Source organism: Spirosoma fluviale, assembly GCF_900230225.1.
GTDB lineage: Bacteria > Bacteroidota > Bacteroidia > Cytophagales > Spirosomataceae > Spirosoma > Spirosoma fluviale.
This window is the reverse complement of sequence record NZ_OCNH01000008.1, coordinates 173,015-275,724: the sequence shown is the minus strand read 5'-3', so window position 1 is coordinate 275,724 and position 102,710 is coordinate 173,015. Positions and strand designations below refer to the sequence as shown.

92 protein-coding genes (1 of these 92 cut by a window edge) are annotated in these 102,710 nt (G+C 49.3%); 54 read left to right on the top strand and 38 right to left on the bottom strand.

The window, feature by feature from the left end:
• The first annotated feature begins 203 nt into the window (after window positions 1-203).
• From CRO74_RS29405 to CRO74_RS29385, 5 genes are all read left to right on the top strand, one after another.
• Window positions 204-695 carry a (2Fe-2S)-binding protein gene (locus tag CRO74_RS29405; protein ID WP_097131552.1) on the top strand — a complete coding sequence of 164 codons (492 nt, stop codon included), beginning with the start codon at window positions 204-206 and terminating at the stop codon, window positions 693-695.
• 2 nt (window positions 696-697) lie between these two features.
• Window positions 698-2,857: a xanthine dehydrogenase family protein molybdopterin-binding subunit gene (locus CRO74_RS29400; protein ID WP_097131550.1), complete on the top strand. Its 2,160-nt coding sequence runs from the start codon at window positions 698-700 to the stop codon at window positions 2,855-2,857.
• A gap of 531 nt (window positions 2,858-3,388) precedes the next feature.
• The gene (locus tag CRO74_RS29395) at window positions 3,389-3,904 is read left to right on the top strand and encodes a GreA/GreB family elongation factor (protein WP_097131548.1); all 516 of its coding nucleotides are present in this window, start codon (window positions 3,389-3,391) and stop codon (window positions 3,902-3,904) included.
• A gap of 92 nt (window positions 3,905-3,996) precedes the next feature.
• Complete coding sequence (locus CRO74_RS29390; RefSeq protein WP_097131546.1) at window positions 3,997-5,079, top strand: endonuclease/exonuclease/phosphatase family protein; 1,083 nt, start codon at window positions 3,997-3,999, stop codon at window positions 5,077-5,079.
• Between the two features lie 86 nt (window positions 5,080-5,165).
• The gene (locus CRO74_RS29385; RefSeq protein WP_097131544.1) at window positions 5,166-6,248 is read left to right on the top strand and encodes a Gfo/Idh/MocA family protein; all 1,083 of its coding nucleotides are present in this window, start codon (window positions 5,166-5,168) and stop codon (window positions 6,246-6,248) included.
• Window positions 6,249-6,313: 65 nt separating this feature from the next.
• On the opposite strand, the gene CRO74_RS29380 is transcribed toward CRO74_RS29385, so the two are convergent.
• From CRO74_RS29380 to CRO74_RS29345, 8 genes are all read right to left on the bottom strand, one after another.
• Complete coding sequence (locus tag CRO74_RS29380) at window positions 6,314-7,969, bottom strand: D-alanine--D-alanine ligase family protein (RefSeq protein ID WP_097131542.1); 1,656 nt, start codon at window positions 7,967-7,969, stop codon at window positions 6,314-6,316.
• Between the two features lie 181 nt (window positions 7,970-8,150).
• Window positions 8,151-8,417 (bottom strand): NifU family protein, encoded by a 267-nt coding sequence (locus CRO74_RS29375; RefSeq protein ID WP_097131540.1) that lies wholly within the window; start codon window positions 8,415-8,417, stop codon window positions 8,151-8,153.
• Between the two features lie 41 nt (window positions 8,418-8,458).
• Entirely contained in the window at window positions 8,459-9,562 is a 1,104-nt protein-coding gene (locus tag CRO74_RS29370; protein ID WP_097131538.1) for an Mrp/NBP35 family ATP-binding protein, read from the bottom strand.
• Window positions 9,563-9,607: 45 nt separating this feature from the next.
• Window positions 9,608-10,624, bottom strand: coding sequence for a GSCFA domain-containing protein (locus CRO74_RS29365; protein WP_097131536.1), 1,017 nt, complete (start codon window positions 10,622-10,624; stop codon window positions 9,608-9,610).
• A 210-nt stretch (window positions 10,625-10,834) separates the two neighbouring features.
• Entirely contained in the window at window positions 10,835-11,278 is a 444-nt protein-coding gene (gene rplI, locus CRO74_RS29360) for a 50S ribosomal protein L9 (protein WP_012925714.1), read from the bottom strand.
• Between the two features lie 96 nt (window positions 11,279-11,374).
• Entirely contained in the window at window positions 11,375-11,626 is a 252-nt protein-coding gene (rpsR, locus tag CRO74_RS29355; protein ID WP_018620831.1) for a 30S ribosomal protein S18, read from the bottom strand.
• A 2-nt stretch (window positions 11,627-11,628) separates the two neighbouring features.
• Window positions 11,629-12,003, bottom strand: coding sequence for a 30S ribosomal protein S6 (gene rpsF / locus CRO74_RS29350; protein ID WP_012925716.1), 375 nt, complete (start codon window positions 12,001-12,003; stop codon window positions 11,629-11,631).
• A 156-nt stretch (window positions 12,004-12,159) separates the two neighbouring features.
• A complete protein-coding gene (locus CRO74_RS29345) occupies window positions 12,160-13,101 on the bottom strand; it encodes a DUF8428 domain-containing protein (protein ID WP_097131534.1) in 942 nt (313 codons plus the stop codon).
• 182 nt (window positions 13,102-13,283) lie between these two features.
• Between CRO74_RS29345 and CRO74_RS29340 the strand changes: the two genes are divergently transcribed.
• The 11 genes from CRO74_RS29340 (at window position 13,284) to CRO74_RS29290 (ending at window position 25,038) form a co-directional block, all read left to right on the top strand.
• The gene (locus CRO74_RS29340) at window positions 13,284-13,943 is read left to right on the top strand and encodes a YggS family pyridoxal phosphate-dependent enzyme (protein ID WP_097131533.1); all 660 of its coding nucleotides are present in this window, start codon (window positions 13,284-13,286) and stop codon (window positions 13,941-13,943) included.
• 125 nt (window positions 13,944-14,068) lie between these two features.
• Complete coding sequence (locus tag CRO74_RS29335; protein WP_097131531.1) at window positions 14,069-14,446, top strand: DUF423 domain-containing protein; 378 nt, start codon at window positions 14,069-14,071, stop codon at window positions 14,444-14,446.
• A gap of 115 nt (window positions 14,447-14,561) precedes the next feature.
• Window positions 14,562-16,157, top strand: a complete 1,596-nt coding sequence (locus tag CRO74_RS29330; protein WP_097131529.1) for a peptide chain release factor 3 — start codon at window positions 14,562-14,564, stop codon at window positions 16,155-16,157.
• Window positions 16,158-16,317: 160 nt separating this feature from the next.
• Window positions 16,318-16,650, top strand: coding sequence for a hypothetical protein (locus CRO74_RS29325; protein ID WP_097131527.1), 333 nt, complete (start codon window positions 16,318-16,320; stop codon window positions 16,648-16,650).
• 161 nt (window positions 16,651-16,811) lie between these two features.
• Complete coding sequence (locus CRO74_RS29320) at window positions 16,812-17,684, top strand: ABC transporter ATP-binding protein (RefSeq protein ID WP_097131525.1); 873 nt, start codon at window positions 16,812-16,814, stop codon at window positions 17,682-17,684.
• On the top strand, window positions 17,681-18,481 hold the full coding sequence (locus tag CRO74_RS29315; RefSeq protein WP_097131523.1) for a hypothetical protein: 801 nt from the start codon (window positions 17,681-17,683) through the stop codon (window positions 18,479-18,481). The genes CRO74_RS29320 and CRO74_RS29315 overlap by 4 nt, the downstream gene beginning before the upstream one ends.
• Window positions 18,482-18,483: 2 nt before the next feature.
• Window positions 18,484-18,861 (top strand): GntR family transcriptional regulator, encoded by a 378-nt coding sequence (locus tag CRO74_RS29310; RefSeq protein ID WP_097131521.1) that lies wholly within the window; start codon window positions 18,484-18,486, stop codon window positions 18,859-18,861.
• Complete coding sequence (locus tag CRO74_RS29305) at window positions 18,858-19,547, top strand: hypothetical protein (protein ID WP_097131519.1); 690 nt, start codon at window positions 18,858-18,860, stop codon at window positions 19,545-19,547. Before CRO74_RS29310 ends, CRO74_RS29305 begins: the two co-directional genes overlap by 4 nt.
• A gap of 634 nt (window positions 19,548-20,181) precedes the next feature.
• The gene (locus tag CRO74_RS29300; RefSeq protein ID WP_097131517.1) at window positions 20,182-22,677 is read left to right on the top strand and encodes a YbcC family protein; all 2,496 of its coding nucleotides are present in this window, start codon (window positions 20,182-20,184) and stop codon (window positions 22,675-22,677) included.
• A 9-nt stretch (window positions 22,678-22,686) separates the two neighbouring features.
• The gene (locus tag CRO74_RS29295; RefSeq protein WP_097131515.1) at window positions 22,687-24,558 is read left to right on the top strand and encodes a proton-conducting transporter transmembrane domain-containing protein; all 1,872 of its coding nucleotides are present in this window, start codon (window positions 22,687-22,689) and stop codon (window positions 24,556-24,558) included.
• Window positions 24,559-24,693: 135 nt separating this feature from the next.
• Window positions 24,694-25,038: a DUF4260 domain-containing protein gene (locus CRO74_RS29290; RefSeq protein WP_097131513.1), complete on the top strand. Its 345-nt coding sequence runs from the start codon at window positions 24,694-24,696 to the stop codon at window positions 25,036-25,038.
• A gap of 20 nt (window positions 25,039-25,058) precedes the next feature.
• Here the strand turns inward: CRO74_RS29290 and CRO74_RS29285 are convergent, their stop codons facing one another.
• From CRO74_RS29285 to CRO74_RS29270, 4 genes are read right to left on the bottom strand one after another with little or no spacing between them, the layout of a single operon-like run.
• Window positions 25,059-26,498: an alpha-L-fucosidase gene (locus CRO74_RS29285; protein WP_097131511.1), complete on the bottom strand. Its 1,440-nt coding sequence runs from the start codon at window positions 26,496-26,498 to the stop codon at window positions 25,059-25,061.
• 26 nt (window positions 26,499-26,524) lie between these two features.
• On the bottom strand, window positions 26,525-27,556 hold the full coding sequence (locus tag CRO74_RS29280) for an AraC family transcriptional regulator (protein WP_097131509.1): 1,032 nt from the start codon (window positions 27,554-27,556) through the stop codon (window positions 26,525-26,527).
• Window positions 27,557-28,138, bottom strand: coding sequence for a Uma2 family endonuclease (locus tag CRO74_RS29275; RefSeq protein WP_097131507.1), 582 nt, complete (start codon window positions 28,136-28,138; stop codon window positions 27,557-27,559). It lies immediately after the preceding gene.
• The gene (locus CRO74_RS29270; RefSeq protein ID WP_097131505.1) at window positions 28,135-28,884 is read right to left on the bottom strand and encodes a helical backbone metal receptor; all 750 of its coding nucleotides are present in this window, start codon (window positions 28,882-28,884) and stop codon (window positions 28,135-28,137) included. The genes CRO74_RS29275 and CRO74_RS29270 overlap by 4 nt, the downstream gene beginning before the upstream one ends.
• Before the next feature lie 120 nt (window positions 28,885-29,004).
• Between CRO74_RS29270 and CRO74_RS29265 the strand changes: the two genes are divergently transcribed.
• Window positions 29,005-29,841, top strand: a complete 837-nt coding sequence (locus CRO74_RS29265) for a GLPGLI family protein (protein WP_245878020.1) — start codon at window positions 29,005-29,007, stop codon at window positions 29,839-29,841.
• Between the two features lie 42 nt (window positions 29,842-29,883).
• Window positions 29,884-32,865, top strand: coding sequence for an outer membrane beta-barrel family protein (locus tag CRO74_RS29260; RefSeq protein WP_097131503.1), 2,982 nt, complete (start codon window positions 29,884-29,886; stop codon window positions 32,863-32,865).
• A 60-nt stretch (window positions 32,866-32,925) separates the two neighbouring features.
• Here CRO74_RS29260 and CRO74_RS29255 read toward each other — a convergent pair whose 3' ends face one another.
• Entirely contained in the window at window positions 32,926-33,996 is a 1,071-nt protein-coding gene (locus CRO74_RS29255; RefSeq protein WP_097131500.1) for a M42 family metallopeptidase, read from the bottom strand.
• A 70-nt stretch (window positions 33,997-34,066) separates the two neighbouring features.
• The gene (locus tag CRO74_RS29250) at window positions 34,067-34,492 is read right to left on the bottom strand and encodes a helix-turn-helix domain-containing protein (protein ID WP_097131584.1); all 426 of its coding nucleotides are present in this window, start codon (window positions 34,490-34,492) and stop codon (window positions 34,067-34,069) included.
• 133 nt (window positions 34,493-34,625) lie between these two features.
• Here CRO74_RS29250 and CRO74_RS29245 point away from each other — a divergent pair, with 133 nt between their 5' ends.
• The 8 genes from CRO74_RS29245 to argB all read left to right on the top strand — a co-directional run bounded on the left by CRO74_RS29245 (window position 34,626) and on the right by argB (window position 42,480).
• On the top strand, window positions 34,626-35,315 hold the full coding sequence (locus tag CRO74_RS29245; RefSeq protein WP_097131499.1) for a ClpP family protease: 690 nt from the start codon (window positions 34,626-34,628) through the stop codon (window positions 35,313-35,315).
• 321 nt (window positions 35,316-35,636) lie between these two features.
• Window positions 35,637-36,869 (top strand): ATP-dependent Clp protease ATP-binding subunit ClpX, encoded by a 1,233-nt coding sequence (clpX, locus tag CRO74_RS29240; RefSeq protein ID WP_097131497.1) that lies wholly within the window; start codon window positions 35,637-35,639, stop codon window positions 36,867-36,869.
• 424 nt (window positions 36,870-37,293) lie between these two features.
• Window positions 37,294-37,902 carry a hypothetical protein gene (locus tag CRO74_RS29235; protein ID WP_097131495.1) on the top strand — a complete coding sequence of 203 codons (609 nt, stop codon included), beginning with the start codon at window positions 37,294-37,296 and terminating at the stop codon, window positions 37,900-37,902.
• A gap of 114 nt (window positions 37,903-38,016) precedes the next feature.
• Window positions 38,017-38,643: a hypothetical protein gene (locus tag CRO74_RS29230; RefSeq protein WP_097131493.1), complete on the top strand. Its 627-nt coding sequence runs from the start codon at window positions 38,017-38,019 to the stop codon at window positions 38,641-38,643.
• A gap of 19 nt (window positions 38,644-38,662) precedes the next feature.
• Window positions 38,663-39,382 carry an alpha/beta fold hydrolase gene (locus CRO74_RS29225; protein ID WP_097131491.1) on the top strand — a complete coding sequence of 240 codons (720 nt, stop codon included), beginning with the start codon at window positions 38,663-38,665 and terminating at the stop codon, window positions 39,380-39,382.
• A 154-nt stretch (window positions 39,383-39,536) separates the two neighbouring features.
• The gene (locus tag CRO74_RS29220; RefSeq protein ID WP_097131489.1) at window positions 39,537-40,670 is read left to right on the top strand and encodes an aspartate aminotransferase family protein; all 1,134 of its coding nucleotides are present in this window, start codon (window positions 39,537-39,539) and stop codon (window positions 40,668-40,670) included.
• 72 nt (window positions 40,671-40,742) lie between these two features.
• A complete protein-coding gene (locus tag CRO74_RS29215; protein WP_097131487.1) occupies window positions 40,743-41,705 on the top strand; it encodes an N-acetylornithine carbamoyltransferase in 963 nt (320 codons plus the stop codon).
• Complete coding sequence (gene argB / locus CRO74_RS29210; protein WP_097131485.1) at window positions 41,698-42,480, top strand: acetylglutamate kinase; 783 nt, start codon at window positions 41,698-41,700, stop codon at window positions 42,478-42,480. The genes CRO74_RS29215 and argB overlap by 8 nt, the downstream gene beginning before the upstream one ends.
• A 56-nt stretch (window positions 42,481-42,536) precedes the next feature.
• Here argB and CRO74_RS29205 read toward each other — a convergent pair whose 3' ends face one another.
• Window positions 42,537-43,082, bottom strand: a complete 546-nt coding sequence (locus tag CRO74_RS29205) for a C40 family peptidase (RefSeq protein ID WP_097131483.1) — start codon at window positions 43,080-43,082, stop codon at window positions 42,537-42,539.
• A 295-nt stretch (window positions 43,083-43,377) separates the two neighbouring features.
• Window positions 43,378-43,812, bottom strand: a complete 435-nt coding sequence (locus tag CRO74_RS29200; protein ID WP_097131481.1) for a cytochrome B — start codon at window positions 43,810-43,812, stop codon at window positions 43,378-43,380.
• Between the two features lie 135 nt (window positions 43,813-43,947).
• Here CRO74_RS29200 and CRO74_RS29195 point away from each other — a divergent pair, with 135 nt between their 5' ends.
• Entirely contained in the window at window positions 43,948-44,250 is a 303-nt protein-coding gene (locus CRO74_RS29195; RefSeq protein ID WP_097131479.1) for a DUF4286 family protein, read from the top strand.
• A 65-nt stretch (window positions 44,251-44,315) separates the two neighbouring features.
• Here the strand turns inward: CRO74_RS29195 and CRO74_RS29190 are convergent, their stop codons facing one another.
• The gene (locus CRO74_RS29190; RefSeq protein WP_097131477.1) at window positions 44,316-46,706 is read right to left on the bottom strand and encodes an efflux RND transporter permease subunit; all 2,391 of its coding nucleotides are present in this window, start codon (window positions 46,704-46,706) and stop codon (window positions 44,316-44,318) included.
• Between the two features lie 376 nt (window positions 46,707-47,082).
• On the opposite strand from CRO74_RS29190, the gene CRO74_RS29185 reads away from it, so the two are divergent.
• Together CRO74_RS29185 and CRO74_RS29180 are read left to right on the top strand one after the other, a co-directional pair.
• Window positions 47,083-49,455 carry a glycosyltransferase family 4 protein gene (locus tag CRO74_RS29185; RefSeq protein ID WP_097131476.1) on the top strand — a complete coding sequence of 791 codons (2,373 nt, stop codon included), beginning with the start codon at window positions 47,083-47,085 and terminating at the stop codon, window positions 49,453-49,455.
• 136 nt (window positions 49,456-49,591) lie between these two features.
• On the top strand, window positions 49,592-51,085 hold the full coding sequence (locus tag CRO74_RS29180) for a glycoside hydrolase family 130 protein (RefSeq protein ID WP_097131474.1): 1,494 nt from the start codon (window positions 49,592-49,594) through the stop codon (window positions 51,083-51,085).
• Window positions 51,086-51,167: 82 nt separating this feature from the next.
• Here CRO74_RS29180 and CRO74_RS29175 read toward each other — a convergent pair whose 3' ends face one another.
• The 3 genes from CRO74_RS29175 to CRO74_RS29165 form a co-directional block, all read right to left on the bottom strand.
• Window positions 51,168-52,028: a BT_3987 domain-containing protein gene (locus CRO74_RS29175; protein ID WP_097131472.1), complete on the bottom strand. Its 861-nt coding sequence runs from the start codon at window positions 52,026-52,028 to the stop codon at window positions 51,168-51,170.
• A gap of 66 nt (window positions 52,029-52,094) precedes the next feature.
• A complete protein-coding gene (locus CRO74_RS29170; protein ID WP_097131471.1) occupies window positions 52,095-53,594 on the bottom strand; it encodes a SusD/RagB family nutrient-binding outer membrane lipoprotein in 1,500 nt (499 codons plus the stop codon).
• Window positions 53,595-53,618: 24 nt separating this feature from the next.
• Window positions 53,619-56,873: a SusC/RagA family TonB-linked outer membrane protein gene (locus CRO74_RS29165; RefSeq protein ID WP_097131469.1), complete on the bottom strand. Its 3,255-nt coding sequence runs from the start codon at window positions 56,871-56,873 to the stop codon at window positions 53,619-53,621.
• Window positions 56,874-57,626: 753 nt separating this feature from the next.
• Between CRO74_RS29165 and CRO74_RS29160 the strand changes: the two genes are divergently transcribed.
• From CRO74_RS29160 to CRO74_RS29145, 4 genes are all read left to right on the top strand, one after another.
• Window positions 57,627-60,842: a SusC/RagA family TonB-linked outer membrane protein gene (locus CRO74_RS29160; protein WP_097131467.1), complete on the top strand. Its 3,216-nt coding sequence runs from the start codon at window positions 57,627-57,629 to the stop codon at window positions 60,840-60,842.
• A 95-nt stretch (window positions 60,843-60,937) separates the two neighbouring features.
• Window positions 60,938-62,383 carry a SusD/RagB family nutrient-binding outer membrane lipoprotein gene (locus CRO74_RS29155; RefSeq protein WP_097131465.1) on the top strand — a complete coding sequence of 482 codons (1,446 nt, stop codon included), beginning with the start codon at window positions 60,938-60,940 and terminating at the stop codon, window positions 62,381-62,383.
• A 390-nt stretch (window positions 62,384-62,773) separates the two neighbouring features.
• On the top strand, window positions 62,774-63,283 hold the full coding sequence (locus CRO74_RS29150) for a hypothetical protein (protein WP_097131464.1): 510 nt from the start codon (window positions 62,774-62,776) through the stop codon (window positions 63,281-63,283).
• 49 nt (window positions 63,284-63,332) lie between these two features.
• Window positions 63,333-63,722, top strand: a complete 390-nt coding sequence (locus CRO74_RS29145; RefSeq protein ID WP_097131462.1) for a hypothetical protein — start codon at window positions 63,333-63,335, stop codon at window positions 63,720-63,722.
• 174 nt (window positions 63,723-63,896) lie between these two features.
• On the opposite strand, the gene CRO74_RS29140 is transcribed toward CRO74_RS29145, so the two are convergent.
• From CRO74_RS29140 to CRO74_RS29115, 6 genes are all read right to left on the bottom strand, one after another.
• On the bottom strand, window positions 63,897-65,372 hold the full coding sequence (locus tag CRO74_RS29140) for a DUF7133 domain-containing protein (protein ID WP_097131460.1): 1,476 nt from the start codon (window positions 65,370-65,372) through the stop codon (window positions 63,897-63,899).
• A gap of 116 nt (window positions 65,373-65,488) precedes the next feature.
• On the bottom strand, window positions 65,489-66,586 hold the full coding sequence (locus tag CRO74_RS29135; protein ID WP_097131582.1) for a plastocyanin/azurin family copper-binding protein: 1,098 nt from the start codon (window positions 66,584-66,586) through the stop codon (window positions 65,489-65,491).
• Between the two features lie 29 nt (window positions 66,587-66,615).
• Entirely contained in the window at window positions 66,616-67,605 is a 990-nt protein-coding gene (gene meaB, locus CRO74_RS29130) for a methylmalonyl Co-A mutase-associated GTPase MeaB (protein WP_097131458.1), read from the bottom strand.
• A 54-nt stretch (window positions 67,606-67,659) separates the two neighbouring features.
• Window positions 67,660-68,379 (bottom strand): 2-C-methyl-D-erythritol 4-phosphate cytidylyltransferase, encoded by a 720-nt coding sequence (locus tag CRO74_RS29125; protein ID WP_097131456.1) that lies wholly within the window; start codon window positions 68,377-68,379, stop codon window positions 67,660-67,662.
• 71 nt (window positions 68,380-68,450) lie between these two features.
• Window positions 68,451-69,494, bottom strand: coding sequence for a tRNA preQ1(34) S-adenosylmethionine ribosyltransferase-isomerase QueA (gene queA / locus CRO74_RS29120; protein WP_097131454.1), 1,044 nt, complete (start codon window positions 69,492-69,494; stop codon window positions 68,451-68,453).
• A 115-nt stretch (window positions 69,495-69,609) separates the two neighbouring features.
• Window positions 69,610-69,972, bottom strand: a complete 363-nt coding sequence (locus CRO74_RS29115) for a hypothetical protein (RefSeq protein ID WP_097131451.1) — start codon at window positions 69,970-69,972, stop codon at window positions 69,610-69,612.
• Window positions 69,973-70,145: 173 nt separating this feature from the next.
• Between CRO74_RS29115 and CRO74_RS29110 the strand changes: the two genes are divergently transcribed.
• On the top strand, window positions 70,146-71,132 hold the full coding sequence (locus CRO74_RS29110) for a gluconolaconase (protein WP_097131449.1): 987 nt from the start codon (window positions 70,146-70,148) through the stop codon (window positions 71,130-71,132).
• Between the two features lie 72 nt (window positions 71,133-71,204).
• Here CRO74_RS29110 and CRO74_RS29105 read toward each other — a convergent pair whose 3' ends face one another.
• A complete protein-coding gene (locus tag CRO74_RS29105; RefSeq protein WP_097131448.1) occupies window positions 71,205-71,849 on the bottom strand; it encodes a 3-keto-disaccharide hydrolase in 645 nt (214 codons plus the stop codon).
• A gap of 238 nt (window positions 71,850-72,087) precedes the next feature.
• On the opposite strand from CRO74_RS29105, the gene CRO74_RS29100 reads away from it, so the two are divergent.
• The 3 genes from CRO74_RS29100 to CRO74_RS29090 all read left to right on the top strand — a co-directional run bounded on the left by CRO74_RS29100 (window position 72,088) and on the right by CRO74_RS29090 (window position 77,958).
• A complete protein-coding gene (locus CRO74_RS29100) occupies window positions 72,088-75,606 on the top strand; it encodes a PAS domain-containing protein (RefSeq protein WP_097131446.1) in 3,519 nt (1,172 codons plus the stop codon).
• A gap of 211 nt (window positions 75,607-75,817) precedes the next feature.
• Window positions 75,818-76,711, top strand: coding sequence for a PE-PGRS family protein (locus tag CRO74_RS29095; protein WP_097131444.1), 894 nt, complete (start codon window positions 75,818-75,820; stop codon window positions 76,709-76,711).
• Window positions 76,712-76,776: 65 nt separating this feature from the next.
• On the top strand, window positions 76,777-77,958 hold the full coding sequence (locus tag CRO74_RS29090) for a sodium:proton exchanger (RefSeq protein WP_097131442.1): 1,182 nt from the start codon (window positions 76,777-76,779) through the stop codon (window positions 77,956-77,958).
• A gap of 2 nt (window positions 77,959-77,960) precedes the next feature.
• Here the strand turns inward: CRO74_RS29090 and CRO74_RS29085 are convergent, their stop codons facing one another.
• A complete protein-coding gene (locus CRO74_RS29085) occupies window positions 77,961-78,293 on the bottom strand; it encodes a hypothetical protein (protein WP_097131440.1) in 333 nt (110 codons plus the stop codon).
• A gap of 95 nt (window positions 78,294-78,388) precedes the next feature.
• Between CRO74_RS29085 and nhaD the strand changes: the two genes are divergently transcribed.
• The gene (gene nhaD / locus CRO74_RS29080; RefSeq protein ID WP_097131437.1) at window positions 78,389-79,684 is read left to right on the top strand and encodes a sodium:proton antiporter NhaD; all 1,296 of its coding nucleotides are present in this window, start codon (window positions 78,389-78,391) and stop codon (window positions 79,682-79,684) included.
• An 80-nt stretch (window positions 79,685-79,764) separates the two neighbouring features.
• The gene (locus tag CRO74_RS29075) at window positions 79,765-80,475 is read left to right on the top strand and encodes a LolA-like protein (protein WP_097131436.1); all 711 of its coding nucleotides are present in this window, start codon (window positions 79,765-79,767) and stop codon (window positions 80,473-80,475) included.
• Between the two features lie 59 nt (window positions 80,476-80,534).
• On the opposite strand, the gene CRO74_RS29070 is transcribed toward CRO74_RS29075, so the two are convergent.
• The 4 genes from CRO74_RS29070 to CRO74_RS29055 all read right to left on the bottom strand — a co-directional run bounded on the left by CRO74_RS29070 (window position 80,535) and on the right by CRO74_RS29055 (window position 82,746).
• Complete coding sequence (locus tag CRO74_RS29070) at window positions 80,535-80,834, bottom strand: winged helix-turn-helix domain-containing protein (RefSeq protein WP_097131434.1); 300 nt, start codon at window positions 80,832-80,834, stop codon at window positions 80,535-80,537.
• Entirely contained in the window at window positions 80,831-81,484 is a 654-nt protein-coding gene (locus CRO74_RS29065; protein WP_097131432.1) for a hypothetical protein, read from the bottom strand. Before CRO74_RS29065 ends, CRO74_RS29070 begins: the two co-directional genes overlap by 4 nt.
• 48 nt (window positions 81,485-81,532) lie before the next feature.
• Window positions 81,533-81,904 carry a diacylglycerol kinase family protein gene (locus CRO74_RS29060; protein ID WP_097131431.1) on the bottom strand — a complete coding sequence of 124 codons (372 nt, stop codon included), beginning with the start codon at window positions 81,902-81,904 and terminating at the stop codon, window positions 81,533-81,535.
• Window positions 81,905-82,035: 131 nt separating this feature from the next.
• Complete coding sequence (locus CRO74_RS29055; protein ID WP_097131429.1) at window positions 82,036-82,746, bottom strand: DUF1361 domain-containing protein; 711 nt, start codon at window positions 82,744-82,746, stop codon at window positions 82,036-82,038.
• A gap of 400 nt (window positions 82,747-83,146) precedes the next feature.
• Here CRO74_RS29055 and CRO74_RS29050 point away from each other — a divergent pair, with 400 nt between their 5' ends.
• The 4 genes from CRO74_RS29050 (at window position 83,147) to CRO74_RS31400 (ending at window position 86,120) form a co-directional block, all read left to right on the top strand.
• Window positions 83,147-83,788 (top strand): T9SS type A sorting domain-containing protein, encoded by a 642-nt coding sequence (locus CRO74_RS29050; protein ID WP_245878019.1) that lies wholly within the window; start codon window positions 83,147-83,149, stop codon window positions 83,786-83,788.
• A 125-nt stretch (window positions 83,789-83,913) separates the two neighbouring features.
• A complete protein-coding gene (mazG, locus tag CRO74_RS29045; RefSeq protein WP_097131425.1) occupies window positions 83,914-84,756 on the top strand; it encodes a nucleoside triphosphate pyrophosphohydrolase in 843 nt (280 codons plus the stop codon).
• 63 nt (window positions 84,757-84,819) lie between these two features.
• Complete coding sequence (locus CRO74_RS29040; RefSeq protein WP_097131423.1) at window positions 84,820-85,563, top strand: metallophosphoesterase family protein; 744 nt, start codon at window positions 84,820-84,822, stop codon at window positions 85,561-85,563.
• Window positions 85,564-85,895: 332 nt separating this feature from the next.
• Complete coding sequence (locus tag CRO74_RS31400; RefSeq protein WP_144035996.1) at window positions 85,896-86,120, top strand: hypothetical protein; 225 nt, start codon at window positions 85,896-85,898, stop codon at window positions 86,118-86,120.
• Between the two features lie 169 nt (window positions 86,121-86,289).
• Here the strand turns inward: CRO74_RS31400 and guaB are convergent, their stop codons facing one another.
• A complete protein-coding gene (gene guaB / locus CRO74_RS29035) occupies window positions 86,290-87,762 on the bottom strand; it encodes an IMP dehydrogenase (protein WP_097131421.1) in 1,473 nt (490 codons plus the stop codon).
• 155 nt (window positions 87,763-87,917) lie between these two features.
• Window positions 87,918-88,346: a DUF2141 domain-containing protein gene (locus tag CRO74_RS29030; protein WP_097131419.1), complete on the bottom strand. Its 429-nt coding sequence runs from the start codon at window positions 88,344-88,346 to the stop codon at window positions 87,918-87,920.
• Window positions 88,347-88,386: 40 nt separating this feature from the next.
• Between CRO74_RS29030 and recJ the strand changes: the two genes are divergently transcribed.
• Complete coding sequence (recJ, locus tag CRO74_RS29025) at window positions 88,387-90,156, top strand: single-stranded-DNA-specific exonuclease RecJ (RefSeq protein WP_097131417.1); 1,770 nt, start codon at window positions 88,387-88,389, stop codon at window positions 90,154-90,156.
• 219 nt (window positions 90,157-90,375) lie between these two features.
• Window positions 90,376-91,107, top strand: coding sequence for an LPS export ABC transporter ATP-binding protein (gene lptB, locus CRO74_RS29020; protein ID WP_097131415.1), 732 nt, complete (start codon window positions 90,376-90,378; stop codon window positions 91,105-91,107).
• A gap of 99 nt (window positions 91,108-91,206) precedes the next feature.
• On the opposite strand, the gene recO is transcribed toward lptB, so the two are convergent.
• Window positions 91,207-91,899 carry a DNA repair protein RecO gene (recO, locus tag CRO74_RS29015; RefSeq protein ID WP_097131414.1) on the bottom strand — a complete coding sequence of 231 codons (693 nt, stop codon included), beginning with the start codon at window positions 91,897-91,899 and terminating at the stop codon, window positions 91,207-91,209.
• A gap of 88 nt (window positions 91,900-91,987) precedes the next feature.
• Here recO and CRO74_RS29010 point away from each other — a divergent pair, with 88 nt between their 5' ends.
• On the top strand, window positions 91,988-92,824 hold the full coding sequence (locus tag CRO74_RS29010) for a fumarylacetoacetate hydrolase family protein (RefSeq protein WP_097131412.1): 837 nt from the start codon (window positions 91,988-91,990) through the stop codon (window positions 92,822-92,824).
• 101 nt (window positions 92,825-92,925) lie between these two features.
• Here the strand turns inward: CRO74_RS29010 and CRO74_RS29005 are convergent, their stop codons facing one another.
• Both CRO74_RS29005 and CRO74_RS29000 read right to left on the bottom strand, forming a co-directional pair.
• Window positions 92,926-94,065 (bottom strand): 5-(carboxyamino)imidazole ribonucleotide synthase, encoded by a 1,140-nt coding sequence (locus CRO74_RS29005; RefSeq protein ID WP_097131410.1) that lies wholly within the window; start codon window positions 94,063-94,065, stop codon window positions 92,926-92,928.
• Window positions 94,066-94,175: 110 nt separating this feature from the next.
• Window positions 94,176-94,874: a head GIN domain-containing protein gene (locus CRO74_RS29000; RefSeq protein WP_097131408.1), complete on the bottom strand. Its 699-nt coding sequence runs from the start codon at window positions 94,872-94,874 to the stop codon at window positions 94,176-94,178.
• Window positions 94,875-95,258: 384 nt separating this feature from the next.
• On the opposite strand from CRO74_RS29000, the gene CRO74_RS28995 reads away from it, so the two are divergent.
• Window positions 95,259-95,945 (top strand): ABC transporter ATP-binding protein, encoded by a 687-nt coding sequence (locus CRO74_RS28995; protein WP_097131406.1) that lies wholly within the window; start codon window positions 95,259-95,261, stop codon window positions 95,943-95,945.
• Here the strand turns inward: CRO74_RS28995 and CRO74_RS28990 are convergent.
• Window positions 95,922-96,755, bottom strand: a complete 834-nt coding sequence (locus CRO74_RS28990; RefSeq protein ID WP_097131404.1) for an aminotransferase class IV — start codon at window positions 96,753-96,755, stop codon at window positions 95,922-95,924. The two genes, CRO74_RS28995 and CRO74_RS28990, sit on opposite strands and share 24 nt — an antisense overlap.
• Before the next feature lie 75 nt (window positions 96,756-96,830).
• On the opposite strand from CRO74_RS28990, the gene CRO74_RS28985 reads away from it, so the two are divergent.
• The 7 genes from CRO74_RS28985 to CRO74_RS28955 form a co-directional block, all read left to right on the top strand.
• Window positions 96,831-98,330 (top strand): TolC family protein, encoded by a 1,500-nt coding sequence (locus CRO74_RS28985; RefSeq protein ID WP_245878018.1) that lies wholly within the window; start codon window positions 96,831-96,833, stop codon window positions 98,328-98,330.
• A 72-nt stretch (window positions 98,331-98,402) separates the two neighbouring features.
• The gene (locus tag CRO74_RS28980) at window positions 98,403-99,818 is read left to right on the top strand and encodes an efflux RND transporter periplasmic adaptor subunit (RefSeq protein WP_097131400.1); all 1,416 of its coding nucleotides are present in this window, start codon (window positions 98,403-98,405) and stop codon (window positions 99,816-99,818) included.
• 178 nt (window positions 99,819-99,996) lie between these two features.
• Window positions 99,997-100,167: a WCX domain-containing protein gene (locus CRO74_RS32455; protein ID WP_394341931.1), complete on the top strand. Its 171-nt coding sequence runs from the start codon at window positions 99,997-99,999 to the stop codon at window positions 100,165-100,167.
• 46 nt (window positions 100,168-100,213) lie between these two features.
• A complete protein-coding gene (locus CRO74_RS28970) occupies window positions 100,214-101,218 on the top strand; it encodes an NAD(P)H-dependent glycerol-3-phosphate dehydrogenase (RefSeq protein WP_097131397.1) in 1,005 nt (334 codons plus the stop codon).
• A 230-nt stretch (window positions 101,219-101,448) separates the two neighbouring features.
• Window positions 101,449-101,628, top strand: a complete 180-nt coding sequence (locus CRO74_RS28965) for a hypothetical protein (RefSeq protein WP_245878017.1) — start codon at window positions 101,449-101,451, stop codon at window positions 101,626-101,628.
• A 110-nt stretch (window positions 101,629-101,738) separates the two neighbouring features.
• Window positions 101,739-102,326: an RNA polymerase sigma factor gene (locus CRO74_RS28960; protein ID WP_097131393.1), complete on the top strand. Its 588-nt coding sequence runs from the start codon at window positions 101,739-101,741 to the stop codon at window positions 102,324-102,326.
• A 65-nt stretch (window positions 102,327-102,391) separates the two neighbouring features.
• Window positions 102,392-102,710 carry the beginning of a S1C family serine protease gene (locus CRO74_RS28955; protein WP_097131391.1) on the top strand. It continues 695 nt past the right edge of the window, so 319 of the gene's 1,014 nt are visible here — the first part of the coding sequence; it begins with the start codon at window positions 102,392-102,394; its stop codon lies beyond the right edge, outside the window.

The window sequence follows — 102,710 nt, the reverse complement described above, 5'->3', positions numbered from 1 at the left end:
ATTTCGAACAGAGCCGTTAAGCCCCGTACTGCCGATGGTACTGCTGTCACAAGCGGGAGAGTAGGAAGATGCCACCTATTGAAACAGCGAAAGCCGTTCACCCTGTGAGCGGCTTTTTGCATTTTATAGGGTTTCGGGTATAAGTAGAAAACTATACTTAATCTTTTTGTACATTAGTCTTTTCAACTCCCCTTGCCCTAAACATGGCTATCTTTAAACTACAAATCAACGGTCGTAGTTATCAGGCTGATGTTGAGCCTGACACCCCACTTCTATGGGTTCTACGCGATAATTTCGGATTAGTGGGCACTAAGTATGGGTGTGGTATAGCTCAATGCGGAGCCTGTACTGTCCACCTGAACGGAGAAGCTACCCGCGCTTGTGTACTACCGGTTTCTGCGGTAGGTAAATCGAAAGTTACTACGATTGAAGGATTATCAGAAACAGGAGCACATCCTGTCCAACAGGCTTGGGATACATTGGATGTACCGCAGTGTGGCTATTGTCAGGCTGGGCAGATCATGACAGCAGCCGCGTTGCTCAAGCGTAACCCTAAGCCTTCCCAGAACGAGATCGATGAAACCATGACTGGTAATATTTGTCGGTGTGGTACGTACCATCGCATTCGGGAGGCCGTTAAACTGGCATCTATGTCTTCTCCTGTTGGAACCACTAAATCTTCGAAAACGAAATAGCGATGCAAACGATAGAGCATTCAAGTAGAAGAGGTTTTTTGAAAATAGCCGCAGCCACAGGGGGCGGCCTAATTCTAGGATTTAACTGGTTTGAATCCGAAGCGGCAACGACAACGTTGACCGCAGATAGTGCTATCGCTGTTCCGGGCACTGACTTTAACAGTTACTTATCGATAAATCCCCAGGGAATTATTACCATACTCTCTCCTAATCCAGAAGTTGGGCAAGGTATAAAAACTGCTTTTCCAATTATCGTAGCTGAAGAGCTGGATGCCGACTGGACGAAAGTGGTTGTAGAGCAGGCACCGCTTGACACGAAGAAGTTTGAACGTCAGGTCGCCGGTGGTAGTGGTTCAATTCCACACTCCTGGGAGCGCCTGCGAAAAGCAGGTGCTACGGCCCGGCAAATGCTGATCGGCGCAGCTGCAAAACGGTGGAGCGTTCCAGTGGCAGAATGTACAACTGATAAAGGGTTTGTTCTTCACTCAGTCAGTAATCGTAAACTGAGCTATGGTGATCTGGTAACGGAAGCGGCTCAACTGCCCGTTCCCACTGATGTGAAGCTGAAAGCAATAAAAGATTTCAAGCTGATCGGTACTACGGTTAAGAACGTTGACAATGCGAAGATAATTACAGGCAAGCCTCTATTTGGTCTCGACTTCTACCGTGAAGGAATGTTGTTTGCCATGCTTCAGCGTCCGGCATTTGGGTACAAACTCAAGTCCCTTAATGCCGAAGCAGCCAAAGCAATGCCGGGCATTGTAAACGTGGTAACATTTGACAATAATGTGGCTGTTGTAGGTAAATCAACTTGGCAGGTTAAAAAAGCTAAAGACGCCCTGAAAATCGAATGGGAGAAAGCGGATGCTTTAGAAAGTACAACAGACCATAATCGCTTATTCAGAGAATTATTGGACAGCTCTGGCGCCACTATTCGCCGGAAGGATGGCGACGTTGACACTGCGTTTAAAAATGCCGCCAAGGTCGTAAAGGCAGAGTATCAATGCCCATTTCTGTCGCATGCGCCAATGGAACCCATGAACTTCTTTGCGCATGTTCGTCCGGATGGTGTTGAGCTTGTGGGGCCAACCCAAACGCCTGAACTGGCCCGAAACGAAACGGCGAAACTTCTTGGCATCACGCCCGATAAAGTGTCGGTGCAATTAACGCGTATGGGTGGTGGTTTTGGTCGCCGGTTGAAGGCCGATTATGTGGTCGAAGCCGTACAGGTATCGAAGCTGGTAAATGCGCCTGTAAAGCTGATCTGGACCCGTGAAGATGATATGACTGGCGGTAGTTATCGTCCAGCCGTTCGTTATCGCTTTGAAGCCGCTTTAGATGCACAAGGCAATATGATTGGCTACAAACTTCGCGGAGCCAGTATAAATGCCGGTAATGCAACGCGGGAAGATAATTTCCCGGCTGGTGCGGTCGACAACCTCTTAATCGATAGCGTTGATCATAAATCCCCGATTACAACGGGTCCTTGGCGGGCTCCGATTACCAACTTTCTTGCCTTCGCTGAACAATCGTTTATTGATGAAGTCGCCCAGGCAGCGGGTAAAGATCCGGTTCAATTCAGACTCGAACTGCTGAATAAAGCGAAGCAGAAGCCGGTAGGGGCTATCAAATACGATATTGACCGAATGAAGGGCGTCATTGATCTGGCCGTTGAAAAATCAGGTTGGGGTAAAAGGAAGGGCGCAGATGGTAAACCGGTAGCACAAGGCTTTAGTGTCTACTTCTCTCACCGCTCGTACGTAGCGCAGGTAGGAGAGGTGGTTGTACAGAAGGGCAAGCCGGTTTTGCAGAAGGTCTACTCAGCCGCTGATTGCGGTGTAGTGATCAACCAGAGCGGTGCACAGCAGCAAGTTCGGGGTTGCGTCGTTGATGGGATCGGGCATGCCATGTATGGGAACCTTACCTTCAAAGATGGTATGACACAACAGAAAAACTTCAACGAATACCGCCTTATTCGCTTAAATGAAATTCCTGAAGTCGAGGTCCACTTTGTTCAAAATGAAATAGACCCCACGGGGTTGGGCGAACCCTCTCTTCCGCCCGCTGGCGGTGCTGTTGCCAACGCTATTTTCAAAGCAACCGGCAAGCGGCTTCGGAGCCAGCCATTTGTGGAGCAGGAAGAGTTTAAAGGAGTTTCCTGATAATATGCTTCGAGAGAAATAGTTCTAATTTCAAACGAAAAATGCCCAGAATCATCTGGGCATTTTTCGTTTGAATAGCGTTCCGTTTATTTCATAGAGATTACCCGCGATGTAGTCTTTATCCGTTGACAAGTTAAGTCGTTTACGGATGCTGCTCTCGTTCGGTTTTACAATTGTGTTCAAATGTTTTAAGATTTGTTACTTATAGTTCGTGTTTGTTGTTTACTGCTCATTCTTTCTACGCCAAAGGATGTGCCAGATAACTAAATGCGCTGGTTTATAGTTAGTTATATACATGGTGTTTAGCTATTCCTGTCCGTAACTGGACATCCTCTGTTCACTTACGGACAAAATTAGGAAGGGATGGAGAGAAGAAAAGCCACAATTTATGGACTGCATAAATAGAGCGATGAACCGTAGAAAATTTGGTGCGAAGTAGTTGCCAGTCAGAGAGCTTCAACTGGTTGTTAAGGCATGTTATAAACAACGCGGTTTAATGGCTGTTACGTTTATACACAAAATGAACGCGAGATGAGCAGGGCTTTTTTAAAAAACGAGAGTGCAGATGACCCGGTGGTCATCCCTGCCAGAGCTCCGTTGCCAGCCGGATCAGCAAATTATGTAACGCCACGGGGATTGGTTATGCTACGGGATGAGTTAGAGACGCTTGAGAAAGAACATGCCCAGGCACAAACTAATGAATCGGACGAGACGGAACGTACTCGCCAACTAGCGCTCTTGAATGGTCGTATTGCTGCTCTCAATCAGCGAATCGCTACGGCAAAAGTTGTGGATACGCAGTCACATCCTCAGGATGAGGTTCGGTTTGGTGCTACAGTAACTTTACAAAGTCGTAAGCTTGGTAATGTTGACCGAAAGCTAACCATTGTAGGTGTCGATGAGGCTGATGCCATTCATGGGCGAATTGCGTTCCTGGCACCCGTTGCCAGATTATTGCTGGGGAAACGGGTGGGCGATTTGGTTACCCTACGTACGCCACAAGGAGAAAGTGTCCTGGAAATAAAGGCGATTTCTTATGATGACTAGCTTGTAACCGCAAGTCATAAAATTTCATTTGTACCGTTTTATCCTTTAAAAACTACATCTTATACCCATTCACATGGCCCCTACCATTCAGCATGCAAACAGTTGACTCCATTCTACTCACTTATGCCGTCGTAGTTACGATAGCGTCTTTTATCAATTTTATTCGACTTGATTATTGGTGGATTCGGATGTGGGATTTTCCCCATCTACAGCTTACCGTACTGGCATTTATTGGGTTAATAAGCTGGGCTATTTTTAGCCGTCATACCGGGTGGCCAATGGGAATTGTACCGGTTGGCTTATGTGTAACGCTTCTCTACCAGGGATGGCTCATTCATCGCTTTACGCCCTTGCACAAAAAGCAGGTTCTGCGACTGCCCAGAAAATTTGATCAGCGGATTGCCGATGAGAATACCATACGTCTACTGGTCACCAATGTATACATGGAAAATACCCAGACACCGAAAGTTTGGGCTATGGCTAAAAAGCATGACCCTGACGTTGTGTTGGTTCTTGAAGCCAACCAGCGCTGGCAGGATGAGTTAGCACCAATGGAAGCGAAGTATCCATACCGTATTTTACATCCATTGGAAAATACATATGGGATGCTACTTTACTCTCGCTTGCCGATGCGACATCATGAAGTTCGTTTTCTTATCCAGGATGATATTCCGTCCGTATACATACAGTTTGAACTACCCTCCGGTCAGGTAATTCACTTCTACGGCGTTCATCCAATGCCGCCTACACCTACGGAACACTATCGCTCAGCCGAACGGGATGCGGAGCTTTTGCTGGTTGGTAAAGAAGCCCGAAAGCTGAAAGAGCCGGTTATTGTAGCCGGTGATTTGAATGATGTAGCCTGGTCGCATACAACGCGCCTGTTTCAGCGGGTGAGTGGGTTGTTTGATCCGCGCGTTGGTCGGGGCTTGTACAATACGTTTCATGCCAATTATTTTCTCTTTCGCTGGCCACTCGACCACGTGTTCGTATCCCATCATTTTAAGCTTCGGAAAATTCGCCGATTACCTAACTGCGGCTCCGATCACTTCCCCATTTTCACCGCCCTCACGTTTGCCCCCGAGCCGGATGAACAGCAGGAGGAGATTCCAGAGCCTGAACACGATGATCTGGAAGAGGCTCATGAAATAATTGAGCGAGCTACAAGTGAATAGTGCATCTTGATTATGGCTTTCAGCGGTATGATCTTACTTTGGATTACTTTTGTAATCAATAATTTTCCTGCCAAACTAATTAGTTCATGTCAATGCCAAATAAACCGCTGCGTGTGTTGGTTGTCGGATGTGGTAATATGGGTGCCTCGCACGCCATTGCTTATACAACAATCGGTGGCTTCGAAATTTGTGGTATCGTGTCAACCGGAAACAGCAAAGTTGTTCTGAACGAACGGCTGGGCGGTGGTTATGTACTTTATGATGATTATGCGAAAGCGCTGGCCGAAACCAAACCTGATGCCGTTTGCATTTCTACTTACCCGGATACGCACGAAAAATTCGCCGTCATGGCTTTTGAACAAGGGTGTCATGTGTTCATGGAAAAACCCATAGCCGATACGGTAGAAGGAGCCAGAAATGTGATGGCGGCTGCTCAAAAAGCAGGTAAAAAACTCGTCGTGGGCTATATATTGCGGCATCATCCATCCTGGGAGAAATTTGTCGAGATCGCGCAGGGGCTGGGGAAACCGCTGGTGATGCGGATGAACCTGAATCAGCAAAGTCACGGTACCATGTGGACCGTACACCGTAACCTGATGAAAAGCCTGAGTCCCATCGTGGATTGCGGTGTCCATTACATCGACGTGATGTGCCAAATGACCCGTTCAAAGCCGCTTCAGGTGAACGCAATTGGTGCTCGATTAACGAACGATATTCCGACCGGTAATTACAACTACGGTCAGTTGCAGATTCGGTTCGAAGACGGCTCGGTGGGCTGGTACGAAGCTGGGTGGGGCCCCATGATGAGCGAAACTGCTTTCTTCGTGAAAGACGTGATTGGACCGGACGGCTGTGTGTCGATCGTGGCTAAGAACGCGGGTGCTGCCGGTAAATCAGACAACGTTGATTCGCACACCAAAACGGAATCGCTGCGCGTACACAAAGCCGCGCTGGACGCGAATGACCAGTTCGTTGAAACGGATACCTGGATTGATATGCAGGACGAGCCGGATCATCAGGAACTCTGCAACCGCGAACAGCGGTATTTTCAGAAAGCCATTCTGGACGATCTGGACCTGACCGACCACATGCAGGATGCCGTAAGTAGCTTGCAGATTGCGTTTGCCTGCGACGAATCGGTTCGTACCGGGCAACCGGTTATGTTATAACTGAACGGCATAGAAAAGGGGGCTATAGTTCAAGACTGTAGCCCCCTTTTCTTGTATAGCTGATCTTACACGTATCGTTCGGTAATATGGCGGGCCAACTCGGCTGTTTCGACCAGCAATGGATGACGCGGTTGACTCAAAGCTGTTTCCAGTTCCGAAATGGTGTCTTTAAAGAGCAGATTGACCGGAATCTCGTGCGACTCCTGTTTGCTCTTAATGTACATCAATGAAGGCAGCACAGTACCTGATGCGGCCAGCTCGTTGTATTGCTGTTTGGCCGTGATAAATTCCTCATCGCTGGAGCCAAAGGAAATAACCCGTTCGGGCAGCGGATTGGCTTTTCGGTGTGCCAATTGAGCGTCGAGTTCAGCGAGCAGGTGTTTTAAGTGGAAAGTATCTTTGCCTGTGCGGATGCGCTCGCGTAATGATTGACGGATAAGATACGTCAGCGAATTGGCCAGATTTAAGCCAATTTCTGCCATTTGTTTGAAAATAAGCGATGAGGGCGACATGCCCGGAATGGTGTTGGGATCATGCAGTAACACATCCCCGGCGGGGGTTAGGAAGCCGTCAATTCGGGAGTAAACGTTAATGCCCAACCGGGTAAACACCTGCGCCACTGCCAGCTGAATCTTACGGTTGTTCTCCAGACTTGTCTCGACCGGAATTCGCTTTTTGGTTGTATTGAGTCTGTATTTCGAATCGAAATCAAAGCTGGTTACGTTGTAAATCTCCGTTGGAGGGAGTGCAATGGCAATCTGATCATCGTCCTGAATTACTCCGCAAGAGAACTCCTGACCCGTGATGAACTCTTCAAAAAGTACTTCATCTTCTGCGTTCAGCGACGCCAGCGTAATAGGCTGATTGCTTTGTGCTGTTAGTACATCCAGTTTAGCCACGAATTCGGCTGGGTGCTTAATTACTTCTCCCGTTTGCTCGATGACAACCGGGAAACTAATTCCCGAATCCAGACTGACCATTTTCTGCGCCAGTTCGTGCTTTTCGGCTCCCGACAAACTTGGCCACTCGCTCAGTTTACTCCAGCCATCGGGTTGAATGCTCATTGTGAAAAAGCATTGCTCTACTGATCGGCAAAACAGCGCCAGATCGGCTTCACGCACAATCGCTACGCCGATGGACGATCCCTGATGAGGGGCTTTTACAACAACCGGTAAACCCAGATGCTCGACCAGCGATTGAAAGAATTGTGCTTTATCGGCCTGTTCGTATTCGTCCCGGCTGATGGTTGCGGTTTTCTTTTTCTGGCCATTTGCCAGCGCTATGAGTTCGTTTTGCAGAATTTTGTTGATACCCACCGCCGATCCAACGAGACCCGGTCCGGTATAAGGCATTTTATGCCATTCCAGCAATCCCTGAATAGCACCGTCCTCGCAATCGGGACCGTGCATAGCCAGAAACGCTAGATCGAAATGATCGCGAAACTGTTCTGGCCGAAGCTCAGGCAAGGTTGCGTCGAGGACGTTAACTGCCAGTGACTCATCGTAGACGGAAAAACCGGAGTTGTCCTGCGGCAGCGCTTCACGAAGGGAAGGTGATTGAAGAAACTCTGGAGAAGCGAGCCGGAATCGTCCGCGGCCATCCACAAATACCAGAACCGGCTCGAATAAGCCTTTATCCAAATTAGCCAGTGCGGTACGCCCGCCAGCAAACGAGACCTCACGCTCACGCGCTGGCCCACCGAAGAAAATGCCTATTTTCACTGAAATGAGGGATAATACGAGTTGCAAAGAAACAAAAAAACGCCTGATTAGGCGTTCTAATGTCTGAGAAACTATAGACTGAAATTGATTAGGTTAACTAACAACCAACCAAAAAAACAGCCTTTTATAAATTTAGCGTCAGCGTTTGTACAATCTTTCGCCTTACCGAATTAATGACTGGTTAAAAAGCAGGTGTTATGTTCACCGCTTCAACTCTTGAGATTTCCGGTACTGCTTTGAGGATGGCTTCTTCGAGGCCCCCTTTAAACGTCATTGCCGACATGGGACATGAACCACACGAACCCATTAGTTCTAGTCGAACCGTTTTATCTTCGGTTACTTCCAATACTTTCACGTTGCCGCCATCGGCCGCCAGATATGGCCGCATGCTGTCAAGTGCCCGTTCTATCTTGCTTATTAGTTGGTCGTTGTTGACTACCGTCTCCATTGAATAGTTGATTTACGGTAAATTTATACTTTCTGTGTTGTTTATGCAACCTGTACCCGTTCGGTTCGGTCGATGGTGGCGTTGCGGATAGCAACTTGCTGAGCCAGGGCTTCGGCGGCATCCTGAAAGGCCGCAGTCGCGATGGGATCTCCTGAACTGATGGCGGGCCGCCCTTCATCCCCGGATTCACGAATACTCTGCACAAGCGGAATTTGTCCCAGCATCGGCACATCGAATTGATCGGCCAGAAGTTGACCGCCACCTTTACCAAAAATGTAGTATTTGTGGTCAGGTAGTTCGGCTGGTGTAAAGTAGGACATGTTTTCAATAACGCCCAGAACCGGCACGTTGATCTGCGGCTGGCGGAACATAGCCAATCCTTTCGTTGCGTCAGCCAGAGCCACTTTCTGGGGGGTTGTGACGATGATAGCACCCGTAACTGGTACGGTCTGCACCAGCGTCAGGTGAATGTCGCCCGTACCCGGTGGCAGGTCAATGAGCAGGTAATCCAGTTCACCCCAGTCGGCATCGGAGAAAAACTGCTGCAAGGCCCGTCCGGCCATGGTGCCACGCCAGATAATCGCCTGACCCGGCGCTACCAGCAAGCCCATTGAGAGCATTTTAATGCCGAACTGCTGAATGGGTTCCATCCGGGTTAAGCCATCCTGCTGAAAAATACGCGGCTGGATGTTTTCGGCTCCAAACATCGTTGGCATGGACGGCCCGTAGATGTCGGCGTCGATGATCCCCACTTTCGCCCCTGATTTATGCAGGGCAATAGCCAGGTTAGCCGTTACGGTCGATTTACCTACTCCGCCTTTACCCGACGAAACCGCAATAATATTTTTTACACCCGGCAGCGTCGGCGCATTCATGCGCGTTGAGGTTACGTCCGATGTCATATCAATCGTTACCTGAACATTGGCACCGATGTGGGTATGAATGGCATCTTCGCAACGTTTGCGGATGACTTCTTTGAGTGGACAGGCAGGCGTTGTTAAAACAACTGTAAAACGAACTGAATCGATACCCAGCACAACATCCTTTACCATGTTGAGCGATACGATGTCCCGCTTTAAATCAGGTTCTTCAACGGTGCTCAATGCCCGCAGAACGGCTTCGGTAGATAATCGGTAATCAGACATAATTAACTGGAAAAAGGAGGAAGGTAAGTTGAAGGGCCAGGAAACTTATACAAATTCCTCCGTTCCCATTTCTTTCTTTTCTCCCTGGTTTAAACGACTTCGAACATCAGCCAGTTCCGCCGAAAGATTGATACGTTTGGAAAGTATCTCTAATTCGGCCAGCAGTCTACCCAGAAACTGCTTATTAGCCGGGCTGCTATCGCTGTAGAGCGGGCGGTGTGCCAGCGAACGGCTGATCTGCGCCCATTGTGTAACGAAGGTGCGAAGTTCGGTATCAAACGCGCTTTGGACAAACTTCTCAAAAATATAGTCGTGTGCCTGCGCATTCGGGTGAATCATATCCGCTTCGTAGAAACGATAATCGCGCAAATCGTCCATCATTAACTCATAAGCCGGGAAATAGGACACCCAATCGTTCCAGATCGTTAGTTCATGGGTAATGACCCGCAGGGTAGACTTGCTCACACTGTTGAGGGGCAGGGTGTCGCGCGTGTGTCGAACCGGGCTAACCGTCAGCAGAACCTTCAGTTTAGGGTTCGCTTTGTGGAGTGTTTTCAGCAACCGGGTCATATCATCGCGTAGGTGATCGATATGATACAGGTATTTTTCAAAGAGGGAACCCGGCATTTTATGGCAGTTCGCTACGACTTCACCGGTTTCCAGATGGCGGTAAACAATGGCCGAGCCCAGCGTTAAAAACAGGAAATCAGCCTTCCGGATGGCTTCGGCTGTTGTCGACAGCACGTTGATCAGTTTGGTTCGTAACTCATCCTGGGTGTTGGCCCAAAGTGACGAATGGAAATCGTAATGAAACCAGACGCCATCCCGTTCTACATAACCGTTGTCGTCGGGTGTGGTGCCGCGAAGGGCCATCGTTAGCAATTTGGTAATGGTTACCGGATTGAAAATCGTACCGAATGGATTGTTGAGTACATCTAATTTATGGTCGATCAACCGACGTCCCATTACATCGGCAAAACACGACCCAATGGTCACAATCCGGCTGTCGAGACCAAGGCGATAGGGGAGCGGTTCGGGCGAAAACTCTGTATGAAACTGCATACTTTACCAACAAAAAATTGGACTAATTAGCTCCGATTTCAGGAAAAGAATCTTACAGGTAAATCGCTGATTATTAGCGGTAAAAAGGTTGTTTTCTGCGAGTTGGCTGGCCTAGTTTACAAGGGTATAAACAGCCTGAGACATACCATAAAAAAATAGACCGGCTTCGTTAGTTAACGAGCCGGTCTATTTCACCAAAAGAAGTACTGCTTATTCAGCCGATACTACTTCAAATTTCACTTTGTGCTTCACATCTTTGTGCAGATCAAGAGCCGCTTCGTAGGTGCCGAGTACTTTAACATCTTCAACCGTAATTTTCTTCCGGTCGATGTCAAAGCCTTTGGCACGAAGTGCTTCAGCCACCTGGGTGTTCGTAACCCGGCCGAAGATTTTGCCGCTGTCGCCTGCTTTCGCTGGAATCGTCAGCGTCATATCGCCGATACCATCGGCAATGTTTTGGGCTTCGGTTTTGATCTTTTCGGCTTTGTGGGCAGCCTGACGAATGTTTTCAGCAACGATCTTCTTGTTCGAGTCGGTTGCCATCATTGCAAATCCCTGAGGTATCAGGTAATTGCGGCCGTAACCGGGCTTCACCGTAACGGTGTCGTTCTTGTAGCCCAGGCCGGCAATATCGGTTTTTAAAATGATATCCATTTTGTGTGAGAGTCGGTAAGTGAGTAAGCTGTAAGTATACTGTCGGTAAGTCCGTAACGGCCTTACTACGTATGTACTTACTACTTACTACTGTGTTTATTTCAGTGAATCGCCTACGTATGGCAGTATGGCCAGATGGCGAGCGCGTTTGACAGCCTGGGCCACTTTGCGCTGGTTTTTCAGGGTTGTGCCAGTTAACCGACGGGGAAGGATTTTACCTTGCTCGTTCAGTAATTTCAGCAGGAAGTTGCCGTCTTTGTAGTCGATATATTTGATACCGGCTTTCTTGAAACGGTCGTATTTTTTGCGGTTCTCGGTTTTCGAGACAGATTCGTTTTGCAGACTCATGATTACTTGGCCTCCCCGGCGTTTTCGGTTTGTTTTTTCTTACCCACTAAACCATTGCGCTTACGATCGTTGTAGGCAACAGCGTGCTTGTCGAGCGAAACCGTCAGGTGACGGATGATCCGCTCGTCACGAAGATACTCAGTGTTGAGTTTCTCGATGATCGTGCCGGGGGCCTTAAACTCGAAGAGTTGGTAGTAACCCGTGTTCTTATGCTGAATTGGATAGGCTAGCTTACGCAGGCCCATGTGGTCTTCATGAACAAGTTCCGCACCGTTATCGGTCAGCACTTTACGAAACTTGTCAACGGCGTCCTTCATCTGAGCTTCAGATAAAACGGGAGTTAAAATGAACACCGTCTCGTAATTGTTAGGAAACATTTTTTTGTAATTTGTTTGAAATGAGGGCGCAAAGGTAAGAAAAAAATAGACAAATGCAAAGGTGACTAGTAGTAAGTTGTGAGTACCAAGTAGTAAGGGGCTGGCACGACGAGAATCTCATGTGCCAGCCCCTTACTACTTGGTACTCACAACTTATTATTTTATCGTAAACTCGCCATCACCAATTCTAAATCCTTCGCAATAGACCTCAACGGTGTGTTTACCCTCAATAAATCGCTGACCGCCCCGTCCATAGTAAAAGTCGAGCCGTTGCCGGGTGTTATCGAAGGTGAATTTCTGCATAGCCGTGTAAATCATTCCCTGGTTATTGTACATGAACTCTCCCGAGCCGGTGGCGAGATCAGAGACAACCGCGCCATTGGGGTCAATAATCCGGATGTACAATAGTTTCTCGTCCTTTTTAGCCAAACCATTGGGCGATAACTGCATGGAGATATGCACCTTATCCGTTCTCTTCGCTTTGTACTCCCCGCCGTCAGTTTCTTTTCCTTTGGCATTGACACCCGTCACCGTTACGGTTTCGGCCCTGAGGGCAGCCGCTATAGTGACTTTCTCGGCCAACTCCTGATTCTTGATCGTGACCGATACGACCGAGTCGCTCAGGCTTTGCTTCTCCGATTTTAAGCCACTGTTCTCCTGAGCCAACGTTTGATTCTGTTGCGACAGAACGCCATTTTCCTCTTTCAGACGGGCGATTTCCTGGTCTTTTTGGGCTAGTAAGGATTGATAATTGCGAATTTTCTGATCGTACTTCTTGCTATCGAACGAACCTACATTTTTGAGTTCGCGCTTATCGACTTCAAGCTGAGCCTTTATCTTCATCAGTGAATCGACACTACCGCCTAATTGACGAATTTCGGCGATTTTTTCGTCCAATTGAGTCGAAATCGAATCAAGTTTTGTTTTAGCAATGAGAACCTCTTCTGTTTTTGCTGCAATGGTTGCGTCTTTTGTCTTGTTGTCCTGCCGCTCCTGATAGTAGAAATAAAGCAGCAGTACATTAAGGGCAGCCAGAATTAATAAAGCCGCCAATAAGTAACTACGACTATTATTCCGGGGTTGGGGTCTAGGTTCCATTGGGGTCATGTGTTAAACTGAAGAGTTGATGTTAAAATCCTTTCCAAAACTAAACTACATTATGGTTTATTGTTTGGTAATGCCTGTTTTTGGCCACAAACTACGCCTTTAGGCTTAGTTCTCAAACCTATATTTGCACAATATTAATAAACCATTAGTTCAGGACTACTACCTTTCTCATTATGATCGCCGATACAATTCGCCTGATTGAGAGTCAATTACACGACAAGGCTAAGCTGATTGCTGTTACTAAAACGAAGCCTGTCGAGTTACTGCGCGAAGCATATGAGGCTGGTTGCCGCCGGTTTGGTGAAAATAAAGTGCAGGAAATGGCTGATAAACAGCCACAATTACCCGCCGATGTACAATGGCACTTGATTGGGCATTTGCAAACCAATAAAGTCAAATACATTGCCCCGTTTGTAGCGCTCATTCACTCGGTCGATAGTCTGAAACTGTTGCAGGAAATAAATAAACAGGCCGCCAAACACAATCGGGTAATCGACTGTCTGTTGCAAATCTACATTGCCGATGAAGAAACAAAGTTCGGTCTTTCAGCAGAAGAAGCAGAAACTTTACTGAACGCGCCCGAACTGGATAACTTACCGAATGTGCGGATTGTTGGTTTGATGGGCTTAGCTACCAATACGGATGATACCGATAAAGTACGTCTGGAGTTTCGGGGTTTGAAGCAATTGTATGACCGACTCGCCCAGATTCAGCGGCCCATGATTCAGTTTCAGGAACTGTCCATGGGTATGAGTGGTGACTACCGCATTGCCGTGGAGGAGGGGAGTACGCTGGTTCGGGTTGGCAGCGCTATTTTTGGAAGTAGAATCTGAACCGCCGGGCGGCCCCGCAAGATTTTAACAAGATTAAAAGGATTTTCAAGATTTGGACGTAAAAGCATAAAAATCAGTTGTAAGCTCATTAAAATTTTCCGGGGCAGCCCGGCGGTTTAGACACTATGAAATTCTTTATTCAATCCGGGGCCGTTCTGGGCCTGATAGGCGTTGGTCTCGGCGCATTCGGTGCCCATGCGTTGCGTACTATGCTCGACGCATCCGGTCGTACCGCTACCTTCGAAACGGCGGTTAAATACCAGTTTTACCACGCTCTTGCCCTCGTGCTAATCGGGTTACTGATGCATACCTTTGGTACTAACCCCACCATTGTGAAGTTGCTTAACTGGTCGGGCTATTCCATGTTAGGCGGTGTCCTTATTTTTTCGGGCTCCCTGTATGTCCTGTGCTTTACCGGCATAACGTGGCTCGGCGCGATAACCCCCATTGGTGGTCTCGGCATGATTGCCGGCTGGGCACTGCTGTTCTGGGCGTTTTTGTAAAGGGCAGAGGGGCTTGGGTAGAGGGCAACATATCAATTCCCTATCGTTCACCCTCTGCCCCCGCCCCTCTGCCCTTCGCTTTTTTTTGTATCTTTGTATCTTGATTCTGAGAATAATGCAAACGAATATACAGGCTGAAACGGCCCGTCGACGGACGTTCGCCATCATTAGTCACCCTGATGCCGGTAAAACAACGCTCACCGAAAAGCTCCTGCTTTTTGGAGGGGCCATTCAAACGGCCGGGGCTGTTAAGTCCAATAAAATAAAGAAAACCGCTACCTCCGATTTCATGGAAATTGAGAAGCAGCGCGGTATTTCCGTGGCCACGTCGGTAATGACGTTCGAGTACGATAAGTTGAAGATCAATATCCTCGATACACCGGGCCACAAAGATTTCGCGGAAGATACCTACCGAACGCTGACCGCCGTGGACAGTGTTATTCTGGTCATTGACTGTGTGAAAGGGGTTGAGGAACAAACCGAGCGCCTGATGGAAGTGTGCCGGATGCGCGACACACCGGTTATTATCTTTATCAATAAACTTGACCGCGAAGGCCGCAATCCATTCGACCTGCTCGACGAACTGGAAGAGAAGCTGAATATCCGGGTTCGACCGATGACCTGGCCGGTCAATATGGGTTCCGATTTTAAAGGCGTTTATAGCCTGATCGAGAAAAAGTTATATTTCTTCAAAGCCAACAAAACCAAAGTAGAAGCCGACGTTTTACCCATCGACCTGGCCGATGATCTGCTCGATGTAAAGGTAGGGCAGCGCGACGCGGCTCAGCTTCGCGAAGATGTTGAACTGATTGACGGCGTTTACGATAGCTTTGACCGGCAGGCGTATCTGGATGGTAAACTGGCCCCCGTGTTCTTCGGGTCGGCGGTTAACAACTTTGGGGTGAAGGAACTGCTCGAAGGTTTCTGCGACATTTCGCCGGAGCCCATCGCACGCCCAACCGATAAGCGGGAAGTGTTGCCCGGCGAAAAGAATTTCAGCGGCTTTGTCTTCAAGATCCACGCCAACCTCGATCCGCGCCACCGCGATCGCATTGCTTTTTTGCGGATATGCTCGGGCGTATTTGAGCGTAATAAGTTTTATCACCATACCCGTCTGGACAAAAATGTTCGGTTTGCCAGCCCGTTCAGTTTCATGGCAGATAGCAAGAGCGTGGTTGAAGAAGGATTCCCCGGCGACGTGGTCGGTCTGTACGATACGGGTACATTTAAAATTGGTGATACCCTGACGGAAGGCGAGGAACTACAGTTTCAGGGAATCCCGAGCTTTTCGCCAGAGATTTTCAAAGAATTGGTGAATCTGGACCCCATGAAATCGAAGCAGTTGGATAAAGGAATTCAGCAGTTGACCGACGAGGGCGTAGCGCAGTTGTTCACGCTCGAATTGGGTAACCGGAAAATTGTTGGCACCGTCGGTGAACTTCAGTTTGAGGTTATCCAGTACCGACTGGAAAATGAATACGGGGCCAAATGCCGCTGGGTACCGCTCAACTATACCAAAGCCTGCTGGATCACGGCCGATAACCCGGTTAAACTAGCGGAGTTTATTCGCCTGAAAGGCAACCAGATTGCGTACGACAAAGATCAGAACCCTGTTTTCCTCGCCGAATCGGACTGGATGTTGCGTATGAATCAGCAGAATAATCCGGATGTTACCTTCCACCTGACTTCGGAGTTTAAGGTAGCAGCGTAAGCAGTCTATACAGATTAATAAAACCTCATGAGTCCTGATTAGTTATACCTGTCAGGATGTTCGAAAAAGCCGGATTACGGTTCTTTGGGCTAGCCTTAAGAGTCGTGATCCGGCTTTTTGAATGCTTTGGTTCCTATTACTCACGTTAATTTAAAAACCAATGATCAACTCACTTTCAACCGTTGTGCTGGTATTGGCTCTTGCCGGAACAGCCGCTGCTCAACAAAAGCAGCCTCGTCGTACAAATGACAACAAGTCGTCAACAGGCACTATTTCGGCTAATGATGCGGCCCGCTCAAATCCGTCGGCGGCTAACACGCACGACGGTAGCAACGGCGCTTCGACCGGTACCGGCCTGACTAATGATCAATACCAGGCAAACGGAAGTTCGCCAAATCGCGGCACAACGAAAGTGGATGCTGCCAGTAGTGTTAGAACCGGCCCATCGAACGTGAAGGCAAAGAAGAAAACGCCCAAATCGTCGAACCAGTAGACTCGGTACTACAGGAACGGTCGGCACTACAGGAACCTCCTATGATAGGAGGTTTTTTTTATGCCCTAAAAATTAAATGCTGTTAAATACTTGACTTAAATAAATACCGTATCTACTATTGTGGTGTACTATTTAACTAATACACTAAAACGGGTTAGTTTATGATTGAGTTTCGCGAGGTATCGTTTGGCTACAAGCGGGGTAAACCTTTGTACGAGGGATTGAACCTAACGCTTTCGCCTGGTTCTATTTACGGGTTGCTCGGGCCGAATGGGGCCGGAAAGTCGACCTTGTTTCGGCTACTGGCTGGCTTGCTGTACCCAAAATCTGGGTCTATTCGGGTGGGGGAGTACATGCCTGAAAACCGGCAACCGGCTTTTCTGGAGGATCTGTTTCTGGTGCCCGAAGAATTCTACCTCCCCGCCGTGCGAATAAAACAATTTGTCGACAGTAACGCGCCGTTTTATCCCCGCTTCGATCGGGCGCAAATGGCGGCTTACATCCGCGAGTTTGGCCTTACAGACAACCAAAAGCTCAGTGAACTTTCGTATGGCCAGAAGAAGAAAGTATTGATCGGGTTTGGTCTGGCAACCAACACCGCAGTCTTACTCATGGATGAGCCGACCAACGGCCTGGATATTCCGTCGAAGAGCCAGTTTCGGCGGTTGGTGGCCGGAGCTGTGAACGAAAACCGGACGGTCGTGATTTCCACCCATCAGGTGCGCGATCTCGAAGCCCTGATCGACCCCATCGTGATTCTGGCCGAACGTTCGCGTTCACACATGACCGTTGCGCTGAAAGCTACCGTTGAAGAAATTACGGCCCGGCTCTGGTTCGGCCTGGTGTCTGAACTGGATAAAAACAGAGCGATTCTGTATTCAGAACGGGCGGTTGGGGGCTATGCTATTGTGGCCGAAAATCCCATGGGCGAACCGAGTCGGCTGGATCTGGAACGGCTTTTCAACACGGTGCAGGCAGAGCCAGCGCGTATTCAGCAATTATTTGCATCCACCTCAACCCTCGCTTCAATATGAACCAGACATTTTCATTTAGTCGTTTTGGGCGATTAGCCAACAAATATTTTACCGACAACCGGGGGCAGTTGTTGGCCAATATGGCCCTGTTACTAGTTATTCTAGTGGCTGTATCGCTTATCGTTTACAATGGTAATCCGTTGGCTGTGGAGCGTAACCGCAGTATTCCGTTTTTCTTTATTGGCTGGGCTGCCTGGTACGTGTTTATCTGGCAACAGACAGAAGCGTTGAATCATAAAGAGCGGACCATGACGTATCTGATGCAGCCAGCCTCTCAACTGGAGAAATTAGGGCTCCTGTGGCTTGTTTCCGGGGTTGGGTTTGTGGTTGTCTATCTTTTGCTTTTTGTGTTGGTAGATGCCGCCGGTGTTCAATACGTCAATAGCAAAGAGTGGCCCACCGGAACGCCTGCTCTTACTGCATACTATGCATTTGACGGGTTTATCCCGCTACAGTTGGTTGTATTCACTGCGTTGCTTCATCCGTTTGCACTCGCCTTCCTGCTGGTAGTACGACGGTACAGCCTTCCCTTGGTGGCCGTATTGGCATTCCTTCTCATTTTCATCGGAGTGATCGTAAATACGCTAATTCTGGGGAGTTTCATTGACTTGGGGGGAGATAATATGGCCGGTCCCTTTAATCGTCTTGGCGTTCCTTCGCCGATCAATGAAAAGAACTATCGTATGATCGACCTTCCGCAGCCCATAGGCAATCAAATTCGCTACGCAGTAGGCATAATAGCGGTTGTGATTCTATACATCACCGCTTATTTCAGACTTAAAGAACGGGAGGTATAGCGATGGATTTTCGAGACAAACAAGCCATTTATCTACAGATAGCCGAACATGTTAGTGAGCAGATTCTACTGGGACACTGGTCGGCCAATGAGAAAATTCCGTCGGTGAGAGAACTGGCGGCTGATCTGGAAGTAAACCCAAATACCGTCATGCGGACGTACGAATTTCTGAATCAACAGGGAGTGATTGCCAACAAACGGGGCATTGGCTACTTCGCTACGGAGGATGCCACCGACAAAATTCGAACCTTCCGGCGGGAGCAGTTTTTGCAGAACGACCTGCCTTTGTTTTTTAAGAACCTGACCCTGCTGGGTATCGACCTCCGCGAAATCGAAACCCGTTACGAAAACTACATAAACGCCCCAACGAACGCGCAATGAAAACAAGTCATATTCTACTGGCCATATTGACCATCATCACCTTATCGGGCATGGTGGCGACCGACGTGCTGCTCAAGCAGCAATACGATAAACTGGATTGGAGCGATCCATATCAGGATTTCGAACACCGGGCGTTGTCGGTGGCGAAACACCTGGTCATCGAGGCCGCTCCAATCGCCGAAGTTATCGTTGAGCCGAGCAAGGATACGGCTCAGGCCATACTCTGGCCCAATATGGCGAACTCGTACCGTACCCGGAAGCAAGGCGACACCTTATTTGTCACGTTTACGATGAATTACGAAGGAGAGAGCCGTAACCCGCATGATGATAAAGAATATCAGCTACCCGCCGGGCTGGTACTCCGATTACCTGATTTACAAAGCTTACGTATCACCAACGGGCGGTTGACCATACGGCAGTTTACACCTGAAACGCTAGTCGTTTTATTAAAAAACAGTCGGTTGAGAACGGATAAACTGGGCACCACCAGCGGGTCATTTCAGTTGACCGCCAGTCAGAACAGCTTTGCGGTATTAGGCGCGGATCATTACAAATCGTTAGCGGCTATTGTGCAGGACTCAAGTGGTGTGCAACTAAATGATAGTGAGATTGGTAGCTTTACAAAACAAGTTTCCACAAAAGCGGAAATCCAGTTACAGGGAAAAGCGCTGAAGTGGTTAAAATAACATAGTAAGTTTTGGTTACACAGCTGTTGCTGTGTGTGCTAGCTGGATTTTGATATTACGGGTGCTCTTAAATGAAATAGCTTTTCATTTAAGAGCACTTACTTGTTTAATACGATTAGAAGTAAGGCAGGTTTACACTGCCTGTCTGATTACCTGTCCAACGGGCATGGAATGAGCTTAGTTATTTTTAAGATTGATTAAACAGGTATTAAAGCGATTAAAAATAAATTAAAGCGCTTTTACTTATATCAAGATAACGTTGACTGTTTTGTGGAATGTGGGCGGCAGTATTAAAATGCTATGAAAAAGTTTGGCCCAGCCCTATTCTCCCGCTTAACTTATACATCACAATACGAAGAGGTCCCTTAGTTGGAACGATAGACGATATGTGAAAAGCATAAACCTTCCGATTTGGCTTTTCTTTTCTACTCACGTGAGTCCGATAAATACGTTCATTGCTGTATCGCAATTACTAACTCGATTTATCCGGTACGAAAAATTTAATAGGTAACGTATTCTTGGTGCCAACAGGCTATTCGGCTGAATCGCTCTGTTTTGATTTTTTATTACAAGTGAGGTCACGTTAAGTGACTGTTAACTGATTAAAACCCACCGCTGCTTTCGTTCGTTTGCTATGAAAACCCATCATTCTACATTTGATGAAAACCATGTTCTTCATGAGTTGAAGCACTATCTTCCGGCTCAGGCACCGCTGAAAGACTTCGTTCATCATAATACGTTACACTCTTTTCAGGATATACGGTTTGATAAGGCACTCCATAAAGCATCTGAACTTTTCGGTTATAAAACACTGCTGTCGCTGGATGAGTATCGGTCATTCTATACTTCGCAGCGAATTCGGAGAGACGTTCTTCTACGAATTATCATTCAGCACAAGGGTGCTGAGCGCGCACTGGAATGGATAGAGAAGGTACTGGAAAAACCTCTCAAAACGACTTTCCATCCCCGAATTGGTTCCCTGCGATCTAACTGGAAAAAGGATCATCACGTTGATCTGGATTCGCTGGTTCACCCGCTGCTGTTTCGCATTTTATGCAGCTACCTCGATCAGGGCATTTCGATCTGGAACTTCCCGGTTCGGGACAAAGATTTCCTGTCGTCCATGCGGGAAATGGAGGAAACAAGCTTCACCAGCGTGTTCAGAACGAAAGCCGCTAAAGATCTTTTCCTGCATGGCGACTGTAGCATCAACGCCTTACTGGATAAACTCGTTGGCGACGAATCGCTGTATGAGCAATACCTGTTCGACCAGCAGTTTGCGCATTCGGGCTGGTCGGGAATGGTGGCCGTAATTGAAGATTTGCCGCAAACGCTGCTGGATACCCGGAAAATATCGCTCCACAGTTTAATTGTCTTTGAGTTACTTCTCGAAATCGACGCGATAAACTACCAGCTTGGCAAAGACTGGACTCCCATGCGAAGCTGGCTGAAGCACAAGCCGGTTCCGCTCTTTGCCGATGTGCCGGATACGGAGTTGAGCGATGTGATGACCATCTGGCAGGAAGCTTTCGAGTGGAGTTACTACGATCAGGTTTTGGCCGGGCTTGAACTGGAGAAGCGGGATGAATCGGTTATTCCTGATAAAAGTTTTCAGGCCATGTTCTGCATCGACGACCGGGAGTGTTCGTTCCGGCGTTACCTGGAAGATCTGGACCATTCCTGCGAAACATTCGGGACGCCGGGTTTCTTTGGTGTCGATTGTTTTTTCCAACCCGAAGAAGGTAAATACTACACCAAGATCTGTCCGGTTCCGCTTTCCCCAAAGCACTTGATAAAAGAGGTTGACTCGAAGAACAAGCGGCAGCAGGACTTGCACTTCAACAAGCATGCACACTCGTTTCACAGCGGCTGGCTGATTTCGCAGACATTGGGCTTCTGGGCTGCTCTGCGGTTGTTTGCGAACATCTTTAAGCCGACCATGACGCCCGCAGCGGCTTCGTCGTTCAAGCATATGGATCATCTTTCGAAGCTTACGATTGAGAACCAGCACCCCGAAGACATAGAGAACGGCCTGCAAATTGGCTACTCGGTCGATGAAATGGCGGTGCGGGTCGAGGGGCTCCTGAAAAGTATCGGCATGGTGAAGGAGTTTGCTTCAATTGTCTATGTGGTTGGCCACGGGGCCAGCAGCGTAAATAATCCGCACTATGCCGCTTACGACTGTGGTGCCTGTTCCGGCCGAGCGGGTTCGGTGAACGCACGGGCACTGTCGTATATGGCCAATCACCCCAAAGTACGGGCTATTCTGAGCACTAAAGGGCTGACTATTCCAGAAACGACCCAGTTTATGGGCGCGCTGCACGATACCACCCGCGATGAAATTGCTTTCTTCGATGAGGCCTCCCTTACCCCCGGAAATCTTGAGAAGCACAAGCAAAACAAAACAACGTTCGAGAAAGCACTCGATTATAACGCTAAAGAACGGTCGAGACGCTTTGAGTCGATCAACAGCAGCGCCAGTCTGAAGCGGATTCACGATAGAGTTCGCGAGCGTTCGGTGTCATTGTTCGAGCCGCGTCCTGAACTGAACCACGCCACCAACGCCCTCACCATCGTGGGGCGACGGTCGCTCACGAAAGGCTTGTTTCTGGACCGCCGGTCGTTCCTGAACTCGTACGATTATCGGGTAGACCCCGATGGTAAGTACCTGTTCAATATCCTGAAAGCAGCCGCGCCTGTGTGTGGCGGTATTAACCTCGAATATTTCTTTTCGAGGGTCGATAACCAGCAACTGGGTGCCGGTACCAAACTGCCGCATAACGTAATGGGCCTGATTGGCGTGGCCAACGGGATGGACGGTGATCTACGACCGGGACTGCCCAGCCAGATGATTGAGGTGCATGACCCCATACGTATGTTCTTTGTCATCGAACAGTTTCCGGATGTTGTGCTCGACGTTATTAAGCAGTCGAGTGCAACGTACGAATGGTTCATCAATGAGTGGGTACATCTGGTGGTTGTACACCCGGAAACGCAAAAGTTCTTCGTGTTCAAAGAAGGCGCGTTTACGCCCTACGAGCCCATGATTCATCATGTAGACACGATAAAAGACATGGCTCCTTTGCTCGAAACTCATCAGGAAGACCTACCTGTTTACCTTCTTTCTTAAGCTTAACGCATGGAATCATTCCTTCAAGTTTTTATTTTATTGCCTGTTCTCGGTTTTGTCATTCTTTTACTGTTTCCTGAAAAAAAGGAAAAGCTTATCTCCTGGACTTGCTTCGTTATCGTAGGCCTGCATTTTGCCCTGTCGATGGGATTCCTGGCTTACTGGCTTATTACGAGTCGTACCGAGCTTAATTTAAAGGATATTGTGTTGCTCAGTTCGGGCGATTATGAGTTTCTGATTGATTTTTATTTCGATAAAATCACCGCTGTCTACCTGTTTGTGGGTGCCATTCTAACGTTTCTGGTGACGATTTACAGCCGGGCTTATCTCCACCGCGAAACTGGCTACAAGCGTTTTTTTGCAACGATTCTATTCTTTTATACCGGCTACAACATCACTATTTTTGCTGGTAATTTCGAAACGCTGTTCATTGGCTGGGAAATTCTGGGCATCACCTCGTTTCTGCTGATTGCCTTCTATCGGAATAAGTACCTGCCGGTCAAGAATGCCGTGAAAGTGTTTTCGGTGTATCGGATTGGCGATGTGGGTTTACTGCTGGCCATGTGGATGAGCCATCACCTGTGGCACGAAAACATCACGTTCCTGAAGCTTGGCGATTACGCACTGGTACACGAGCACCTGCAAACGCATAGCTTCATTGGGGTGTTTATCTCGCTCATGATTCTATCGTCGGCAGCGGCCAAGTCGGCACAGCTTCCCTTTTCGTCCTGGCTACCCCGTGCCATGGAAGGACCAACACCGTCCAGTGCCATATTTTATGGGTCGCTGGCCGTGCATTTGGGCGTCTTTCTATTACTGAGAACCTATCCGTTTTGGGAGCAGCAGACATCGGTACGCATCCTGATTATCGCGCTGGGCTTAATCACATCCGTCGTGTCTACGGGTATTGCGCGGGTTCAGTCGTCCATCAAAGCGCAGATCGCTTACGCATCCATTGCGCAAATTGGACTTATGTTCATTGAGGTGGCCGTTGGTTTGGAGAGTCTGGCCCTGTTCCACTTTGCCGGAAATGCCTTTTTGAGAACCTACCAGTTGCTGGTGTCACCCTCGGTAGTGAGCTACCTGATTCGGGAGCAGTTTTATACGTTCTATCCTTCGCAGCGGTCGCTGGAAGATTTCCTGCCGAAGAAGCTTGCCAACACGTTTTATATGCTGGGTATCAAGGAGTGGAATTTAGATTCGTTCCTGTATCGGTTTTTGTGGAATCCGTTGAAATGGGTCGGTAACAAGCTTAATTTCCTGACCCTGAACGGGCTGCTGATTGTGTTCGTGCCGTTTTATCTTGTTGGTTTATATAGTCTGTACAACCGCGAAGCGGTGCCACAGGCGGTGCTGAACTGCCTGCCCGTTGCGTTCTCGTTTACGGCGGTCATTATGGTGCTCAAGTCATTCACGGAGCGGAAGCGGGCGCGGGTGGCCTGGCTGCTTACTATTATGAACCACTTTTTTGTGGTGCTGGCAATCTCGTTCAACGAGAAGTTCAATTACTCATCGCAGGGGTTGCTGTACCTGAGTGGCGTTTTTGTGGCGGGGGTTGTTGGGTTTGTCTGCCTGAGCCGGTTGAAATCGACCGAGAAGAGTCTCAACCTTCAGCAGTTTCATGGCTATTCACACAAATACCCCCGGTTGGCGTTCCTGTTTCTGCTGGCTTGTCTGGGCGTTTCGGGCTTTCCCATTACGCCGACCTTCATTGGCGAAGATTTGATGTTCACCCACATTCATGAAAATCAGGCCGTGCTGGCGTTCTTTACTTCGTTGAGCTTCATCATCGACGGACTGGCCATCATCCGGATCTACGCCCGAATATTCCTCGGCCCCCACGAAAAGTCGATGTACGAAATGGCTTATCGGTCGTATTGAATTCTGTACCGGTGCCATGCGGTCCGGTACAGAATTCAACTTTTTCGTAATTCGTCAGTCGATTTGCGTAGTTGGTCAGCGACGCAGCCGGGCCTTTGCGGGACCTTTGTCATGTACTAAACGTCGAACAAGTCCATGAAAACGCTCCTCAAATCCGAAGAATTAGTCCAGTTCCTGGCCGCTATTTATCTGTTCTCCCGACTGAATTTCGCCTGGTGGTGGTTCCCCGCGTTGCTTTTGCTACCGGACATGAGCATGATCGGTTATTTGATCAATCCAGCCGTTGGTGCGGTGTTGTACAACGTTGCCCATCACAAAGGGCTTGGTATTGTCATCGGTCTGGTTGGTCTAGCCCTGGATAATCAATACCTGATGCTGGCCGGTGTTATCCTCTTTGCCCACTCCAGTATGGACCGGGTGGCGGGCTACGGACTAAAATATACCGACAGCTTCAAGCACACCAGCCTTGGCACACTGTAGGCCAGCATCAGGCACCTTACTCAACCAATTTTTAACACCCAAACAGGTTGACCAGCCAGTTGCTGGCGCACCTTTTCGGGAATGATAACGCTAAAACCATCTTTCGTTTTAGTCAGCTTCAGCGCCTGCGATGTGCCCAGTACAGTCACTTTGGCGTTGGGCGCAACGGTAAGCGCTGGCAACGAAATACTGGCCGGAAGCTGTTGTTCCGATTCTTTGGGCAAATAGGAGGCATAGACAGCCTTGCTGTTCGAGGTGAACGCCCACTGCCCCTGTCGATAGGGTGCCATCGGTTTGGTGCCGTAAATTGATTCACCGTTTACGGTTATCCATTTGCCGATTTCCTGCAATCGCTGATAGGCTTCCTCGTGCCATTCGCCATCGGGGCCGGGCGCAATGTTGAGCAGGAGATTGCCGTTTTTGGCAACGATATCCACTAGTGTCTGAACTAGTTTGCGGGCGGGTTTGAAATTTTCTTTGGGGATGTACGACCAGCTATCGCCCATGGTCATGCAGCTTTCCCAGGGAATGGGCATGTAATGGTCGGGAATTGACTGTTCGGGCGTGACGTAATTCTCGAATTCGCCCGACACCGTACGGTCGACAACCAAAAGACCCGGCTGATGCTGACGCGCCATACCAGCAATACGCGCCATGTTGATGTCCTGGCTATATGGAATGGTTCGCTGCCAGCTAATAGTAGAGTCGATCGTGTTGGCCGGACGAACCCAGCCGCCGTCGAGCCACAGAATATCGACATTGCCATAGCCGGTCATTAGTTCTTCGATCTGGTTGTACGTGAAATCGCAGAACTTCTTCCAGTGGTCGGGGTATTTTTTCGGGTCGTAACTTACGTTGCGGTCTTTAGGCGGGAAGTACGTCCACCAGTAATCTTCCGTATGCCAATCGGGTTTGGAGAAATACGTGCCGACCATGAAATTCTGCTGGCGGAAAGCGCCGAGAATCTCTTTCGTGACGTTGCTGCGCGGATTTGTCGAGAACGGGGTTTTGGTATCAGTGATCTTGTAATCCGTCAGCTTCGTGTCGAACATGCAAAAACCATCGTGGTGTTTGGTGGTGAAAACCACGTATTTCATGCCCGCATCTTTTGCCGCGTTAGCCCAGCGTTCCGGATTGAACTTCGTTGGATTGAAGCTCGTTTGCAGGTTTTCGTAGGCCTTTTTGTACTCGAACCAATTGGCTGCATGCGGGCCTCTGCGTTCGCACCAGCCCTCATCTTCGGGGCAGAGCGACCAGGATTCCACCACGCCCCACTCGCTGTAAGTGCCCCAGTGCATGAGCAAACCAAACTTAATATCCTGCCAGTTTGCCAGTTTTTTCTTCACCAGTTCATCTTTTGGCCAGACGTATTTATCGTGGTTCTGCTCGGAGTGCTGCTGCGCCAGAGCTGATATAGAAACCAGCAAGCAGAAGAGAATGGGGGTAAATCGTTTTTTCATCTACAGGTTAGTTAAATGGTAATACACTACGCGTAGGCCAGTCGGTACGCACCCGGTGTTTGGCCCGTCCATTTTTTAAAGGAACGGAAAAAGACGCTTGGTTCGGCAAAACCCAGCAAATACGCAATGTCTGTTGTGCTCATATTCGGTTCGCGCAGGTGCCCGATGGCCAGTTCTTTGCGGGTTTCATCGAGAAGCTGCTGATACGACGTACCCGATTCTTTGAGGTGAAGTTGCAGGGTTCGTACGCCCATCGCCAGCCGGTCCGCAATGGTTGCCAGCGCGGGTTCTTCGCCTTTCATCATCGAAACGATTTCACCTTTCACACGGCTTTTGAGCGAGGGTGTCTGAAGCTGGCTCAGAATATCATTGGCGTGTTTCTCGAACAAGGGGAACAGGCTTGGGTTGGCATTAAGTACGGGCGTATCCAACAGGGCCGCATCGAAGATCAGGGCCGTTTCAGCAGCATCGAAGACAAGTCGTGTAGGGCCAAACACGCGTTCATGTTCGCGGGTGTCAGCCGGGTGTGGGTAAGCGAAACGTGTTTCGAGTGCAGTAAGTCGCTGACCCGTTAAGGCTCGAATGGCCGATAGGTAGACCGAGAGTTCGGAGTTAAAAGTAGGCTCCAGGTAGATGATATCGGGGCTGGTTATGTGGAGCGACAGCCTATACGTCGCGCCCGATTCATCGTCGGCCGGAATGAGTTGCCCCGTTGTTCGGATGCCTTCGCAGGCAATATCCTGGTAGTGGCAAAGTTTCTCGAAAACCCGCCCGAGCGTGGGGCAGTGCATCATCACGTAGGCCAGCACGCCAATAGTCAGCGGATTTATCATCTCGCCCAGTTTTAGCGAAAGGGCCGGTTCGCCGGTGGCGATAACGGCTTCGTGCCAGAGGGCCTGCACCTGCCGGATCAGTACTCGCCCGTCCGGATTCTGGAGCTGGTCAGGGTCGATACCTACCGCACGGGCCAGCGCATCGCCATCGGCTCCCTGCTGCCGGGCGGCAAACAAAATGAGGTTGATCGAGCCAACGGAGATGGTTTCTGAGGTAGGAAGCATCTATCGGAAAATGCGGTCGTGAGAAACAATCAGGTCCGGGAAGATACGGCTGGGAATTTCGCCCGACTCATACACGTCGACTAAGGCATATTTTCCGTTTTCCAGTACATAAACGTTTACCGCCTTTTCTTCAGGTTGAACAATCCAGTATTCGCGTACACCTGATTCTTCATACAAACTAAATTTTTCGCTAAAGTCATTTTTCGCCGTTCGCGGGGATGTAATTTCAATAATCCAGTCGGGTGCGCCCAGGCAACCTGCGTCATCTAATTTGCTGAGGTCACAGACTACACAAAGATCGGGTTGGACCACCGTGTGCAACTGATCTGGTTTTCGCTCATTTCGAACCGGCAACCGTACATCAAATGGTGCTGTATAGATCTGGCAGCCTTGATCACCGAAAAAATTACTTATATCGACCAGCAAATGACTGATGGCCAATTGATGTGCACGTCTGGGCGCGGGCGACATCCGGTATAATTTTCCTTTAATGAGTTCAACGCTTTCGTCAAACTGCCATTTCAGGTAATCGGCGTAGGTGTAGGTGCCGTTAGGGTCGAGTTGGGAGATGTCGGTAATCATGAGTTGGTCCGGGCGATTTCGTTACGCAAGTTCTTAAAATAGTCGGACGCCCGCAATAAGCGGCTCCCGTACCACGAAAACACTTCCCCATCCACCAAAAGTACCCGTGCCGATGGGCAAATAGTCTGCAACTCAGCTATATATTTCTCCGTAAATGGGTATGGCTCTGAGGATAAAAAAATCAGGTCGGGTTGTGCTTTTTGCAGATCGTCGTGCGTGACTACGGGGTAGCGGCTTTGGTCGGCGAAAGCATTGCGGAGACCGGCTACCGTCAGCATGGCGTCGATAAATGTACTGCTGGCAGCTGCCATGTACGGCTTCCGCCAGATTAAATACGCAACGGACAAGCCCAGGGGCGGGAGAGGGGGCAGCAAACGAGACTCGATTTGCTGAGCCATTGTTTCGGCTTCCTGATGTTTGCTCAGTAGTGTTCCTACCTCCCGAATCATACTGATGGCGTCGGACACCGTTGCCATATCCGTGATGTGTACAGGATACTTTTGCTGAAGCGCTTCGATCTGCTCGCGGGTGTTTTCCTCTTTGTTGGCAAGAATGAAGTTCGGCCCCAGTGCCTGAATTTTGTCGAGATCCAGCGTTTTGGTGCCACCGACTATGGCCTTCGTTTTTATACGGTCAGCCGGGTGGATACAAAATTTTGTGACGCCAATTAGTTCATTCTCCAGGCCAAGGTCGAAGAGCAATTCCGTTTGGGAGGGGACGACAGAAACGATGCGTTTGGGGGTCATAAATCAGACGTTCAGCAAGCGAAAATGGTAACTCAGCGGCTGTTTAACAGCTTTTACAAAACTTTTGAAAAGGATTTAGAAAATTTGTGCAACGTTTACCCTATGAATCCTTCATTCACCATGAGACAATCAGTTTTAACCTTTCTTGCCGCCGGGTTATGCGTTACGACGCTGTACGGCCAGACGCCTGTTTCGGGTAAAATCACCTACGAAGGTATGCGTCAGTTTGACCGCTCACAAATGCGGATGGTTATTAACGGACAGGAAGTGCGGCCCGGAAGTCCGGGAGCTCCTGATGCGCCCGAAGGCATGCCCGATGTCATTTCGTTTACCCAAAAGCTGGTCTTTTCGGGAACAATGGCCAAAGAAGAACGCGACCGGCCGCAGAATATGATGATGCGCCGGACAATGGGCGACGGGCCATCGGATGGCTCGGGCGGCAACCGTGAAGGGAGACCCCGAACAATGCGGATGACTCCCCCGTTTGAGCAGCAGACTTATCTGGATTTAGCCAATCGCCAGCGTATTGATGTGCTGATGGTAAAGAAGGACTCTGTGGTGACGGAGACCTACCGCTCCGAAAAACCTATGCCAGCCGCCACCGACTGGACAACGACCGAAAAAACGAAAAAGATTGCGGGCTACACCTGCCACAAAGCGACAGCGACCCGCCGGAAAGAAACGTATACGATCTGGTACACAACGGATTTGCCGTTCACCTACTCGCCCGTTGCCGACCTCACCCCCCCGAAAGGTGTAGTGCTGCAAATTGAGTCGGACACCGAATCGTATAAAGCAACCGGAATTGCAATGGAAGCCATCGCCGAAGCCAGCGTACAGCCGCCCAAAGGAGCAAAAACCGTTTCGAGTGAAGAAATAGAAGAGATCCGCCGGAAAGGCATGGCCGACTTTCGCCAGAAGATGATGCAAAACATGCCCATGCAGGGCCGGGATTAAGTTTGTAAGGAATAACGTATACCGAAAAATGTATAGTGAAAAATGATAAAATTATTGACTGTGAGGCAATTGACTCGATTTTTGCTAATCGTTATTCATTGTACATTATTCATTGGTATTAAATCCTTCGCCCAATCGTCGGGTACGATCAGCGGGCAGGTGGTAGATTCGCTGACCCGAAAGCCACTCCTCGAAGCATCGGTATCGCTTTTGTCGGGTAAGGATTCCTCGCTGGTAAACTTCGGTATTACCGATGGGGAGGGCCGGTTCTCGTTCCCGAAAATAGCCGAAGGGCAGTACCGCGTACTGGTTACGTATGTGGGTTACCGGAGCCGCGCCCGTCGTGTTTCGGTAACCAAAACCGACCCCTCGCCCAATCTTGGTGCTGTTGATCTGGTCGCTCAATCGCAGACGTTAACCGAAGTGTCTGTGCAGGGCGAACGGGCACCCATTGCCGTGAAAGGCGACACGTTGGAATTTAATGCCGGTTCCTTTAAAACGCGCCCCAACGCGCAGGTAGAGGAATTGCTGAAAAAACTGCCGGGCGTAGAAGTCGACCGGGATGGCACCGTCAAAGCCCAGGGACAGACCGTCACGAAAGTGCTGGTCGATGGAAAACCATTTTTCGGCAATGACCCTAAAATGGCCACCCGAAACCTCCCCGCCGACATCATCGATAAAGTACAGCTCTTCGACCAGTCTTCGGAGCAGTCGGCGTTTTCGGGTGTGGACGACGGCGATCGGGAAAAAACCATCAATATCACGACCAAGAAAGATAAGCGGAAAGGTTCGTTTGGTCAGCAGACGATTGGAGTTGGACCTAAACCTGGTGATGATGCCCGGTATTCGGGCCGGGTGAGTTTGAACCGGTTTAACAACGGTCGCCAGATTTCGGTGCTCGGAATGGCCAATAACGTCAACCAGCAGGGCTTCACGGCCCAGGATCTTGGTTTGGGCGGCAACTTTGGAGGGGCAGGGCAGGGCCAGGGTGGTGGCGGAGGTGGTAACGTGGTACGTGGTGGTCAGGGTGGCGGTAACTTTGGCGGCCAGAATCAGGTCGGCAGCAACGCCATTACCCAGTCCTGGGCTGCCGGTATCAACTACCGCGACGGCTGGGGTAAGAAAATAGATGTCGTAAGCAGTTACAATGCCAGCAGTACGAACACACTCACCCAGCAAAGCAGCCGCCGGGAAAATGTGCTGCCCAGCGGAACAACCGCCAGGTCGGACTCGTCTTTCGTGCGGAATCAAACGAACGGTTCCGACAATACCAATACCAACCACCGGGTCAACTTACGGCTCGATTACCGGATTGACTCCCTGACCACCATTCGCGTCATTCCGAGCTTGTCGTGGTTGAATTCATCCTATAGCAACCAGAGTGATGCCAGAACGGTGAATGCGCAGGGGATACTGGCCAACTCAAGTACGACGAATTATAACTCTATGGGCGATGGCTTTACGGGGAATAACTCGTTGCTCCTGTTCCGGAAGTTTCGGAAACGCGGCCGGACTTTTTCGGTTAACTGGAATATTGCCATGAACGATCAGGACAATCAGGGCACCAACCTCTCGGTCAATCAGTTTGCCCGCTCCAACGCGCCGATCTCCACGACAGGCACATCCGGAACCACCACTACAGGACAGGCGGATACAACAGGTTTGTTCAGACAGGTGATCAACCAGCGCAATAACCAGCAAACGAACTCTATGACCAACAGCGTGAACGTCAGTTATACCGAACCGCTGTCCATGCGTCAAACGCTGGAGTTTCATTATCTGCTTTCCAATAATCACAACACATCGAACCGGGCGGTCAATGATTTCAACGAGGCCACCAACCAGTACGATCTACCCAATACGGTGCTGAGCAATCGCTTCGTAAACGACTACGTGACCAATCGTGCCGGTCTGACGTGGCAAACCAAACGATTGAAATACACCTATGCTTTCGGGCTGGATGGGCAGCAGGCGAGTTTAAGTTCCAACAACCTGAGCCGCGAAACCAACCTGAACCGCACGTTCACGAATCTGCTCCCGAACGCCCTGCTAACGTATAATTTCGGGAAGCAGCGTACCCTGCGTCTTAACTACCGTACCCGCATCAACGCACCGTCGGTCAATCAGTTGCAGCCAGTGCCGAATAACACCAATCCGCTAAACATTCAACTTGGTAACCCCGATCTACAACCTGAATACAGTCATAACATCTCGCTGAACTTCAATCGGTTCGAGCCATCGACATTCCGGAACTTGTTCGCGTCGGTAAACGCCAGCCGAACGGACAATAAAATCGTGAACTCAACGGTATTTACCCAATCGGGCGCACAAACCACAACCCCGGTCAATACAAACGGCTATTATACGGTTAATGGGTTCCTGGTGTTGGGACAGCCCGTGAAAATTGGTACCCAGAAAACGAATCTGAACCTGCGCACCAACCTGACCTACAACAGCGGTACCAGCTTTATTAATCGGCAGGAAAATCAGGCTAAAAACTGGCTGGTGGGACAAACAATTGGCTTAAGCTCGAATTTTACGGAGAAGCTGGACCTGAATCTATCGGGGAATATAAATCTTCAGTCGGCTAAATATTCGCTACAGCCACAGCAGAACACGACTTTCCTGAATCAGACGGTTACACTCGATGTATTTTATCAACTGCCGTTGCGGTTCACCTTCTCGACAGATGTGTATTACAACCACTACGGGGGCAACTCGGCCAGTTTTAACCAGTCGTACACGCTTTGGAATGCAACGCTGGCGAAGCAGTTGTTCAAGCAGAATCAGGGAGAATTGCGGTTGCAGGTGTTCGATTTACTGAACCAGAATCAGAGTATCGTCCGAAACGTGACCGATACTTACACGGAAGAAGTTCGGAGCCGCGTGCTGAACCGCTACTTCATGGTAAGTTTTGTGTATAATCTGCGAAGTTTCAGTGCGGGTGTAACCCCACCACGAGACCCATTTAGTCAGCCTAACCGGGGTGGTGGGCAGGGACGCGGAATGCGTCGGAATGGATAAGCGCTAATGAAATCAATTGAACAAGGCCGATCGTTAACCCTAACGACCGGCCTTGTTTTTTTACTTTATATACCGGAAATCTTCGCCACCTTTCAGGGCAAGGAGCGTTTCGTACATCAGCTTAATTACGTTTTGAACATCGTCCATGTGTACCGTTTCCACGGTGGTGTGCATGTACTTCAGCGGCAACGAAATCAGGGCTGATGCGATGCCTTCTGTTGCGTAGGCAAAAGCGTCGGTATCCGTACCGGTTGAGCGGCTGACGGCCTGACGCTGGAATTCAATTCCCTGTTGTTCGGCCACGCCGATCATGAAATCGAGTACGTTATTCTGCACAGCCGGGCCGTAGCATAATACAGGTCCACTGCCACATTTCAGATCACCCTGCTCTTTCTTGTCGTATTTGGGCGACTGCGTGTCGTGCGTTACATCGGTACAAATGGCCAGATCGGGCTTGAGTCGCCGGGCAATCATTTCTGCCCCCCGCAGACCAATTTCTTCCTGAACGGCATTAACGATGTAGAGTGTAAACGGCAGCGTGACGTTATTTTCCTTTAATAATCGCGCCACTTCGGCGATCATGAACCCACCCATTCGGTTGTCCAATGCCCGACCAACGTAATAGCGGCCGTTCAACTCCATCAATCCATCGGTAAACGTGCAGACGGTACCAACGTGAATACCCATGTCCAGCACTTCCTGCTTGGTAGCCGCCCCCACGTCGATAAACAGGTCCGTCACTTTAGGGGCTGTATCTTTCGCCAGATCGCGAACGTGAATAGCGGGCCAGCCAAAAACGCCTTCCACTACACCCTTTTTCGTGTGTAAGTTTACCCGCATCGATGGCGCTATGAGAGCGTCGGAGCCGCCATTCCGGCGAACAAACAGGTAGCCGTCGTCAGAAATGTAATTGACAAACCAGGAAATCTCGTCGGAGTGGGCTTCAATAACGACTTTATAGTCTTTACCGGGTCCTATGACCCCAACGGCGGTGCCGTAGGTATCGACAATGTACTCATCGGTATAGGGTTTGAGGTAATCCAGCCAAATCTGCTGCCCCGACGATTCGAAGCCGGTGGGAGAGGCATTGTTTAAGTACTTGTAGAGGAAACTTTTACTTTGTTCGTTCATTACGGGATTCAATTAGGATAAGCGCACCTAAAACTAACCGTGCGCTTATCGTAAAGTAAAGGGAAAAAAATCAAAACCCAATCCGCTCGCGCTTCTGCTCAACGCCCATTGAGCGTAGAACTTCCATCGCAATGCGGTCGTCGTATTTGCGTTTCCAGTAGTCGGCTTCCAGACGGAGCTTGTCCAGCTCTAGTTGTTGTTTTTCGACTACCAAACGAAGTGTTTCCAGTTCATGACTGACCAGTTCCTCGGATTTTGTCTCCACAACCTGCGCCGAAATGACATCGTCAGTAAGCAGGGCGAGGGGCGAAATAGCCAAAACGTTGGCAATTTGAGTCAGCCGGGAGAGGGTCAGGTCAGTTTTGCCGCGTTCAATATCGCCATAGGCCGTTGTGGACAGATTCAGTAAATCGGCCATGTTTTCCTGCGATAAACCGCGCTGTAGCCGTTGTAAGCGTATTTTTTCGGCCGGGCCACGATTGGAGATAGTGCTCATATCAAGTAACAACGATAAAATCTAAACCAAAACTGACAGTGTTTTTCGTGATGATAACGCAAATTTGTAACGAAACAATTCTCGAACTTACACCAAGCGTTCTTGGTTTTCAAATCAAGAAGTAAACCCAATTATGAATTACGAAAAAGAATTCCGCAATTTCGCCGTGCATCACATGGGTCTTAACGGCCTGACGGTGGATGGTTACGTGAAACACACGATCCAGAACCATAGCGTTGAAAACATGACCCGTTCGGTCATTGAAGAGCGCCCCATGAACTTCCGCGAAGTGGACGTGTTCTCGCGGCTTATGGCCGACCGCATTATTTTTATGGGTCTGCCCGTTGACGATAACATCGCTAATATCATTGTGGCCCAGTTGCTCTTTCTGGAGTCGGCTGATCCTAAAAAAGATATCCTGATGTACCTGAACAGCCCAGGTGGTTCGGTCTACGCTGGTTTAGGCATTTACGACACCATGCAGTACGTTCGGCCGGATGTGGCTACCGTTTGTACCAGCCTGGCGGCATCGATGGGTGCTGTATTGCTGGCCGGTGGTGCGGCTGGTAAGCGTTCGGCGCTGCCACACGCCCGCGTCATGATTCACCAGCCATCGGGCGGTGCGCAGGGGCAGTCGGTCGATATCGAAATCACCGCTCGCGAAATCGTAAAACTTCGTGAAGAACTATATGAAATCCTGGCGCTTCACTCGGGTAAAAGCGTTCAGGAGATCGAGAAAGATTCGGATCGTGACAAATGGATGCGGGCCGAAGAAGCCAAAGAATATGGCCTGATCGACGAAGTACTGCGCCGGGAGAAGTAATTCTCGGAAAACTTTGCCACCATAATAAAGAACGCGGAAACCAACTGGTTTCCGCGTTCTTTATTATGGTGGCAAAGTTAAAACTCAATACGCCGTTGCTTTTTCGTAGCTAACCAAATGGATGAGAAGATATATGTTGGGTGTTTACCCATCAATTAATAAATTTGTAAACCTTCATCAAATTAAGCTTGACTAAATCGTTTTTTATCGAAATTAGCCTAACAAAGTCTTTTAAAGAACTGTTTAAATATACCATACGTGTAGACGGATCGTCATCTTTATACTCTGTTAACCCCCAGCCATTTTACTCTGCAACCGTTCATGCCACAAATTAGTTGCTCGTTCTGCGGACGACGCAAAAACGAAGTAATGATGCTCCTTTCGGGCATCGATGCACACATCTGTAACTACTGTATTGAACAGGGCCATCAGGTTGTACTGGAAGAAATGCGTCCAAAACGCAGTGAACCCGTTGAATTAAATATCAACCTGATAAAGCCAGTCGACATGAAGCGTCACCTCGACCAGTACGTTGTTGGTCAGGATGAAGCAAAAAAATCAATAACGGTAGCCGTTTACAATCACTACAAGCGGTTGATGCAACCAAAGACAAATGATGATGTAACGATTGAAAAATCGAATATCATCATGGTTGGCGAAACCGGTACGGGCAAAACTTACCTGGCCCGTTCGATTGCCAAAATTCTCGAAGTTCCGTTCTGTATTGCCGATGCTACCGTAATTACGGAGGCTGGCTACGTGGGCGAAGATGTGGAGACAATATTGACGCGCCTGTTGCAGGCCGCCGATTATAACGTGGAGGCCGCCGAACGGGGCATTGTTTATATTGATGAGATCGACAAAATCGCTCGTAAGTCGGATAACCCGAGCATTACCCGCGATGTAAGTGGCGAAGGCGTTCAGCAGGCTTTGCTAAAACTGCTCGAAGGATCGGTGGTTAATGTTCCCCCTCAGGGTGGACGTAAACACCCCGATCAGCGGTTGATTGCGCTCAATACCGAGAACATTCTGTTCATCTGCGGGGGCGCTTTCGATGGCATTGAACGGCACATCACCAAGCGGATCAACACCCGCCCCATTGGCTTCTCCGGCGACCGTCGGTTGAACGATACATTCGAGCGGGGGCATCTGATGCGGTATATCTCCGCCCTTGATTTGAAATCGTTTGGCTTGATTCCTGAGCTTATTGGTCGGCTACCCGTATTGACTCACCTCGAACCGCTCGATCGCGACGCGCTGATGCAGATTTTGACGGAACCGAAAAATGCGATCACCAAGCAATACAACAAACTCTTCCAGATGGAGGGTATTACCCTGCACTGGGACGCCAGCGCCCTGAATTATATTGTTGACCAGGCATTGCAATACGGACTTGGAGCGCGGGGACTGCGCTCTATTTGTGAGTCCATTATTACCGATGCTATGTTCGAAATGCCTTCGCAAACGGGCGTTAGCGAACTGACCGTTAGCCTGGAATATGCACGTGAAAAGTTTGGCAAATCCAGTACTCATCAACTTCGGTCCGTAGCCTGATCCCTATATAATCTGGTTTAAACGAAAGGGTCCGTCTTCATTTTAGAAGACGGACCCTTTCGTTTGAGAAACTATTTTTCAGAAAATTAGCTCTATTAATCTATTAAATATATAGGATAATAATCATATTAATTAGTGATTAGATGTTTCTGAAATGATTTCATTCTGAAAAGGTAACCTGATGAGTTATTCTATTTGTATTCAGATTGTTAGTTGTTCGTTTGGCGCGTAAAGGGAATTGAGTTTAGTGAGCCAAAAAATTTGCTTAATTATTATTACGATTGACCTGTGGAATAAACGCATATGGTCATGTTGTTTTTAAGCTACTATACAAGATCATTTTTTTATTATGTGCGCTAACAAATGAATAGCGTTCTAGTTCATCAGGGAGATAACTCAAACGTTCACTTTTAAACAATACACCATGCGTATGTTTTCCAAACATATTTTCACTGCACTTTTGGGAGCAGCTATTTTCTCTTCATGCAGCCGCCCCGTTGCTTATTTTCAGCCGAGTGCCCGTGAACATTTCGCCACATCAACATCGAAAGCTGCCCCTCTAGCGACTGCAGAACAGGCTACTTCGGCTATTGAAAGCACTACGCCTACTCAGCCCGTAGTCACTCCCGTCGAACAGGTTGCGCAAACAAATGCCGCACTTGATCAGGTCGATGCGTTGGTACGTAACGACAGCAAATTGGGGGCTGACAAAACGGTACAAAAGCGTCTGAACCGCGTGCGCACATTGCTGGCTTCGACATCGGCAACGGCAACGCCCGAAGTAGCCAGTGCGCCCAAAAAGATGAATCTGATGGAGCGGATGATGCTCAAGAAGATGAATAAAAAGATCAGCAAACAGCTGGCACCGGCCAATCCTGATCAAACTATGTCGAGCCGGGGTACGCTGGCCGCTGGAGCCGTGCTGGTTATTATTGGCTTACTGCTTCTGGTGCTAACATCGGGTACGGCGTCAACAATTGGCCTGGTGGCCGTTCTGGTCGGTGCGGTGATTCTGCTGATCGGCTTATTGTAATAGTCCGGAAGCCACATCTAAAATTTCATGTATATCCTAACAAACGAACTCAGGTGAAGTTGTTAGGAGTGTTATGTCAATCATCCATTTTTTTAAACCATCAAAACATACGTTATGAACACGTTGTCTAAACATCTTTTTGCTGCTCTTTTAGGTACTGCTATTTTATCATCCTGCAGTCGGCCAGTGGCTTATTTCCAACCAAGTGCGCGTGAAAGCTTCAAGTTAACCCAGACCGAAACGGCCGTAGCTGTTGCGCCTGTAGAAGCGGCTCAACCAGTATCAGCTGTATCGCCTGTAGAAGTTTCTATGGTAGCACCCGCTACATCGGTTGAAGCGCAGCTTGCACAAACCAAACAGGCTGTCAAAGAGGTGGACGCTTACGTTCGGAATGATAATAAACTGGCTTCGAACAAAAAGCTGACCAAGCGGATGGAGCGGCTAAATGAGATGTTGGCAACGACAAGTGCAAAGGCAACCGTCGCGACGAACACCGCATCGCCTAAAAAAATGTCCCTGATGGAGCGCACGATGCTCAAGAAAATGGACAAAAAGATTAAAAACCACGTTGCGCCCGATCAAACCAAAGCCATGAATAGCAACGTTCGGTTGGGTATCATCATTGGTATTGTCGGTTTACTCCTGCTTATCTTGGGTGGTGGCAGTGTACTTGGTGTGATCGGTGGTATTGGTTTTGTGGTTGGTCTGGTACTGGTGCTACTAGGCATTATCAATTCATAGGTAGTTCTTATTAACTGGAATGAGTCAATCGCCATTATTTTGTCTCATCCATGGCCACGGCGTAGATGCTTCCATTTGGGATGGCATCTACGCCGATTTGGCTTTGGATTATCAGGTTTTAGCCCCTGACTTCTCGCGACTTACCCACCTCACAACCATTGAGGCCTACGCTGATGAATTGTCTGATCGGTTACCGTTGGCCAATGATCAAAAAGTTATTCTGGTGGGTCATTCGATGGGCGGCTACATGGCTCTGGCCTTTGCCGAAAAGTATCCGAATCGTGTACTGGGTTTAATTCTCTATCATTCGACCGCAACTGCCGATGACGACGTCAAACGACAGGCCCGCCAGCAGGTGATTCAGGAATTACAGACGGCAGGAACTTCGCCGTTTATCCATAAACAAATGCCAAAAATGGTTGCCCCGTCCTGTGCACCGGAATTGATTGAAGAACTGGAGCATCGGTTCCTTAATTTACCCGCCGATGCGCTCGTTGCGGGCGTAAAGGCCATTGCCGGCCGACCTGACCGGACCGCTATTTTACGGGATGCGCAGTTTCCTGTTTTGCTCGTCTTGGGCCGGGAGGACCAGCTTATACCGTACGAAAAAACGGCACAGCTAGCCAGCCTATCCGGGCGAATCAAGGTTGCCGCAATTGAGCAGGCCGGACACCTGAGTATGGTTGAGCAACCCACTCAATCGACGGAAATTCTCCGTGCTTTTGTTGCCCAACTTTAACAGATTTGCCTTATCAAGTTTACGAAGGAAGCTAAATCAGCTTCCTTTTCATGTTTTAAGCCCTTTTTAAGTCGATTATCCGTAAACTTGCACCTCATTTCTAGGAAAATAAGGCGCAGCGAAAGTTGCCCAACCTGTTTATATCGTTACGAGAATGGCAGAGCTGTTTAATGTTTATCCGCTATACGACATTGAGCCCGTTAAAGCGCAGGGGAGCTATCTTTGGGATACCCATGGCACCCGTTATCTGGACCTCTACGGTGGTCATGCTGTAATATCCGTTGGGCATACGCACCCGCGCTACGTGCAGGCATTGACCGATCAGCTGAACAAGATTTCATTTTACTCCAACTCGGTCAAAATTCCGCTGCAACAGGAACTGGCGGATAAATTGGGTGCTCTTTCCGATCATCCGGACTACGCATTGTTCCTTTGCAACTCGGGTGCCGAAGCCAACGAAAATGCGCTGAAACTGGCCTCGTTTCATAACGGCCGGACCAAGGTGGTGGCTTTTACTAAATCGTTTCATGGCCGTACGGCCGGAGCCGTAGCCGCTACGGATAATCCCGCTATTGTAGCCCCCATAAATTACAACCAGCACGTTACGTTTCTGCCCTACAACGACGTAGAAGCCGCTCGTACGGGTATAACAACCGACACCTGCGCCGTGATCATTGAGGGGATTCAGGGAGTGGGCGGTATACAGGTCGCTACGGATGAATTTCTTCAGGCACTTCGTCAACGGTGCGACGAAACGGGTACGGTGCTCATTCTGGATGCTGTTCAGTGCGGATATGGCCGGTCGGGGAAGTTTTTTTCGCACCAGTTCAGCGGTATCGAAGCCGATATTATTTCGATGGCGAAAGGCATGGGCAATGGCTTCCCGATTGGTGGTATCCTTATCTCGCCCAAGTTCAAGGCTAGTTACGGTTTGCTCGGAACAACTTTTGGGGGCAATCACCTGGCCTGTACGGCCGCCATTGCCGTGCTGGACATCATGAAAGACGAAGGTCTTATGGAAAATGCCACGCAGATGGGTAACTACCTCATGGACGGTATCCGTCAGGTTGGCGGCTACAAAGAGCTGCGGGGCCGGGGACTGATGATCGGGATCGAGTATGACTATCCGGTCGATGCACTGCGTAAAACACTTTTGTTCGATCACAAACAGTTTACGGGCGTAGCGGGTAAAACGATCATCCGATTGCTCCCGTCGCTGGCTATTGGCGTCGATGAGGCCGACCAGTTTCTGGAAGCCCTTGCTCTGGAAACGAAACAGACAGTTTAGCGTTCGTCAACGATCCAATAATAGACGAGACAGTTCACCAAACTGAATTTATAAATTGCCTAACGAGTACCAATGACCAATTTTCTCTCCCTTGCTGACGTCGCGGATATCGACGCACTCATCCAGTCTGGTCTTGCTGCCAAAGCCAATCCCTTTGCCGACCAGCATCTTGGTAAAAATAAAACCATTGGCCTGATCTTCTTCAATTCCAGTTTACGCACGAGGTTAAGCACACAGAAGGCAGCTCAGAACCTGGGCATGAACGTGATGATGATGAACGTTGGGCAGGATAGCTGGGGACTGGAAATGGAAGAGGGCGTGCTCATGAATGGCGACAAAGCCGAGCACGTTCGGGAAGCAGCGGCTGTAATGGGCCGCTACTGCAACATCATTGGTATTCGGGCCTTTGCCGAGCTGAAAGATCGGGAGAAAGATTACCGCGAACAGGTGATGCACCAGTTTGCGAAGTACGCTAAAGTACCCATCGTCAACCTGGAATCGGCTACGCGCCACCCCCTTCAGTCATTGGCCGATTGTATTACCATTGAAGAGGCTAAACTCGTTACCCGACCAAAGGTAGTACTCACCTGGCTGCCTCACTTTAAGCCATTGCCGCAGGCCGTTGCCAACTCCTTCTGCGAGTGGATGAACGCCCGTGCAAAAGCCGGTCATATCGAGTTTATCGTGACCCATCCCGAAGGGTATGAACTGGCACCCGAATTTGTGGGCGATGCTTACGTGACCCATAACCAGAGCGAAGCCTTCGCCGGTGCTGATTTCATTTACGGGAAAAACTGGTCATCGTATACGCACTACGGACAAGTGCTGACGCAGGACCCATCCTGGGCGGTAACCATGGAAGACTTGCAACTGACGAACAACGGTAAGTTTATGCACTGCCTGCCGGTTCGGCGCAACCTAAAAGTAGCTGATGCTGTGTTGGATGGGCCGCAATCGCTGGTTATCGAGCAGGCGGCCAACCGCGAGTGGTCGGCTCAGGCGGTGTTAAAGGAAATTTTGACGTATAATGGATAAACTTACTGTTATTAAGATTGGGGGAAACGTCATTGATAACCCAGCCGCACTGAAACGATTCCTGACCGCCTTTGCCGGACTACCCACGGCTAAACTGCTTATTCATGGTGGAGGGAAAGTAGCTACGCAGGTTGCAGAAAAACTGGGTATTCAAACCACTATGGTCGAGGGACGTCGCATCACCGATCAGCCCATGCTTGAGGTGGTCACCATGGTCTATGGCGGTCTGGTCAATAAGCAGATTGTTGCACAGCTTCAGTCTCTGGATGTAAACGCCATTGGCATGACGGGCGCTGATGCGGGCACCGTTCTAGCCAGAAAACGACCCGTGAAGGATATTGATTACGGGATGGTGGGTGATATTGAGGAAGTCGATTCGGGACAGATCCAGTTTTTTCTGCGGCAGAACCTGACGCCCGTTTTTGCGCCGATTACGTACAGTACGGCGGGCGATTTGTTAAATACAAATGCCGATACGATGGCCTCCGCCATTGCGGTTGACATGGCTCATCACAACGACGTAACGCTCATCTATTGTTTCGAGAAGAAAGGGGTGTTAAAAGACCCAACGGACGATAACAGTGTGATCAATGAGTTAACCCCGGCGCTTTATGCCGATTACAAGGCCGCTGGTGCTATAAACAAAGGCATGATTCCAAAGCTCGATAATGCATTCAGAGCCCTGGAAAACGGTGTTTCCAAAGTAATTATTTGTCATGCCGACGAAGTAGCCGAAGCGGTGAAGCAGGGAGCTGGCACGACCCTGAAAAAATAAAGCGGCTAATGCCGCTTGTTTATCTGTGTTTATTAAAAGCAGCTTTCGGGCTGCTTTTATTTTTCCGCCAAAAGATGAACAACGCGCCGGATACCCATAAAACGACGCTGGTAATAACCGGCATGTAAGTAGTCGTAACGTACTCCTCCGTTCCAGGCAGAGTGAATAAACTTGATACGGTCGCCTACTACTTCGGTTATCAGGCCAACATGACCAATGCGTTTTGCAGATGCACTATGACCTTTGAAGAGGATTAAATCGCCGGGTTGGGCTGATTCTTTATCGATTGGGGTACCCACATGACCCTGAGCGACACTGGAGTGGGGTAGGGAAAGCCCAAATTTATTGTAACAAAAGCGAGTGAAACCTGAACAGTCAAACCCCCTCGTTGTCGTACCACCTGAACGGTATCGAATGGCAAGATGATCTTTGGCGAAGCTAATTACGTTTTTAACGAGTGGAATCTGATCGTAAAAGTTTTCTTCGGCAGATGTTACGGTGGGTACGTCGGTAAGATCTTGAGTTACAGTGGGTACAGTTTGTGCTTTGAGGATGCCAAAGGAAGCAAAATAAACTACTGCGAGAAGTACTTTTTTCGTCATAATGTTGAGGTTGAGTAGCAATTATATGGTCTAAAAGTAGCAAAAGCTCCACATTATACCTACCCGTTGAGGAGGCTTTTCTACACTCTTTATTTTTTAGACTGTGCCAGACTTTAAAAGTCACTGGTAATAAGATATTTGTACCATATGAAAAATATGCAAAATTTATTTTAATCTATGTTTGTAATAGAGAAAACCGCTTTCTCTCATATGAAAAAAGCGGTTCAGCATTCACAACCCAGTTAAAGGCTGTTCATACTAAACCGCTTTTGAAACGTATAACACTTAATTAGGCTCAGAACCAGCCAGCACCAACGATACGGAACGGCCAGGGGATAGATGCCAGAATGAGTAGCAAACCTACTCCGTAAAAAATGCCGATGAGTCGCTGTTTGGTAACGGCATCGGTTGCCCGTTTTGAGCGGGAATAGCCGATGGTGACGAGCACAATGGCAATGAGCATACCGGCTGTGTGCTCGACGCTGTAAAAGCGATACAGTTTCTCGCTCAACATACTGAAGTTTACTTTCGGGCTGATGAACAACAGCACCAGACCCAGCAGCAATTGTGTGTGGACAGCAATGAGGGTAAATAAATACAGTTTACGATTGCCATCGGTATAACCACTACGTCCCTGCCATTTGCCAATGGCAACGACTACGGCCACCAGGAGTAAAAGAAGAGCTATCCAGCGAAGCCCCGAGTGGGCATGTACTAATCCAGAATACATAACTTGGTTGATTTAACGGGTAAATTGATTTGCTTGACAAATAAACAACCAAATCAGGACTTTTAACCGAAGCGGGTCAACGCTTTCTAACAACACTCAAACCAATTTACCCCAAAAGTCGGTTGTTAGGTTACTATGATACTTTACAATACGACCTATAGCGTGGCCGAAGAAGTAGCCGAAGATTGGCTTCGCTGGATGAAACGCTTCTTTCTGCCAGCCGCCATGGCCACCGAATTACCTATCGGTTACCGAACGCTCCGTCTACTTACCGAACTCGACAACGGGGGCGTAACCTTCTCCATTCAGCTGGATTTTAACACCCGGACCGATTACGAAGCCTACCTTGAACTACATGCCGACACCCTTCGTCAGCGGGTAAAGCACCGCTTCGGCAACCAATTCATCTCCTTCGATACCCTATTGGAAGAAGCTTAGAAAGATGTATGAGGTAGGATGTATGATATAGCTAGTGCACCATTGGTACATGCGCCAGCAATACATCATACATCTCTCTTCTTTCTCCATTTGTCGACGGTCAGAAGGAAGGCGGGGAGGAGGATCAGGTTGGAGGCCATGCCCATCAGTAGGGTGATGGATACCAAAATGCCCAGGGCAACGGTGCCCTGAAAGGTTGATGCGGCAAAGATGGCAAAACCTGCAAACAGAATCATAGCGGTGTAGAACATACTGATACCTGTGTAACGAATCGTTTCCGAAACGGCGCGGTCCAGCGTCATTTTCTGGTTTCGTAACTCGTCCCGGTACTTGGTGATGAAGTAGATCGTACCGTCAGACGAGATGCCGAACGCAATACTGAAGATCAGAATGGTAGACGGCTTCAGGTGTATTCCGCAGAAGCCCATAATACCAGCCGTCACGATCAGGGGGACTACGCTCGGCAGAATGGCAATCAGGCTAAGCCGAACGTCGCGCAGCAGGATGATCAGGATTACGGAAACCAGCAAGATAGCCAGTACTGTGCTTTCTGCCAGGTTTTTGAGAAGGTAATCATTTCCTCGGGTGAAGACAACACTATTGCCGGTAATATGCACGTCGTACTCCTCGTCGGCGGCTACGCGTTTTCCCGTTGCCCGGTCGATGTTGAAGATGGAGTCGGCTTTGGGCTGCAACTCCTTGAGAAGCTGAGTAGTCCGTACGGTGCCCACATCGGGCATCTGGAAGCTCACGCGGGTGTACCGATAGGTACTGTCGAGATAAGCTTTGAACGCCAGCCCTCCGCCAGCGTTTTTGGCTCCTTTCAATTGGGGGGCGTAACTGGCCAGCTGATTCAGTTCGAGCGCGCCGGGCAGGGCGTAGTACTTCGGGTCGCCACCCCGGTAAGCCTGATACAAAAACTTGACCGCTTCGACCAGCGAAAGGGGCCGGGTAAACTCACCGTATTTGTTGAACTCGCGTTCGAGTAACTTTATTTTGGTTAACGTCTGGGGCGTGAGCACCCGACCCGCACGTTTGGTATCGATGCTGACTTCAAAGGGCATCACCCCCTTAAACCGACTCTCAATAAATTTCAGATCGGTATAGATCGGGTCATTCTTGGGCAGATCATCGACAATGAAGCCAATTGGATTGATCTGGAGCGCCCCCACAATGGAGACGGCCGTCAGAATACCGATAAACGTATAAATGGCCGTTCGGCGAGTGCGTACCAACTGGTCTACCCAGTTTAGAAAACCGCTCACCTGCTTACGTTCCAGGTGGCCGCGCTGCTTGGGCGATGGCTTTTTGAGGTAGCTGAAAATAATGGGCGTCAGAATAAGCGACACCACGTAGGTCGTCATGATACCAAAGGCCGATACCAGACCAAACTGAACCAGAAGAGGGCTGCCGGTGAAGTAAAAGACAAAGAAACCAATGCTCGTCGTGATGTTGGCAAAGAAGGTTGTTTCGCCTATTTTCTCGGTCGCGATCAGGAGAGCCTCGTCCTGACTCCGGTTTCGGTTCAGTTCTTCGTGGTAGCGGTTGAGCAGGAAGATGACGTTCGGAACGCCAATCACAATAATCAGTGGGGGAATCAGGCCCGTCAATAGGGTAATATCGTACCCCAACAGGACAATGTAGCCCGTAGCCCAGATCACGCCAACGCCTACCACGGCCAAAGCCGACAGCACAACGGTGAATGAACGGAAAAAATAGAACAGAATCAGGGCCGTAACCAGAAACGCCAGCCCCAGAAACAGAAACATTTCTTTACTGACCTTAGCCGTAAATTCGGTTCGGATGTAGGGCATCCCCGACATGTGCACCGTGCCATCGGAGGGGGAGGCCATTGGACTGACTAACCGATGCTGACGGCCAAATGAATCTGCAACGGCCTCGACCCGCCTGACGAGCGAAATCCGGTTTTTGGTGTTGACAACTTTCTGGTCGAACGTAATGGCCATCAGGTGAGCCCGCCCGCTGCTGTCGGTTACCAGGCCCCGGTAGAAGGGTAGGGCAGCAATGCGGGTTTTCAGGCTATCGAGACCGGATTGGGCCGTGAGTGGCCCCGAAATAAGCGGACGAACGTGGAAGGTATGCGCCGAATCGTCGCGGGTGATGCCTACGAGATTGGCATTCGAAACCACATCTTTAATGCCCTCGATGCGACGGATTTTCTGGCCCAAGGCATACCAGTCATTGAAGAAATTAAGCTGGTACATGCTGTCGGTTTCAATGGCAAGTACCATGACACTGCCATCCTGGCCAAAGCGCGACTTGAAAGCCTCATAACGTTGATAATCGGGGTCGGTGACGGGTAGAATTTTTGCCAGTTCGTATGATAACTTGACCTTTCTGGCCTGATACCCCATGAAAACCGTACCCAGGAGCACGGCCACTAATAAAACAATTCTATTTTTTAAAATAAACGATGCGATACGGTGCCAAATCATACCTGAATGAACGCGAAATAAGTCTGCAAGGTACAGAAAAACGGTGGCGTACGACGAATAACCCCCTTGTTTGACGTATAGAATGTAAGCCGGTCAGGTCATAATGGTATGTTATCAGCACCACATAGACCGCCCAGGTGTACCAGGTATATGCACTACCTGCTTGCTTACTACGAAGTAAATTTGCTTTCGTATGTAGTAACATCAATCCATAAATTATAGGGCGAAATGAAGGTTTAGTTGGATAATAATTCGTCGTTAATAAGGTGATAGCTGTAAGACGGTCAAATCCTTTTGTAAAACCAAACAAAAGAGCCTAAAACTCGATTATAGTAACAGACTTTGTGGTATTTATAAATTCGCTAACAAAACGATCATGACAACTCATACGCACCGCACCGGGAACTCACCTAACCGGCATTCTGAACAACGAGATTTAGACGCATCAGTATGGGGCCACAATCCTAAGAACGTAGCGTTTATTGGTGACTACCTTCCCCGCCAATGTGGCATCGCTACCTTCACTTCCGATCTTTACCAATCATACAATTCGTTTATCCCGGATTCCCGCGCGCTGGTTGTGTCCGTTAATGATGTGCCGGAGGGGTATGACTATCCCTCGGAAGTTCGATACGACTTCTATCAGCACGACCAGCCCGCCTACCGCAAAGCTGCCGAGTTTCTAAATTCCAAAGATGTAGATGTCGTGTGCCTACAACATGAATACGGTATTTACGGTGGTCCGGCAGGAAATTATATCCTGACGTTGCTACGGAATCTTACGATGCCCATCGTGACTACTTTTCATACCATTCTTAAAGACCCCAATGAAGATCAGTTGCTGGTGCTAAAAAGCATCGCCGATCTGTCGTCGCGGGTGGTTTGCATGTCGGAGAAGGGGCGCGATTTCCTGATCAATATCTACGAGATACCGGAGGAGAAGATTGACCTTATTCCGCATGGTATTCCAGATATGCCCTTTGTTGATCCCCATTTCTTTAAAGATAAATTTGGGATGGAAGGCAAGCAAACGTTGCTGACGTTTGGTCTGCTTTCGCCCAATAAGGGCATTGAAAACGTGATACGGGCGTTGCCGCGCATTGTTGAGCAGTATCCGAATGTGGTTTATATGGTGTTGGGGGCTACCCATCCTAACCTGCTGAAGCACGAAGGAGAGGCCTACCGCGACAGCCTGAAAAAACTGGCTAAGGATTGTGGTGTTCGCGATCACATCCGGTTCTACAACCAGTTTGTTGAGCTGGACGGCCTGCTCGAATACCTGGGGGCAGCCGACATATACATTACACCTTACCTGAATCCGGCCCAGATCACATCGGGTACGCTTTCGTACGCCTTTGGCTGTGGCAAAGCCGTTGTTTCGACACCCTACTGGCATGCCGAGGAACTGCTCGCCGACGGCCGGGGTGTTCTGGTTCCCTTTGGCGACTCGGATGCCATTGCCTCCGAAATTATCAATCTCCTGACCGATGAACCCACGCGCCACCAGATGCGTAAAAAAGCGTATATGATGGGCCGTGAGATGATCTGGGAGCGGGCAATCCATGCCTATGCGAGTTCATTTGCCCATGCCCGGCAGGAACGCATGAGTACATTTAACAACCAGGCTTTATACACGATGGGATCCAACAGCAGTGCCGCGTTCAAATTACCGACCCTGCGTCTCGATCATCTGTTTCGCCTGACCGATTCGACCGGGATTGTTCAGCATGCCCGACATCATCTGCCTTTTTACGAAGAAGGCTATTGCACGGATGATAACGCCCGTGCGCTGATTCTGGCGCTAACCATCAATACCGCCGGACTCAGTGACCCGAAACTGGCCAAAGCAGCCGATAATTACTGCGCGTTCATTAACCACGCGTATACCGACGAACACCGCCGTTTTCGGAACTTCATGAGTTATGACCGGCGCTGGCTCGAAGAGTTTGGCTCTGATGACAGTACCGGACGCACCATTTGGGCTCTGGGTACCTGCATTGGGCAATCAGTCGATCGCAACACGGTTACCTGGGCCATGAGCTTGTTCGAAAAAGTATTGCCAACGGTAGTGTCAATGTCGTCGCCCCGCTCGTGGGCCTTCGCGCTACTCGGTATTTATGAGTATCAGAAGAAATTCAACGACGACCGGCTGGCTAAAACCATCGAGCGTCAGTTGCTGGATAAACTGACATTCCGTTATACCGAAACGGCAACGGAAGAATGGCCCTGGTTCGAAAATACACTGTCGTATGATAACGCCGTGCTGGCTCACGTGCTGATCAGGTCCGGGGATTCGCACCTGGTGAATATTGGTCTGAATTCCCTGAAATGGCTGGTTAGTTTGCAAACATCGCCACACGGTCATTTCCAGCCAATTGGCTCCAATGGCTTCTATACCAAAGGGCAACCCCGCGCCTTCTTCGATCAGCAACCACTTGAAGCCCAGAGTACGGTTTCGGCTTGTCTGGCCGCACTTGCGGTCACGGGCGAGGACGAGTGGCATCGGACGGCCATCCGAATATTCAAATGGTTTTCAGGCTTCAACGATCTGGGGCTGCCGTTATACGACCAGCAAACGGGCGGATGCCGCGATGGACTGCATATCGACCGGGTAAACCAGAATCAGGGAGCAGAGTCGACGCTTTCTTACCTGCTTGCCCTGGCTGAACTCTATACTATTCAGAAGCAGCGTCCGGATACAAAAGCCGTCAACGTAAGCATGCCTGTAGCCGCATTAATGAATGGCTAATCTCAGGCCGGAATAATAAGATAGTAATTGATTAAGTTGTACAAGAGTAAGTACCTTATAAAATTGGTTTATGAGGTACCTACTCTTGTGTAGCTTAGTAGCTGCACCTGCCTTATCTACTAACGTTTAAAAACTGATGAGTATAAAAGCCATTCGTACGGGCATCGTTCTCCGGCCAGACCCCACCCGTGTATTGTTTCGCCCTTTCGATTTAGGCAGCACGACCCGAACACTGAAGATTGTGGCCAGGGTAGGCAGTATGACGGATGAAGAGGCATCCCGGAAACTCGATGAGGTGATTCGGGAATTTGGTGGCCGTCATTACAAACTTGAGCGCTTTCTCCTGAATCGCTTTGAACAGATCAAGGCGCACCTGCTCACCGATGAGCCGCTTACGGAAGAGCGCAGGTTGCTGCTGGGAGCTTATTTTACAATGGAATACTCGCTGGAATCGGCGGCATTGTTTAATCCTTCCATGATCTGGCACCCCGATCAGACCAACGTACCACCCGGTTATAAACGGTTCATCCTGAGCTTACGGGCCACTGGAGAAGGCCACGTATCGTCTATTTCGTTTCGGATGGGTTACATTGATGAAGCCGGTAAAATTGTGCTTCGGCAACCGTCCCGTTACGTAACATCGCCCGAAATTGTGCCGAACCACCGGTTCAACCGGGCACAGTTTGAGCGTAAGTTGTATGAACTGCGGCTGGAAAACAGCATTCAGGAAAAAATGATGGTAGGTCTGGGCGACGAGTTTGCGCTGTCCGAACTGGATGCGCAGATCAAGCGCGTACTGGCGCAGTTTCGGTACAATGCCGAATACGAAACGATTGCGAGCGGTTTGCTGGCCCTGGCAAAGTCAAATTACGAAATACACTTCGACGACGACCAGAGTCTCGACGAGCGATGCATCTTCCCGACCTCGCCCAACGAAACAAATGGTATTGAAGACGCCCGTTTTGTTCAGTTTACCGACGACGATGGTGAAATAACGTATTACGCCACTTACACGGCTTACAATGGACGGGTCACGTTTCCGCAATTGCTGGAGACCAAGGACTTTACGCATTTCAGCGTGAGTACGCTCAACGGAGCTGAGGTATCCAATAAAGGAATGGCTTTGTTTCCGCGTAAGATTAATGGTAGATACGCCATGATTTCCCGTCAGGATGGCGAAAATATCTACCTGATGTACTCCGATGATCTATATTTCTGGCAGACAAAAGAGCTTATTCTCAAGCCAACGTTTCACTGGGAATATGTGCAGTTAGGCAACTGTGGATCACCCATCGAGACCGAAGCCGGTTGGCTGGTGCTGAGTCATGGCGTTGGCCCTATGCGCAAATATGCCATTGGGGCATTCCTGCTCGACCTGAACGACCCTTCTAAAGTGATCGGCCGTACCAGCGAACCCATTTTGAGTCCTGATGAAAACGAACGTGAGGGCTACGTACCAAACGTCGTGTATAGTTGTGGTGGTCTCGTCAACAACGGGGAATTGATCATTCCCTACGCTATGGCCGACTACGCCAGCAGCTTCGCCACCGTCAACGTAGCCGAACTTCTGGCCGAACTGACGGGGCAAAACAAGTCGGAGATTGTAGCTGCTGAAGTAGTAGCCGGATGAAAATAGCAGTGTCCCTGTGAAGTCAGGTTCTCAAACCCGACTTTACAAAAAAAGCCCCGTCACGCTCGTGACGGGGCTTTTTTTACTTCAGCGTAATCACTTCACTAATTACCCGGTCGCCACCGGCCCCGGCGTATTTGTAGTTGAGTGTAAACGCGTGGGTGGCCGGGTCGTATTTGTTCACGCCAAACTGAACCGTAGCAGCACTGGCTGTGCCTTTGGGAGTCAGCGTCACCGTGTTGTCTGGGTTAACACCTAACCACATCTGAGCTGCCGTACCCAAATCGGCATATTCCGTCTGAACCGTGGTTGCGTTGATTGTCGATAAGGTTTTATTCTTGTCGATGGTTCGGGTGCCGGCCGTCGGGTGGTTGAACGTACCCACCGACCGATAGTCGCCGTCGTACTGATTCTTGATTTTCAGCACAATGATTTTCGTCCCGAAGTTACTGCTCACGGCCACGTTGTTCGATGCACTGGTAATTTTTACTGGCAGTGCGTATTCGGCATCGTTGTATGCCGTTGGATCCGGTACTTTATCGGCTCCCGAGAAAAAGGAGAGGTTGATCGGTGCCAGTCGGCTACCGGCTTTCACAGTGGCCGTCAGTGACGAAACCTGATACAGTGTTGCGGGCAGGAGTGTGTACGACGTTTCATTTGCCGTATTATACGCGTCCAGCGTGGCCTGGTCGATCGATAGCGTAACCGTTACATCCTGCGTTGGCGGGGTAGGGGATGCAATGTTCACATCGAAGCTGTAATTAGTTGGAGCCGTCTGGATAGGTAAGCCCTGATTGTATTCAATACCGTAGAAGGCCGACGACGGAATTTCGGCAACGGCACCAACGCCTTGAAAATTGGTAAAATTTTCATCGTCCCTCAGGCAACTGGTCATACTTATGGCTAATCCGCCTAGGATGAGGTTATACAAAAGTTTTTTCATGATTGTCGATGGTTTTTTGGGGCAGCTACCAGACTAAAAAGCCGGTAGCTGCCCAAGGTGTATGGTTTATTTCACCCAAAAAATCTTTGATGTAAACTGACTGATATCGCCCTGCGCCCGTACTACGCTGCTGTTGTAGTTGTATTCGCTTTGGGGGTAGAGTAGCCGAACCGGAATCTGCTTTACCGACGTGCTGGGGTCCTGCGAAATAGGTAAATTAGGAACGCCAAGCCGCCGGTAGTCCGACCAGGCTTCGAAGGGTGACCAGCCGTTGAGGGAAGCCCATTTCTGGGTGATAATCGCCTGAATTTTATCCGGCGAAGCGTCCCAGCCTACGTTCGCCGTTGTTTGCGAATAATAGGTTGTTGCATCGGCCGCGGGGAGGCCAACATTTACGAACGATTCGGTGATAGCCTGCTGATAAAGTGTCTTCGGATCGCCCGAAATCCAGCCTCGCTGGGCGGCTTCGGCCTGTGAGAAAAAGGCTTCGTGCGAGGTCATGATATAAGCGGGCTGATTGACATTGTTCAGCAAACCGGGGCCAATGCCCGAGGTCTGGTTGTTGGCCACCGGCGCGATTGTTCCAAAAAAAGTACCGTTAAACGTCGTGCCGGAGCCGCCAACCGGGGCATAATACCGGGCCAGTCGGGGATCGCTGGTCGACTGGTAAAAGTCGATGGCGTACTTGTTGCCCCGGTTGATGTTATAGGCTTCGATCGGCTGGCCGTTTACCTGATAGCCGTAGGTGCCGTAGAACGGGCTTTGCTGACCCGCCGAGTTCGCGTAGCCGGGGTTGACAGCCGCATTTTCGCCACTCTTCAGGAAACCATAACCCGACGCTTTGATCGCTGCCAGTTGCGTCTGTATAAACGCCTGCCGGTCGGATTTTTCCGATTGGCGAAGCAACATCCGTAGTTTCAGCGTGTTGGCAAACCGACGCCATTTGTCAATGTTGCCACCGAACATAATGTCGTTAGTGCCCGGATTAAGCACCGTTCCACCCTGGGCTGCCAGTTTATCCGCATCGCTAAACAGGGTGAGGGCCGCGTCGATCTGTTTGAAGAGGTCTTCATAAACCGCCGTCGCGTTTTCGTAGGCTGGCTGTGCAGACGTCAACCCCTGCAAGGCCTGCGTATAGGGAATGTTGCCGTAGGTATCGACCAGCGTCTGGAAATGGACGGCTTTCATGATCTTCGCCATCCCCTGCACCAGCGGCTGTTTCAGCGTAGCTGCCTGTGTGTCGATGTAATCATAGTTTTTGAGGATGATGTAGCCATTATCCCAGATACCTGCCCCGAAACTGTTCGTGAACTGATAGTTTTTATCGGAGGTGGCAATGGAGTAGTTGCCGCTCCAGTTCCAGTAGCCCATCCAGAGGTTCAGAAAAGTAAAACTGTTGGAGTAATAGGCTCCCGACGAACTCAGAGCAGACGGTAACACCAGCACGGGTGTAGCAACTGTTACCTGGTTGGGGTTGTTATTGATGTCGAGGTAGCCTTTCTGACAACCGGATGCTATGGTCATCAGTACGGCTACTACCCCGATCGAAAGTTTCTTGACGTTCATGATTCGTGTTGATAAGAGTATGACTTAAAACCCAACGCTCAGCCGGAAACCGTACTGGCGGGTTGGAGGTGTCTGGTATTCGTTCGTAACGCCCTGGGCATTGCTGTTGTCCAGCGAGAACTCGGGGTCCGTAAATACGTTTGTTTTCGGACGCAGCATCAGCAGATTACGGCCCGTTAACCCCAGTGTCAGCGACCGGATAAACTTGATATTGCTAAACAACTGAGTGGGGAAGTTATAGCTCAACGCTACTTCGCGAAGCTTCCAGAAGGCCGCACTTGTTACGTAGCTCGATACGGCGTTGTGATAGCCCGAATTGGTCCAGAACTCCAGGTTGCCGTCGCGGGTCGACACGCTCGTGTTGGGCGCATAAGCAGTTGTCCCATCGGGGTTGGTGGTCGCCAGTACGGAGTTTGGGAAAATAAAATTCTGCCGTCCGTTGTAGGTTGTCCGGATACCGGCTCCCGTAAATTCCAGCGCATTGCCCAACTGGTTGTAGATCACGTTGCCGCCCCGGTATTCGACCAGTGCATTCAGCGTCAATCCTTTAAAGGCAAAGGTGTTGTTCAGGCCGAACCGGTATTTAGGCTGCGTGTTGCCCAGGTACTTGAAGTTGGCGTCCAGAATAGGGTAGCCCGTGGCGGGGTTGATAACCGCCTGACCAACAAACTGCCCCGTTGGGTCGTAGTAGGCTGCGTTGGCGTCGGTATTCTGCACGCGGGCAATATCCGTACCGAATAAAGCGGGATACGTATAGTTGACAGCCGCGAACACATTAGATGATTGCGCGCCATTGGCCTGCGTGATGTTGATACGATCCAGACCCGGATAAACAGACGTTACTGTGTTGTTGAGGTAGGTAAAGTTCGTGTTGATGTTCCAGGTGAAGCCGCCCGTGTTCACAATCGGCCGGAGGGTTTTTAACTCCACTTCAAGCCCGTTATTGAGCATGCTACCCGTATTGATCAACGCACTGCCGTAGCCCGTAGCCCGCGAAACCTGAATGGGAACCGTCTGGTTGATGGTTTCCATGGTGTAATACACGATTTCGGCATTGACACGGTCGAACAGCCCGAACTCAACACCCACTTCTTTGTTCGTGGTGAACTCAGGCTTCAGGTTAGGATCATTCTGCTGCGTACTCAGCGAAAAACCGGGCTGACTGCCGTAGGGAAAACCGGCACCTGGGTTGAACACGTTCTGCAACTGATACGGGCCAACACTGATATTACCCGCTCGGGCAATGCCTCCGCGTAGCTTCAGGTAGGTGAGGGCATTGCTGCCCTTCAGCGCCGGGATGGCTTCGGTCAGGATAACCGACGCGTTGACACCAGGGTAAAAGTAAGACCGATTGCCGGGGGCCAGTAACGAGGTGTTATCGTAACGACCCGTGGCGTTGATGAAGGCGAAATTTCTGAACCCGGCGGTGAAATCGTAAAAATAGCCCAGCAACCGGCTTTGGAAGGAGTTTTCGCTGGCCAGAACATTACCCAGACGGTTAGCGATATTGTAAGTGCCAGGAACCACCAGTGAGGTCGCCGTTGTGGAAATATAACGCGAATTATCGACCCGTGCCTGTTGACCCAGAATCAACTTGGTCGTGAAATCGCCGAAGGTAGGGGCTACCGTAATCAGTAGATCGCCTGTAACGCGGGAAGTGGTCCTGCTGTAGTCACTCACATTACCATTTACCTGTTTCAGCGACGAGGCAATGTTGCCGGCTCCCCAGGGGTCACCCAGGGCGTAGCTACTGAACGAAACAGCCGCCAGGTGCGATTTAAACTGCGTGTTAGAAACCTGACCGCTCACCCGATAGGTAACATTGAGCCAGTCCGTAAACTTGTAGCCAATATCTGCCGTACCCTGAATGGAGTATTTATTGGTAACGGCCCGCGAGTTGTCGCCGGTCACCTGCCACCACGGATTTGGATAATAGGCGTTGAAATAGCCGTTTACATCGCCGTAGGGAGAGTTAATATCCTTGATGCGCGGATCATTGAGTGGTGCATGGGCGGGCTGGTTCAGCAGGTTCCAGTATAAAGGGCGTCCCTGACCGAAATCGCCGTTCTCCTGATCCGTATTTTCGTAGGTGAACTGCATTTTGGCATTGGCCGTAAAGCGGTCTATGGTCCGGCCTCCGTTCACGGTGAAGTTCGTACGGCTGTATTTATCGTTGGGAACAATCCCTTTCTGGTCGACGCGTTGCACACTAAGCCCGAAATAATTCTCGGCATCGCCCACCCGGTAGGCCAGATCATGCTGTTGCGTAACACCCGTACTAAAAAACGCCCGGCGCGGGTCTTTCCCCGTCGATGAATAAGGGACTTTTAATGTGTCGATTCGGATGGAGCCATCGGGGTTTATGATCTGCACCCCATAACCCAGCGGCTGTAAAGAGCCATTATACAGAGGGCCAAACTGCTGGTTTTCATACGGAACGTAGAGCCGCTGGCCGTTGGCATCCAGGAACGGAGCCCCTTCGCCACCATTGGAGCCGTATAGGCGCTGAAGATCAGGCATGTACGACACGCTCTCCAACTGCGTATTGTTGGTGTAGGAGATCTGGGGCTTGTTGTTGGTGGTGCCCCGCCGGGTGGTAATGACCAGTACACCGTTGGCCGCGTCGGAACCATACAAAGCTGCGGCACTTGGTCCTTTTAAAATGGAACTGCTTTCGATGTCGTTGGGATTGATGGCCGACAGGAAGCTAACGTCTGTCAGGGCACCGTCAACGACCAGTAAGGCCTGGTTATTTCCCAGAAAGGAACGGTTTCCCCGAATGGTAATGCGCGGATTGGTACCCACTCCATTACTAACGGCATTGATCTGTAAACCGGCCACTTTACCCGTCAGACCATTCGCCAGATTAACGGGGGCAGCCTGGTTGATGAGGGTATTGTTGATCTTGGTGACGGATGTCCCAATTTCCCGCTCGTTACGTCGTATACCGAAGCCCGTAACCACCACTTCATTCAGGGTGGATGCATCGGCGGCCAGCACTACATTAACCGTTGCCCGATTGCCTACCGCTACATCCTGGGGTTTAAATCCAACAAACGAAAATGTTAACGTTGTAGTGGCTCCTGTATTAATCTGGTAAGTACCGTTGGCATCGGTTGTTGTACCACGAGTCGTTCCTTTAACGACTACACTCACACCCGGCAGTGCCGAGCCATCATCTGATGAGGTGACCCGGCCTGTTATAGCTGTTTCTTGTGCCAGGACAGGCATATAGAATAGCAGCAACAAAAACCAGCTTCCTGTTAGAGCTTTTTTCATAAGAGTTGATAATAATAAAGTTAAGAAAAGAAAATGCCACAACTGCGGGGTAAAAGAATCCACAATTTCTTCGAGAAATCTCGAAATACCATAACTTAAAACACTAGCTACTAAGGCTTTAATTTGTCTTTAATGTGAAGAAAAGTGAGGTAAATTTTGTCTGTTATGGTAATATTACTCAGTTAAAAGTTGCAGTATATGCTTATAAAAATGTTGAGTAGTCAAACTATTATATTATAATCAATATAATAAGTGTGTTATTTAGTTTAGAAGCTCAAGATTGACGATATTTTATTCTACGTAAAAAAATTGTTACTGAATTTTGTTAAGCAAAATGTACTCAGTAAAACTATAAAATGACGGTATGGATTTTGTTTAAATTAACCCTAGATCAGTTCTATATTTATAAAATCATGTTTTTGATTCAAAACTATAAGTAATTGATAGGTAAGTACTTATGGGAAAGTTTGATTGTCGATAGAAAAGGGTAGAAATTCTTTTTTGCTATGCCTGAGATAAAATTAAAATAGTGTTAATAGAATTTAATTACTGAGTTTTAATGGAAGCAGAGGTTTTATGTTGATATTTCTTTAATATTTTCATAGATGTAAAATATTGTTCTGCAAAATCCAGTATTGATAGTTTGAGAAACTTGTAGACTAACTGTCCTGAAATATTTGTTTTAACATATTTTTAATAATTTTGAGGGAAAGTGTGGTTTCGATTTTCACTTCTTAACTTAAATTATGTTCTATGCGTAAATTTTTATTAACACAGTTTGTCCTGTGTTTATTCGCGCTTCCATTACTAGCTCAGGATATAGCTATTAGTGGGAAAGTCACCTCGTCGGAAGATGGTTCAGTGCTTCCTGGCGTCAACATTACAGTAAAAGGAACGTCTCGCGGAACCAGCACCAATGCTGAGGGAACGTTTCAGCTTAACGCTCCAGCCAACTCCAGGCTGGTATTTAGTTTTATAGGCTTCACAACACAGGAAATTGCCATTGGCAACCGCACAAACATCAGTGTTAATCTGGCTCCCGATGCCTCTCAGCTTCAGGAGGTCGTTGTTACGGCGCTGGGGATCTCCCGCGATAAAAAGGCGCTGAACTATGCGGTTCAGGACCTGAAAGCCGATAAACTGAATTTCGCCCGTGACCAGAACGTAGGTAACGCGCTGGCGGGTAAAATTGCCGGTGTTCAGGTACTTGGTCAGTCGGGGGCCAAATTTGGTAACCCGAACATCCGTATCCGGGGCGTCAACTCCCTATCCGGTGGTGATCCGCTTTACGTTGTCGATGGTACACCAACAGACATCAGCCAGGTAAACATGGACGATGTGGAGAACCTGACCGTGCTGAAAGGACCTTCAGCAACGGCGTTGTATGGTAACCGTGCTTCGGCGGGCGTTATCGTCATTACAACCAAGCGCGCCAAAGCCGGGGAGACCCGTCTGGACATTAACCATAGTACGACACTCGATATGGTGGCCCTGCTGCCTAAATATCAGAACGAATACGGTGGCGGGTACTCGCAGGCATGGGAAACGTTCCAGTTCGATCCGTCTATTCACCCGGCGGCCTGGTCGTCGTTCAATGGGCAGAAAATTCTGGATTACTCGGCCGATGAAAGCTGGGGACCCCGGTTGGATGGCTCCCCGCACCGGTCGGCGTTTTCGTGGCAGCAAGGACCGGAGTTCGGTCAGTTGACGCCCTTCTCGCCACAGCCCAACAACGTGCGCGACTTCTTTGAAAAGCCAATCAGCAACAACACGAACATCGCTTTTTCGCGGGGAACGGAGGCTTTTCAGAGCCGGATCTCGTACACACACATCATCAACAACGGGATCATTCCAAATTCATCGCAGTCTCGCGACTACATCAGTTCTAAGAACGCGATCAAGTTTGCCGAAAAACTGACGGCAAACCTGAACATCAACTACACATCGACAAACACGAAAAACCAGCCCGCCGACCGATATGGTTCATCGGGAGGAACGGGCGTGAGCAACAACCTTTTTGGCGTGTCGAACTCAACCCTGAACGGATATAACCAAACGATCGGGATGTTCAACCAGTGGTTCCAGCGCCAGCTGCGGATGGAAGATCTGCGGAACTATAAAAATCCAGATGGTACTTTCCGTAGCTGGAACATCGGCGGACCCCTGGAGGCAGCACCAAAGTATTGGGATAGCCCATACACCCAGGCGTATGAAAATACCAACACGAACCGGAGCGACAGGTTATTTGGTGATATTGGGCTGACGTATCAGTTCACACCAGCCCTGAAAGCATCGGCTACGGTACGCCGTGACCAGAACGCCTATTATCAGCAGGGACGGGTAGCCATCGGGACCCTGAATGAAGGTGGAAAGGGCGGGTTTTCTACGCTAAATACCAACAGCCGCGAAAACAACTATGAGTTGTTGGTGAACTATAATGAGAATTTTAAAGACCTGTCTGTTGTGGCTAACGCGGGGGGGAATATTCGCTACAACCGCACCGATGGTCTGTTTCAGGCTACTGTTGGGGGTTTATCGGCACCGGGCTTCTATAACATAGCGGCCTCCATTGACCGGCCACTTGCTAACAACTATTTGTATGAGCGGCAGGTAAACAGTGTGTTTGGAAATGTAAGCGTTGGTTTCCGCGACTTCGTCTTTGTTGAAGCATCCATCCGGAATGACTGGTCGTCGACATTGCCAAAAGCGAATAATGCTTATCTGTATCCATCTGTATCGGCCGGGGTTATCCTGACCGAGTTACTGCCGAAGAGCCAGGTGCTGTCATACGCTAAGGTACGGGCGGGTTATGCCCAGGTTGGTACCGATGTAGATCCCTATCGAACAGCGTTGGCATACTCGGCCGGTCAGCCCTACGGTAACAGCTCAACCGCCTTTCTGCCCGGTACATTGCCCAATGCGAATCTGAAGCCAGGTTTGTCGTCTTCTTATGAAGGTGGTATTGACCTGAAGTTCCTGAACAACCGCATCGGTTTGGAATTTACGGCTTATCAGAATAACAACAATAACCAGATCATTCCGCTGCCGGTAGCCGCTACCAGTGGATACACCAACGCGGTGGTAAATGCCGGCCTGATTCGTACATCGGGTCTGGAATTGCACATCTACGCCAATCCGATCCGGTCGGCAAATGGCTTCAACTGGGAGTTCGACATCAATGCTGACCGTAACCGCTCGCAGGTTATTGAGCTGGCCAGTGGCCTGACCAACTACCAGATCGATGGTCCGCAGTGGCGCACTCTGACGCTGAACGCCCGTACGGGTACCGACGGCTCACCCCGCGACTGGGGTACGCTGGTAGGGCAGGGGATTCAGAAAGATGCCAACGGTCGTCCGATGGTATACGGCAGTGGCGCCAACGCCGGTCTGTACATCAAGCAGGATAACGTTGAACTGGGCTCGGTACTGCCGAAGTTCAAGGGTGGCTGGTTAAACACCTTTAGCTACAAAAACGTGACCCTGCGTGTTAATACCGACTTCGTGGTGGGTGGTAAGTTCTTCTCGACGACCAAGATGTTCAATGCGTACTCGGGTCTGGCTGCGGAAACCGCCGGTTTGAACGAATTAGGTAATCCACTGCGTGATGATCCGGCTTCGGGCGGGGGTGTTTTGCTGGATGGTGTAACGGAAGAGGGTAAGCAGAATACGGTTCGCGTAGATGCACAGAATCTCTACGAAAACTGGTTGTTTGCCCTGAACGAGCGTTGGATCTACGACAAAACGTATGTGAAGCTGCGTGAGGTTGCGTTTGGCTATAACCTGCCCAAGCAACTGCTGGGCAAGTGGCTGAAGTCGGCAAATATTTCGCTGATTGCCCGTAACCCAGTGCTGATCTACAGTGCTATTGGCGGTGGTATCGACATCTCCGAATCAGAAACGATCTGGTATGAAGGTGGTCAGTTGCCCCCGGTTCGCTCGTTCGGTGTGAATGTTAGATTAGGCCTCTAAGTTGATGAGAACAAGGTATGGTTTCTCCCTGAAATTCGTTTTAGAGATTGAGAAGCCGGACTGTATTATCGATCTTACAAACGACTTACTAAACTATGAAAGGATACAAATATTTGCTTTTTACGGGCCTGTTGACCACAACACTTGCCTGTAATGATTTCGGGGACTTGAATGTAAACCCCAACAGTGCCCTTTTTCCCAATACGGCAAGTTTGATTACCGGTGCGGAGCGCACGGTGGGAACAATGAACTCGCAGGTTGGACCGGGTGGGTTTAACATCGCCCCCGCTTTATACGTGCAGCAATTTTCGGATGTTACCTACATTGAGGACTCGCGCTACAAGACCATCAACTTCAGCTACAATGGGTTGTATTCGGGACCGCTGGTGAACCTTCAGGCAATCATCGACCAGAATACCAATGAAGCAACGCGGGGATTGGCGGCCAGTTACGGTTCCAATGGGAATCAGATTGCTATTGCGCGTATTCTCAAGGCTTATGTTTTTCAGTACATTACCGACCGTTGGGGTGATGTGCCTTACTCACAGGCGTTGAAAGCGGATCAGAACTTTTCACCCGCTTTCGATAAGCAGCAGGATATCTACAACGACCTGTTTAAAGAGTGGAAAGAAGCGGCAGCACAGTTTGACGGTGGTAAAGCCGTCACTGGTGACATCATTCTGGCCAGCAACGCAGCCCAATGGAAAAAGTTTGCGGCTTCCCTGCGGCTGATCGCTGCGCTGCGGTTGTCGAAAGTTGATCCTGCTAAAGGAAAAACGGAATTTGCCGCTGCCCTGGCCGATGGTGTACTGGCCTCAAACGCCGACAACGTTCAGTATAAATATCTGGCCGATGCAAGCAACGAGAATCCGCTGTATACGAACTACGTGCGGTCGAACCGGAAAGATTTCGCCCTGAGTAATACCTTCGTTAATTACCTGAAACAGGTTAACGATCCCCGTTTGACCGTCTATGCGGCCAAGAATCTGAAGGGTGAGTATGTGGGTGCTCCCTATGGTGTTTTCCCGGCTCCGGGTAAGGCACAGGATTATTCGCTGGCGGGTGCTGCCGTTAGTGCACAAACGGCCCCCGTTAACATCATGACCTACGCTCAGGTGTTGTTCGCGCAGGCAGAAGCCGTTAAGCTGGGCTGGATTACCGGTGATGCCAAAGCGTTGTATGAGTCGGCTGTTAAAGCATCCATGCAACAGTGGCTAGGTACGTCGTATACAGATGCCGCATTCGCAGCCTATATCGCGCAACCAGCCGTGGCTTATTCTGATGTCAAAGCCATTGAACTGATTGGTACTCAGCGTTGGATTTCGTTGTTCTTTCAGGGAACCGAGGCCTGGAACGAATGGCGCCGGACGGGTTACCCAACCCTGAAGCCAGCACCAACTACACTGAACGGAGGAACGGATATTCCCCGCCGGTTGGCTTACCCAACAACAGAAACGACCCTGAACGCTAAAAACTATGCTGAGGTGACAGCCCGGCAGGGAAAAGACGATCAGTATACGCGCGTTTGGTGGGATAAATAGTCGATCGATATATTATCGTAGCGTAACAAAAAAAAGGGGGGCGACAATGTCGGCCCCCTTTCTGCATTACGCTTTATCCAACTATTAAAAATTCATACGTCAAACGAACCTTCCTACACGTGACCCCTGCCAAATGGAGACAAAGTCTTCATATTTACTAGATTAAGCAGAGAAGAGGAGGCTCGGTGAAGACTTATTAATAGGGTAGAAATATAGGATATTGCCCGGTTTTTCAGGGATACAGGACCATAAATGTATATTAAACGGTACAGATATATATTTTCCGGTATTGGGCTTTTCTGTGAATGCGGTGCGCCTGAATGGTACGGGAAACGCATAAACTTTTTGCCATAAAGGAAGTTAATCTATTAAATAAGACGACTCAATGCCATGAAAGACGAAAAGGATGTAGAACGGGAAGATGCCCAGATAAATGGCCGCACAGAAGGTCCATATGGGACGGATGATACCGATGTTGACCGGGTAAAAACGGATAATAAAAATACCTTTGAGCAGGAGAATTCGGCAAACGGTCTCGATAGTGAGCAGGTGCGTGGCGGACAGGATGGTCGCAATATCCGGGGCATGGGTAGCACCGATATGGACAGTAAGAATGGTGTTCTGCGCATGGGCGACATTACCAACAGCACCATGGAAGTAACCGAAGAAGGTATGGAGTCGGCAGTGGCGGACGGGGCTAAAACAAATACTGCTATGGTAGACGTCACGACCGAAGGGCCGGATGACTATGCTTCTGCCGATCAGGTGCCAACACCAAAAGCGCAGGAAGAGGCTAAAGATCAAAACGACGGTCGCCAGTCTGACGAAGACGAACAGCAGGAGCGAGAAGAGGACGTTGCTGAGACCGGCACAGACCTTAACAATCAGCCTACTTATTGATACCCAGATCGACTTTTCTTAAATTCTCAACACTTAACTAATCAACGTTATGAGCGTAAGTAGCAATTCCCGCAAAGAAAGCACGGAGTCGTACGCGGCCCAGCGCATGCACAACACGATGGGTATTCCCCCCGAGTTGGCACAACTAAACGATAAGAATCTGGACAACGACCTGCCCTCGCGCGTGGCCGACAGCAGCGATGTTGATGTGCCGGGTGATGTGGCCGATGCTACCGCTACGGCAGCCGTAGCCGATGGCAATGATGACACTTTAGGTCAGGAAATTGAAGAGTCGAAGCGGGCCTCCTGGGGTCAGGCTCCTCTATCAACTGACGATGATGTGGAAATCACCAATGCCGACTGGAACACAAGTACGGACGGTGAATCCATTCCGGCAACCCGCATCAACGAACCCGACCGGACATTAGGCAACTCCTAGAAACCGGTGAAGTGGTTTCTGGTGAAGTCAGGTTCTAAACCTGACTTTGGTAGGACGGTTCGCCGTTGCGATTCTCAAAACCTACTGACTACCGACTTTGATAGGTTTTAAGAAACCTACCAAAGTCGGTTTTTTTAACCGATTTAACTTCCTGTTGAGGTAATCCGTACTGAACTATTTTGCCAGCTTATTCAGGGTATAGCAAATCAGGTGGTTCATCAGCTTTTTCTGACCGTTATTGGCGACCAGATTACCCAGCGTCAATTCGTAAATACGATTGGGCTTTAGATTATCTAAAGTTAGCGAAACGGTCTTGCGATCGGTTGATAACTGTATACCCGCTACCGAAACCGGTTGAACATCCATCTGTGGCGATCCGTAGGCCTGATGGTATTCATAATAATAGCTTCGTAGTTTGTAATTGGCCATTTCACGTGCCGTTGCCTCATCGACCGGCTGGGTAAAGGTCAGGATAAAGCCGGTTGGAGTCAGCTTCATAGCCATAATATCCAGTGGCACACCTCCTTTGTAGCGAATCCGCTGAATACCGCGTGAGCCAAGCCAGCCATGGTCGGTTTGGCCCAAGTACAGGCTCCCATCCGGAGCAAAAGCCAGCCGATTGTTACCAATTCGCATGGCAGTTCCATTCGAACCTGCTTTACTGAAAAAAGGAATACAGGCACCCTGAATCTGCCCGTCTACCTCATCGGGCAGAATCCGTAACAGGTGGGCATAATCCATATCGCCCACGAACATCTGCCCGGCAAATGGACCGAACTTGCCGACCGTATTATCAACGACAATCTGGGTAGGGGAGTGGGCCATACTTTCGTGTGGGAAAGCAATGCTTTCGACCGTTCGCAGACTGTCGAGCGTGCGAACCGGCAAGGTTAGCGGGTCTACATTCGGAAAGCCCGGACGCCAGACAAGGCTGGTAGGGTGCCCATAAAACTTTCCTTCTTCAACGTGATAAAGCTTGCTCGTGCCCAGCCAGTCGCCCTGGTTATCGGTCACAAACAGGCGACCTTTGGCATCAAAGCCAATACCATTTGGGGAGCGAAAGCCGCTGGCAAAAGGCTTTATCGTCCCATCCGGCCTAATCTGGAGAACCCATCCCCGGTACGGCACACAAGCATACATACGCCCCTGCCGACCAAGGGGTTCGTACTGCCCCCGAACTTCATCACGAATGCCCGCACCATTTGATCCCGTGTTTAAACTAATATACAAATTTCCTTTGGCATCCCGGACAGGCCCAAACGCAAACTCATGGTAATTGCCCGACATCCCATAGTCGTCGGCTACGGTTTCGTAGAGATCCGCAACGCCATCGCCATTGGTGTCTGTCAGGCGCGTCAGTTCGGGTCGCTGGATAACGAGCAATTCCCGATTGCTGACGGCTACTACGCCCAGCGGGTCGTGAAGGCCATCGGCAAAGAGTTTCCAGGCTTTTGTTTTCGGATTGTAAAGCATCACTTCACCCCGGTGAAAACAAGCCGCCATGCGTCCATCGGGCAGGAACGAAAGCCCACCCGTTTCGGCGACTAAACCCGGTGGCGTAGCAATCGTTTCCACTTCATAATAATCCGAAATCGTATCGGCAGGAGCGGACGCAAAGAGAAATGAAGAGAGGATGAGAGAAGCGAACATGCGTTTGTGGGGAGGGTTGGTACTAGTATTAGGAGTTAGGAGCGAGGAGTTAGGAGTTAGGAGTTAGGAGGGCTGACGCATGCATTTAGCTGACGCCGGTCCGCCCTCCGCCCTCCTCACTCCTCACTCCTCGCTCCTAATACTACTTCATACTTCATTGTCAAAACTACCTGTCTGGTGCCGGGGGGGATGATGAGGGTTTCTTTCTGAAAACGACCCACAGATGACTGTACTCGAATACCCGGCTGTGGCTTGTTAATGAAGGAGAGCGTTTTTTTGGTTGGTCCAAACGTAAAGGTTCGGACGAGCCCCCGCCCCCTTGCCAGTGGTTTAACCAGTTCCCTAACCTCAACCCCGTTCATGACATACCGGAATTCCGGGTATCGATTGATAAGGCTATACCCTTTAAATTGTGCCTTAGGTACTGTGCTGCCAACGCGCCAGGGAAATCCGCCCAAATCCCGATAGTAAATATCGCCGACCACCTTTGTCAGTAACTGGCCTTTTCCTTCCCATTGCTCTGTATTATCGACAAACCCACCCGACCAGGCATAGCGTATGCGGCATTCACCGGCATCAAATACGTACGATTGTCCGCCATTAGGCCCCGGTAAGCCAACGGCAATGGCCGCCGGGCCGCAGTCGGGCATAAACGTCCGGTAAACGGCCGGGAGAGTTATCGGGAAAGGGTGTCCGGATGCCGCCGAATGATGCTGATGGGCAGCTTCCTGCGTTCGGGCAGGGTTGGGCATGTTGATGTCCTGGTCAGGTTGGGGAAGCCGCTTTACGTCTTTAGTGGCGTAAATAATGCCGTACATGATGAACCCATGTCCAGGAAAAGTACATACAAAGGGATACCCACCCTCGGTCAGTTTTAAGGTTACCGAGTCGGTATTGCCGGGCTCAACGCTGCTGGTATGGGCCAGCACATCGTCAATAGCGGGAATATAGTGTTGGCTGGCTCCCTTGTCGCCCAGCGCCAGCGCAAACTCCACCACCCGAAGTCGGGAATTTGGGCGAGTAATAACCAGATTATGTGCCATGTCGTCTTTGTTGTGAAAGACAAGGGTGAGCCGCGTGTTTGGCTTCACAACAATGCGCTTCTGGCTGTATTGTAAGCCACCCGTTGCTGAAATCTGGATTACCGTATCCCGTTGTGCTTGAGCGGGTATAAGGGCTAATAAACAGCTAAGCTGGAAAAGGAATCTGAGCATGAGTACGGAAGCATCAAGCACGCAAAAACCTACTGATTTTCCGGCGAATAACGCAGCAGTTGATCAACGGCCGGAGCTGGAAGTAAGGTTCCTGTCCGTACTTGCTCTTCAATGCTTGACAACTGACTTCGTATGCCAGCCTGCTCGTAAAAGCGGTTCTCAAGTCGTTGCCGCAATAAAGACCGAAACCAGCTTAATTGCTGTTCCTGTCGACGGTAAGTTCGCTGCCCGTTCTGCGTTGTCAACTCCTGATGCGCCTGTATCGTTTGCCAGATGGACGTAATGCCATCACCGGTTACGGTAGAGCAGGTTAGTACCGGCGGAAACCAGCCCGTGCCGGTAGGCGGGAACAGATGCAGGGCATTCTGATACTCGACGCGCGCCCGGTTAGTTGCGGCCCGATTATCGCCGTCGGCTTTGGTAATGGCCAATGCATCGGCCAGTTCCATGATGCCGCGTTTCATGCCTTGTAGCTCATCTCCCGCACCGGCCAGCATGAGCAATAGAAAGAAGTCGACCATGCCGTGTACTACCGTTTCCGATTGCCCTACGCCAACTGTCTCGATCAGGATAATGTCGAAACCTGCGGCTTCGCAAAGGAGCATCGTTTCGCGGGTTCGATGGGCCACGCCCCCCAGCGAATCGCCTGCCGGTGAAGGACGAATGTAGGCTCTGGGATTCATCGACAGGGTTTCCATCCGGGTTTTATCTCCCATCAAACTGCCTCCTGAACGCTGGCTGGTGGGATCGACGGTGAGTACGGCGAGTGTGTGCCCCAGGCCGGTTAAGTGGGTGCCAAACGATTCGATGAAGGTACTTTTTCCGACGCCCGGTACGCCCGTTATGCCAATTCGGGTTGAATGGCCCGTGTTTGGAAGAATACGCGCCAATACCTGCTGTGCCAGTAGCTGATCGTCGGCCCGGCGGCTCTCGATCAGGGTAATTGCCTGACTGAGCACCAACCGGTCGCCAGCCAGGATGCCGGTAGCGTATTGATCGGGCGTAAGTCGATGGCGCATGGCAGAGCAGTGGAGTCGTTGAACTGTGTAGTAAGTGGCAGTTGCTGGCTTGGGTTACCTTAAATCGTCCGGCGTGGTGATTTTAATGTTCTCGTACGAGCCATCGATCAGCGTGATCGGAAAACCGGCGAACTCGACAACGCTGGCGCAGTCGGTGAAGAAAGCTTGTTCCTCGCTTTGAAAAGCCTTCCGAAATAAGTCGAGCCGAAACGTTTGGGGCGTTTGCACCAGCCGGTATTGAGCGCGGTCGACCGCCTGACTACTACCATCGGCCCCAATAACCCGTACCGAATCCTTAACCGGAACACAAGTCACGGCCGAACCGACACGGGCCGCCGTTTCAAAACTGGCCTGAATAATCGCTGGCGTGACAAAAGGCCGAACCCCATCATGAACGGCCACTAATCCATCGGGCGCGTCAATCGCCTGGAGGCCGTTTCGCACCGATTGAAACCGGCTGTTGCCGCCAATGACCGTCTTAATGTTGGGATGAAAATTATGCTCTTCACACAGTTTATCCCAGGTCGGTAAATCACGGGCGGGGAGTACCAGGATGATGTTTACCGTTTGGAGCTGCAAAGCAGGTGTATGTCCGGTCTGTGAGGACAGGGGGGGGAGTTGAACCGCCAGAAACTGCTCGATGGTGTGCTGAAGAATTGGTTTGCCGTTGAGAAGCAGGAACTGTTTAGGTATGTCCGACTTCATGCGGCTGCCACTGCCACCGGCAACAATAATGGCAAAAAAATTAGTGGTAGGTAGTAAGGGGTCTGTCATACGTGAAAAACTCGCTCGACAAAACTACTTACTACTTACCACTAATCAATTGTTGTGGGGGTGCTAATCCCTTAAATAATCAGCATGGCATCGCCGTAGCTGAAGAAACGGTATTTCTCTTTAATCGCGACCTGATAGGCTTCCTTGATGAGTTCATGACCACCAAACGCACTGGTCATCATGATCAGAATAGACTCCGGCAGGTGAAGGCTAGTGAGCAGCGAATTAGCGATTTTAAAATCGTAAGGCGGGAAAATGAACCGATCCGTCCAGCCTTCAACGGGCTTTAACCGGCTATTTGCCGAAACCGACGACTCGATGGCTTTGAGAGAGGTTGTGCCAACGGCACAAACCCGCTTACCGGCATCAAGCGCCTTGTTCACGATTTGAGCGGATTCTTCCGGAATCCGGTAATTTTCGGAATCCGTTTTATGTTTGGTCAGGTCTTCTACATCAACCTGGCGGAACGTGCCCAACCCAACGTGCAACGTAACCGGTGCAAAATCGATCCCTTTAATTTCCATCCGCTTCATCATAGCGCGGGTAAAGTGCAAACCGGCCGTAGGTGCTGCTACCGCCCCCACATGTTGTGCAAATACTGTTTGATAGGCGTCGCGGTCAGCGTCTTCGGCTTCCCGGTTCATTTCGCGGGGAATGGGTGTTTCGCCCAATTCGTCCACAGCTTTCATGAATTCCTCGTGGTTACCATCGAATAAAAAGCGGATGGTTCGACCGCGTGATGTTGTATTATCAATGACTTCAGCGACGAGGTCACTATCGCCAAAATATAGCTTATTGCCCACGCGGATTTTGCGGGCAGGATCAACCAGAACATCCCAGAGTTTCATCTCGCGGTTCAGTTCACGCAGGAGGAAAACTTCAATTTTAGCACCCGTTTTTTCTTTATTGCCGTATAGCCGGGCCGGAAAAACTTTTGTGTTATTGATCACCATCACATCGCCATCGCCGAAGTAACTCAGCATATCCGAAAACTGCTTGTGTTCAATAGTTTTAGCTTTTCGGTCAACAACCATCAACCGTGATTCACCCCGCTCAACCGGGTATTTGGCGATAAGACTTTCGGGTAAATCAAATTTGAATTCGGATAACTTCATAATCTATAGCACGAAAAAGAACGGCGCATTTTTTGTAAAGACCGCAAAGGTAACCAAAAATCCCGGAAAATTTTGCATCTTCCGGGATTTTTCTTGCAAATATCGTGCAAATGACTTATTGATCGGCCACAATAGTATCAATTGGCTTCACGGCCCCATCTGTGTTAACATTGGCACGGTCAGAGACGTTGAATTTGGCCATTAACTCAGCCGATACCTCGTTGGCGTAAGTGCCTTGTGCTGATACAAATACACCTTTCATGCCGTTCGCGGCTGTTATGGCGTAGAGGGTCATTTCATCGCCGGGATCAGACGTTCCTTCAAAGCGATGGAATTCATCGACGTTAAATTCCTCTCCCTTCAACTTGGTTTCCGTACTTTTCTCTTCCAGAAAATCGTGTTTCGGGCCAAATTCATGCGTATAGCCGCGGTTCCGAAGGTCTTCCATGGCTTCGGTAAGGGTGGTGAAGTGGTTCATAAGCGTAGAGCGATTGTGTATGGTAAGTTAACTCGAAAATAGCCGTTTGGTTTTTTGTTGAAATCAAGCAAAACCGCACAAAAGAGCGTTAATACCTTCGACCTATGAGGAAAAACAATTCATGATGGCTTATGATTTAGATTTAATCTATCGAATTGAAAATAATCAAAATTATGTCACTCAACATTCGTTCAATTTGTACTGTACTCAGTACCACTGTCTGCCTTCTGGCCTGTAATACAGATGATCCTATATACAACGCGCCAGTCATTCCTGAGCGTATTTCATTCTCAGCCACCCGGCAATACCCGGAGGGAATAACGTATTCGACACAACTCAATACCTTTCTGGTTAGCTCTATAACACAGGGAAAAATAGGAGCGGTAGACGCCACCGGGCGGTATAGCGATCTGATCGTTGATGATGAGTTGATCAGTAGTCTTGGCCTGAAGGCGCAGGGAGATCTGCTCTATGTATGTAACGGAGACCAGGGCGTTTCGGAGAAGAGTACACCCATAACAATCCGGAAAACGGCCGGATTATTTGTCTACAACCTTAAGTCGGGGCAAAATGTGCGTCGGGTTAACTTGGCGGCTCTTCTGCCAGCTGCGGAGCACTATGCCAATGACGTTGCGCTTGATGAGGATGGGAATGCATATGTAACAGACTCGTTTGCTTCCGTCATTTACAAAGTTCCGGCAGATACCACCCAGCCCTCTATTTTCGCCAATTCGCCACTTTTTGCCGGAGGAGAAGGTATCAACCTGAACGGGATTGTGTACCACCCCGACAAGTTTCTGATTGTGGTGAAATCAAATCAGGGTAAATTATTCAAAGTGAATCTGTTAAATCCGGCTGACGTTCTGGAAATAAAAGGGCCAGCGTTACTTAACGGCGATGGGATGCTTCTGTCTAACAATGACTTATACGTGGTCAATAACCGGAAGCAGGTGTCGCAGGTGCGTAGTACAGACGGGTGGAAAACCTACGCAATTGTGAAGACAGATAGCGTGGGCTATAGTGAAGCCACCACGAATACGTTGATGAACGAAAAGATCTACAGCCTCAATGCCCGTATCGGGGAAGTAAGTGCTGCCGTAGCGGCTAAAAATCCGGCCCAGCTTCGGGCGAATACTTACAGTATTCAACAGTTCAGGTAAGAAAAAAATTGAGGAATGGGAGCGGAGAGACCAATTTGGTCCTCTTGTCCCATTCCCGATCTTAGTTAATTGTTAATCCGGTAATACCTTAATCTGGATGTCTTTGTAAAATACTTTGCTTTTTGGATCGTGGCCCTGTAAGGCAACGGTACCGGTGCTCAGTTTCTTCATCGACTTTCCGGTGCTGATGCTGTCTGGCTCGGTATAGTCATTGATCACCTTGTCGTTGATTTTAATAATTACTTTTTTGCCCTGCACGATAATGTGTTCGGTGTACCACTCGTCGTCTTTGACGAAAACTTCCTTCACATCCTGAAGCCCGTAAACACTACCCGTTTTACGCCAATCCGTGTGCGTTTGATTGACCTGGATTTCGTAGCCTTTGGAAGGCCAGCCCGATGGTTGATAGGCGGTGTGAATAAACATACCGGAGTTGGAGCCGGGCATGGTTTTTACCTTCGCTTTCCATTCGAAATTCTTGAAGTTGTGGTCATTTACGGGGCCTTCGTAAAAGAGGTGGGCGCGTGGTCCGGCCACAACGATGGCACCATCCTGAACACTAAACGTCTCGGGGCTCTCCTCGGTCAATTTCCAGCCGTTGAGGGTCTTGCCATCAAAAATAGTCACCCAACCACGCGCGGCAGGGCGGCTGATAAAACTAATGCAGAGGCCAAGCAGCAGCGTAGCTACCAACAGGCGGGGTAAGGTCTTTTGCATACGAGATTAAGTCAACACAGTAAGATTGTTCAGGAGGTAAAGCAAAAACGAATCTGAAACTAATGTTTCGTCATTAATACTTCTTGGTAGCCTGGTTGGCTGGTGTTCCGAATAGAGCCATTAACAAGTTTGCAAACTGCCCTTGAAAGATACGTGCCTGAATCAGTTTACTGGTAAATTTAAGTAACTTGCTGACCTCTTTTTTTGTGAAATTGTACTGACAACGTTACTGAATAGAATGCTCTCTGATTTACCAACGCAACTTTCCTTCGCTCAACTTTTCGATACTTCACCCGATCCTGTCTTTTGGATGCGTGCGGTACGTGCGCCCGATAAAACGACCGGAAACCTGGTAGCGGGGAGCCAGAACGTGCCTGTTGGTCAGATTGTTGACTTCGTTGTTGAGTATGTCAATCCAAAGGTTGGCGAATTGTTCACTGCCGAAAATCAACTGACAATCGGTTTGTCGGTTCGTTATGGAAGCGTCGGCAATGCGGACTTTACAGACTATACGTTTCATCAGCTTTACGACGTCGTTGAAACCGGGACGGCCATGGAGCTTGAGTACTTCAATCCGTTACTCAAACAATGGCTTTGTGTGACCCGGTCCAGAGCCGGAGATGGTGTTTTGGGCATTGCCCGAGTGGTAACTACCCCCAAAGAAATCGTTCTGGAAACGGAACGCCAGCGCTTATTGCTGGATAGTATCCTTAATACCTCGCTCAGTACAGTGTTTGTTTATGAGGCCATTCGTGACCAGAATAACGAAATTCTGGACTTTGGACTACTTATGGTCAACAAACAGGGTCGGGCAGAGGCACTAGCCTACACCGGGATTGATGTGGTTGATAAAACCCTGCTCACCATAAACCCGGATTCGCGTCGGTCAGGCCAGTTTAATCTGTTTAAACAGGTCATTGAATCGGGTGAGCCAATTCAGGTGGAGCAATATTATCCATTTGCACAGGCCTGGTACAACACATCCATCACCCGGTTGAATGATGGGGTTGTGGTAATGGGCAATAATATTACCAAACAGAAAGTAGCTACGCTGGAAACAGAACATCAGCGGGCGTTGCTGGATGAAATTCTGAATGCATCGCAAGAAGCTATGCTGGTGCTGGAAGCAATCCGGGATGCGTCTGGGTTGATTACTGATTTCCGGTTTACCCATGCGAACTCAGCTGCAACACCTTTGCTTGGGCATGCGGTTGAGACGTTACGTCAACGGGCATTTCTGGATTTATTCCCTGGTATTCAGCAAGCGGGATTATTTGCTATCTATCAGACCGTTGTTGAAACCGGCGAACCCTACCGGGGCGAACACTTTTACAATCAGGATGGCCTGGACAATTGGTTCGATGTTACAGCGGTTAAGCACGGAGACGGGCTCTTGCTCACTGTGGCAAGCCTTACCAAAGCCCGGCTTGCAGAGCAGGCTATTGTTGAGTCGGCCGCTAATTTACAGGCTGTTATTGATGTAGCGCAGACAGGTATTTTTGTGATCAGTCCGGTTCTAAATCCAGAGGGCAACTTAATTGATTTCCGTTTCAAGACCATCAACCGTGTGGTGGCGGCACTCGTTGAGCAAACACCCGATGTGCTAACGGGGAGCATCGTGTCGGACTGGTTTAAAAACTATCGGCAAACGGGGCTGTTCGACCGCTATCGACACACGCTCGAAACAGGGGAAAAGAAACGCTTCGAACTAAACTACACCGTCGATAACCTAAACGTCTGGTTCGACGTAAAAGTGATCAAGTTTGGTCAGGACCTGCTGGTTACATTCACAGATTATACATCCTTGAAGCAGACCCAGCAAATCCTTGAACAAACGGCCATGAACGCCGGGCGGCAGGCAGCGTTGCTGAACAGTGTGCTGGATAGCTCGAACAGTGGTGTCATGGCGTTTGAGGCCATTCGGGATGAGGCACATACAGTCGTTGATTTCAGATTTTTAGTGGCTAACCAGAGTTCGACTAAAATGGTCAGCAGAGGGCAGGAGGAGATGGTGGGCAATACATTGCTGACAATCTTTCCGGGCAATGTAGAGAGCGGCCTGTTTGACCTCTACAAGCGAACCACCGAAACGGGTGAACCGGGCTATACGGAAATTTATTATAACCACGACGGGCTGGATTTCTGGCTCGACATATCGGCCCAAAAGCTGGGTGATGGCTTTGTAGTCACCTTCACCGACGTGTCGGCAACCAAACGGGCGGCTGTCCTCATCGAGAAGTCGGCTGCTGAACTGCGTACAGTTATCGACTCAGCCCAGGTCGCTATTTTTCTGATCAATCCCGTGTTCAACGAGCTTGGCCGGATTGTTGACTTTCGGTTTAGGACGGCTAACCAGATGATTGCCAGCTATGTAGGGCAGGAACCGGAAGCCCTCACGGGCGAATTGGTAAGCCGCTGGTTTCCAGACTACCTGACCAACGGCCTGTTTATGCGGTATGTGGCTATTTTTGAAACCGGTCGTACCCAGCATTTCAATCTTCACTACGGAACAGAAACTATCGACGCTTGGGAAAGCTACACCGTGCTGAAACAGGGGAATGATGTACTGGTTACGTTCTCCGATTATACCGAACTCAAAAAATTACAGCAACGACTGGAGATCTCGGCCACTGAATTGCAAACGGTTATCGACACCTGCCAAACCGGGATTTTCCTGTTCACGCCCATTCGGGATCTGGCTGGCGAGGTAACTGACTTCCGGTTCAGGCTGGCTAACCGCCAACTGGCATCCTACGTAGGTGAAGATTCAGAAACCTTAATTGGTGCGCTGGGGAGTACTTACTTTCCTGACTACAAAACGAATGGACTGTTTGAGAGGTATTACCACACCTACAGCACCGGCGAAACCCAGCGTTTTGACTTTCATTACTTTGGTAGCGGTATCGATGTCTGGCTGGATATTATGACCACGAAGTTGAATGATGATGTACTGGTGACGTTTGGCGACTACACACCCCTGAAGCGGCTTCAGCAGGAATTGGAGAACTCGGTGGTTGAGTTACAGCGGTCGAACAAAAATCTAGAGCAGTTTGCGTACGTAGCCAGTCACGACCTACAGGAACCACTGCGTAAAATTCAGGCGTTTGGCGATATCATCCGGTCGCAGTTTGCGCCGGTTATTGGTACGGAGGGTGCCGATATGATTAGCCGGATGCAGTCGGCAGCTGCCCGAATGCAGGTTCTGATTAAAGATGTGCTGGCTTACTCCCGCATTGTAACAAAGCAGGAAACCGTTGGGCCGGTCAACCTGGATCAGGTAGTGGCCGATGTACTCACAGATCTGGAGACGGCCATTGCTGAAAAGGAAGCAAGTATAACGGTAGGGCCGCTGCCTGTTATTCGGGGAGATGCCGCCCAACTGCGACAACTTTTTCAGAACCTGTTTAGCAACGCACTCAAATTTACCCGGCTGGATGACGCGGATAACTTGCCCGCCGTTCGAATCAGCTCCCGTCAACTCTATGGCCGGGAGTTAACTGCCCCTTCGCTACTTCCTTCTGATGCCAATCGATTATTTCATCTTATCGAGGTAACCGACAATGGGATCGGGTTTGATCAGCACCAGGCCGAGCGGATCTTTCAGGTATTTCAGCGCCTTCATGGTCGAAGTGAATATCAGGGAACCGGTATTGGGCTGGCCATTGTGCAGAAAGTTATCGATAACCACCAGGGGCACATTTTCGCTGAAGGACGACCGGGTCAGGGCGCTGTATTTCGAATTCTTTTGCCTGTTTAAGTACAGCGTGTTCAACATCTTTCCGTTTTTTTAGCGTTAAAATTCCTCGCGTTGGCTTTCTATATCTGCTTCTGATTCGGATAGATACCAGGGAAGGGTAGCGTATATAATTCACCTTTCCTGCCTTCCGGTTACGCAATTCCGATTAAGGCGCTAATCATTTTTGGTATTCTGTTCGTTACTTTGGCAACTGAATCAACCGGAAAACTTCATGCGTACTTTCATTTTGCTGGTTTTAGGGCTGGCTGCCACTGCGTGTAAACTCAGTGTCCCTAGTGTATATGATGTTAATTTTACATCAGATCCAACAGTCGCCCCTGTTACACCAGGCCAAATTGACGAAGCCTCCGGGATGGTCGACAGTCGAAGCCAGCCCGGTAATCTCTGGATTGAGCAGGATAGCGGAAGCCCCGCCGAACTGGCCCTGATGGGCTACGACGGAACCCTGAAAGGGAAGATTACCGTACCATCTATCCAGAATCGGGATTGGGAAGAGCTGTCAATTGGACCGGGGCCAAAGGAGGGTGTAAATTACCTCTACATTGCCGACATCGGGGATAACAACAATCAGTACGAAACCAGCCAGATTTACCGAATACCGGAGCCCGCAAACTTACAGTCGCCCATTGCCGTTAGTGACATCGGCCGTATCGACTTCCGGTATCCGTTGGGACCGCGTGACTCCGAAGCGATGTTTGTTGATCCCCAAACCAAGGATATTTACATCATCTCCAAACGCGAAGAAAAAGTACATCTATATGGGCTGACCTACCCGCAAAGCACCAACAGCCTGATTACGGCGCAGGATTTTGGCGAATTGCCTTCCTTCGGCGGGGGATTGCCCAACTACGTAACCGGTGCCTCTATTTCGCCCGATGGCCGGGAAATACTGCTCAGAACGTATACGACCATGTATTACTGGAAGCGGGATGCCGGGCAAAGTATTGCCGACGCCATGCAGTATGGTACCCGGCGCTCACTGGCCATTCGGCTGGAGCCACAGGGGGAAGCCGTTTGCTTTGACAAAGACGCCAAAGGCTTTTTTACCATCAGTGAAAAAGCCAATGCGGCCTCGGTAAACTTGTATTACTACGCTAAAAAGTAGCAGGTGTGGCAACCACCAGGTGCAGGTTAATTGTCTGAAATAAATGCAATCAGTTAACTTGCCGCATGGATTCATCGATTTTAATTATAGTCCTGAGTTTATCAGTATTAATTTCCTACGCATTCGACTTATTCAGCAGCCGTTTCAAAACGCCCTCTGTTCTGTTGTTGCTTCTGCTGGGAATGCTGACGAGACAGGCGACAGCGTACTTCGATGTTCAGGTCCCCTATGTCAATGCTATCCTGCCAACACTTGGTACGCTGGGTTTGATTTTAATTGTGCTCGAAGGTGGCCTTGATATCGAGCTCAATGCAGATCGGCTAAGTGTTTTACGACGAACCCTGCTGGCGTCTTTGCTGGCCATTGCCGGGGGAACGCTGTTGATGGCCGGAACGCTCTATTTACTACTGAACGATTCCTTTTATCATTGCCTGATTGCTGCACTGCCCTTTTCGATCATCAGTAGTACCGTGACGGTGCAAAATGTGGAGCAACTCTCTACCGATCAGCGTGAATACGCCATTCACGAATCGGCCTTTGCCAGTATTCTGGGAATTATGGGCTATAATTTCCTGGTTTTAAGCCAGGGTTCGGTGTTGGGTGCTGTCTGGCTTTTCACGCGCGACACCCTGGTAATGGCCCTTATATCGCTGTTATGCTGCTTTTTGCTGTTGTACCTGATTGGTCGGATTAACCACCGGATTAAATTTCTGCCCATCATCTCCGTACTGTTCCTGGTGTATGCCCTGGCCGAGATCAATCACCTGTCGTCCTTGCTGCTTATCCTGATTTTCGGACTTTTTCTGAACAACACCGAACTGTTCATACGGGGACGACTAAGCCTGATCCTGAAAAACGACCTGTTCGAAAAAGAGCTCGATCAGTTAAAAAATCTGACAGCCGAGGGGTCGTTTGTGGTTCGTACGTTCTTTTACCTGATCCTGGGCTATGCGGCTATCCCCTCCGAATTAGTAGATGTTGACGCCCTGATTGTGAGTGCGCTGTTCATCATGATCATTCTTGTGTGGCGTTGGGTTACCCTACGGCTTACGTATTGGGGTACATCGAGCCCGTTATTATGGATTGCCCCCAGGGGTTTGATCACCGTTTTGCTATACCTGAATATTCCGGAAGAATTGCGGTTACAGGGTTTTCGGGAAGGTATTCCCACAATAGTCGTGGTCTTATCCTCATTGGTTGTCATGCTGGGGGTGTTATCCTACAAGCCGGTAAAATCAGCTAGATAAAGCTACTCCAGCGGGTTATTTTTGGTTAAATACGACCAGAAGGACCACCATCGCCGAGACTGCAAATACTGTAGGTCATGTTCGTTGGCGAACGCTTCCCGCTCGAAACTGATGTTTCGGTAGGCCCAATAATGATGTCGATACTGAAGTCGGCGGATGAGGTATTCGATGAAATACCACAGATAGAATGGAATGATGCCTAATTCGGCCTGTTGACGCAGGTGAATTCGCTCGTGGTTCAATAGAGCAGGCCCGGGTTTGGGATGCTTGACCAGAATAAACGGGAAAAGAGCCATTCCATCGGGGCCAAGCGAAGAGATACGGATGACAAACATAGATTGACCAGTGTTCACAACGGGGTAACACCAAGTACGGGCAAAATAGCTCAACTCCGTAAAAATGAATTTGGCCTAACCGGCGCTACCATTTTATGACACTATTACTTTCTCTTCTCTTCGTTATCGGGTATGTATTAATTACCCTCGAACATCCCATAAAAATCAACAAAACAGCTACGGCCCTGATTACCGGCGTTGCCTGCTGGGCCGCTTATGCATTACTCGATACACGCATCGATCTCATTGGTGAGCAATTGAAGCACCATCTAGCTAATACTGCCGAAATTTTGTTTTTTCTGATGGGGGCCATGACCGTGGTCGAATTGATTGATGTGCACGATGGATTTACGCTGATAACCGATCGTATTGCCAGTCGTAACATAAAAACGCTGCTTTGGATCATCAGCCTGCTCGCTTTTTTTATGTCGGCTCTGCTGGACAATCTTACTACGGCCATCGTGATGGTCTCGGTTGTTCGCAAGCTCATTAAAAACGCCGAGGATCGGCGCGTTGTGGCCGGTATGATCATCATTGCCGCTAATGCGGGTGGTACCTGGTCGCCCATCGGTGACGTGACAACGACCATGCTCTGGATTGGCGGGCAAATAACCTCTACCCACATCATCAGCGCCATGTTATTGCCAAGTCTGGTCTCGTTACTGGTGCCACTGGCATTATTGACGCGGTTTTATAAACCCTCCTCAGAAAGTAAACCCGCACGAACAGGAGCAGGCATCAGCCGTCCCTACGTAACGCCCACGGCCCGGCGCGAACGACGAACAATGCTGGCCATTGGGATGGGTGGAATGCTGTTCGTTCCCATCTTCAAGACGATCACCCACTTGCCTCCCTATATGGGTATAATGATGGTGCTGGGGGTTATCTGGGTAGCTTCTGAACTGCTTCATAGTGAGAAAGATGAAGCCGAACGCAAGAAATTCACGGCGGCCTATGCCCTCAGCCGAATTGATACGTCCAGTATTCTTTTCTTTTTGGGTATCCTGCTGGCCGTGGGCTCACTGGAGGCAACGGGAATATTGCAGTCTCTGGCCACTTCGCTAAACCGGGCGGTTGGCAATGTAGACGTAATCATCCTGTTGATCGGCGTAGTGTCGGCAGTAGTCGACAATGTGCCAATTGTGGCTGCTACCATGGGGATGTATGATATGCAGAGTTACCCGACCGATGCCAAATTGTGGACGTTTCTGGCTTATTGCGCTGGTACGGGCGGGAGTTTACTGGTAATTGGATCGGCAGCGGGCGTGGCCGTCATGGGCATGGAGAAGCTGGCTTTTGGCTGGTATTTACGTAAAATAAGCTGGCTGGCTCTGGTTGGCTATGTGTCTGGTGCTCTGGTCTATTTAGCCGGTTTCGCCCTGTTGAATTAACCGCTTATCAAATCCTGATTGGAGGTTATTGAATTATGGGTTAACTAGTACCTTTAATCATAAATATTCACTGAAAAAACATGAAAAAGTTTGTATTGATAGCTGGCCTGGTCGCGCTGGCCTGGCAGTCGGTAAGTGCTCAGTCAACACCAACGGCCGATGAAGTTGTCGACAAATACATTGCCGCCATTGGGGGCAAAGATGCGCTTATGAAAGTGACTGATATGACCACCAACATGTCTAGCGAAGGACAGATGGGCGCTATCATGATTACCCGTAAGCAGAAATTGCCCAATATGTTTTCTATGGTGATTAATGCCAATGGGATGGAGGTGATGAAGCAAACCGGCGACGGTACCAAAATTGCCATGGGTGGTATGCAGGGGAGCCGTACCATAGATGGCGATGCCGCTAAGCAAATGACTGTGATGAATGTTCTTTTCCCGGAACTGCACTATGCCGAAAACGGCGTGAAAACAACTCTGGTTGGTACTGAAAAAGTGGATGGGAAAGACACGTACAAACTTAGCCACACGAGTGCAGATGGAGTTACGACCTGGACTGACAACTTCGATGCCACAACCGGGCTGAAAGTGCAGGCCGTTACGACGGCAAAATCGCCCCAGGGTGAAATGAAATCGACCATGAATTACAGTGATTACAAAGACGTAAACGGCATTAAAATTCCGATGACCATTCTCCAGCAATCGCCACGGGGACCAATGACGATGACGGTTGATAACGTCAAAATCAATAAAGGCCTGAAAGACTCCGATTTTACGGTAAAATAAGACCTCTGTATCTTTATAATGCCAATCGGCTCCGGGTTCTTACCCGGAGCCGATTGGCATTATAAACCTTTGATAAATGCTTCGAGGGCATTCAGGTGGTCGGAAAACGCCTGCTGACCGGCCTGTGTGGCCGAGTAGGTTGTATTTGGCTTTCGCCCGATAAATTGTTTTTGCACCGCTACATAACCAGATTCTTCCAAAGCCCGCAGGTGCGTAGCCAGGTTGCCATCGGTCAGGCCTAGTAACTCTTTAAGCGCGTTGAAACTCATCGACTCATTAACCATCAGAACCGACATGATGCTTAGCCGCGCTTTGCTTTCAAAGGCTTTGTTAAACTGTGCCAGCAAATCTGTCTTCATGCGGTGAGGGTTCGTTCGTATTTATAATACATGGCCAGGCCATACACAATGTGCAGTACACCAAAACCAATTGCCCAGGTCAGTAAATTATAACCCGGCCAGAAAAGGGATACCAGTCCCAGCCCAATTTCGCAGTAAGCCAGCGACTCCACATCGCGCAGGGTATATTTGCTGCCATTGAGCAGGGCAAGGCCGTAAAAAATCAGTGTTGCCGGAAACGCCAGCCAAATCAGATTGTACTGTAGCAATGCCAGGCAAAATACGCCCCCCGTTGCCAACGGAACAAGCATTGCCCAGAGAAGACGCTGCGACGATTGATTCCAGACGGTTTGTCTTTGTCGCCGTGCCTGCCGAACGGTGAAGTAAGTGCCGGATAAAAGGGCCAGCGCCAGAATAACAAGCGCTACCGTTACCAGAAACTGCCGGACATCCGGCTGGTTCATATTCGTGTGGTAATCGCCTGTGCGGCTGGACTGAAAAACAGCCAGTAGGCTTGTTTCCAATCGTACCGAAACGAAAAAGGCTCCAGCGAGTGCAATCAGCCCCGCCGAAACGCCCGACAAGCCACTTAGCGACAGAAATTTGGATGACCGTTCCATCAAGCTGCGGATCTCCGTCAGCGTTTGCAGGTGTTCGCGCGATTCGTACATGGGGGAGAAGAAAGACGGATGAATAAATGATTGAGCAAGTTATTCTTGTTAGGGGAGAAAAATATCGAGCAAATGACCGCCCAGAATGAGTATCCCGGCGAGTACCGCCATGATGGTCAGGATCAGAACCGCGCCCGACGATAGATCTTTAATAGCCTTAATTTGTGGATGTATACCCGGCGATACAAAATCGCACAGTTTCTCGATGGCGGTATTGAAGGCTTCTGCGGCCCAGACCAGACCAATCTGGGTGAGAATAATGGCCCACTCGATCCGACTCAAGGCTAAAAAAAGACCGGCAATGACCACTATACACGCCACCAGCAGATGCACTCTAGCATTGTTCTCGAAGCGAAACAGATCCAGAATACCCTGTCCGGCAAACCGAAAGCTTCGAACTACTTTACGGAAATCAATCATGGAACAAAGGTATCGTTAAAATAGGCGGACTTTCGTATGCTTAGCCGGGCAGTCATCGAAAAGGTCGCTCAACGCAGGTTTGGCGTTTGGGCAATTCGGCAAGTGTTTAATAAGCCTGGTTATAAAATGACTCATTGATACGGAGTTGAATCAGGCTCCTGCTCAACGTACAAATGGAACGCTACATAAAAAATAAAAAGTACGAAACCGTACGCAATGGTCAGCTTCAGGCTAAGGTGGTCGTGGTAGGCATGGGTAATGGCAATGGTTAACTCCGACGGACTAGTGAGTACGTTCCAGCTGTTCCACCGGCCAACCCGGCCCAGATAAATACCGAATCCGGATAAAATCTGACTAATACCGATCAATCCCCAGCTTACTAAATTACCTGCCAATGGCCTGAGTATCCGATGCACAATCAGGATGGAGTAGAGCCCCACCAGTAACCCTGTCAACGCAAAGACAAACAGCGTCATGGTGTCGAACCAGAGCAAAGGCTGGTCGACGTGGCGGATATGAAACAGGTCGGTAATAATGTAAGGCGCATTGGGTAAAAATGCCAGCCAGCCCGCCAATCCAGCCGCCAATAGCCAGTAACTTCGAAAACCTGCTGTGCGCAAGTCCCGCAGAACCAGCACCACACCCAGCGGGAACCAGGCCAGCGCCAGATTCCATAACAGCATAACGAAGAACCACCAGTTGCCCGTCAATAAACCCCGCACTGTAACCAGACTCAGACCCGTCAGCGTCAAGAGTACCAGGGCTAACTGACCTCTTCCGGGTCGGGCGTCTCGTGATGAAATTACTCTTGAACGAAGAAAAGAAGATGTTGAGATTTGCATGTATTAAAGTACTTTGTTTTGCAAAGTAAGCGAAATTAATAACTGACTTTCAACAAGCCAGGCGAAATTATTTTTTTTCTCAATCTAGCTGTGTCTTATAGGCGATCCTTCGATACCAATAAATGGGGAAAGCTTTAAATCAATAGGATAACTAATGTATTCTCTTCTCTAAACCCTACGATTTTTAATGTGAAATAATGCGTCTTACCATCAAATATTGAATAGATTTAAGAGACTTTTTGCATAATATGGTATACTAGTTGACTCGAGTGTCGTTTCGTAAAACAGTTATTTCTGACTTTCATTATAAAGAAACACCAAGTAAATAATGGTCACATGGAACATAGATGCTGCCCGCCATCTACTTGCTCGTTGTTTATTCGGCTACACACGCGACGACTTGAGAAAAGCTCTCTCTTATACGTCAGTCGACGATTTTGTAGGAAAGCAAAACCTGGCCAAGAAGGTTACGGTTATGACGTTCTCGGAATTTGGTCGCCGTGTCAATCAGAATGGCACCAATGGTACCGATCATGGTACGGCCGCTCCTCTTTTTGTGATTGGTGATCCCGTACGGGGGGGTATTGTTGGAGCTGCTCCTGTTCTGAGTGATGTCGACAGTAACGGCGACCTGAAATTTAAGAATGACTTCCGCCAGGTGTACGCCAGTGTTCTCCGCGATCACCTCGGCGTTGATGCCAGTACAACGCAAACTATTCTGGGCCGCGAGTTTGAGTCCCTACCCATTTTTCGTCAAGCACCGATTTTAGACGCATACGAAGGTATGTTTAGTCTTGGTCAGAATACGCCCAATCCATTTGCTGAAAGTACCGAAATTCAATTTTCAATTAACCAGGCTGGAACAGTTCGTCTGGCCCTGTATGACCTGACAGGGCGGGAGATAATTGTCCTGCACGATGGGCGTTTTGATCGTGGCAACTGCAACGTAACGGTGAGCGGAGCTAACCTCACCGCCGGGCATTACCTTTACAGCCTTCGAACCGATAATGGGCGGCAGGTAAAGCGATTAATCAAGCTTTAAATGTTTTTTTGTGTCCTGTTTATTGAAAAGAAGTATCATACACCTATCTTTTCGGGAGGTTTATCACAAAATACAGTTTCCAATAAACCTGTGAGGTGCATAAAGCCCTATCGGTTTTCGTACGAATGAAGCAATTTCAAGAATTACCCCCCCGCCGTCAGGAGCAACTAATGGCATTTGACCGGCTCCTGACAATAATGGACGAGCTACGTGAGCAGTGCCCCTGGGACCGGAAGCAAACGCTGGAGAGCCTGCGTCACTTGACCATCGAAGAAACCTACGAACTCTCGGACGCCATCCTGGAACATGATTTACCCGAAATTCGAAAAGAAATAGGGGATATTCAGCTACACCTGGTTTTCTATGCTAAAATTGCCTCCGAATTACCTGCCGGATCTCCAGGTCGTTTTGATATGGCCGACGTGCTAAACAGCGTTTGCGAAAAGCTCATTAGTCGCCACCCGCATATTTACCCGGATTCCAACGGCCAAAAAGTCATTGCCGAAAATGAAGAACAGGTAAAAGCAAACTGGGAGCAACTCAAATTAAAAGAAGGTAATAAGTCGGTGCTGGGTGGAGTACCGGGTTCACTACCGGCTCTGGTAAAAGCCATGCGCATACAGGAGAAAGCCAGAGGGGCCGGCTTTGACTGGGACGAAAAACAGCAGGTGTGGCAAAAGGTTGAGGAGGAGATGCAGGAATTTAAAGCTGAATTCAACGCAGAGTCCGGAACGGTGATTGACCAGCAACGAGCCGAAAATGAGTTTGGCGACTTACTTTTCTCGCTTGTCAACTACGCCCGTTTTATCGATATAAATCCTGAGACAGCTCTGGAACGTACCAACAAAAAATTCATCAAACGCTTTCAGTATATGGAAGAACAGGCCCGTGCCAGTGGAAGAACGCTCAGCAGCATGACACTGGCCGAGATGGACGTATACTGGAATGAAGCGAAGAAAGATGTATGATATATGCCGCAGGGAAATACATTATATATCCTACATCTTTCTTAACACATCATACATTAAATCATGCGAATAGCTTTTCTAACCGACATGCACCTGGGTGCTGAAGGTGAACTTCCGGAGGGAGTAGATGTCCGGCAAAACTTCCTGAAAGCACTGGACTTTTTGTCCGAATTAAAACCTAGTTGTTTGGTATTAGGTGGTGATTTTTGCAATGCCACCGGCGACTTGTCGATCTACAAATGGGTGAGGCAACAGATTGATGCGCTACCATTTCCGTATTACGTGATTTCCGGGAATCATGATAATTCGATGATGCTGGCGGAGGTATTCAACAAAAAGCATGACTTGCACGAGGGCGAGTTGTATTATGCATTGCCCCTTGAGGGAAGGCCCGCTTTGTTCTTGGATTCATCGGAAGGAGTACTCTCAGACCAACAGTGGACCTGGTTCAGGGACTATCTATCGGCCCTGCGCGATACGAACATAATCGTGTTCATGCATCATCCGCCCCTTCCGGCAGATGTTCAATTCATGGATCGGAAATACCCTTTTCGGCAAAGTGAACAATTTATTGAACTTGTTCGCGACTTGCCTTGCCATATAACGGTGGTTTGTGGACATTATCACGTCGAAAAAGTAGTACAGCGCGGTAACCTCTTGGCGTTACTTTCTCCGTCTACCTTCTATCAGATGAAACAGGATACGGTTGGATTTTCAATTGACACCCTACGGATCGGTATTCGCGAGATCAACTTGACCACCCATGGCACAAACAGTGCTGTTTTTTACTTAGATCCTGTAAGGTAGGGTAAGAAAAAAATCGTTTTAGACGAAAAATAGTATTGATCCTAACTGCTTCAAATACAAAAGAATGTCTTGTCTAAAACTCTAAACAAAGTACTATATAAGCTGATTGAATACTTATAAGTAGCATAGTGGTAATTACTCAAAGTTGTTTAATTTTATTTATTATTAAAAAATATTGTTCACATAGAGTATATATAGATGAAGTTTTATATTTTTGCTGACTACTCCGTATTTAATTCCGTACTTTCCCTAATAATAAGAATATGGTACTTCGTTTTACCACAATTGATCTACTAGGTAATGAGCGAGAACATTCATGGTGGTTTTCAACTATGGAATATTCTCTTGATGTATTAAGCTCGTTGTGCTCATCAAACAAACATGTCAGTAAAGCCGAACTTATTGACAACGGACAGCACACATCGCTTCCTGTTGATGCATTTGACGGACAAACTATATCAACGCCTTTTCAGCAACTGGAAAGCCAATGGCAGGAGTTGTTGCTTTCTCCGGCTACTGGTAATTCTACGTGGCCTTTAGCTACCTGGCAAGAATAAGCGAGCAATGGTTGGTCTTTGGAGTTATCCATCCTGAAGAGATCGATTTTATGCTGTCGCATTGCTCCCACCAAATCATGAGGCCCGGTACAAACAGTATAATAGGCTGTATGCTATAGGATATATATCGTTTTCACGACATCCTGTAGCATACAGCCTATACTCTTTTTCATCGTGCCGAATAATTCGGCGCTTCTTTCTGAATCTGAATATCGTGCGGGTGGCTTTCGCGTGAACCCGCCGTTGTGATTTTTACGAATTTAGCCTGCTGAAGTGCCGGTACATCAATGGCACCGCAGTAACCCATTCCGGCTTTCAGACCACCAACCATCTGGTAAATGATCTCCGAGACTTTGCCTTTTATGGGAACGCGGCCAACGATCCCTTCGGGTACCAGTTTCTTGATGTCGTCCTCAGCATCCTGGAAATAGCGGTCTTTCGAGCCGTCTTCCATTGCTTCTACAGAACCCATACCCCGGTAGGTTTTAAACCGGCGCCCTTCATACAGGACAACTTCACCGGGGGCTTCTTCCGTACCCGCCAGAAGCGAACCAATCATAACAGTGCTGGCCCCTCCGGCAATGGCTTTGGTAATATCGCCCGAAAAACGAATGCCACCGTCGGCAATAACCGGAACACCCGTGCCCTGTAAGGCTTTAGCGGATTCATAAACGGCCGTTAACTGCGGCATGCCAATACCGGCAATAATCCGGGTTGTGCAGATACTGCCCGGTCCTACGCCCACTTTTACGGCGTCGGCACCGGCATCAGCAAGGGCTTTGGCTCCTTCGCCGGTGGCTACGTTACCGGCTATTACCTGAAGTTTGGGAAATTGCTCTTTAATTCCCCGTACAGCGTCCAGAACACCCTTTGAGTGACCGTGTGCGGTATCGACACTAATGACATCGACGCCAGCCTTTACCAATGCTTCGATGCGTCGGTGCAGGTCGGGCGTGACGCCCACGGCAGCGCCTACGCGTAGCCGTCCCAGTTCGTCTTTGCAGGCATTGGGGTGGCTCTTTTTCTTCAGAATGTCTTTGTACGTGATCAGGCCAACTAACTGGTAGGTGTCGTTAACGATTGGCAGTTTCTCAATCCGGTGCTGTTGGAGGATCGTCTCAGCTTCTTCGAGCGTTAATCCTTCCCGTGCTGTAATGAGGTTTTTTTGCGTCATGACAGCCGTAACGGGTTTAGTCATGTCGTGCTGAAAACGCAAGTCGCGGTTGGTCAGGATGCCAACCAGTTTACCCAACTCATCAATAACCGGGATACCGCCAATTTTAAACTCGCGCATAATTTTGTGCGCGTCGCCTAAAGTAGCTGTTTCAAGAAGTGTAATGGGGTCAATGATCATCCCACTTTCGGAGCGCTTGACTTTTCGAACCTGGTCGGCCTGAGCCTCAATGCTCATGTTCTTGTGGATAATACCGATACCGCCTTCCTGCGCCATTGCGATTGCTAAAGCTGACTCTGTAACGGTGTCCATAGCCGCCGAGATGAGTGGAACGTTTAGCCGAATGTTGCGGGTGAGTTGGGAAACGGTTTGCGTATCGCGTGGAAGTACCTCCGAATAGGCAGGTAACAGCAGTACGTCGTCGTAGGTGAGAGCCTCGTAAAGAAATTTACTGGTATCTAAGCTCATAGCAAATAAACAGGTGGTGTTATTTGCCGGACAAAATTACGAAAAAAACTGATCCAACCAGCGTGTCGTACCGGATTAATCTTGATTTAACAATTTAAGAACACTACTTACCAGACAGTCTGATGTAGGGGCTCTTGATAGTCAAGTTGTTAGTATTAAATTCCATCCAGTTTTATGCGTACTGTTCTGCCACTATCGCCAACACTGAATTCGCAGTCGCTGAACTTTGGTGCCGACAGTTTAGGCCGAAAATCATTACTGAACCCGTACGGTTCTTTAGGAATGCCAAACATTCGTTTATCCATTTTACCGTTGCCATTTTCATCATGATACACCGCAATGGCATACGATCCCGGCTCAACCGAAAATGTGGTTAGTACGCGATCATGCGTTACATCAACTTTTTTACCTACTATTGGTTTCCCCTCAGGAAAATCTTTTCCGGGTTTAAAAACAGCCACATAAACGGCACCCGTTAACGCGCGAACGTTATGAACTTCAATGGTTAAGTTCGTTTTTTTTGGCGTATCTGGTGTTGCCGGGCTTGATAGAAGGAAACCGAAAAGCGAAAGCAAATAGAACATATAGTGAGTGTTTTTCTAAAAACGGATTTATCTTGCAATTATGATAGCCCAACCGCCCCCCGCTTCCAAACGATGGATTACAAAACCTTTGCCCGATTCGTCGGAACAGCGGTCGGCTATTGAAGTATTAACAAATTCGCTAGGCGTAAGTCCGTTTTTGGCGGCACTTTTAGTTCAGCGAGGTGTGCAAACCTACGAAGAAGCCCGGACGTTCTTTAGACCGGAAATCAATCATTTGCACAATCCTTTCGAGATGAAGGACATGGATAAGGCCATTACACGCCTGCAAATGGCCATGCTTCCCGAACGGCAGGAGAAAATTCTGGTCTATGGCGATTATGATGTCGATGGTACAACCTCGGTTGCTCTCGTTTACGGATTTCTAAAAAGTTATCATTCGGCCATCGACTATTACATTCCTGATCGCTATAAAGAAGGGTATGGTATTTCGAAGCAGGGCATTCAATGGGCGGCCGAAAATGGATTTACACTAATAATTGCCCTCGATTGCGGCATTAAATCAATTGATCGGGTGGCCGAAGCGAAGGCACTCGGCGTCGATTTTATTATTTGTGATCACCATCGCCCCGGCGATGAAATTCCCGACGCTGCCGCCGTACTTGACCCTAAACGGGACGATTGCCAATATCCTTATAAGGAACTGAGCGGTTGTGGTGTAGGGTTTAAACTGCTTCAGGCCTTTTGTCTCCATAAAGGTATTGACCTGAACGAGCTATACCCTAGCCTGGATTTGGTGGCCGTAAGTATTGCGTCGGATATTGTGCCGCTTACGGGCGAAAACCGGGTACTGGCTTATTACGGTCTGAAACACCTCAACGCGTCGCCCCGTACCGGCCTGAAAGCCCTGATCAAAATAGCCGGGTTCTCGCGCGAACTGGACATAACCAATCTGGTATTTGGCTTAGGCCCGCGCATCAATGCAGCCGGACGTATTCAACACGCTAAAGCCGCTGTTCAGCTTCTACTCGCCGAATCGGAAGGAGATGCCGATGAGTTTGCGATGGCCATTAACAAGCATAACAATAGCCGACGTGAGTTTGACAGCACTATGACCGAACAGGCCCTGGACATGATTCGGGGCAACGAATCACTGCTTCAGGCCAAGAGTACAGTTCTGTTCGATGCTACCTGGCACAAAGGAGTAATTGGCATTGTGGCCTCGCGCTGCATCGAGCATTTTCACCGGCCCACCATCATCCTGACGCAGTCGAATGATAAAGCAGCCGGGTCGGCGCGGTCGGTGCCGGGTTTCGATGTGTACGAAGCGATTGAAGAATGCGCTGATTTGCTGGAACAGTTTGGCGGGCACACCTTTGCCGCCGGGATGACGATGTCGGTAGATAACATCGACGCTTTCCGGAAAAAATTCGAAGAAGTCGTTGCCAGTCGTATCAAAGAAGAACACCTCACTCCGCTGATCGACATTGATTTGCCGCTGGATTTCAATGAAATAAGTGACAAGCTTTACCGGATTGTCCGGCAGATGGGACCATTTGGACCCCACAACTTGCAGCCTACCTTCATGACAGAGGATGTGTATCTGGTGAGCGAGCCGATCGTCATGAAGGAAAAACACCTCAAAATAAACGTTCGGCAAGGCGATCCAGTCTCTAGTCGGTCTGGACAGACCCGGTCTGGTCAGACATTTACGGCTATCGGCTTCGGCATGGCGCATATGGCCGACTTGCTCCGTTCCGGTAAACCCTTCGCTATTTGCTACCAGGTCGACCAGAATCATTTCAATGGGAATGTTTCCCTACAACTGATGCTGAAAGATATAAAAGCATAAAAAGGCCCAAACAGGCTCCGGCAGTTTGTTCACTTACCAAATCAAACAGCCAGCGTCTGTCTCTCACTTCGCACAGTTTTTACCTAAATTTTGTTAATAAACGCGCGATCGTCCCTTCTGAAACTAAAAATAGTTGGCGGTGGGTCCGATTACCGCGAACTTTGTAATCGTCGCTGGCAGCGGTAGCTGTGTGGGCTGATGGTTAGTGAACGCATTCACATGATTCTCAGAACTGAAAATTTAATTAAAAAATACGGGTCCCGGTTAGTCAACAACAATGTATCGTACCAAGTGGAAACGGGCGAAATTGTTGGGCTTCTGGGACCGAATGGCGCTGGTAAAACAACCTCGTTTTACATGGCCGTGGGGCTGGTAAAGCCGAACAGCGGTAAGGTGTTCATCGACGATCTGGATGTGACTAACCTACCCATGTACAAACGGGCTCGGCTTGGGCTGGGGTATCTGGCGCAGGAAGCCTCCGTATTTCGGGATTTGTCGGTAGAAGAAAACGTGCTGGCCGTTCTCGAAATGACCAATCTGCCCAAAAAAGAACAGAAGGAAAAGGTAGAAGAACTGCTTGAAGAATTCAGCCTGACGCACGTTCGGAAGAGTAAGGGAAAAGTACTATCCGGTGGCGAACGCCGTCGGACGGAAATTGCCCGCGCGCTGGCCGTTGACCCGAAATTCATTCTGCTGGATGAACCCTTTGCGGGTGTTGACCCCATTGCGGTTGAGGACATTCAAAGCATTGTTGCCAAACTCAAACACCGCAATATCGGTATCCTCATCACCGACCACAACGTAAACGAAACCCTCTCCATTACTGACCGGGCCTATCTGCTTTTTGAAGGTAAAATTCTCAAACAGGGCACTGCCGAAGAATTGGCCAACGACGAGCAGGTACGTCGGGTGTACCTGGGTCAGCATTTTGAATTGAAAAGGAAAGTGTAATATAACGTACCCACGGGCCGGGCCGCGTTCGGCTTTAGCCCGTGTTTTTGTATGATAATCGTCTGCAAAACACGGGCTAAAGCCCGTGGGTACATAGTGCTACCCAAATACCTCCCGCAGTACCGGCAGCGATTTCACTTCGCCCAGCGAGTCGATATGAATGTGGTAGTACGAAACCAGGGCATCTGCCAGTTCGTTGCGGGCGGAGCGGCTGAGCTTAATAGGTGTGCCAAAAGGTTGCCGGAGCATGATATTCAGCGCCGTATCCATTTCCTCATCGGGCAGGAAAGGATAGGCGTTTTCCCGAAGCTGGTCTTCAAATTCACGGGCCGATTCGGGTCCAAATCCCAGAAAAGAGGAAAGCTTTAGCAGAAACGTAAGGTGAAAGTTTTCGTAGTTCGTGGTCGCTTCTTCCAGAAAAACCACCGACTCCACCAGAAAGCGGAACAATACGGGGCTGCCTGACTCTTCTTTCAACACTTTATTAAGCATTTCCGTTACGAACATCGCAATCGTTGACTTGCCTACTTCGAAGGGCAGGCTCTGAAAAGGATAGTTCGTTTTAACTTCCGAAAGACGAGTCAGGTCGCGGTCGCTTTTGTAATAAACGACCATTTCCAGCAAGGTAAGCGGCTGAAAAAGAGCGATTTTATTATTCTTGCTCCTGGCCGTCCGCACACTGTTGACAATGTAGCTTTGCAAGCCAAATTCTTCGGTATACACGCGGGCAATAATGGACGTTTCGCGGTAACGAATATAGCTGAGGGCAATACCCCGTGTTTTTTGCAGCATCTCGGGTTGACAGTAAACTAACCAATATAACACCTTTAAGGGATAAATAGGTCTATTTGTCGACCAATTACCGCTTCGTTTGTGCGCTATGAAACTATACAAAACCCGCTCCGGCATTGTCGTTGAACTAGAAAATAAATTTTATTCCGTCCCCGTCGATAACTGGGATGAGCTAATCAATCGGGATGATTTACATGAATTTTTAAACACCCTGACTGCGGTTGCCGAGCCATCGGATGAATACCAGGCTGCTACAACTTCCGGGCTACTGGCCCCCATCGGTCGGCAGGAAGTGTGGGCTTCGGGCGTTACCTACTTACGCAGCCGCAATGCCCGGATGGAGGAGTCAAAAAAGTCGGGAGGAGATAATTTTTACGACCGCGTGTACGACGCAGAACGGCCCGAATTGTTCTTTAAATCGACCCCCGAGCGTGTAGTCAACCCCGGCGATAAGGTTCGCATCCGTGCCGACTCGACCTGGAATGTGCCCGAGCCGGAGTTGACACTCTTCATAACCTCGTCAGGTAAAATTGTGGGCTACACCTGCGGCAATGACATGAGCTCGCGGAGCATCGAAGGTGAAAACCCATTGTATTTGCCCCAGGCCAAAAGTTACGATGGCAGTGCGGCTCTCGGGCCATGCCTGTACGTGCCCGAAACGCCCATTGCGCCTGAAACCCAGATAGAGCTGGAGATCATCCGGGATGGACAAACGGCTTTTACCAACAACATTGCCATTAACCAGATGAAGCGGCAGCATACCGAACTTGTTTCGTATCTCTACCGCGAATGCTCCTTTTCTTTCGGCTGCTTCCTGATGACTGGCACCGGCATTGTACCCCCGGATAGCTTCACGCTCCAATCGGGCGATGTGGTTAAAATTACCATTGGTGAAATTGGCACGTTGGAAAATGTAGTGGCCTAATATTTTTTTAACCGCAGGGAATTTATGTAGAGACGCAACCCTTTGCGTCTCCTGACCGGATGGCTTTGGCTGACGCATAGGAGACGCAAAGGGTTGCGTCTCTACGTCGTTATCACTCGAATGCCTTTCTGTACCACGGCTACTTTTTCACGTAGAGCATCCAGCGAATCGTCCATGACCGTTACATGGCCCATTTTGCGAAAAGGCTTTGTAATGGCTTTGCCATAGAAAAAGGGGAACACACCGGGCATGGCCAGTAAGTTTTCCAGTCCTTCATACACCGCCGGACCAGTATGGCCGTCTTCGCCCAGCAGGTTCACCATGGCGGCTGGCTGGTAAATGCTGGTATCGCCCATCGGGTAGTTGAGGATGGCCCGCCAGTGCTGCTCAAACTGCGAGGTGACATTGGCCCGGATGGTGTGGTGTCCGCTGTTGTGCGGGCGGGGTGCGACTTCGTTAATCAATACATTTCCCAGTTTGTCCAGGAATAGCTCAACGGCCAGCAGGCCCACAATGCCAAAGGCATCGGCCGTACGACGGGCTATTTCCTGCGCTTTCCGGTCAATTTCTTCCGAAATTTCGGCGGGGGCAAACAGGTATTCAACCAGGTTGAGTTCCGGGTGGAAGACCATTTCAACTGTTGGAAACGTTTGCACCTCGCCCCGTTCGTTACGGGCAACAATAACCGCGAGTTCTTTCTCGAAATCAACCGCTTTTTCCAGCACGCCCGGTGCATCGAAGGCTTTGCCCACATCGGCCACGGAAGCAATCCGCTGAACGCCCCGGCCATCGTACCCATCCCGTCCCAGTTTGTGGAAAGCGGGTAAAATGTCGGGCTGATGGATTTCGGCCAGAGCGACATCGGCCCGGTTTTCGGTTAGGATAAAGTCGGCGGTGGGTAAATTGTGGTCGCGGTAGAACTGCTTCTGAAGCCGTTTATCCTGAATGATCCGAATAACGGCGGGTTGCGGAAATACTTTCTTGCCTTCCCGTTCGAGGACTTCGAGGGCGTCGACATTTACGCGCTCAATCTCGATGGTCAGCACGTCGACAGACTGCCCAAACTGGTACACCGTATCGTAATCGGTCAGTGAGCCCTGCGTAAACCGGGTACATAAATGCCGACAGGGTGCTTCGGCGTCGGGGTCGAGAATATGAACGCGGAGATTCCAGTCAATGGCGGCTTGTAGAAGCATCAGGCCAAGCTGGCCACCGCCGAGGATACCGATTGTAGGAGTCACGTGGTAATAGAGTGAGTTGTACTAAGTGCAGTGAGTACACTATGTTTCTATTGCAAAACTACTGATTTTACCTGCTATACTCACTGCACTTACTGCACTAATTCCGGCACCTAGTCTCTGCGGGTAATATCTGACCCGCCCGATTTGCTGCTGGCCAGAACTTTAGCGGAGCCAGAATAATAAATGTCCGACCCGCCGGACGCTTTCATTGTCAGTTCTCTGCTGGCGTTAACGTATACATCCGACCCGCCCGATGAATTGGCATTGCAAATTTCGACCGACAGTTTACGGGCGTCAAGGTCTGCCCCGCCGGAGCCACTGGCATTGAGCGTCCGGGCTGAGCCTTGTAGGGTGGCGTCGGCCCCGCCTGAGGCTTCAACGTTGAGTTCGTCGGCTTTAAGCGTCAACTTTACATCGGCACCACCCGACGCGCCGAGGTTTAAGTCTTTGAAGGTCAGTGTCCCTTGGCCTGTAACGTCCGATCCGCCACCCGACTGTAGGTTGTCTAACTGCCTGAAGGTTATGTAGGCTTTTACATGCTTGTTATTGCCAATATTCCAGTTCATGCCTTTTCGGTCGATGTTGAGTTCCAGAACGCCATTTCGAACCCTGGAAATAACCTGATCTTCATCATAACCTTTTACCTCAAGGGTCAATTTTTCTGAGTTACCCTGGGTCAAATAAACGTCGATGCCACTGTTAACGCTCAGCCCTTTGAAGTCAGAAACGGTACGCTCTTTTTTCCAGTCGGTGTTGGTGGCATGCATGCCCGTGGTGAGCATGAAAACTACTAAAGCGATTGCTTTCATAGGAAGAATGGTTTTAGATTTAGAGGAAGATGGTAAAAAAGGAGGTTTCGTTGCATTGTGAACAGAAAAAGGTGTCCGGTTTCAACGGTATCTTTGTCCGTAAGCGGACGTTGCAGGTGAAGTATTTATTAGTAAGTGGTTGTTAATTAATTGCTTGTAATTCTGGCACGTCACTTGAGCCATTAGAGAAAAGAATTTAAATCCAGATCAAGAAGTGTCGAAAAGGAGGTCTGTTCTGTAAGACCACCGGTTGCAATAATACGCTGATGGTCAAACGGAGTATAAGCGCCCTGATCATCATGTACATACGAATCAAGTCTTTGGGAAATATCCATAAATAACGAATTAGCCAGGGTAAAAAAACCTTTTCAAAAGTAACTAATTATGATTCAACTTAACAACGTTTCCAAGTACTACCCTGCGGGCTTCGGTCGGGTATATGTGTTGCGGAATATCAGCCTGGAAATTGCCCAGGGAGAGTTTGTATCCATCATGGGCCCTTCGGGCTCCGGTAAGTCAACCCTGCTGCATATTCTGGGTTTACTGGAAGAACCCTCCGAAGGCGAATACCTGCTCGATGACCAGCCCGTGCAAAAGCTTTCCGAGAAAAAACGCACGGAACTCCACCGGACACAGATCGGCTTCGTCTTTCAGGCTTACCACCTGATTGATGAACTAACGGTGTATGAGAACATCGAAACGCCGTTGCTCTACAAAGGCCTGAGTGGGTCGGAGCGGAAAAGCCGCGTGGCCGAACTGCTCGATCGGTTTAACATCGTTGCCCGGAAAGATTTGTTTCCATCGCAGCTATCGGGTGGACAGCAGCAGTTGGTAGGTATTGCCCGCGCTCTGGCCACCGAACCCGCCGTTATTTTTGCCGATGAGCCAACGGGTAATCTGCACTCGGACCAGGCCCGCGACATAATGGAGCTATTCCGCGAACTGAACCAGAAAGATGGCGTAACCATCGTTCAGGTGACGCACTCGGAACTGAATGCTGAATATGGGTCGCGGGTGATCCGGCTTAAAGACGGCTGGCTGGAGCCATCAGATATGAAGCTGGTTCAATAAAGACTCAAGGCGTTCTTTAGTCGTTACCGATGTGTTTATGATGTAGCTGTCTACCTGATTCAACCACTGAATCCCCATAACATTGGCGCAGAACACGGCTTCCGCCTGTTGGAGTACGTCCGGCTTGTATAGGCCCTCATGAACAGGAATCCCCAGGTCTGGCGCAAGACGAAGCAACTGCCGACGGATAATCCCGTCAATACAGCCCGTCCTGAGTGAAGGGGTATAGAGTGTTTTTCGGGTGTACCAGAACAGGGAAGAGGCCAGGCACTCGGCCATATGACCTTCTGTATCGAGCAGCAGCACATCGTTGAGTGCGTGCTGTTCTTTATATACACCGGCCAGTACGTAGGGGAGGGCGTTTAGGGTTTTGTAGGCCGAAAGAGGGGAGGGCGCTAATCGAAATTCCTCATAAATGCCGGTTTGCGCTTTTTCTGAAATAGAGAATGGATTACCCGGTAAGGCCGATAGGAGGACGTTTACGCTGTTTGTTTTGGGCGTGTATAAGCCACCAGCCTGTCGCCAGACCTGAAGCTTAATCCGGGCGGGCTGATTCGAAAGCCCATTGGCATCCAGAAGCCGTAAAAGTGTTTGATGGAGCCCGTCAGCTGTAAAGTTTTCGGGGGGCGTTAGGTGCAATGCCGCCATGCCCGCAGAAAGCCGGGCGAAGTGGTTACGCCAGAACCAAATCCGATTCGATTCGTACCGAATTGTTTCAAAAATTCCGTCGCCATAACTAAAAGCGCGGTCGTTTACCGAAAGTCGAAAATCGCTTTCGTGTAGTATATCCGAATTATAAACCAGAAACATGCTTAGTTTGCGCCGTTTATCCCAAAACGATAGTCGCGCCGAAGGTAAGTTTGTAACATTGAACCATCAAATAGTATGTGTATGCAAGTGGCGTGGAAACAGATGCGGGTAATAGTAGCCCTATTAGTAACGGCAAATTTGTCGGCAACATACGCACAGAGTACTGTCTCGGCCGTGTCGCCGGGCACTGGAGCAACTGCACCGGCTCGGGTAAACCTACAGCAATGTATTGATATTGCCCAGCAGAATAATCTTCAGATTCGGCAGGGGCGGTTAACGATTGCCAACAGTGAGTTGCAGTTGCAACAGGCGCGGCTAAATCAATTGCCAACCGCCGTTTTCCAGGGCAACCAATCGTTGAACGGGGGGCGTAGTATTAACCCTCAATCCAACGAATTCGTCCAGCAAACGATTAACTCCAGCAGTTTTCAACTTAATTCCTCGGCGACGCTTTACAATGGTGGGGTGTTGCGTAGTACGGTTAGGCAAAATGAAATTGCACTACAGGCTGGCCAGCAGGAGTTAAACGCTACGCAAAACAATGTCTCATTAACGGTTGCTCAAAACTACCTGAATGTGCTGACCGGTACGGAGCAATTAGCCGTGGCGCAACGCCAGGCCGATGTGACGCGTGCCCAACTCGACCGTACGCAACGTCTGGTCAATGCGGGGTCTGCTCCGGAAGCCAATCTGTTCGAACTTCGGGCTACGTTAGCCAGCAATGAACTGGAAATTGTGAATGCCCAGAACACGCTTGATCTGGCCAAGGTTGCTTTGCTGCAAGCCATGAACGTATCCATCAATCAGGATTTTGATGTGGAGCCAATTACCGTTCCCGATCCAGGTTTAGACCCGTATACCGCTTCTGTACAGCAACTTTATGATGTGGCTTCTGTAAGCCTTCCCGAAATTAAAGGAGCTGATCTGCGGGTTAAAAGCGCCAATTTAGGGGTACAGGTTGCCAAAGGCGGGCTTTATCCAACGTTATCATTAAACGGAAATCTTAGCACCATTTATTCTAGTGCCGCCAGTACGGCGATTCCCAACGGCCAGTCTACACAACAAACAATTGGCTTTATCACGGATCCGGTAACGGGTACCCAAATTCCCATCAACACATCGGCACCAGGGTATGACCGTACCGGTATCTCGTATGGTACGCAGTTGAGAAACAACTTTAGCCAGTCTGTTTCGCTGTTTCTGCGGGTTCCAATCTTTCAGGGAAATTTGTCGCGAAACCGCATTACTACGGCTAAAATCCAGCAGCAGAACGCCGAATTGACGGCTTTGAACACCCGTCTGACGCTACGTCAGCAGATCGAAACCGCTTATACGCAGGTTAAAGCCGGGGCCAATCGATACCGGGCCACTCAGGTGCAGGTTGCCTCGCTGGAAAAAGCGTTTCAAGTTGCAGAGAGCCGGTTAAATGCCGGTGCTATCAACGCAACTGATTACAGCATTGCCAAAACGAATCTGGATCGGGCGCGGGCCAGTCTGGTGCAGGCGAAGTACGATTATGTATTTCGAACAAAAATTTTAGATTTTTACCAAAACAAACCGCTTAGTTTTAATTAAGTTAGTGAATTAGTGAATGGGTGAACTTACAAAAGCCGCTCATTCATTTGCTCATTCACTAATTCATACATCATGAAGAAGAAGTCGAGTCGAATTTGGTGGATATTGGGCGGACTGGTGGTCCTGCTCATCGGTGGTTTAGTAGCCGCGAAACAAACAGGAATGATTGGCAAGCCGAAATCGACAGAGGTCGATTTCGCAACGGTCAAACGGCTTGATATTACCGAGCGGGTGAGCGCATCCGGGCGTGTTCAGCCACAGGTAGAAGTAAAAATAAGCCCCGACGTATCGGGCGAAATCATTGGCCTCTATGTAAACGAAGGAGATCCTGTTAAGGCAGGGCAGCTTCTGTGCCGTATTCGTCCCGATAACTACGAATCATTGCTGGCACGGGCGCGGGCCGCTGTCAACCAAAGCCGGGCGCAGTTAGAACAGTCAAAGGCATCGGTAGCCCAATCGAGCGCTCGATTGATTCGGGCTAAAGCAGATTATGACCGTAATAAGAAATTATTTGCCGATAAAGTAATCTCAGCGGCCGATCTGGAGACCAGCGAGGCTAACTACAATGTTGCCAAACAGGAAGTTGAAGCCGCTAATGCAAACGTCCGGGCATCGCAGTTTAACATTCAGAGTGCTGAAGCCAGCCTGCGCGATGCCAACGAAAACCTCCGTAAAACGACAATCTATTGCCCCGTTAACGGCACGGTATCCAAACTGAATATCGAACTGGGTGAGCGCGTGGTGGGTACCTCTCAGATGGCGGGTACGGAAATCATGCGCATCGCCAATTTGCAAAACATGGAAGTGCGGGTCAACGTCAATGAAAATGATATTGTCCGCGTAAACCTTGGCGATACCGCTGATATTGAAGTCGACTCCTACACCACCGCCGGACGGAAATTCAAAGGGGTCGTTTACGAAATTGCCAACACGGCCAATGGCCTGACAAGCTCATCCGGTGCGGCCGCTTCCCTCTCCGCCGATGCGGTAACGGAATTCGAGATAAAAGTGAAGATTCTGAACAACTCTTACGCCGACTTACTGGCCTTAAAGGATAAAAAAGGCTACCCCTTCAAGCCTGGAATGACAGCCTCCGTAGAGATCATCACCGATCGGAAGTCGGGCGTACTGTCCGTTCCGATTGCAGCTGTCACAACGCGTGCGGCCGATTCTACCGCCATCGATACGGAAAAGCTGGCGGACAATTCTAATGGGACCGTCGAAGAAAAACCGACAAACCAAATTGAAAAGAAAGACAAACCTAAAGAGATTGTCTTTGTCAACGTAGGGGGCAAGGCCACGCAACGGGAAGTAAAAACGGGTATCAGCGATTTTGAGAACATTGAAGTTATATCGGGCTTGAAACCGGGTGAGCAGATTATTTCAGGGCCGTTCATTGCCGTTTCGAAAAAGCTTAAAGACGGCGAACTGGTCATCAAGCGTGATCCCAATAAGAATAAGAAGAAGGAAGAGGAGAAAACGGAGTAAAGTAACGCGGTTGGGAAGCTGCCCTCTTAAATCATACATCGCGGCTGGTAAGCCGCGTTACATTACGCCTGGTCTTATTGCCGGGCGTTTTTGTTACCTTAAAATCTTATGGGCTTGAAGAGTTTCGATACTTCTTCTATGAGTTCGTCGAGGATGAGGGATTAAAGGTGCTTGTCAAGTGAGGTTGCCAAATTTATTGGAAGTTGAATTAGTTATCAAAATAAACCGTGAGTTGGAAGCCCAGCTTCTGTCGTTTGGGAAGGACTTAACCGTTTTATCGCCACCGAGTTTGCAGTCTGCTATTCGGCAGATCATAGAGCAAGCCTTGGAGGTTTATTCGAAAACCTAATAGCCTTGATTTGTGTCCTTTCCGGCTTTCTTCCTTACTTTACCTTATGAAAGTAACGCAACCCGTTCGGTTAACGATGGTGGGCGGGGGCAGTTGGGCAACCGCTCTCGTGAAAATCCTCTCCGAAAACAACGTCAGTGTCAAATGGTGGCTTCGCAAAAAGTCTGACGCCGACCACATTAAACAGTTCGGGCATAACCCAAGCTACCTGAGCGATGTACAGATCAACACCCGTAAAGTAAAAGTCTGCACGAAAATCCGGGATTCATTTAAAGATAGCGACTACATCATACTAGCCGTTCCGGCCGCTTTCATCAGCGATGCCCTGACTGGATTGAAGCCGGAGCATTTCGAAGGGAAATCGGTTGTTTCGGCTATCAAGGGCATGGTGCCGGGGGCCAATCAACTGGTTACCGACTGGGTGAGTGAACAGTATGGCGTTCCAATGGAACGGATGGCGGTAATAGCGGGTCCCTGTCATGCCGAAGAGGTGGCCCTGGAAAAGCATTCGTACCTGACAATTGCTTCGCAGAACCCGGTTTGCACGAAATCGGTTGCTGACTTACTGCGGTGCCGTTTTGTTCAGACAACCCCCGTCGATGATCTATATGGTATTGAGTACAGTGCCGTGATGAAAAATATCATTGCTCTGGCGTGCGGTATTACCAGAGGACTTGGTTACGGCGATAATTTTCAGGCGGTACTCGTATCGAACGCCATGCAGGAAATAAAACGGTTTGTGGATGCCGTCTACCCAAAACACCGGGAGTTGAGCGGGTCTGCTTATCTAGGTGATTTGCTGGTGACCGCTTATTCTCCTTTCAGTCGAAATCGTACATTTGGTACATTGATTGGCCGGGGCTATACCATTCAATCGGCGCAGGCCGAAATGAATATGATTGCCGAGGGGTATTATGCGGTAAAAAGTATTTACGAAATTAACCGGCGGTATGCGGTGGATATGCCAATAACGAATGCTGTATACAATATTTTGTACGGCAAAGCGGCACCAACCGGCGAAATGAATTCGTTGAAGGAATTGTTGATGTGATCATGTAGAGCCGCAATACCTTGCGGCTCATCCGCGTCAGCCAGAAGTATCTGGGTCATGAGCCGCAAGGTATTGCGGCTCTACATGAGGGGCAAAAATAAAAGCCCCCTGATTCATCAGAGGGCTCTTATACCGTTTATAGCGATGTCGGTAAGGTTTACCGGCAGTTGTGCCTTAGCAAAAATTACTTCGCGCTATCAGCAGACATCGTAGAAGCCGAATCCGTAGCCATGGTAGAATCCGTAGCCATCGTAGAAGCTGAAGAATCAGTCGTCGTCGTGGTGGTGGTTTCAGTAGATTCGGTTTTCTTCGAGCTGCAAGACGTAGCCAGGGCGATCATAGCCATGAAAAAGAAGGCAGATTTCGTGATTGCTTTCATAGTTTTGGGGATGTTTTTGTTTAGTGATTAATAATTAATGTCAACGTTAATACCCGATAGAGAAAAAGGTAACCCATTATTTTTTTTATTTTTTTTGGGTTACGTCTTCGGCGTTTCCGTATTAAGTAATGACTCAACTCAATGAAGGAAAGTAGGTCGCCCATATTAACTGATGAAGAGTTGCTGATGGGGTTGGCCGAGGGCACCGATGACGCATTGACGCATTTGTATCGACGGTATTTCCCAATGGTACTCCACTTCGTAACCACAAACAGTGGGAATGAAGATGATGCCAAGGATATCTACCAGGAAGCACTGATCGTGTTGTATGAGAAGGTAAGGAATGGTTCGCTGGAATTACATTGCCAGCTCAAAACGTACCTCTACTCCGTTGGTCGCCGGTTATGGCTAAAGCAGTTAGCCCAACGCAGCCGATTTATGGTGCGGGATGTAGAAACCCCTGCTTCAGACGAATTTGTTGCGGGGCAGATTGATGAGGATCTGTCGGTGCATGAAGAACGCGACCGGCAGTTCGATTTGATGGCTGATTCGCTCACCCGGCTTGGTGAACCCTGCCGAACCCTGCTGGATGATTTTTATATTCAGCATCTGAGCATGCAGGAGATCACTGAAAAGTTTGGGTATACCAATACCGATAATGCCAAGACACAGAAGTATAAATGCCTGATGCGGCTGAAGCGGTTGTTCTTTACAGAGTACAAAGCATAAGGGCCAACTTTCCGAAGTTGGCAATCAATTAAGGTTTTGCCGATAAAGGAGGTCGGTTTACAGCAATGGAAACGAACGAAGAAAAAGATATTGAAAACATCTTGCTGGCGTACGGTGAGCGGGTTCGGTTTAAGCAACAGCTTCAGGCAATCCAGGCAGGTGCTGATATGAACGCTATGCGCCAGGATGCCAAATCATACCGGTCAGAATCGACCGGAGCGGTTCGCTCCCTTTGGCAGATGTACCGAACAACCCTCGCTGTAGCGGCCTCGGCAGCTATTATCACAACTTTCGGTTCTATTTTCCTTTACCAGACCTACCAGCAGAGCCACAAACAGGAACAGCAGTATAGCTTGTTGAGCAAGGAAATTCAGGCCGTCAAAT

Excerpts from the sequence above, each read along its gene's own strand:
- CRO74_RS29215 (WP_097131487.1), top strand. The coding sequence starts at position 40,743 with ATGACCAATTTTCTCTCCCTTGCTGACGTCGCGGATATCGACGCACTC.
- CRO74_RS29155 (WP_097131465.1), top strand. The coding sequence starts at position 60,938 with ATGAAAGGATACAAATATTTGCTTTTTACGGGCCTGTTGACCACAACA.
- CRO74_RS29000 (WP_097131408.1), bottom strand. The coding sequence starts at position 94,874 with ATGAAAGCAATCGCTTTAGTAGTTTTCATGCTCACCACGGGCATGCAT.
- CRO74_RS29115 (WP_097131451.1), bottom strand. The coding sequence starts at position 69,972 with ATGAACCACTTCACCACCCTTACCGAAGCCATGGAAGACCTTCGGAAC.
- CRO74_RS29010 (WP_097131412.1), top strand. The coding sequence starts at position 91,988 with ATGAAACTATACAAAACCCGCTCCGGCATTGTCGTTGAACTAGAAAAT.
- CRO74_RS29400 (WP_097131550.1), top strand. The coding sequence starts at position 698 with ATGCAAACGATAGAGCATTCAAGTAGAAGAGGTTTTTTGAAAATAGCC.
- CRO74_RS28980 (WP_097131400.1), top strand. The coding sequence starts at position 98,403 with ATGAAGAAGAAGTCGAGTCGAATTTGGTGGATATTGGGCGGACTGGTG.
- CRO74_RS29265 (WP_245878020.1), top strand. The coding sequence starts at position 29,005 with ATGAGACAATCAGTTTTAACCTTTCTTGCCGCCGGGTTATGCGTTACG.
- CRO74_RS29090 (WP_097131442.1), top strand. The coding sequence starts at position 76,777 with ATGGATTCATCGATTTTAATTATAGTCCTGAGTTTATCAGTATTAATT.
- mazG (WP_097131425.1), top strand. The coding sequence starts at position 83,914 with ATGAAGCAATTTCAAGAATTACCCCCCCGCCGTCAGGAGCAACTAATG.
- CRO74_RS28985 (WP_245878018.1), top strand. The coding sequence starts at position 96,831 with ATGTGTATGCAAGTGGCGTGGAAACAGATGCGGGTAATAGTAGCCCTA.
- guaB (WP_097131421.1), bottom strand. The coding sequence starts at position 87,762 with ATGAGCTTAGATACCAGTAAATTTCTTTACGAGGCTCTCACCTACGAC.
- CRO74_RS29260 (WP_097131503.1), top strand. The coding sequence starts at position 29,884 with ATGATAAAATTATTGACTGTGAGGCAATTGACTCGATTTTTGCTAATC.
- queA (WP_097131454.1), bottom strand. The coding sequence starts at position 69,494 with ATGAAGTTATCCGAATTCAAATTTGATTTACCCGAAAGTCTTATCGCC.
- nhaD (WP_097131437.1), top strand. The coding sequence starts at position 78,389 with ATGACACTATTACTTTCTCTTCTCTTCGTTATCGGGTATGTATTAATT.
- CRO74_RS28960 (WP_097131393.1), top strand. The coding sequence starts at position 101,739 with ATGAAGGAAAGTAGGTCGCCCATATTAACTGATGAAGAGTTGCTGATG.
- CRO74_RS29180 (WP_097131474.1), top strand. The coding sequence starts at position 49,592 with ATGAGTATAAAAGCCATTCGTACGGGCATCGTTCTCCGGCCAGACCCC.
- CRO74_RS29255 (WP_097131500.1), bottom strand. The coding sequence starts at position 33,996 with ATGAACGAACAAAGTAAAAGTTTCCTCTACAAGTACTTAAACAATGCC.
- rplI (WP_012925714.1), bottom strand. The coding sequence starts at position 11,278 with ATGGATATCATTTTAAAAACCGATATTGCCGGCCTGGGCTACAAGAAC.
- CRO74_RS28970 (WP_097131397.1), top strand. The coding sequence starts at position 100,214 with ATGAAAGTAACGCAACCCGTTCGGTTAACGATGGTGGGCGGGGGCAGT.
- CRO74_RS28995 (WP_097131406.1), top strand. The coding sequence starts at position 95,259 with ATGATTCAACTTAACAACGTTTCCAAGTACTACCCTGCGGGCTTCGGT.
- argB (WP_097131485.1), top strand. The coding sequence starts at position 41,698 with ATGGATAAACTTACTGTTATTAAGATTGGGGGAAACGTCATTGATAAC.
- recJ (WP_097131417.1), top strand. The coding sequence starts at position 88,387 with ATGATAGCCCAACCGCCCCCCGCTTCCAAACGATGGATTACAAAACCT.
- CRO74_RS29395 (WP_097131548.1), top strand. The coding sequence starts at position 3,389 with ATGAGCAGGGCTTTTTTAAAAAACGAGAGTGCAGATGACCCGGTGGTC.
- CRO74_RS29375 (WP_097131540.1), bottom strand. The coding sequence starts at position 8,417 with ATGGAGACGGTAGTCAACAACGACCAACTAATAAGCAAGATAGAACGG.
- CRO74_RS29365 (WP_097131536.1), bottom strand. The coding sequence starts at position 10,624 with ATGCAGTTTCATACAGAGTTTTCGCCCGAACCGCTCCCCTATCGCCTT.
- lptB (WP_097131415.1), top strand. The coding sequence starts at position 90,376 with ATGATTCTCAGAACTGAAAATTTAATTAAAAAATACGGGTCCCGGTTA.
- CRO74_RS29065 (WP_097131432.1), bottom strand. The coding sequence starts at position 81,484 with ATGTACGAATCGCGCGAACACCTGCAAACGCTGACGGAGATCCGCAGC.
- CRO74_RS29245 (WP_097131499.1), top strand. The coding sequence starts at position 34,626 with ATGAATTACGAAAAAGAATTCCGCAATTTCGCCGTGCATCACATGGGT.
- CRO74_RS29285 (WP_097131511.1), bottom strand. The coding sequence starts at position 26,498 with ATGAAAAAACGATTTACCCCCATTCTCTTCTGCTTGCTGGTTTCTATA.
- CRO74_RS29195 (WP_097131479.1), top strand. The coding sequence starts at position 43,948 with ATGATACTTTACAATACGACCTATAGCGTGGCCGAAGAAGTAGCCGAA.
- meaB (WP_097131458.1), bottom strand. The coding sequence starts at position 67,605 with ATGCGCCATCGACTTACGCCCGATCAATACGCTACCGGCATCCTGGCT.
- CRO74_RS28965 (WP_245878017.1), top strand. The coding sequence starts at position 101,449 with ATGGTAGAATCCGTAGCCATCGTAGAAGCTGAAGAATCAGTCGTCGTC.
- CRO74_RS29340 (WP_097131533.1), top strand. The coding sequence starts at position 13,284 with ATGATCGCCGATACAATTCGCCTGATTGAGAGTCAATTACACGACAAG.
- CRO74_RS29320 (WP_097131525.1), top strand. The coding sequence starts at position 16,812 with ATGATTGAGTTTCGCGAGGTATCGTTTGGCTACAAGCGGGGTAAACCT.
- CRO74_RS29295 (WP_097131515.1), top strand. The coding sequence starts at position 22,687 with ATGGAATCATTCCTTCAAGTTTTTATTTTATTGCCTGTTCTCGGTTTT.
- CRO74_RS29315 (WP_097131523.1), top strand. The coding sequence starts at position 17,681 with ATGAACCAGACATTTTCATTTAGTCGTTTTGGGCGATTAGCCAACAAA.
- CRO74_RS29330 (WP_097131529.1), top strand. The coding sequence starts at position 14,562 with ATGCAAACGAATATACAGGCTGAAACGGCCCGTCGACGGACGTTCGCC.
- CRO74_RS29140 (WP_097131460.1), bottom strand. The coding sequence starts at position 65,372 with ATGTTCGCTTCTCTCATCCTCTCTTCATTTCTCTTTGCGTCCGCTCCT.
- CRO74_RS29220 (WP_097131489.1), top strand. The coding sequence starts at position 39,537 with ATGGCAGAGCTGTTTAATGTTTATCCGCTATACGACATTGAGCCCGTT.
- CRO74_RS29325 (WP_097131527.1), top strand. The coding sequence starts at position 16,318 with ATGATCAACTCACTTTCAACCGTTGTGCTGGTATTGGCTCTTGCCGGA.
- CRO74_RS29345 (WP_097131534.1), bottom strand. The coding sequence starts at position 13,101 with ATGGAACCTAGACCCCAACCCCGGAATAATAGTCGTAGTTACTTATTG.
- rpsF (WP_012925716.1), bottom strand. The coding sequence starts at position 12,003 with ATGTTTCCTAACAATTACGAGACGGTGTTCATTTTAACTCCCGTTTTA.
- CRO74_RS29290 (WP_097131513.1), top strand. The coding sequence starts at position 24,694 with ATGAAAACGCTCCTCAAATCCGAAGAATTAGTCCAGTTCCTGGCCGCT.
- CRO74_RS29385 (WP_097131544.1), top strand. The coding sequence starts at position 5,166 with ATGTCAATGCCAAATAAACCGCTGCGTGTGTTGGTTGTCGGATGTGGT.
- CRO74_RS29030 (WP_097131419.1), bottom strand. The coding sequence starts at position 88,346 with ATGTTCTATTTGCTTTCGCTTTTCGGTTTCCTTCTATCAAGCCCGGCA.
- CRO74_RS29335 (WP_097131531.1), top strand. The coding sequence starts at position 14,069 with ATGAAATTCTTTATTCAATCCGGGGCCGTTCTGGGCCTGATAGGCGTT.
- CRO74_RS29300 (WP_097131517.1), top strand. The coding sequence starts at position 20,182 with ATGAAAACCCATCATTCTACATTTGATGAAAACCATGTTCTTCATGAG.
- CRO74_RS29075 (WP_097131436.1), top strand. The coding sequence starts at position 79,765 with ATGAAAAAGTTTGTATTGATAGCTGGCCTGGTCGCGCTGGCCTGGCAG.
- CRO74_RS29110 (WP_097131449.1), top strand. The coding sequence starts at position 70,146 with ATGTCACTCAACATTCGTTCAATTTGTACTGTACTCAGTACCACTGTC.
- CRO74_RS29370 (WP_097131538.1), bottom strand. The coding sequence starts at position 9,562 with ATGTCTGATTACCGATTATCTACCGAAGCCGTTCTGCGGGCATTGAGC.
- CRO74_RS29390 (WP_097131546.1), top strand. The coding sequence starts at position 3,997 with ATGCAAACAGTTGACTCCATTCTACTCACTTATGCCGTCGTAGTTACG.
- CRO74_RS29305 (WP_097131519.1), top strand. The coding sequence starts at position 18,858 with ATGAAAACAAGTCATATTCTACTGGCCATATTGACCATCATCACCTTA.
- CRO74_RS29270 (WP_097131505.1), bottom strand. The coding sequence starts at position 28,884 with ATGACCCCCAAACGCATCGTTTCTGTCGTCCCCTCCCAAACGGAATTG.
- clpX (WP_097131497.1), top strand. The coding sequence starts at position 35,637 with ATGCCACAAATTAGTTGCTCGTTCTGCGGACGACGCAAAAACGAAGTA.
- CRO74_RS29235 (WP_097131495.1), top strand. The coding sequence starts at position 37,294 with ATGCGTATGTTTTCCAAACATATTTTCACTGCACTTTTGGGAGCAGCT.
- CRO74_RS29125 (WP_097131456.1), bottom strand. The coding sequence starts at position 68,379 with ATGACAGACCCCTTACTACCTACCACTAATTTTTTTGCCATTATTGTT.
- CRO74_RS29170 (WP_097131471.1), bottom strand. The coding sequence starts at position 53,594 with ATGAACGTCAAGAAACTTTCGATCGGGGTAGTAGCCGTACTGATGACC.
- CRO74_RS29085 (WP_097131440.1), bottom strand. The coding sequence starts at position 78,293 with ATGTTTGTCATCCGTATCTCTTCGCTTGGCCCCGATGGAATGGCTCTT.
- CRO74_RS29095 (WP_097131444.1), top strand. The coding sequence starts at position 75,818 with ATGCGTACTTTCATTTTGCTGGTTTTAGGGCTGGCTGCCACTGCGTGT.
- CRO74_RS29175 (WP_097131472.1), bottom strand. The coding sequence starts at position 52,028 with ATGAAAAAACTTTTGTATAACCTCATCCTAGGCGGATTAGCCATAAGT.
- CRO74_RS29100 (WP_097131446.1), top strand. The coding sequence starts at position 72,088 with ATGCTCTCTGATTTACCAACGCAACTTTCCTTCGCTCAACTTTTCGAT.
- CRO74_RS29405 (WP_097131552.1), top strand. The coding sequence starts at position 204 with ATGGCTATCTTTAAACTACAAATCAACGGTCGTAGTTATCAGGCTGAT.
- CRO74_RS31400 (WP_144035996.1), top strand. The coding sequence starts at position 85,896 with ATGGAATATTCTCTTGATGTATTAAGCTCGTTGTGCTCATCAAACAAA.
- CRO74_RS29135 (WP_097131582.1), bottom strand. The coding sequence starts at position 66,586 with ATGCTCAGATTCCTTTTCCAGCTTAGCTGTTTATTAGCCCTTATACCC.
- CRO74_RS29205 (WP_097131483.1), bottom strand. The coding sequence starts at position 43,082 with ATGACGAAAAAAGTACTTCTCGCAGTAGTTTATTTTGCTTCCTTTGGC.
- CRO74_RS29055 (WP_097131429.1), bottom strand. The coding sequence starts at position 82,746 with ATGCAAATCTCAACATCTTCTTTTCTTCGTTCAAGAGTAATTTCATCA.
- CRO74_RS29230 (WP_097131493.1), top strand. The coding sequence starts at position 38,017 with ATGAACACGTTGTCTAAACATCTTTTTGCTGCTCTTTTAGGTACTGCT.
- recO (WP_097131414.1), bottom strand. The coding sequence starts at position 91,899 with ATGCTGCAAAAAACACGGGGTATTGCCCTCAGCTATATTCGTTACCGC.
- CRO74_RS29275 (WP_097131507.1), bottom strand. The coding sequence starts at position 28,138 with ATGATTACCGACATCTCCCAACTCGACCCTAACGGCACCTACACCTAC.
- CRO74_RS28990 (WP_097131404.1), bottom strand. The coding sequence starts at position 96,755 with ATGTTTCTGGTTTATAATTCGGATATACTACACGAAAGCGATTTTCGA.
- CRO74_RS29185 (WP_097131476.1), top strand. The coding sequence starts at position 47,083 with ATGACAACTCATACGCACCGCACCGGGAACTCACCTAACCGGCATTCT.
- CRO74_RS29060 (WP_097131431.1), bottom strand. The coding sequence starts at position 81,904 with ATGATTGATTTCCGTAAAGTAGTTCGAAGCTTTCGGTTTGCCGGACAG.
- CRO74_RS29250 (WP_097131584.1), bottom strand. The coding sequence starts at position 34,492 with ATGAGCACTATCTCCAATCGTGGCCCGGCCGAAAAAATACGCTTACAA.
- CRO74_RS29040 (WP_097131423.1), top strand. The coding sequence starts at position 84,820 with ATGCGAATAGCTTTTCTAACCGACATGCACCTGGGTGCTGAAGGTGAA.
- CRO74_RS29200 (WP_097131481.1), bottom strand. The coding sequence starts at position 43,812 with ATGTATTCTGGATTAGTACATGCCCACTCGGGGCTTCGCTGGATAGCT.
- CRO74_RS29165 (WP_097131469.1), bottom strand. The coding sequence starts at position 56,873 with ATGAAAAAAGCTCTAACAGGAAGCTGGTTTTTGTTGCTGCTATTCTAT.
- CRO74_RS29145 (WP_097131462.1), top strand. The coding sequence starts at position 63,333 with ATGAGCGTAAGTAGCAATTCCCGCAAAGAAAGCACGGAGTCGTACGCG.
- CRO74_RS29280 (WP_097131509.1), bottom strand. The coding sequence starts at position 27,556 with ATGCTTCCTACCTCAGAAACCATCTCCGTTGGCTCGATCAACCTCATT.
- CRO74_RS29190 (WP_097131477.1), bottom strand. The coding sequence starts at position 46,706 with ATGATTTGGCACCGTATCGCATCGTTTATTTTAAAAAATAGAATTGTT.
- CRO74_RS29160 (WP_097131467.1), top strand. The coding sequence starts at position 57,627 with ATGCGTAAATTTTTATTAACACAGTTTGTCCTGTGTTTATTCGCGCTT.
- CRO74_RS29105 (WP_097131448.1), bottom strand. The coding sequence starts at position 71,849 with ATGCAAAAGACCTTACCCCGCCTGTTGGTAGCTACGCTGCTGCTTGGC.
- CRO74_RS29070 (WP_097131434.1), bottom strand. The coding sequence starts at position 80,834 with ATGAAGACAGATTTGCTGGCACAGTTTAACAAAGCCTTTGAAAGCAAA.
- rpsR (WP_018620831.1), bottom strand. The coding sequence starts at position 11,626 with ATGAGTCTGCAAAACGAATCTGTCTCGAAAACCGAGAACCGCAAAAAA.
- CRO74_RS29150 (WP_097131464.1), top strand. The coding sequence starts at position 62,774 with ATGAAAGACGAAAAGGATGTAGAACGGGAAGATGCCCAGATAAATGGC.
- CRO74_RS29225 (WP_097131491.1), top strand. The coding sequence starts at position 38,663 with ATGAGTCAATCGCCATTATTTTGTCTCATCCATGGCCACGGCGTAGAT.
- CRO74_RS29310 (WP_097131521.1), top strand. The coding sequence starts at position 18,484 with ATGGATTTTCGAGACAAACAAGCCATTTATCTACAGATAGCCGAACAT.